We start from the raw sequence: 115,343 nt of genomic DNA, 5'->3' as shown, positions 1-115,343 counted from the left end.
ATTCGGAGTTTGCATCGGTTTGGTAAGTCGGGATGACCCCCTAGCCGAAACAGTGCTCTACCCCCCTACAGTGATACATGAGGCGCTACCTAAATAGCTTTCGAGGAGAACCAGCTATCTCCGAGCTTGATTAGCCTTTCACTCCGATCCACAGGTCATCCGCTAACTTTTCAACGGTAGTCGGTTCGGTCCTCCAGTTAGTGTTACCCAACCTTCAACCTGCCCATGGATAGATCGCCCGGTTTCGGGTCTATTCCCAGCGACTAGACGCCCTATTAAGACTCGCTTTCGCTACGCCTCCCCTATTCGGTTAAGCTCGCCACTGAAAATAAGTCGCTGACCCATTATACAAAAGGTACGCAGTCACCCAACAAAGTGGGCTCCCACTGCTTGTACGCATACGGTTTCAGGATCTATTTCACTCCCCTCTCCGGGGTTCTTTTCGCCTTTCCCTCACGGTACTAGTTCACTATCGGTCAGTCAGTAGTATTTAGCCTTGGAGGATGGTCCCCCCATATTCAGACAAAGTTTCTCGTGCTCCGTCCTACTCGATTTCATGACTAAGAGATTTTCGCGTACAGGGCTATCACCCACTATGGCCGCACTTTCCAGAGCGTTCCGCTAATCTCAAAGCCACTTAAGGGCTAGTCCCCCGTTCGCTCGCCACTACTAAGGGAATCTCGGTTGATTTCTTTTCCTCAGGGTACTTAGATGTTTCAGTTCCCCTGGTTCGCCTCTTACGCCTATGTATTCAGCGTAAGATAACCATCTTATGATGGCTGGGTTCCCCCATTCAGACATCTCCGGATCAAAGTCTGTTTGCCGACTCCCCGAAGCTTTTCGCAGGCTACCACGTCTTTCATCGCCTCTGACTGCCAAGGCATCCACCGTATGCGCTTCTTCACTTGACCATATAACCCCAAGCAATCTGGTTATACTATGAAGACAACATTCGCCGAAAATTCGATAATACTCAGTTACGAGTAACTCACAAATTTTACCTTAGCCTGATCCGTTACCAGTGAAAGTAACGTTCAGTCTATCTTTCTATCACATACCCAAATTTTTAAAGAACGAACTAGTCAAAGACTAGAAATCAACATTCACCATCACAACGATGGAATGCTCATTTCTAAGCTTTATACAAACAGAAGCAGTAGTGGTGGAGCCAAACGGGATCGAACCGTTGACCTCCTGCGTGCAAGGCAGGCGCTCTCCCAGCTGAGCTATGGCCCCGTATTTCTACAGGCGTTTCCCACACAAAATTGGTGGGTCTGGGCAGATTCGAACTGCCGACCTCACCCTTATCAGGGGTGCGCTCTAACCAACTGAGCTACAGACCCAATTTCGGGCTGCTTCTTTTCGTCTTCTTCAATGAATCAAGCAATTCGTGTGGGAACTTATGGAGCAGCTGATGTCGTCGATTAAGGAGGTGATCCAGCCGCAGGTTCCCCTACGGCTACCTTGTTACGACTTCACCCCAGTCATGAATCACACCGTGGTAACCGTCCTCCCGAAGGTTAGACTAGCTACTTCTGGTGCAACCCACTCCCATGGTGTGACGGGCGGTGTGTACAAGGCCCGGGAACGTATTCACCGCGACATTCTGATTCGCGATTACTAGCGATTCCGACTTCACGCAGTCGAGTTGCAGACTGCGATCCGGACTACGATCGGTTTTGTGGGATTAGCTCCACCTCGCGGCTTGGCAACCCTCTGTACCGACCATTGTAGCACGTGTGTAGCCCAGGCCGTAAGGGCCATGATGACTTGACGTCATCCCCCACCTTCCTCCGGTTTGTCACCGGCAGTCTCCTTAGAGTGCCCACCATGACGTGCTGGTAACTAAGGACAAGGGTTGCGCTCGTTACGGGACTTAACCCAACATCTCACGACACGAGCTGACGACAGCCATGCAGCACCTGTCTCAATGTTCCCGAAGGCACCAATCTATCTCTAGAAAGTTCATTGGATGTCAAGGCCTGGTAAGGTTCTTCGCGTTGCTTCGAATTAAACCACATGCTCCACCGCTTGTGCGGGCCCCCCGTCAATTCATTTGAGTTTTAACCTTGCGGCCGTACTCCCCAGGCGGTCAACTTAATGCGTTAGCTGCGCCACTAAGAGCTCAAGGCTCCCAACGGCTAGTTGACATCGTTTACGGCGTGGACTACCAGGGTATCTAATCCTGTTTGCTCCCCACGCTTTCGCACCTCAGTGTCAGTATCAGTCCAGGTGGTCGCCTTCGCCACTGGTGTTCCTTCCTATATCTACGCATTTCACCGCTACACAGGAAATTCCACCACCCTCTACCATACTCTAGTCAGTCAGTTTTGAATGCAGTTCCCAGGTTGAGCCCGGGGATTTCACATCCAACTTAACTAACCACCTACGCGCGCTTTACGCCCAGTAATTCCGATTAACGCTTGCACCCTCTGTATTACCGCGGCTGCTGGCACAGAGTTAGCCGGTGCTTATTCTGTCGGTAACGTCAAAATTGCAGAGTATTAATCTACAACCCTTCCTCCCAACTTAAAGTGCTTTACAATCCGAAGACCTTCTTCACACACGCGGCATGGCTGGATCAGGCTTTCGCCCATTGTCCAATATTCCCCACTGCTGCCTCCCGTAGGAGTCTGGACCGTGTCTCAGTTCCAGTGTGACTGATCATCCTCTCAGACCAGTTACGGATCGTCGCCTTGGTGAGCCATTACCCCACCAACTAGCTAATCCGACCTAGGCTCATCTGATAGCGCAAGGCCCGAAGGTCCCCTGCTTTCTCCCGTAGGACGTATGCGGTATTAGCGTCCGTTTCCGAACGTTATCCCCCACTACCAGGCAGATTCCTAGGCATTACTCACCCGTCCGCCGCTCTCAAGAGAAGCAAGCTTCTCTCTACCGCTCGACTTGCATGTGTTAGGCCTGCCGCCAGCGTTCAATCTGAGCCATGATCAAACTCTTCAGTTCAAACATCTTTGGGTTTTTAAGAAACCCTAAACTTGGCTCAGCAATCGTTGGTTACATCTTTGATTTCTCGCGGAGTAACTTGTGATGCTGATAATCTTGTTGACTATCAGTCTGACTCCACAAGCACCCACACGAATTGCTTGATTCAGTTGTTAAAGAGCGGTTGGTTAAGATCTTTCGTCTCAACCGAGGCGCGCATTCTACAGCAGCCTCATTTGCTGTCAAGTGGTTATTTTCAGAAGCTTTTGAGGATTTTCTCAACAACTTCAACCACTTGCGCCTCCGATCTCTCGTTAGCGGGAGGCGAATTCTACAGCGTTACACGCTGCTGTCAACACCTCTTTTTCAACTTCCTTTTGGCTTCGATGAACTGAAGCAACTTGCTGCCGAAAACTGCATAACTCATTGTTTGCCAAGGAGTTTTCCGTTTCGACTGCGCCGGAAGTGGGGCGAATTATAGACAGATATAATTCGCCGTCAACCGTTACTTTCACATTTCTGTCATATCAGTCAAAAACCCCCAGAAACGCAAAGGCCGGCCCCAAGGGGCCGGCCTTCTGCTCACCCGACCTTACAGGCTAGGGAAGGCGAACTGCGACGCTTCATGGCTTGCACGCTGCGGCCAGCGCTGGGTAATCGCCTTGCGACGGGTATAAAAACGCACCCCGTCCGGCCCATAGGCATGCAAGTCGCCAAACAGCGAACGCTTCCAGCCGCCAAAGCTGTGATAAGCCACCGGCACCGGCAATGGCACGTTAACCCCCACCATGCCCACTTCAATCTCGTCACAGAACAGACGCGCCGCCTCACCGTCACGGGTGAAGATGCAGGTACCGTTGCCATATTCATGGTCGTTGATCAGTTGCATCGCCGCTTCCAGGCTGTTCACCCGGACGACGCACAGCACTGGGCCAAAGATCTCTTCTTTATAGATGCGCATCTCGGGCGTCACGCGATCAAACAAGCAGCCACCCAGGAAGAACCCGTCTTCATTCCCGGCAACGCTCAGGCCACGCCCATCGACCACCAGCTCAGCGCCCGAAGACACACCATCTTCTATATAGCCGCTGACCTTGTCCCGCGCCTGCGCAGAGACCAGTGGCCCCATGTCCAAGCCACAGGAAGTACCTGCACCAATCTTCAGTGCCTTGACCTGTGGTACCAGCTTGGCAATCAATGCATCCGCCACCTGGTCACCCACACAGACTGCAACCGAGATCGCCATGCAACGCTCGCCGCAGGAACCATAGGCTGCGCCCATCAAGGCGCTCACGGCGTTATCCAGATCCGCATCCGGCATCAGCACCGCATGGTTCTTCGCCCCGCCCAGCGCCTGTACACGCTTGCCGCGCTTGGTCGCTTCAGAATAGATGTACTCGGCAATCGGCGTAGAGCCCACAAAACTCAAGGCCTTGACCTCAGGCGCTTCGATCAGCGCATCCACCGCGCCCTTGTCACCATGCACCACACTCAACACGCCCTTAGGCAGGCCGGCTTCCTGGAGCAACTGGGCAATCAGCAGCGTCGAGCTTGGATCGCGTTCCGATGGCTTGAGAATGAAGCAGTTGCCGCAGACGATCGCCAGCGGATACATCCACAGCGGCACCATGGCCGGGAAGTTAAACGGTGTAATCCCCGCCACCACGCCCAGCGGCTGGAAATCAGACCAGGCATCAATGTTCGGGCCTACGTTACGGCTGTACTCGCCCTTGAGGATCTCCGGTGCCGCACACGCGTACTCGACGTTCTCGATCCCGCGCTTGAGCTCACCGGCAGCATCTTCCAGGGTCTTGCCATGTTCTTCGCTGATCAACTGCGAGATACGGGCTTCGTTCTGCTCCAGCAACTGCTTGAAACGAAACATCACCTGGGCACGCTTGGCCGGCGGCGTATTGCGCCAGGCCGGGAAAGCGGCCTTGGCCGAGTCGATGGCCTGTTGAATGGTTTCACGGCTAGCCAATGGCACCTGGTGAATCACCTGGCCGGTAGACGGGTTGTAAACGTCGGCACTGCGACCGCTGTCGTTGACCAGTTCGCCGTTGATCAAATGCTGGATAAGGCTCATGCAAGGCTCCTGAAAAGTTGTCCACAGGCGCGACACGCGTCGCGCCAGGCTGTTGTTCTATATAGAAGGAGAAATCAGTCGATCTTGTTCAGCACTTCGCCGACCGCATCGAACAAGCGATCCAGGTCCTGCGGCTTGCTGTTGAAGGTTGGGCCGAACTGCAAGGTATCGCCGCCAAAGCGCACGTAGAACCCGGCCTTCCACAACGCCATGCCCGCTTCGAATGGACGCACGATGGCATCCCCATCACGCGGGGCGATCTGGATCGCACCGGCCAGGCCGTAGTTACGGATGTCGATCACGTTCTTGCTGCCCTTGAGGCCATGCAGCGCATTCTCAAAGTGCGGCGCGACTTCGGCCACGCTCTGCACCAGGTTTTCCTTCTGCAGCAGATCCAATGCTGCCAGCCCGGCTGCGCAGGCTACCGGGTGAGCCGAGTAGGTGTAGCCGTGTGGGAATTCCACCGCGTACTCAGGCGTCGCCTGGTTCATGAAGGTCTGATAGATCTCGCTGCTGGCAATCACTGCGCCCATCGGAATCGCACCGTTGGTGACCTGCTTGGCGATGCACATCAGGTCCGGCGTCACACCGAAGCTATCCGCACCGAACATCGAGCCGGTACGACCAAAGCCGGTAATCACTTCATCGAACACCAGCAGGATATTGTGCTGGTCACAAATCTCGCGCAGCCGCTTGAGGTAACCCTGCGGCGGTACGAGCACCCCGGCCGAGCCTGCCATCGGCTCAACGAACACCGCAGCGATGTTCGACGCATCATGCAACTCGATCAGCTTGAGCAACTCGTCAGCCAGGGCAATGCCACCCAACTCCGGCATACCGCGGGAGAAGGCATTGCTCGCCAGCAGCGTGTGAGGCAGGTGATCGACATCCATCATCGCCTGGCCAAAAATCTTACGGTTGCCGTTGACGCCACCCAGGCTGGTACCGGCGATGTTCACCCCGTGATAACCCCGGGCACGCCCGATCATCTTGGTCTTGGTCGCCTGGCCCTTTAGGCGCCAGTACGCACGCACCATCTTCACCGCCGTATCGGCGCACTCGGAACCGGAGTCGGTAAAGAACACATGGTTCAGATTGCCGGGCGTCAGGTCGGTGATCTTTTCTGCCAACTGGAAGGACAGCGGATGGCCGTATTGGAAGCCCGGCGAGTAATCCAGGGTGCCGAGTTGTTTGGCGACTGCTTCCTGGATTTCCTTACGCGTGTGCCCTGCGCCGCAGGTCCACAGCCCCGATAGCGAGTCATAGACTCGACGCCCCTTGTCATCGATCAACCAACTGCCTTCGGCCCCCACGATGAGACGCGGGTCGCGCTGAAAGTTGCGGTTGGCGGTGTAAGGCATCCAGTGGGCATCCAGCTTCAGCTGGCTGGCCAGGGTGGATGGGGCGTTTTCGGGCATGTTCATCAGCAAAACCTCGCAGGGCAAAAGGCAGCGTCGGGATTGAAAAGCGTTGTTGCAGCTAAATTGCCACGGGGATAAAGTCTGGGAAATGCAACTCTTCTAACCTTCAGTCAGGCTTTTACTAAACTATGAGCAGCCGCCGACCCGACCCGCTGGCCCAAGTGAGCGACTTCGATATCCGCCTGTTGCGCATCTTCCGCAGCGTGGTGGAGTGCGGAGGCTTCTCGGCGGCGGAAACCGTGCTGGGCATTGGTCGTTCTGCCATCAGCCAGCAAATGAGCGATCTCGAACAGCGCCTGGGCCTGCGCCTATGCCAACGCGGGCGCGCCGGTTTCTCCCTGACGGAAGAAGGCCGGGAGGTCTACCAATCGGCCCTGCAACTGTTAAGTGCGCTGGAAAGTTTCCGAACCGAGGTCAACGGCCTGCACCAACACCTGCGCGGCGAACTGATCATCGGCCTGACCGATAACCTGGTGACCCTGCCCCATATGCGCATCACCCATGCATTGGCGCAGTTGAAAGAACGCGGCCCCGACGTGCAAATCCAGATCCGCATGATCGCCCCCAACGAAGTTGAGCAAGGCGTGCTCGACGGGCGCCTGCACGTTGGCGTGGTCCCCCAGGCCAGCGCCCTGTCGGGCCTGGAGTACCAACCCCTGTACAGCGAGCGTTCGCTGCTCTACTGCGCGGTGGGCCATCCGCTGTTTTACGCCGACGACAAGCAGTTGGACGACCAACGCATCAACAGCCAGGACGCCATCGCGCCGACCTTCCGCCTGCCCGCCGATATCCAGGCCCATTATCAGGCGCTCAACTGTACCGCCAGCGCATCCGACCGCGAAGGCATGGCCTTCCTGATCCTTACCGGGCGCTATATCGGCTACCTGCCCGATCACTACGCCAGTCTGTGGGTACAACAAGGCCGACTGCGCGCACTGAAACCGCCTACACGCTTTTATGATTTAAGCCTGGCTTCGGTCACGCGCAAAGGCCGTCGCCCTCATTTGGTGCTGGAAAGCTTCCTCGAAAGCCTGGCTGCGACCCGCTGATACGGGCCCCACACAAAACCTGAGCAAGTGGACAGCTTTTTGCAAGGCACAGGGACCATGAACCGTCAGCCCTGAGTCCACATGCCATGCCACCAGAATCCTCCAGCGCCAGCGACCTGATCTACGGTCTCAACGACCGCCCCAAACCACTGCCCGCCTTGCTCGCGGCGCTGCAACATGTGCTTGCCAGCTTCGTCGGCATTATCACCCCGCCCTTGATCATCGGTTCGACCCTGGGCCTGGCCGCACACCTGCCTTACCTGATCAGCATGGCGTTGATGGTCTCCGGTGTCGGCACCTTCATTCAGGCGCGCAGGCCGTTTGGAATTGGCGCGGGGATGATCTGCCTGCAAGGCACCAGCTTTGCCTTTCTCGGCGCAGTCTTGTCCGCGGGTTTCCTGGTCAAGCAGCGCGGCGGCAGCCCGGAAGACATCCTGGCGATGATTTTCGGCGTGTGCTTTTTCGGCGCGCTGGTGCAGATTGTGCTGAGCCGTTTTATCGGCCAGTTGCGCCGGGTCATCACGCCGCTGGTGACCGGCATTGTGATTACCCTGATTGGCATCAGCCTGATCAAAGTGGGCATCACCGACCTGGGCGGCGGTTTCAATGCCCCGGACTTTGGCGCGCCGACCAACCTGGCCCTGGGCCTGTTTGTAGTGCTGACGATTATCCTGCTCAACCGTTCGGATACGCCCTGGGTACGCCTTAGCGCGATCATCATCGGCCTGCTGCTGGGCAGCCTCGCTGCATGGTTCAGCGGCAAACTGGTACCCCAGCCCCTGCCCGACCTGCCCTTGATCAGCCTGCCGACGCCGTTCCGTTTTGGTTTCAACTTCGACTGGAGCGCCTTCCTGCCGGTCGCGCTGATTTACCTGATCAGCAGCATCGAAACCGTCGGCGACCTCACCGCCAACTGCATGATCGCCCGCCAGCCCATCAGCGGCCCCTCCTATATAAGCCGGCTTAAGGGCGGCGTGCTCGGGGATGGCGTCAGTTGCATGATCGCCGCCACCTTCAGCGCCTTTCCCAACACCACCTTCGCCCAGAACAACGGGGTGATTCAGTTGACCGGCGTCGCCAGCCGCTATGTGGGGCTATACATCGGCGTGGTGCTGTTTTGTCTCGGACTGTTTCCGCTGATTGGCGCGGTATTGCAGCAAATCCCCAAGCCGGTGCTCGGCGGCGCGACCCTGGTGATGTTCGGCAGTGTGGCCGCCGCCGGCGTGCGCATCCTGGCCCAGGCCCCGCTGGACCGACGCAGCATGCTGATCATCGCCACCTCGTTTGGGGTCGGCCTGGGCATCGCCGCGCAACCGAATTTGTTGCACCTGATGCCAACCCTGGTGCAAAACCTGTTCGACTCGGCCATCACCAGCGGCGGGCTGACGGCAATTGTGCTGTGCCTGATCCTGCCGGAATCCAAGGCCGAAACGCGCGCCGCAAATCCACTCGTGGAAAACGACACGCTGGAACCGCTTTGACGCTTTTATCGTATCGGGGCTTGTCTGAGGCTTGAGGGTGGGTTATCTGTGCAGCAATCGCATTCATCGATCTGCACGGAAACCTCCATGAGCCTCGAAGTTCCTGCCCACAACAGCCACGCCGGAAAACCCGCCAGCCGCATTCGACAAAAGAACGAACAAGCGATCATCCAGGCCGCCGAAGACGAGTTCGCCCGGCATGGCTACAAAGGCACCAGCATGAACACGATCGCTGCGAGTGCCGGGCTGCCGAAGGCCAACCTGCATTATTACTTCACCAATAAGCTGGGGCTGTACATCGCGGTACTGAGCAATATCCTCGAACTGTGGGACAGCACCTTCAACACCCTGACCGCCGAGGATGATCCCGCTGAGGCGTTGACCCGCTATATCCGCACCAAGATGGAATACTCGCGACGCCAACCACAGGCCTCGCGGATCTTTGCCATGGAGATCATTAGCGGCGGCGAATGCCTTACCGAATATTTCAGCCAGGACTACCGCACCTGGTTCAGCGGCCGGGCCGCGGTATTCCAGGCCTGGATCGATGCCGGCAAGATGGACCCCGTGGATCCGGTACACTTGATCTTCCTGCTGTGGGGCAGTACCCAGCATTACGCCGACTTTGCCACCCAGATCTGCCGTGTGACCGGTCGCACCAAGCTGACCAAACAGGACATGGACGACGCCGGCAGCAACCTTATCCACATTATTCTCAAGGGCTGTGGCATCAAGCCAGCCCTCTGAACGAAGCGATCCAATGCCTTTCACCCTTACGGGCTTTTGCGAATTTCGCGAAGAAATCCGCAAAAGCCGCTTCATCACCTACGCCGCGCCAATTACCAGCCCGCAAGACGCCCAGGCGTTTATCGAGCAGCACAGCGACCTCAACGCCACGCACAATTGCTGGGCCTGGAAACTGGGCGCCCAATACCGCAGCAACGACGACGGCGAACCCGGCGGCACTGCCGGGCGGCCGATCCTGGCCGCCATTGAGGCCCAGGGTTTTGACCAGGTCGTGGTGCTGGTGGTGCGCTGGTATGGCGGCATCCAACTGGGCACCGGAGGCCTGGCCCGCGCGTATGGCGGCGGCGCGAATAAATGCCTGCAAAACGCCGAGCGGGTAGAACTGATCAGCCGCGTGGCCTTGAGCTGTGCCTGTGGTTTCGCTGAGTTGCCGCTGGTAAAGCTGCGTGTCGCCGAATTGGACGGCCTGGTACTGGAAGAAACCTTCACCGCCAACGGCGTGGAGCTGCAACTGGCACTCGGCGAAGCCCATATCGACACCCTGCAATCGCAGTTGGCCGACCTGAGCCGTGGGCGAATCCTGCTGCAACGTTGAACCTGATAATGTTGCTCACTGAACCTCGACGCCAAAGGAAGCCTTCATGTCTACGCCAAAAACTGCATTGATCATCGGCGCCTCGCGCGGGCTGGGCCTTGGCCTGGTCAAACAATTGCTCCTGGACGGCTGGGATGTGACCGCCACCGTGCGCGATCCGAGCAAGGCCGATGCCCTGAAAGCCGTGGGTCCGGTCCAGATCGAGAAACTCGACATGGACGACCAGCAGGCCGTGATCGCCCTGAGCCAACGCCTCAAGGACCGCACCTTCGACCTGCTGTTCGTTAACGCCGGCGTCAAGGGCCCGGCCAACCAGACCCCTGGCCACGCTACCCAGGCCGAAGTCGGCCAACTGTTTTTCACCAACGCCGTGGCGCCCATCAACCTGGCCCAACGCTTTGCCCCGCAGATTCGCCAGGGCAGCGGCGTACTGGCATTCATGAGTTCGGTACTGGGCAGCGTGACCATGCCCGATGCGCCAGACCTTGCGCTGTACAAGGCCAGCAAGGCCGCACTGAACTCCATGACCAACAGCTTCGTGACGCAACTGGGCGAGCAGAAACTGACGGTGTTGTCGCTGCACCCGGGCTGGGTCAAGACCGATATGGGCGGCGAAGGCGCCGACCTGGACGTGGAGACCAGCGTGCGCGGCCTGATTGCCCAAGTGAACGCCTACACCGGCAAGGGCGGCCATCACTTCGTCAACTACAAGGGCCAGACCATTCCCTGGTAAGGCTGTATCGATGGCGCGCGGGCTTGTTGTGGCGAGCGGGCTTGCCCCGCGCTGGGCTGCGTAGCAGCCCCAATAAGCTCACCGTATTTTTTCAGACACACCTCGGCGCCAGGTTTCAGGGCTGCTGCGCAGCCCAGCGCGGGGCAAGCCCGCTCGCCACAACAAGCCAACTTGCCACAACACACTCACTCACCACCGATGAGCGGTGGATAGACCCCACCGCTCACTCCACGTAGACTTCCCACCTCGCCCTTACCGGCGACCCTGGATCAGCAGACAGGGCAACACTGAGCTGGCAAACCTGAACCCATCATTCAGAGGAGCCGGCCAATGCCTGCGACCCGTATCTGGTTAAAAAACCCTCTCGCGATCTTCACGGCCAACGCCCTCGATGCCCGTGGCGGCCTGGTGCTGCAAGACGGTGTGATCGTCGAAGTGCTCGCCCTCGGCCAACAACCGAGCATGACCTGCGAACAAACCTTCGACGCCCGCGAGCATGTGATCCTTCCCGGCCTGATCAACACCCACCATCACTTCTACCAAACCCTGACCCGCGCCTGGGCGCCTGTGGTCAACCAACCGTTGTTCCCCTGGCTGAAAACCCTGTACCCGGTGTGGGCGCGCCTGACCCCGGAAAAACTCGCGCTGGCCAGCAAGGTCGCCCTGGCAGAATTACTGCTCTCGGGCTGCACCACCGCCGCCGACCATCACTACCTGTTCCCCGACGGCCTGGAAAATGCGGTCGACGTGCAAGTCGATAGCGTGCGCGAACTGGGCATGCGCGCCATGCTCACGCGCGGTTCCATGAGCCTGGGCGAAGCCGACGGCGGGCTGCCGCCGCAGCAGACCGTGCAGCAGGGTGAAGTAATCCTCGAAGATAGCCAGCGCCTGATCAAGCGCTACCACGAGCGCGGCGACGGCGCACAAATCCAGATCGCCCTGGCGCCCTGCTCGCCGTTCTCGGTCACCCCCGAAATCATGAGCGCCAGCGCCGAACTGGCCAACCAGCTCGACGTGCGCCTGCACACCCACCTGGCCGAAACCCTCGACGAAGAAGACTTCTGCCTGCAACGTTTCGGGCTGCGCACCGTGGACTACCTCGACAGCGTCGGCTGGCTCGGCCCACGTACCTGGCTGGCCCATGGCATTCACTTCAACCCCGATGAAATTGCGCGCCTGGGCGCGGCCGGCACCGGGATTTGCCACTGCCCAAGCTCCAACATGCGCCTGGCCTCCGGCATCTGCCCGACCCTGGACCTGATAGCCGCCGGCGCGCCGATTGGCCTGGGCGTGGACGGTTCGGCCTCCAACGATGCGTCCAACATGATTCTCGAAGCCCGCCAGGCCCTGTATATCCAGCGCCTGCGCTACGGTGCAGAAAAAATCACCCCTGAAGGCGTGCTGGGCTGGGCCACCAAAGGCTCTGCGCAACTGCTCGGCCGTAGCGATATCGGCGAGTTGGCCGTAGGTAAACAGGCCGACCTGGCGCTGTTCAAGCTCGATGAGCTGCGCTTCTCCGGCAGCCACGACCCGATTTCGGCGCTGCTGTTGTGCGGCGCCGACCGCGCGGACCGGGTGATGGTGGGCGGCAAGTGGCGGGTGATCGACGGGCAGATCGAAGGCATGGACCTCAAGGCCCTGATCGCCGATCACAGCCAGGCGGCACGGCAGTTGATTGCCGGCTAGCTACACACCCAGCAGCGACAACATGATAAAGGTCGCAAACAGCACAAAATGGGTCATCCCTTCGATGGCGTTGGTTTCGCCATCGTTGAGGTTGATCGCGCTGACAATCAGCGTGATAAACACCATCACTGTCTGCACCGGTGTCATCGCCATCTGAAACGGCTGGCCGGTGTACAGCGCCATGGCTTCCATCACCGGCACAGTCAGAATCACCGTCGACAACGAAGCCCCCAGCGCGATGTTGACCACCGACTGCATGCGGTTGGCCAACGCTGCGCGCAAGGCGGTCAGAATTTCCGGCGCAGCAGAAATCGCCGCCACCAGGATCGCCGTGATCACCGGCGGCGCGCCCGTGCCCTCCAGGCCGAGGTCCAGGGTCTTGGACATCACTTCGGCCAATGCGCCAATCACCACCACGCCAAACACCAGGGTTGCGATGGAAAATGTCAGGCTGACCGGCGAAGCCTGTTCTTGCGGCAGCGTCTTGCGACGTTTTTCCGGATAGCTGTAGCTGAAGAAGTAACTGTGCGGCCCGACCTGCATACGCAGGAACAGGGCATACAGCACCACCATCGCGCCGATGGTGAAGGCCGAGTAGATTTTCCAGTCGGCCTCGGGGATAAATTCCGGTACCACCATGGAAACACCCATGGCCGTGAGGATCATCACGCTGTAGGTCCGCGCCGAATCATCGTTGTAGGATTGCTCGCCATGTTTGATGCCGCCCATCAGCGCGGCCAGGCCGAGGATGCCGTTGATATCCAGCATCACCGCTGAGTAAATCGTGTCGCGCACCAGGGTCGGCGATGCCTCGTTGCTCATCATGATCGCCAGGATCACCACTTCCACTAGCACCGCCGCGAGGGTCAGGATCATGGTGCCGTAGGGGTCGCCAACTTTTTCGGCGAGCAGTTCGGCGTGATGGGCCACGCGCATCGAGGCCATGACAATAAAGCCGATCAGCACCAGGCCACCGAGCAGCGCCGTGGCCTGCCCACTGTGCAGCAGCCAGTGTTCCAGCGGGTAGGCTGCGATGGCGGCGATCAGCGCCAGCCACATGAATTTTTCTTGCTTGAGGGATGTGAGCATTGCAGGCCTTTTCGAGCGGCGATTCAGTCGTTGATGGGGTACAGACTGCAGCGAATCGCTAACGTTTCGTTACACCTTAGTTCATTCACACACTGGCACAGGCACGAAGAATGCTTACCGCTCGGTCAGGTTTTACCGATTATTTGCGCCCTGGCCTGTAGAATGTCGCCATTGCACCTGATGAGAACGCACACATGTACGACTGGCTAAACGCCCTGCCCAAGGCTGAACTGCACCTGCACCTGGAGGGTTCGCTGGAGCCCGAGCTGCTGTTCAGCCTGGCCGAACGCAACAAGATCGCGCTGCCGTGGAACGACGTCGAGACCCTGCGCAAGGCCTACGCCTTCAACAACCTGCAGGAGTTTCTCGACCTCTATTACAAGGGCGCCGATGTATTGCGCACGTCCCAGGACTTCTACGACTTGACCTGGGCCTACCTGCTGCGTTGCAAGGCGCAGAACGTGATTCATACCGAGCCGTTCTTCGACCCGCAGACCCACACCGACCGTGGCATTCCTTTTGAAGTAGTGCTCAATGGCATCGCCAGCGCGCTCAAAGATGGCGAGCAGCAACTGGGTATCACCAGCGGCCTGATCCTCAGCTTCCTGCGCCACTTGAGCGAAGAACAAGCGCAAAAAACCCTCGACCAGGCACTGCCGTTCCGTGATGCGTTTGTCGCCGTGGGCCTGGACAGCTCGGAAATGGGCCACCCACCGAGCAAGTTCCAGCGCGTGTTCGATCGCGCCCGTGACGAAGGTTTCCTGACCGTCGCCCATGCTGGCGAAGAAGGCCCGCCGGAATACATCTGGGAAGCCCTCGACCTGCTGAAAATCCAGCGTATCGACCATGGCGTGCGCGCCATTGAAGACGAGCGCCTGATGCAGCGGATCATCGACGAGCAGATCCCCCTGACCGTGTGCCCGCTGTCCAATACCAAGCTGTGTGTGTTCGACGACATGGCCCAGCACAACATCCTCGAGATGCTGGAGCGCGGAGTGAAGGTCACAGTGAACTCGGATGACCCGGCTTACTTTGGCGGTTATGTCACCGAAAACTTCCACGCGCTGCACACCTCCCTGGGCATGACCCAGGACCAGGCTCGCCGCCTGGCGCAAAACAGTCTGGATGCACGCCTGGTCAAGCCCTGACCCCTCCCTGTAGGAGCGAGCTTGCTCGCGAAGGACGCCAACGATAAAGCGTGCATCCTAGATGAACGTGGCGCCTTCGAGTTGTTCGCGGGCAAGCCCGCTCCTACACAGTTGCCATCCGGGCAATTTCCAGGCGCCCGGTCTCGGTGACCTGCAGTGCGCTCGACTCATGGTTGGTCTTCAACCAGCGCGACTGCCTGAACAACTGCAACAAGCCCGCCCCCCAACGCCCCACCCAGGTGCGGCTGCTGCTCGCTCCAGTCATAACAATCGCAAGCCATCGTCGAGTAACCCTGATGGGCCAGGGCTTGGGTAAAGATGCCATGCTCGGCCAAATGGCGTGCGCCCAAGGGTGTCACGTGGATCCGCTGTTCGACGCGTTCAATCCACTTCGCCAACACCATGCGTTGATAGAGTGCCGCCGCCATTTGCCCGCCCAGATGGTCATGGCAGAGCCGCGCCTGACGCAACAACGCCGGCGCCAGCAATGCCGCGCCCGGCCGGCTGGGGGCACTGCGCGCCATACTGGCCATTGTGGTACTGGCCAACGCATCGACTGCCGCGCCCACATCCGCCGCTGCCATACGGAAGAAGCGCTTGCGCCCACGGGCTTCGATGCGCAGCAATCCACCCGCCGCCAACCGCGCCAAATGCGCATTGGCCGATGACGCTGATAACCCGGCCAAACTCGCCAGTTCCTCGGACGGCTTGGCCGAGCCGTCCATCAACGCCCAGATCATTGCCGTGCGTTTGGGGTCTGCCAGCAAGGTGGCGATCTGGCTGATGCATGGTGCCTGTTCCATGTACTCACTCCCTGTTGAATCGTTGGTTTGCTCCATTTCGCGCAAAAGTATAAGTGTGTGGGCAGCAGATTCCGTGGCGCCTTACCGCCAAATCAGCGACAGCAACTGCCTGAAATTTCCTGAAATCCGTGAGGTTATTGTGTAGTCCCCCCGCGTTCGGGCAATTGCGCGCTCAACTTCCCACAACGTGCCACGAGCATTTCACGCAAGAGGTTGACCGGTTTGCTCAATTGCGCGCGATGGGCGCATAGCAGATTGAGCGGTGTGCGCTCACCCTGCAGCTCGGGCAAGAGCAACTGCAGGCGGCCAGCCAGCACATCGGCGCTGACATCCAGCCAGGATTTGTAGGCAATGCCCACCCCGGCCACGGCCCAACGCCGTACCACATCCGCATCGTCACTGAAACGGTCACCGCTGACGGTCAGGCTGATTTCCCGTTTGGCATCTTGAAAGCGCCAATGGTCGTGCACCCGGCTGCCGAGCATATACAGCAGGCAATTGTGCTGGGCCAACTCCTCCAGATGGCGCGGCTCGCCATGCCGGGCCAGGTAGCTGGGGGCTGCGCACAACACCCGGCGATTGTCCGGCGCCACTGGCAAGGCCACCAGGCTCGAATCCTCGGGTTCACCGTAGCGCAGGGCTATATCCACCGGTTGGCGGAACAGATCGGCGATCCGGTCGCCCAGCAGCAGGCGCACGCTCAATTGCGGGTGCTCGCGCTGAAACTCGTCCAGCCACGGCAGCAACAGGTTACGTCCGAAGTCCGAAGGCGCCGACAACTGCAGGACGCCGCTGACATGATCCTGACCGCTAGCCAGCAGGCGCCGGCCTTCATCCAGTTGGCTCAAGGCACCACGGGCGTACTGCAAAAAGCCTTCGCCCTCGGCGGTCAGGCGCAGGCTGCGAGTGGAACGAGCCAGCAAGCGCGCACCCAACTGTTGCTCGATGCGTTTCAACGCAGCACTGGCCACCGCCGCCGACATATCCATGACCCGTGCGGCAGCCGACAAGCTCCCCAAATCCGCCGCACGCACGAACAACTGCAAATCATCAAAACGCAGCATGAGCACCGCCCCGAGCAATTATCAAAAATACATTGAAAGAGACTGCTCTTTTAGCGGGTTTTATCTGCAAGAGAAATAGCCAATGATCTACCTATCTCATTCCGTACCCTCTGGAACTCGCCATGAAAGCCATCGCCTACTACGCCGCATTGCCGATCAACGATCCAAAGTCCCTGCAAGATGTGCAACTGCCTGAGCCGGTGGCCGGCCCGCGCGACCTGCTGGTGGAAGTCAAAGCCATCTCGGTCAACCCGGTCGATACCAAGATCCGCCAGAACGTCGCTCCGGAAAACGGCGCGGCCAAGGTGTTGGGCTGGGACGTAGCTGGCGTGGTCAAGGCCGTGGGCAGCGACGTCACGCTATTCAAGGCTGGCGACAAGGTGTTTTACGCCGGTTCCCTGACACGCCCGGGCGGCAATAGCGAGTTGCACACCGTGGACGAGCGCATCGTCGGCCATATGCCCAAGAGCCTGGGTTTTGCCGAAGCGGCCGCCCTGCCGTTGACCGCCATTACCGCCTGGGAGCTGCTGTTCGAGCGCCTGCAAATAGCTGAAGGCCAGACCGATCAAGGCCAGAGCCTGTTGATCGTCGGCGCTGCCGGTGGCGTAGGGTCGATCCTTACCCAACTGGCTGCGCAACTCACCGCGCTCAAGGTGATCGGCAGCGCCTCGCGCCCGCAAACCCAGGCCTGGGCCAAGGACCTGGGGGCTGATCTGGTGGTCGACCACAGCCAGCCACTGAGCGAAGAGCTCAAGCGCGTAGGCCACCCACAGGTGACCCATGTCGCCAGCCTGACCCAGACCGACCAGCATCTGGACCAGTTGGTCGAAGCCCTCGTGCCCCAAGGCAAACTGGCCTTGATCGATGATCCCAAGTCGCTGGACGTGCTCAAGCTCAAGCGCAAGAGCCTGTCGCTGCACTGGGAGTTCATGTACACCCGCTCGATGTTCGAGACCGCCGACATGATCGAGCAGCACAACCTGCTCAATCGTGTGGCCGAGCTGATCGACGCCGGCACTCTGAAAACCACAGTGGGCGAACACTTCGGCGTGATCAACGCAGAGAACCTGCGCCGGGCCCATGCCTTGCTGGAAAGCGGCAAGGCCAAGGGCAAGATCGTGCTGGAAGGCTTCTAAGCCCAAGGTTCTGTCAGTGTCGTCTGTTATCGCTGTAGGTAACAGACGGCACCGCTAGTCAGAGACTTGATCCTTGTCATATTTGTGAGCGTATTCGGGTTTATATTGGCCGCCTTTGCCACGCAATCTTTTACGTGAGGAAGTCAGCAATGAAGATCCTGATAAAAGCGTTAGCAAAATCCCAAGGCAATAAATGGCAGGTCCGCCTGGACCACGACGCCTTTACCTTCCGCACTGAAGCCGAGGCCCGCGCCTTCGCCAACACTCTGCAAAACCGCATCCAGGCGCCCCACCGCTTTCCCGAAAGCCAGCAGCGCGCTACTGGCTGAAACGCCGTCAGACCTGCGCTTGCAAGGCTCGCTGTCGTTGCAGGCGCTGGGTCAACATGGCCACCACTACCGCCAACACCCCGCACAAGCTGATGACGATCGACATCGGCATGGCCGTGCCGTCATGCAATGCGCCGACCAACGATGCCGCACCCGCAGCCACACCAAATTGGATGCAGCCCAGCAGTGCCGACGCGCTACCGGCCCGTGCGCCCTGGCCGTTCATGGCGCACGCCGAGGTATTGGGCATGATGCAGCCCAGGCTGGCGATACACAGGAACAGCGGCACCAGCAGCGGCCACAACGCTTCGGTATGCAAGGCACTGACCGCCAGCAACGCCAGCGCCGCCGCGAGGTAGACCCATACCGTGCGGGTCAGCAGAAACGCCGGGCCGCGCTTGGACAGCAGCCGCGCGTTGACCTGGGCCACAAGGATAAAGCCCGCGGCATTGGTGCCGAACAGCCAACCGTAGTGCTCGGCCGGCACGCCGTAGAGCTTGATAAACACGAAAGGTGAACCGGCGATGTAGGCAAACATCCCGCCAATTGCGATACCGCCAGTCACGGCATACCCCAGGTATACCCGATCACCCAGCAGCCGCCCGTATTGGCGCAACGCCCCGGACAATGGCTGCCGAGGCTGATGGGCCGGGAAACTCTCCGGCAATCCGACCGCCACCGCCACTCCGGCGCCGACGCTGAATACGGTCAACGCGAGGAAAATCGACTGCCAGCCCCACAGGCTAACCATCACCCCTCCGAGCATCGGCGCCAGGATCGGTGCCAGTCCGACCACCAGCATCAACTGCGAAAAGACCTTGGCCGAACCCACCGCATCGCATTTGTCGCTGACCACCGCCCGGGAAATCACCATGCCCGCACACCCGCCCAGGGCCTGGACGAAGCGCGCACCGATCAGCCATTCCAGGGACGGCGCATAGGCGCACGCCAGGGAGGCCACGGTGAACAGGGTGACACCACTCAACAGCGGGATGCGCCGGCCAAAACGATCCGCCAGCGGCCCATAGATCAACTGACCGATCGCCAGGCCGGTGAAGTACACCGCCAGGGTCAGTTGGATATGTTTTTCGTCAGTGCCGAATGCCACGGCCATGGCCGGGAAGCCCGGCAGGTAAAAGTCGATGGCCAGCGGCGCAAATGCGCTCAAGGCCCCCAGAATAAGGATTATGCGAAGGTTCATCAGGCACCCGGTAGAGTCGGCAGCCCGACAGTCTAGCCGCGCTTGGGTGCCTTGAACATTACGTTAGCTCGCTACCTATTAAATAATCAGGCGAGCTTGGCGCTGTAGCCTTCTTCGCTGATCAGGCTGATCACTTCGTCCGGCGATAAACGACTTTCAACGCCGACTTCCTTGGCGGCCAGATTCACATTCACACTGGCCGCCGGGTCCTTGGCCTGTACCGCTTGGGTCACGGCCCGAACGCAGTGGCCGCAGGTCATTCCTTCAACGCTGAATATTTGCATGACATGACTCCTTGAGTGAGGTTGCACCCAGTCTCATCCTTGCCACGATGGCAAGGTCAAGCGCTGAAAACAAGCGCCGGGCTGGTATTCCCTGGCGACGTCCGCCAAGCTGCAGGCATTCATGATTTGAAACCGGAGACTTCACCATGCGCTGGTCGTTTTTTGGCCTTGTCAGCCTGCTGAGCCTGTTCGCCGCCGTCCCCCAGGCCAGCGCGGCCGAGGACTATGCGGTTCTGATCATTTCCAGGGAGCGCCTGGAAGTACCTACCAATTGCGAGATTGGCCTGTACATCAATGACCAGTTGGCCGGGCGGCTGTTCCAGGAGCAGTCCACCTCGTTCAACTTTCCCGCAGGCCGGGTCTCGCTGCGTCTCAAACTGCTGCCGGGCCAGGCTCCAGGCTGCCTGCCGGGGCTATTGGCGCCCAAGGCCCAAGAGATCACGCTGAAAAACGGCGACGTGCGCAAGTTGCGCATTGCCCAGGGCGCGGACGGCATGTACCTCAAGGCCGCCAAGCTCGGCTACTGACCCGAACTTGTCTGAATGCCATTTTTTGTAGGAGCGAGCTTGCTCGCGAAGAACGTCAACGATAATGCGTGCTTCCTGGATGAACGCGGCGCTCTCCAGTTCTTCGCGAGCAAGCTCGCTCCTACAGGAAGACGGCATCAGGGCTTGCCGTGAATTAAGGGGCTTGACCTTCCCATCAGGTCAAGCTTGATCCTACAGGCAACTTTTCCTGGAGGAACGCCCCATGAATGGATCTACCACCTTCGACCTGCCGATCAGCGGCATGACCTGCGCCAGTTGCGTCGGGCGGGTCGAGCGCGCCTTGAACAAGGTGCCCGGCGTGCAAAGCGTCAGCGTCAACCTGGCCAATGAACGGGCCCATGTCGAGGTGGCGGGCCAGATGGACCCTGCCGTGCTGATCGCCGCCGTGGAAAAAGCCGGCTACACCGCCACTCTGCCGCAAAGCGAAACCGCCACCCAAGCCAGCCAGGAACAGCGTCTGAAGCGCGAACGCTGGTCGCTGGTGATGGCCATTGCGTTGGCGTTGCCGCTGGTCTTGCCAATGCTGGTGCAGCCCTTCGGCCTGCACTGGATGCTGCCGGCCTGGGTGCAGTTCCTCCTCGCCACGCCGGTGCAGTTCATCTTTGGTGCGCGTTTCTATGTCGCCGCCTGGAAAGCCGTGCGCGCCGGCGCGGGCAATATGGACCTACTGGTGGCCATCGGCACCAGCGCAGGCTATGGCCTGAGTCTCTACCAGTGGTTTATCGCCCCGGCCGGGGTTGAACCCCACCTGTATTTCGAGGCCTCGGCGGTGGTGATTGCCCTGGTGCTGCTCGGCAAATACCTGGAAAGCCGCGCCAAACGCCAGACCGCCAGCGCCATCCGTGCCCTGGAGGCCTTGCGGCCGGAACGGGCGATTCAGGTGATCGATGGCCGTGAGCAAGAGGTTGCCATCAGCGCCCTGCGCCTCAACGACCGGGTACTGGTCAAGCCCGGCGAGCGCTTTCCGGTGGACGGCGAAGTGGTCGAAGGCCAAAGCCACGCCGATGAAGCCTTGATCACCGGTGAAAGCCTGCCGGTGCCGAAACAGCCTGGGGATAAAGTCACCGGCGGCGCGATCAACGGTGAAGGCCGTTTGCTGGTACGCACCCTGGCCCTCGGTGCCGAAAGCGTGCTGGCGCGGATCATTCGCCTGGTCGAAGACGCCCAGGCGGCCAAGGCGCCGATCCAGAAACTGGTGGATAAAGTCAGCCAAGTGTTTGTGCCGACCGTGCTGGTGATCGCCCTCGCCACCCTGATTGGCTGGTGGTTGTACGGTGCACCGCTGGAAACGGCATTGATCAACGCGGTGGCAGTGCTGGTCATTGCCTGCCCTTGCGCACTGGGCCTGGCCACGCCGACGGCGATCATGGCCGGCACGGGCGTGGCGGCCCGCCACGGGATTCTGATCAAGGACGCCGAAGCCCTGGAACGCGCCCACGAAGTCAGCGCGGTGGTATTCGACAAGACCGGCACCCTCACCTCCGGCGCGCCGAAAATCGCCCATCTGAGCGCCGTGGATGGCAACGAAGCCTTGTTGCTGCAACAGGCCGGCGCCCTGCAACGCGGTAGCGAACACCCCTTGGCCAAAGCGGTGCTGGACGCCTGTCATGATCAAGGTCTGCCAGTTGCCGATGTCAGCGCCAGCCAATCCCTGACCGGGCGCGGCATTGCCGGCACCCTGGACGGTCGGCAACTGGCCCTGGGCAATCGGCGCATGCTCGATGAAACCGGCTTGAAGCCGGGTGACCTGGCCGCCAACGCCAGCGCCTGGGAAGCCGAAGGCCGCACCTTGTCCTGGCTGATCGAGCAAAGCCCACAGCCTCGCGTGCTGGGCCTGTTTGCCTTTGGCGACACGCTAAAGGAGGGTGCACTGCAAGCTGTGCAACAGCTCAAGGCGCGCCATATCAGCAGCCACTTGCTGACCGGCGACAACCGCGGCAGTGCCCGCGTAGTGGCACAAGCGCTGGGCATCGATGATGTGCACGCCGAAGTGTTGCCCGCCGATAAAGCCGCGACCGTTGCCGAGCTGAAAAAGACCGGCGTGGTCGCCATGGTCGGCGACGGCATCAACGATGCGCCGGCCCTGGCCGCTGCGGATATCGGCATCGCCATGGGCGGCGGCACCGATGTCGCCATGCACGCGGCCGGTATCACCTTGATGCGCGGCGACCCGCGCCTGGTGCCCGCAGCCCTGGAAATCAGCCGCAAGACCTACGCAAAAATTCGACAGAATCTGTTCTGGGCCTTTGTGTATAACTTGATCGGCATTCCGCTGGCCGTATTCGGCCTGCTCAACCCGGTATTGGCCGGCGCCGCCATGGCCCTGTCCAGCGTGAGCGTGGTCAGCAATGCGCTACTGTTGAAAACCTGGAAACCCAAGGATCTGGAGGATCACCGCCAATGAACATCGGCCAGGCAGCCCGACAAAGCGGCTTGAGCGCCAAGATGATTCGCTATTACGAGTCCATCAACCTGCTCAAGCCGGCCCATCGCAGCGACAGCGGCTATCGCCTGTATAACGACGACGACCTGCACACCCTGGGGTTTATCAAGCGCTCGCGAGACCTGGGGTTTTCCCTGGAAGAAGTCGGCAAGTTGCTGGAGCTGTGGCAGGACCGGCAACGGGCCAGTGCCGACGTGAAAGCCTTGGCTCGCCAGCATATCGAGGAGCTGGATCACAAGATCCGCGAGTTGGGGCAGTTGCGCGACACCTTGCAGGACCTGGTGGAGCACTGCCAGGGCGATCACCGGCCCGATTGTCCGATTCTCAAGGAGTTGGCGTCAGGCAGCTGTTGCGGATCTAACTGACCGAACGCAAAACCTAATGTGGGAGCAGGGCTTATGTAGGAGCTGGCTTGCCTGCGATGCAGGCACCTCGGTACATCAGTTGCACCGAGGTGATGCTATCGCAGGCAAGCCAGCTCCCACACAAGCCCGCTCCCACATTTTTAACCCCCAGTATGCCGGGCGATCACTGCATCCAAGGCGGCGGCGGTTCTTCTGCCGGTTTGCCCGGTGGCGCATCGTCCGCTGCCCGGATCGCCTGGCGCCGCTCTTCGTCGAGCCGCGCCGCTTCGATCTCACGCATCACGCCGCCCACATCCGCCAGCTCTTCCGGCTCGTCGAACTCGCCGGTCAGCACGCTGGCCGGGTGCAAGGTGCCGGCTTCGTACAGCGCCCACATTTCCTTGGCGTACTTGGTGGTCTTCAATTCCGGGGCAAATCGCCCGAAATACGAAGCCATGTTGCCCACGTCCCGCTCCAGCATGGTGAATGCATGGTTGTTACCCGCCGCGTCCACCGCTTGCGGCAAGTCGATGATCACCGGCCCCGTCGGCGTCAACAGTACGTTGAACTCGGACAGGTCACCGTGCACCAGGCCGGTACACAGCATCAGCACGATCTGCGAGATCAGGAACGCGTGATACTCGCGGGCCTGATCCGGTTCCAGCACCACATCATTGAGCCTTGGCGCCGCATCACCGTATTCATCGGCAACCAGTTCCATCAGCAACACGCCTTCCAGGAAGTCGTAGGGCTGGGGCACGCGCACGCCGGCGCCGGCCAAACGAAACAGAGCCGCAACCTCGGCGTTCTGCCACGCGTCTTCGGTTTCTTTCTTGCCGAACTTGGAACCCTTGGCCATGGCCCGGGCCTGCCGGCTGTTGCGGACCTTGCGGCCTTCCTGGTATTCGGCCGCCTGACGAAAACTTCGTTTATTCGCCTCCTTGTAGACCTTGGCGCAACGTAACTCGTTGCCGCAGCGCACCACATAAACAGCTGCTTCTTTACCACTCATGAGTGGGCGCAGCACTTCGTCGACCAGACCGTCCTCGATCAGGGGTTCAATGCGTTTAGGAGTCTTCATCAGCTTTTATTGTGGGTCCTTTATTACCAAACACGCGTATGGCACTCGTTATACGGCAATCCTCGCACAGCGGGGAGAGGGTAACGAGCTTTGATCTGCTAAAGAATGCATCCAATATGCCAGATTAATCCGACAAAGCCGCTATTGCCCGAGGCGTTCGGATAATAGCCGAGATCAGCGCTCAATGATCGCCGTCACCCCTTGCCCACCCGCCGCGCAGATCGAGATCAGCCCGCGCCCCTTGCCCGCCGCATCCAGCAGCTTGGCCAGGTTGGCGACAATACGCCCACCGGTGGCGGCAAATGGGTGCCCGGCGGCCAGGGAACTGCCCTTGACGTTCAGGCGGCTGCGGTCGATAGAGCCCAACGGCGCGTCCAGCCCCAGGCGGGTCTTGCAGTAATCGGCATCTTCCCAGGCCTTTAGTGTGCACAGCACTTGGGCGGCGAAGGCTTCGTGAATTTCGTAGTAGTCAAAATCCTGCAAGGTCAGGCCATTTCTCGCCAGCAAGCGTGGGACGGCATACACCGGCGCCATCAACAGCCCTTCGCCACCGTTGACGAAATCCACCGCCGCCGCTTCGCCATCACGCAGGTAGGCGAGGATCGGCAGGCCACGTTCCTTGGCCCAAGCCTCGCTGCCCAACAACACAAGGGAAGCGCCGTCGGTCAGTGGCGTTGAGTTGCCAGCAGTGAGGGTACCCTTTGCACTGCGCTCAAAAGCCGGTTTGAGGCTGGCGAGTTTCTCCAGGGTCAGGTCCGGGCGCAGGTTGTTGTCACGGGTCAGGCCCAGGAACGGCGTGAGCAAATCGTTATGCCAGCCCTCGGCGTAAGACGCGGCCATCTTCTGATGGCTTTCCAGGGCCAGTTGATCCTGCTCGGCGCGGGGGATCTGCCAGGCCTGCGCCATCAACTCGCAATGCTGGCCCATGGATAGGCCGGTGCGCGGCTCGCCATTGCGCGGCAACTCCGGCTTGAGGTGCTGGGGACGAAGTTGTAACAGGACTTTTAATTTATCCGCCATGGATTTGCTGCGATTGGCTTGCAGCAGGATTTTGCGCAGCCCCTCGTTAACTCCGATGGGCGCGTCGGAGGTGGTGTCGACACCGCCTGCGATCCCACATTCGATCTGCCCCAGGGCAATCTTGTTGGCCACCAGCAGCGCCGCTTCCAGCCCGGTGCCGCAGGCCTGTTGAATGTCGTAGGCCGGGGTTTGCGGCGACAGGCGCGAGCCCAGCACGCATTCGCGGGTCAGGTTGAAGTCCCGCGAGTGCTTGAGCACCGCGCCTGCGGCCACTTCGCCCATGCGCAGGCCGTGCAGGTTGTAGCGCTCGATCAAGCCTTCCAGCGCAGCGGTCAGCATCGCCTGGTTACTCGCCGTGGCGTAGGGGCCATTGGAACGGGCGAAGGGGATACGATTACCGCCAATGATCGCGACACGGCGCAGCTGAGTCATGTAAAGCTCCCTGAAGGTTGTAGGTGCATTCCTGAGCCTAGACTAGGAACGACTGTTACCTATTGATGGTCCACCCTTTGAACCCCAGCAGCCGGAGAGCGTTCCATGTCTGACCGTTATATCGACTTCGCCAACTCAAGCCTTGGCCACCGCCTGGTCTCGGCCATTGGCCTGCCGTCCCCGGTACGCCTGGAGCGCTGGCAAGCCGGACGCCTGCGCCCGGTGGAGGGCGCCCTGCTGTTGGGTGGCGGCCCGCTGGCGGCCCAGGTGTTGGGGTTTGCCAATAAACTTACCGAGGCCATCTACAGCTACGGGCCCGAGCCGCTCAAGGCCACGCCGTGGATCCCCGGGCATGGCCCCAAGCTCAAGGCAGTGCTCTTCGATGCCAGCCATTTGCAACACACCGACCAACTCAAGCAACTGCGCGAGTTCTTCCAGCCGCTGCTGAAAAATCTCGATCACAGCGCGCACCTGGTTATTCTCGGCCGCGCCCCGGAAAGCCTCAGCGACCCCTTCGCCGCCAGCGCCCAGCGTGCCCTCGAAGGCTTCAGCCGATCGCTGGCCAAGGAGCTGCGCAACGGCGGCACCTTGCAGTTGCTGTATGTCGGCGAAGGCGCCGAAGAACAGTTGGAAGGCGCGCTGCGGTTTTTCCTCTCGCCGAAAAGCACCTATATCTCCGGCCAGGTGCTGCGCCTGAGTGCCTGTCCGACCCAAGTGCATGACTGGACGCGCCCACTGGCCGGGCTCAAGGCCCTGGTGACCGGGGCTGCCCGAGGTATCGGCGCCTCGATCGCCGAAACCCTGGCCCGGGACGGTGCCGAAATTGTGTTGCTGGATGTGCCGCAGGCCAAGGCCGATCTCGACGCCCTCGCCGCACGCTTGGGCGGGCGTGGCATTGCCTTGGATATCTGCGCCGATGACGCCGCCACGCAACTGATTGAGCAATTGCCCGACGGCATCGACATCGTGGTGCACAACGCCGGGATCACCCGCGACAAGACCCTGGCCAATATGACCCCGGAATACTGGGACGCCGTATTGGCGGTCAACCTCAACGCCCCACAAGTGCTGACCAAGGCCCTGCTCGACAGCGGCACCCTGCACGACAACGGCCGTGTGGTGTTGCTCGCCTCCATCAGCGGCATCGCCGGCAATCGTGGGCAAACCAACTACGCTGCGAGCAAGGCCGGGCTCATCGGCCTGGCCCAGGCCTGGGCGCCGCTGCTGGCGCAACGGGGTATCAGCATCAACGCGGTTGCCCCGGGTTTTATCGAGACCCAGATGACTGCGCATATTCCTTTCGCCTTGCGTGAAGCCGGACGGCGTATGAGCTCGCTGGGCCAGGGTGGCTTGCCGCAGGATGTTGCCGAAGCGGTGGCCTGGCTGGGCCAGCCGGGGTCAGGTGCGGTCAGTGGCCAGGCGTTGCGTGTGTGCGGGCAAAGCCTGCTGGGAGCGTAACGATGCTGTGGCACACATTACCCAGCAGCCCGCCGCTACCACCGCTGTATTGGCGCGCCGCGCTCAAGCGCAAAATCACCGGCACCACCTTGCCCACGTCAGGGCTTCACTGCCGGGTGCAGGTCAATCCCGAGGCGGTGGCGGCCTATGGCAAGGTCTGCGGGTTTACCCAGAGCCCGGTGCTGCCGGCGACTTATCCACACATCCTGGCATTCGGCCTGCAGTTACAGTTGCTGACGGCACGGGACTTCCCCTTCCCGCTGTTGGGGCTGGTGCATTTAAGCAACCGTATCCGCGTGTTTCGCCCCATGGGTGGGGTCAGCGACGTGCGAGTCAGTGTGCATACGAGCAACCTGCAACCCCACGCCAAGGGCGCGACCTTTGACCTGATCACCACTGTCGAGGATTCCCTGGGTCTGCTGTGGGAAGGTGAAAGCCGAATGCTCTGTCGCGGGGTGAAACTCGATGGCGAGGCACCAGAGCAATCCCTGCCAGCGCCCACTACGGTCACCGAGCTGACTCGCTGGAAGGCACCGTCCGACATCGGTCGGCGGTACGCCCGGGTCTCCGGTGACTACAACCCGATCCACTTGAGCGCCCTCACCGCCAAGCTGTTCGGCTTCCCCCAGGCGATCGCCCATGGCCTGTGGAACAAGGCACGCACGGTGGCGGCCCTGCATGAACATCTACCCGCAGCGAACATCGAGATCTACGTTGAGTTCAAGAAACCGCTACGCCTGCCTGGCGAGGTCATCTTGTTGACCAGTGCGCCCGGCTCCAGCGGCGAGTTGCAACTCAAGGGTACTGGCGATATCGAACATATGCTCGGCAAGTGGCAGCCGATTGCCTGAAATCGGGTTAACTGGCTGATAAATTGTATATATACAACCTAAGTTATAGCGGGCTATCGATAGCCCGCTATTTTATTCAAGTGATTGATTTACATCACATCACCCCAAACAAGAAATCGCCTTATATACCCTTGGTATTAATCACCAAGACCCATAGTCACGCCTGTATATAAATCGTTAATACCAAGTTGAGCGTTGCGATAAAGAGTGCCGAGGACTGTTATAGCCACAAACGGACGCACGTATTGCCTGCTGAAGAACGGGTGAACTTGCGAGACCAACAAAGGCTGTACCAGGTGCTAAGGAACTCATCATGAAAACTCAAGTCGTGTTGTGGAAAGCAAGTACTGCATTGGCCCTTATCTTGGCGATGAGCCTGGGAGGCTGCAGCAGTGGTGGTGGCGGTCATAAGAGCAGCGTTGCATCCTCGTCCCCGGATGCTGGCGCCGGTACCGGTGGTGGTACGGGTGGTGGTGACGGTGGCGGTACTGGCGGTGGCACAGGTGGCGGGACCGGCGGTGGTACTGGCGGCGGCACAGGTGGCGGAACCGGCGGTGGTACTGGCGGCGGCACGGGTGGCGGAACCGGCGGTGGTACTGGCGGTGGCACAGGTGGCGGCACCGGCGGTGGTACTGGCGGCGGCACAGGTGGCGGCACCGGCGGTGGTACTGGCGGCGGCACAGGTGGCGGCACCGGCGGTGGTACTGGCGGCGGCACAGGTGGCGGCACCGGCGGTGGTACTGGCGGCGGCACAGGTGGCGGCACCGGCGGTGGTACTGGCGGCGGCACAGGTGGCGGCACCGGCTCGACTACCAGCCCATTGGTCACAGGCCAGATTGCGACCAATCTGGGCGGCACACTCGGTAACGTCGGTACAGCGATCGGTGGCATCGGCACAACCGTCAGCGGCGTTCCGGTAGTTGGCACTGCGGCAGGCGGCCTGGTGACCAGCGCAGGCACCGCCGTGGGCAGCGTCGCCACTGGGGTCGGCACTGGCCTGGGCTCCCTGGGCACCAACAGCAACTCCCTGGGCATCACCGTGGCCGGCGTGGCCAACGGTGTCGCCGACCTGGGCACGGGTGTTTCGAACACCGGCAAAACACTCTCGACCACCCTGGGCGGTATCCCGGTAGTCGGCGGCCTTACCGGCGGCGTCGGTGGAGCAGCAGGTGGCCTGGTGGATAAAGTTGGCCAGGCGGTCACCATGCTCGGCGATACCTTGAGTACCGCCAGCACCACCGGCCCACTGGGATCGGTCACCAACACCCTGGGCGGCAAAGTACTGGTGCCTGTGGTCTCGCTGGTGGAAAACACCACCGGCAACCTGGGTAAAGCCACCGGCCTGGGCAACCCGGTCAATGGCCTGCTGGATAAAGTCGGCTCGACCGTCACCGGCCTCGGCACTCAGGTGGCAGGCGCAGGTGGCGCTGGCAACCCAGTGACCGGTGCCGTGGGCAGCGTGCTCAACGGTGTCGGTGCGGTAGCAGGCACTGCGGGTGGTTATGTGGCACCGTCTGCCGGTACCGGCAGTGGCAGTGCCCCGGCATCCGGTCTGCCTGAACTGGTGGGCGGCCTGGTGGCCAACGTCGGTAACGGCCTGAATGCCGGCAACACCAACGGCACCGTTAGTGCGGGGGGTGCGACAGGTGGCGCACTGGGCAACACAGTAGCCTCGCTCGGCACATTGATCGGTGGCAACGGTGTCGCCAACACAGCGGCAACCGCACCGGCGGCAGGTCTTGCGAGCAATGTGGGTGCGGCGCTGAACCCTGTGACTTCGGGTGTCAGCAGCCTGACCCAAAACATCGGCACCACGACCGGTATCGGTGCACCGGTCAACGGCCTGGTGACTCAAGTGGGCAGCGCAGTCGGCGGCCTCGGCGGCAACCTCACCGCAGCCAATGCCAACCCAGTCACCAACACCTTGGGCCAAACCGTCACCGCCGTCGGTGGCGCGGTTTCCTCGGTCGGTGGTCTGGTGACCGGCGGCACCAGCGGTAGCGGTGGTGGCCTGCTCGGCGGCCTGAACATCAACGCCAACGCCACGGCGTCGGGATCGGCCACTGCAAACACCGGCGTAGGCGGCCTGCTCAAGGGCCTGACCGGTAAATAGGAGAATTGCACCTGGCCATTAGACGGCCTCCCCTACAGCGCCTACGCTTGGTTGAGACGAGAGATTCCAATGGGTCTCTCGTCTTTTTTATTGGAACTCCCGAACCGTGCCCTAGAACCCGGCGGGAACCTGCGAAATGCCGCTGCAGTTTTGACCATGGAGTGTCCTATGCGCGTTTTGACGCCGTTGTTATTGCTCACCCTCAGCGCTTACGTCCACGCCGAGACCCTACCCAGCTTCCTCAACAGCAACGACACCATCCGCAACCTACCCGTCCCCAACCTGCCGGCCGACGCCTACCGCCCGGTGACCCCGCAGACCCAACTGCCGGAGACCCCGGCCGCGCAAGCCCAACCATTGCTGATGGACACCAAGGTCACCATCCGCAAACTGCAGATCGAAGGCGGCACGGTGTACCCGCTGCAGGAAGTCGCCCAAGTATTCGAGCCGTTGATTGGCCATGAAACCAACCTTGCGCAACTGATCGAAGCCACCCGCAGCATCACCCGTCGCTATCAGCAGGACGGCTACCTGTTGTCCTACGCCTTCCTGCCCGACCAACGCTTCGAGCAGGGCCTGGTGCGGGTGGTTTTGGTCGAGGGCTACATCAAGGACTACCAAGTGCAGGGCGACATTGGTTCGGTCTCGGGCTACGTCGACAAGCTGGCGCAAAAGCTCCAGGCCGAACGCCCGCTGACCCGCAAGACGTTTGAGCGTTACACCACCTTGATGGGGCGGATTCCCGGCGTGACCCTGCAAGCGCAAGTGCCGCCACCGGGCACCACCGACGGTGCCGCGCATATGAATATCCAGGCCAGCCGCAAACCGTTTACCAGCAGCATGAGCATGACCGACGACAGCCGTGGCGGCCTGCAAGCCTTGATCGCCGGCACCAGCAATTCCCACACATCAATGGGCGAACAAGTGAGCCTCAGTGGCCTGTTCCCGCCTGGGGAAGACAAAGAGCATTACTACCGGCTCGACTACAGCCAGTTCATCAACGCCGAAGGCACGCAATTGAGCCTGTATGGCGCGCGTTATCGCAGCGACCCGAGCACCCACATCCGCCTGGACGGTGGTTTCTCACTCAAGCCGCACCGGGAGAACGACCGCTTCTCCATCGGCCTGAGCCATCCACTGATCGCCTCGCCCAGCGAGTCCCTGACCCTCGGCACCCGCTTCTACGGGGTGAACGACAGGACCCGCTATCAACTGGTGGGTTACCCGCAACGGTTCGACGTGGAAACCGACCTGCGCGCGCTGGCCTTCGAAGGGGACTGGCGCAAGGCCGACAACCGCCAATTGCGCATCCTCAGTGCTGGCCTGTACCAGGGCATTGACGGCATGGGGGCCAAGACGCGCAGCGACCTGGAAGGGATAAAGTCGGACCTGGACTTCTTCCGCCTGCGCCTGTCCGGGGTGCAGAGCGACAAGTTCTTCGACAATTGGCAAGGCGTGCTTTCGGCAGCGCTGTACTGGAGCGACGACACCTTGCCCGACAGCGAACGGGCGGTATTCGGCGGGCAGAACTTCGGGCGCGGCTATCCGGATGACCAGGGCTCGGGCGACAAGGGCTGGGGGGTGGCCTACGAGATCAACTACAGCTACAACCGCAGTGGCGACTGGGTAAGGATCGTGCAGCCCTACATCGTGCTCGACCGTGCCAAGGCGTGGTTCAACAACTTGCCGGTGAAAGATAGCGACATGTCCTCGGCCGCCGTAGGCCTGCGGTTTGGCGATGCCAAGTACTACAACATTGCGTTGGAGGCGGCCAAGCCGATGTCGGATATGGCGCTGGATAGCTTTAACCGGCGGCCGCGGTATACGTTGAGTTTCAGCTATCAGTTATAGGGGGGTTGAGCTAATAAAGGCGCACCGACCTGTGGCGAGGGGGCTTGTCCCCCGTTGGGCTGCGCAGCAGCTCCATAACCGGCCACTTCGGTGCGTCTGATAGAAATCAGTAAGTTTTATTGGGGCTGCTGCGCAGCCCAGCGGGGGACAAGCCCCCTCGCCACAATAGCCGCCGCACTCAAGTCAGCGCATCCCCCACCTTGCCAAAGAACGTCGCAATCTGCGGTCCCAGCAACTTCCCGGCGGCCAGCACTACCAACGCAATCACCACAATCAAAATCACATACTCGATGGCCGTCGCACCGTCCCTGCGGCGCAAAAGCAGCATCGACCAAGCGCACATCCGCATCAGCGAGGCAAGCAACATAGGAACTCTCCTGAACCGGCGCTATGGATGAGTCACGGCTTCCCCCGCGCCAGGGGAAACAGACTGTTGAGGGTATCGATCAAACGAACCAGGTAGATGGGTTTGCGAAACAGGTCCAGGACCTGCAACCGCAACATGTCACTGACGTCATCCATTTCGGCATGGCCGGACATGACAATCACGGGCAGATGCTCGCGTGAGGTGTGCTCACGCAGGCGCTTGATCAAGGAAATGCCGCTTTCCTCAGGCATGCGCAAGTCGGTAATGACCAGCGCGATATCAGGATGCAGTGTCAGCTCCTGCAATGCATACGTGACGGAGCTGGCACAGAAACAAACAAAGCCCTCGTTTCCCAGCGATTCGGCCAGTTCAACGAGGGCATCTTCTTCGTCATCCACCAACAGGATCTGCTGGCGGCTCGCAACAACAGCGTTCATGAGCAATACCTTCCAAGACAATCACTGATGGGCTTGCTCATCGCACTATTGCTGCCAATCAGGTCAAGGCGGCCCCGACTTTAGCGAACATGGCCGCGATCTGAGGCCCAAGCAATTTCCCCGCTGCCAATACGACTAACGCAATAACCGCCACGAGGATCACGTACTCGATTGCCGTGGCGCCCTCTTTGCGATGAAACAACAGTTGGAGTTGGAGGTAGAGCTTCATCATGAAGGTAAGGAACATATGACTTCTCCTTTGCGCTTGCTTGCGCAGATCGCGGTGCTGCACGGTGATTGCTGCGTGCCACTAGAGCATTGTCAACAAAATCAACCTCAACAACTGTAAGAACGGATTAATCACAAAGTAGTAGTCGCAAGACTGGCGCCATAAACCCGTGCTTTCAGGACGCATGTCGATAGTTCCAAAATAAATCGTGATGGCTAATGGCATTTTGTCCTAGCTCGGCTACCGTCAAATAGCGAAATCGTTAGATGTTCATAGCTGCCTGGTTGCGAAAGAAACTCGTTGGGAAAAACGGGCACGTAGTGCAACAGGATAGGGAGAGCCTTCATGAACAGTCGTGTCAGCATGATCCTGGCCGGGTTGTTGTTAATCGGTGCGCTATTCGCGGGCTATTGGGGACTGATATTGAGTCGTCCGCCTGAGCCAGTTGCCGAACCGTCGCCATCTGGCGTTTCCGTGGAGAAAACCGTCGCCGCCGTCGAAGACCAGACCCGCCAGTCGGTGGTGGTCCTGGCCCATGATGTGCCGCCGTATATTGCCCTCACCGCCGCCGACCTGACCCTGGAAAGACTGCGCACTGCACCGGCCGGCAGCCTGACCAGCCTCGACCAGGCCATTGGCCGCACGCCCTTGAGAGCCCTGCCTGCCGGTACCTGGCTGGATGATTCGAGCTTCAATGCCGGTGGCCCCCTGGCCCGCATGATCCGCCCTGACGAACGCGCCCTGGCGGTGGCCGTCGATGAAGTCATCGGTGCCGCAGGCCAGTTGAGCCCCGGGGATTTTGTGGATGTGCTGCTGTTCCTGCGCCCGGAAGGCACCAACCCGGAACCCACCGCCCAGGTCATCGTGCCGGCCCTGCGCCTGCTCAGCGTGGGCGATAACCTCGGACCGACCAACGATGGTAAGCCCGCCGTCGCGCCGCCCGCCACCGATGAAGAAAAAGCCCGCCAGGCACAACGCCAGGCAAGCCCTCCGCGAACCGTGGTGTTGGCGGTGCCGCAACCGTTGATGAGCCGCTTGATGCTGGCAACCAGCGCCGGCACCTTGCGCTTGGCCGTACGCAGTGCCGATGAGCAGTTGTTGAGCCAGTACTGGGCCGGGAATAGCGAGGCACCCGCCAAGCTGCAAAGCGCTAATCGCGAGCTGTACCAGTTCACTCAACTGGCCATGCTCGGGACGCCGAAAAGAATCGCACAAAGCGGGGGGGCCAACGAACCGAGGCGCTCCGGCATCGAGGTCATACGTGGTAACCAAGCGACCCAACAAAATCCCTGATTGAGCAAGGATGCCTTGAATGCGCCAACGTTTCGCACCAGCGTTCACTCAAATGGCCTGGGCCCTGATGCTGTCCAGCCTGCCTGTCGGCCTGGCGTTCGCAGCCGCCGACAGCTGCAGCAACCTGGGCGCCTTGCCGGCCGTGGTCGAGGTCGGTGAAGGCCTGCAACAAACCCTACAGTCGCCAGTGCCTATTACTCGCCTGGCCATCGGCGACCCGAAAATCGCCGACGTACACCTCAACGGTGATCGCGCTTTCCTGCTCACCGGCGTCGCCTCTGGCGCCACCAGCCTGATGGTCTGGACCCGCTGTTCCAGCGAGCCACGCCAGAGCATGGTGTTCGTCAAGGGCAAGGCCACCTCGACCCTGACCAGCCTGGCCCTGTCGCCCTCCGACGACCCTTCCCTGCCGAGCCAGGTGCAGACCGATATCCGCTTTGTGGAAGTCAGCCGCACCAAGCTCAAGGAGGCCAGTACGTCGATCTTTGGCGGCACGCGCAACTTCCTGTTCGGTAGCCCGCGCACGGCCGGGATGAGCCTGCCCCTGGATAACGAGAGTTTCAATATCGGCATTGGCGGTGGGCGCTTTTCGGCGATGATCAATGCCCTGGAACGCAGCGGCTTTGCCTACACCCTGGCACGGCCAAGCCTGGTCGCCATGAGCGGGCACAGCGCGACTTTTCTTGCCGGCGGCGAAGTGCCGATCCCGGTGCCCAGCGCCGGCAGCGACACGATTTCCATCGAGTACAAAGAGTTCGGTATCCGCCTGACGTTGACCCCGACCGTGATCGACCGCACACGGATTTCCCTCAAGGTAGCGCCGGAAGTCAGCGAGCTGGATTACGCCAACGCCCTGCAGCTAGAAGGCATCCAGGTGCCGGCCCTGACCGTGCGCCGCACCGACACTACGGTGTCCCTGGCCGATGGCGAAAGTTTTGTGATCAGCGGCCTGATCAGTAACAACAACCGCTCCACTGTCAGCAAGTTTCCAGGCCTGGGCGATATCCCGATTCTTGGCGCATTTTTCCGCGACAGCAACGTCAGCCGCGAGGAAAAAGAGCTGCTGATGATTGTCACCCCGCACTTGGTCCAGCCCCTGGCCGCCAATGCCCAACTGCCGTCCCTGCCCGGGGAAAAACTGCGTAACTACGACCCCAACTGGTATCGCCTGTACTTCCTGGAAAACGGCAACTTCGACCGACGCACAGGACTTTCCCAATGAGCGATAGCCTGAGCCAGACGTTCCTGGCAATCACCCGCAACACCACCGACCTGGAATGGCTGCAAGGCGCCCTGGCGCCCCTGGGCCAAGTGGTCAGTGCCGGTGGCGGCAGCCTTGATGAACTGTTGGCCCTGGTCGACGTGACCTTCGCCAACCTGGTGTTCGTAGGCCTGGACCGCGAGCATGTGGTGGCCCAGAGCGCCTTGATCGAGGGCGCCCTGGAAGCCAAGCCGATGCTGGCCATCGTCGCTCTGGGCGACGGCATGGACAATCAACTGGTGCTCAACGCAATGCGTGCCGGCGCGCGGGATTTTGTCGCCTACGGCTCACGCTCCAGCGAAGTCGCCGGCCTGGTGCGGCGCCTGAGCAAGCGCCTGCCACCGGTGGCGCACAACGCGCACCTGGGCGGGCTCACCGTGCTGTATGGCACCCAGGGCAATGCCGACGGCGCCCTGCTCGCCAGCCACTTGGCGATGGTGGTGCAAAAGAGCGGTCAACAAACCTTGCTGCTGGACCTGGGCCTGCCCCGTGGCGACAGCCTGGCGCTGCTGGGCCTGGAAAGCTCGTTCAACTTTGGCGATGCACTGCGCCATCTGCGCCGCCTCGACACCACCCTGATCAACAGCGCGTTCACCGCCACCGACGGTGGCCTGCGCATCCTTGCCTACACCGAAAGCGACGACCCGCTGGAAATGACCAGCGCCGCCGAGTTGTACATGCTGCTCAGTGCCCTGCGCCAACACTTCCAGCACATCGTGGTGAACCTCACCGGCCAGCGCGACAGCGAAGCCTTGCGTACCTTCGTCAGCCACTGCGACAAGCTCTTGTGGTGCACTGACCAGAACGTCCTCGACTGCCGGCGCAACCTGGCCGTGCTGAACCAGTGGCGGGAAAAAGGCATGAAACTCGATCATGCCAAATTGCTCGTGGACCGCTACCTCAAAGGTGCCGCGCCGGATACCGATGCATTGGAAAAGAGCTTCGGCCTGGAAGTCATCGCGGTTTTGCCGTTCAGCCCCGAGGTGCGCCTGAACGCCAAGAACCAGGGGCAAACCTTATTCAGCCTGGCGCCCAGGGAGACCTTGACGCAAAACCTCAAGACCCTCGGCGAACGCCTGGCCAAGCGCTCAGAAGGCTTGGCAAAACCTTCCACCCGCTGGTTTGAACGGCTGCGGGGGAGCATCAAATGAGCAGCGAAAAGCTCTTCGGCGCACCCGCACGCGGGCTTAACAGTGCGGTGGAACACGATGGTCTGAAACTGGTGCTGCACCGCTACATCATCGACGCCATCGAAGAGTCAGGCAAAAACCTGCTGGAAGGCTCGCGCCAATCCCTGGCGCAATTTGTCATCGACAAGGTGTCGGAATACATCACGCGCATGCACCTGGCGATTTCCCGCTATGAAATGGAGCGCCTGGCCGAAGAAATCGTCGATGAACTGACTGGCTTCGGCCCGCTGGAAGTGCTGTTGCGCGACCCCTCGGTGACCGAGATCCTGGTCAACGGCCCGCACCGGGTATTTATCGAACGCGACGGCCTGTTGCACCAGAGCGACCTGCGTTTTATCGACGCCCATCATGTGGAGCGGGTCATGCAACGCATCCTCGCACCGCTGGGTCGGCGCCTGGATGAGTCATCGCCGATGGTCGATGCCCGGCTGCCCGATGGCAGCCGGGTCAACGCGATCATCCCGCCGATTGCCCTGGACGGCCCGTGCCTGTCGATTCGTAAGTTTCGTAAGGACATGCTCAAGAGCAGCGACCTGGTCGCGATGCAGACCATCGATCAGGCGATCTTCGAGTTCTTCCAGGAAGCGGTCGGCAAGCGCTGCAATATCCTGATCAGCGGCGGCACCGGCACCGGCAAGACCACCCTGCTCAATATCCTCAGCCAGTTGATCAACCCCCACGAACGCCTGGTGACCATCGAAGACGTCGCCGAACTGCAACTGGGCCACCCCCACGTGGTGCGCCTGGAAACCCGCCCGCCGAATGCCGAAGGGCATGGCGAGGTAAAGGCTAGCGACCTGATCCGCAACGCCCTGCGGATGCGTCCGGACCGCATCATCCTCGGCGAGATCCGCGGTGTGGAAGTGCTGGATGTGATGACCGCGATGAACACCGGCCACGACGGTTCCATGAGTACCGTGCACGCCAACAACGCCCAGGACGCGCTATTGCGTCTGGAAACCCTGGTGGGCCTGACCGGTCGTGTGGTCGCGGAGAAAACCCTGCGCCAGATGATCTGTGCGGCCCTGGATGTGGTGATCCAGCTGACCCGTATGCCCGATGGCCGGCGCTGCGTCAGTGAAGTGGTGGAGGTCGTGGGGGTGCGCGATGACGTGTATGTCACCAACACCCTGTTCCGCCATGACCGGCGCACTGGCTTTGGTTTCCTGCGCGAGGCGGTCAACCCGGCGGGTGACAAGCTGCGCCGCGAATCCGCCATGCCGTTATAGGAGCGTCATCATGACCGGCGCCATCCTGATGTTCAGTTGCGTGATCCTGATTGGCGTGTCGCTGCACCTGTTTCTCAGTGGCCTGCGCCAGGCGGAAACCGACCGCGTCCTGGAGCGACTTGCCGAAGGGCAGCCGCTGCTGGCCGAAGAGCGCGGGCGTTGGGTCGGCCTGGAGCGCATGTTCCAGCGCGCGGGCCTGGGCAAGCCCACCGACAGCTTGGGCCTGTGGGTGACCTGCTGGGTGTTGGGCGCGCTCCTGGGCTTTCTGGTATGGAGCTGGGTCGGGCTGGGCGCAATGTTAGTGCTTCCGCCCCTGATCCTGCGGCTGTACATCGCCTGGCGCTATCGGCGGCGGGTGAAACGGATGGTCGAACAATTGCCGCAAGTCCTCGACCACACCGTGCGCAGCCTGAAGTCCGGGCGCACCCTGGCCGATGCCCTGCTGGGGGCCATCGACAGCACCGAGGCGCCTTTGAAGCCTGCCATGGAACGTATCCAGCGCAACGTGCAATTGGGGGTCAGCCTGCCCGAGGCCGCCAGTGATTTTGCCGAATTCTACGAGCAGGACGAGTTCCGCATGCTCGCCCTGGGACTCAAGGTCAACCACCGCTACGGCGGCAACGCCAGTGACTTGCTGGAGAACCTGATCAAGGTCATTCGCGAACGGGAGCAAGGCGCCCGGCAGTTGCGCGCCATGACCGGCGAGACCCGCGTCACTGCCTTTGTCCTGGCCGGCATGCCGATTGCGATGGTGGGCTATTTCATGCTGATCAACCCCGGCTACCTGCTGACCATGTGGAACGACGACAGCGGCCGCTACATGCTGCTGGCCGCGCTGACCATGCAGGTGCTGGGCTGCCTGACGATGTGGCGCATGTTGCGGAGTATTTGAGATGGTCCTGCTGATCAGTGCCTTATTGTTTTTAGCTGCGCTCGCGCTGATCGTCGGCCAGTTGCTGAGCCAGCGCCGCCGCGATCGCCTGGTCAACCAACGCCTGCAAGGCCAACTGGTGCGCGGTGACCGCTTCGGCACCCTGCTCAGTCAGTTTGGCAGCAGCCAGTTGGCCCAGCGCTCGGTGAGCATGGATAACGAAACCCAGATCCTGCTCAACCGTGTGGGCTGGCGCAAAGCCAACCAGCGCTCGATCTTCGCCGCCTGCCAGATTGGTGTGCCGCTGGTGCTGGCGGGCGTGATCCTGGTGGGCGAAGAACTGATCTTTCCCGGCGCCGATTCTCCATGGATCGCGCCCCTGCTCGGCCTGGGCGTGGGCTACCTGATCCCCAAGCGCGTCCTCGCCAGTGCGGCCAAGGCCCGGCAACAACAAATCTCCCGCGAGGTGTCGACCTTCATCCCGCTGCTGCGCATCTTGTTCGAGTCGGGCATGGCGGTTGAACAGTCCCTGCGCGTGCTGAGCGTTGAGGCGCAGCGCCTGCTGCCGGCGCTGACCCAGGAGCTGCGGTTGATCCTGTCACGGGTCGACTCGGGCCTGGAACTGGGCGAGGAGCTGGGCAAGACCGCCCGGCTATTGGCCGTGGACGAGTTCACCGACACCTGCATCATTCTTCAACAACTGATCCAGCAGGGCGGCGGCGCCATGAAGTCGCTGCTGGCCCTCAAGCAACTGCTCGACGACCGCCGTTTGACCCGCTTGCAGGAATTCATCTCGAAGATGTCGGCCAAGATGTCGGTGGTGATGATGGTCTTCCTGTTTCCCGCTTTATTGATTGTGCTGGGGGGGCCGGCATTCATTGCGATCTCCCGGGCCCTGAGCAGTTTTTGAGGAGCGCTCGATGAAAGCACTGATTGCAGGCCTGAGCCTGCTAATGCTCGGCGGCTGTGCCAGCAACGGCCAGATGCCCTGGTCGGCGCTGATGACCCCGGGCAGTTGCGCCAAGCCCAGCGCCGAACAAGAGTTGTCGCTGAACCTGGCCGACGACATGGCCAAGGAAGGGAAGATGCACGCCAGCCTGGCCAACCTGCAAAGCCTGCCGGAGTCGTTGCCGCAAGTGCGCCAGCGCAAAGCCAAGGTCTACCGCCTGCTCGGACGCAAAGAAGCGCAACCGCTGTACCGCAGCCTGCTGGGCACCTGCCTGGCCGCCGAAGGTGAACATGGTCTGGGACAACTGGCGGCGGCCCAGGGCGACAACGTGCAAGCCCTGGCCCATATGCAACGGGCAGCGCAACTAGCGCCCACCGATGAAAAAATCCGCAACGATCTGGGAGTGGTCTACCTCAATCAACGGCGCCTGGAAGAAGCGCGCTTTGAATTCATGACGGCCATGGAGCTCAAGCAAAGCGATCAACTGGCGGCCGTCAACCTGGTGACCCTGTTGATCTATCAGGACAACTGGGGCCAGGCCGCACAACTGGCCAGCCAGGTGGGCCTGAGCCCCGAGCAGGTCACCGAGGCCCAGGCCCGGGCCGAGAAGCTCAAGGCCGCCGGCATGCCAGTCGCCAAGGCCAAGGGCCAGGTCGCGGCGACCAGTGACGCACCGCCCGCACTAATCAAGTAAGCGCTTGAAGGAGTCGATGATGAAATTCCATTACCTCGCCAGCCTGACGCTGCTGGTTTTGCCGCTGACCGCATTGGCCATCGAACCTGGGCCCTCGTCCAAGGCCCAGCAGGAGACGGAGAACTGGCTTGGGCTGCAAGTCAGCGGGCAAGCGGCCTCACCTACGGTGCAGAGGGCAACGCCCACCGAGCGCGAACTGGCGATGCAGCGCTTGCTGGAAAGCAAAAGGTACGCGATCCCCGAAAAGTTCGGCGAGGACAGCGCAAGCTCGGGCGGTAGCAAATAATCTAGGCGACCTCACGGCCACTGGAGAACCATGGGATGTACCCCACTCAAAATGTGGGAGCGGGCTTGCTCGCGAATGCGGCATGTCAGTCAGCATATCTGGCTCTGAGCCACCGCATTCGCGAGCAAGCCCGCTCCCACATTTGTTTTGTGCATGTCCTGAGTAATCAGTAATCCTCAGTGCGCCGTCACCCGTTGGCGCAATGCCGAGTTGCTCGGCGACAGCGCCAAAGCCAGTTGGGTGCGGTTATGCATATGGGTCAAGCGCAACACCTGGGACACGTACAGCTTGACCGTGTTCTCGGTGATACCCAGCTCACAGGCAATCTGGTAGTTGGTCTGGCCCTTGCCCACCAACCTGGCAACGTCCAGTTGCCGGGGTGACAACTGATTGAAGATCGCCGGCACCTCCAGGCGCTCGGCCTCCTCGCTTACCCCTTCGCCATCGGTTTGCGGCGCCGGGCCGCGACGGACCTTGTCCAGGTCCTGGTACAAGTCGTCGATGGATTCAGAAAGGTATTGCAGCTTCTGGTTCAAGTTTCCCAGGTGCAGGTTCTTGTGGCGCTCCTCCAGCGCGGCCTCCTGGCGTTGCAACCCTTCGAGCAACTCGTTGAGGTTGATGGGCTTTTGGTAATAATCGGAGATCCCCACGCGCAACGCCTTGATCACGTCCTGCTTGTCGGCTCGGCCGGTCAACATGATGGCTTCGAAGGCACGCTGCTTGCCGGCGATTTTCTGCAGGGCCTGCACCAATTCAATACCGTCCATATCCGGCATATGCAGGTCACACAGCACCAGGCCGATTTGCGGGTCTTCACCGAAACGTTGCACGGCCTGCTGGCTGGAGCCGCAAGGGACACAGCGATAACCGCTGCTTTCGAGAAATTCGCAAAGCTCCTCCACAATCAGCGGCTGATCATCGACCACGAGCACTTTTACTGCAGATGTAAGCTTGTTCACGCGCTACTCCATTCCTGGCAAGCCAAAAATTGACCTATCCGTTCCGAAGAACCTTCCTACTCACTTGTATGAATAAACGTAGACGTACTTTTTGACTATGTACATAGCGATATAAAGCACCCGCGACTAGTGGAGCCCCAGCCAGGCCAGGGTGAACCCCACTAAAAGAAACGGCGCAAAGGGCAGCTTTCCTGACGGGTCCACTACCAGATAACCCAGGCGCGCCCTAACGCCTTGACTGGCAAGTGGTAACAGCCGCGGCCCGCACACCAGCCAGGCGACATTGGCCACGCCGGCACCTATCAGCGACCACAACAAGTAGGTCGAATTCGACGCCAGCGCCAACGCCGCAAGCAACTTCACATCACCGGCCCCCAGGCGCCCAAGGGCGTAGCCCGGCAGCGTCAACAGCAGCGCCAGGACAAATGCCCACACCCCTTCAGACCTGGACATGCCGAGCCAAGTGCTGCCGCTCCACAGCAGATAGAGCAGCGCCAGCAGCACTGCGCCCAGGGTCAGCCGATTGGCGATCTGCCGCTGACGAATATCCTGCACCGTACACAACATCAACCAGACAAACACCACGAGGCCTTGGATCACGTAAAAACCGTCCCTTTTTGCTGATTGATTCTATGCTGATATCAGGTAGTAGCAGTCAGGGTAGTCGCAGTGATGAAAACCAGCCTCCCTAGAAAGCAAAAAGGCGCCGTCGCCATCGAATTTGCGGCGGTGTTCGTGATCTTTTTTGCGGTGTTCTATGCCACGGTCAGCTACAGCCTGCCGCTGTTGCTGCTGCAGTCGTTCAACCAAGCCACGGCCGAAGCAGTGCGCCGCAGTGTGGCACTGGATCCCAGCACCCCCAACTACAATGCGGCGCTCATCTTGCGGGCGACCCAGACCGTTCAAAGCCAATTGCAGTGGATTCCCGCCACCTTCCAGTTCCAGACGGCCCATATCAATCCGACCTACACCGCAGGGGTGCTGACCGTCGAGATCAACTATCCCTCGGCCAACCTGAAGAACGTCCTGCCGTTTATTGTCCTGCCGGGCATTGGCACGGTCCCCAGGCTGCCAACCACCCTGCACGCCCAGTCGAGCCTGCAATTTTGAACTCCGGTGAAAAAATCTTCGGCCGACTACTCGGCCGCAGCAGCGCCCAGGCCCTGGAAACGCCCGCCAGCTCACCCGCTCCAGGCTTGCACCTACGCCTGGATCAGCAAGGTCATGTGCTGGACATCAGCCGTGCATTGCAACAACAACTGGCCCGTCACCTTGGCACCCAGCCTCAACTGCTCCTGCGTGACCTGCTCTGCCTGCCAGGCGCTTTAAGCATCGAAGGCACACCTGCCGACTGGCAGCGCCATAGCATGGACCTGGACTTTCAAGGCGCCGGTGACACCACGTTGCACACCCGCGGCTGGATCGAGCCGGACGCCGATGGCTGGCTCCTGCGCCTGACGGATATCAGCGACCTGCTGACCGGCCGGCAATTGGCCCAGCAGCGCGAACAGAACCATCAACTTGCCAGCCAGATGAGCGAGCAACTGCGGGTGTGCAGCCTGACGCGCCTGCCCCAGGTTTTCAGCGAGCATCTGCGCAGCGTCGCCCAGCGTTGGCGTATGCCTTGCGTGGCGATGACCCTGCTCGACCAACAGGACCAGGACTGGCTGGTCTATTGCAGCTACAACGCCCATGACGCACCACAGCTTTGGGAGCCGGGCCAACGCCTCGGCACCTGCCTGGACAGCCTCAGCGGCAACACCCCACTGAGCCTGAAAACCCTCCAGGGCCGCAGCGAACACCCGCGCCTGCACAGTGTATTTGGCAATGCCGAAGGCCTGCTGGTGCCGTACCGCGATAGCCAAGGCGTTGCCGCCTGGTTGCTGTGCGGCTTCTACAGTGGCCACCCCGACGTCAGCGAACGTGACTGGCTCAACCTCGCCGCTGCCCTCGCCGCCCCTTTGCTCGGCCGCCTGCGCGAGCAGCGTCATCACCAGCAACTGGAACGGGTGGAAGCCTTGCAAGGCCTGCTCGGCACTGGCTGGTGGGAACTGCTGGCCAGCGGTGAAGAGATCCTGCTGGCGCCGCAACTGATGCGCAGCCTGAGCCCGGAAGATGCACCGACCAAACAAGTGCTGAGCAACTGGCTGGAGTTGATTCACCCTGCCGACCGCCAGGAACTCAACAGCCGCCTGCAAGACCTGCAAACCCTGGGCAAACCGTTGCTGACCAGCGTGCGCCTGCAGCGCACTGACGCCAAGCAGAACCCCATCTGGTACCGCGTACAAGGCCAGGTGCTGGGCGTTGGCGACCAGCGGCGCTGGATCGGTTTCATGCTCGACATCAGCGATATCAAGAACCAGCAACTACAGGCCGCCGCCGCCCATGCACGCCTGGATAACCTGATCGCCAGCTCCCCGGCGGTGATCTACGTGCAGCGCTACGTCAACGGCGCGCTGCACCCGGCGTTCTTTAGCGACAGCCTGTTGCCGCTGCTTGGCTGGACCCTGGCCGAATGCACCCACGACACCTCCGTGGAATGGGTACACCCCGAAGACCGTGACCTGTACTTCGAACGCACCCGGCAATTGCTGCGCGAAGGCAGCGTGCGCAGTCGCTACCGTGTGCGCGATCGCCAGGGCAATTACCACTGGCTGCTGGACGAAGCCAAGCTGCTGCGCGACGACCTCGGTTTGCCGGTGGAAGCCGTCGGCCTGTGGCTGGACGTCACGGAAGCGACCCTGGCGGCGCAGCAAATCAAGGACAGCGAAGAGCGCTATCGCATCCTCGTCGAAGACTCGCCGGCCATGATCTGCCGCTACCGCCCGGACCTGACCCTGACCTTCGGCAACACGCCCCTGGCCAACTACCTGGAATGTACGCCGGCACAGTTACCGGGGATCAACCTGGGCGAATGGCTGTCGCCCGAGCAACGCAATGCCTTCGTAAAACGTATCGGTCAGCTGAGCCCGGAATTCCCGGTCAGCACCGCCGAAATCAGCCTGCAACTGCCGGGGCGCGAACATGCGTGGTGGGTGTGGTCCGACCGGGGTGTCTTCGACGAGCACGGCCAGTTGCAGGAAATCCAGGCCGTGGGCCGCGACAACACCGAAGTGCGCCGCTCCCAGCAGCAACTGACCCAAAGCGCAAAAATGGCCACTCTCGGGGAAATGGCTACCGGCTTGGCCCATGAGATCAACCAACCGCTGAACGTGATGCGCATGGCCATCGCCAATGTGCTCAAGCGCCTGGGCAACGGCGACGTACAGATCGACTACCTGACCGAAAAACTCCAGCGTATCGACGCCCAAGTCCAGCGTGCGGCCAGGGTGGTGGACCATATGCGCGTATTCGGCCGCCGCTCGGAGGTCGAGCAACAGCCCTTCGACCCGGCCCAGGCGGTGGAAGGAACCCAGTCGCTGCTGGGCGAAGGCCTACGTGGCAAGGGCGTGGACCTGCGCATCAACCCCATGGACTTCAGCGCGCAGGTCAACGGCCATGTGGACCAACTGGAACAGGTACTGATCAACCTGGTAGTCAACGCCCGCGATGCGCTGACGGCCCGGCAGGAAAAAAACCACGACTTCAAACCATGGATCGCGCTTTACAGCGAACACGACAGCCGCCACGTGCGCCTCTTTGTCGAAGACAACGGCGGCGGAATCGATGCACGGTTATTGGAGCGGATCTTCGAACCGTTCTTTACCACCAAGCCGATTGGCGTCGGCACCGGGCTGGGGTTGTCGGTGAGCTACGGCATTGTGGAAAACATGGGCGGACGCCTGAGCGTCGCCAACAGTGAACACGGGGCGCGGTTCTGTGTGGAGTTGCCGGTGGTGGGTGGGGGTTAGATTACGAGGTAGGCACGGCCTGCTTGGCAACTCAGGTTGGCACCTACATCCACTTTATTTAGATCGACGCCCAAGGCCAGTAACAGGGTGTTTATCAGCGAGTCTAGCAGTGGCGTAAGCGTGGTTTTGATCGTACTGATCAATAGGGAAGTGACGCTATTTAGCGTGGTTCCGAGACCACCAATAAGACTGCCTAGCAGGTTTTCGTTTCCGGGCTGCGGACCATACATATTTAGAACAAGGCCCGCGGCTGTTCCCTTCGCTGGGTCGGTGAGCCCGCTGACAATATTGCTGGTGGTGTAAGGGAAATAGAATGGTTGTTGCGATATTTCCGGTAAATCGGGGGACAGGTAAGTATGGGGAAGGTTCTTGCTACCACCGACGTCGATATTGGCAGATAACCCGATACCACCTCCCACGTAGGGAACGCGGGCATTGCAATCATTGAGTACCAGAAAGCGGCGACACGATTCAGTACCGATATCAACGACCTTCAATGGTTTCACAACCATCTGGGGTGGAGTTTGACTGCTGCCGAAAATGCTGGACAGACCGTCAACCTGACCCAGTTTCAAGTTAACCAGCGAGGTATTGGTGCTGGTTGTCAGGCTTTTATTGGTAGGGCTTGCACAACTGTAGGCCGTTACCCAGCTGCTGGCGCTGGCAGCTTCTACCGCAATATCCACGTGGACGGGCGGAGGCAGAATCTGCAGGCTGGGCGAAGTACAAAGTGCGCCCAAACCACATGTCAGCGCATTGATCGCGCCCACAATATCAAGATGTAGCAGTGCACCCACCGTGCTTGCCAGAGGTCCCGCCAATCCGGTCACGCCGTTCACCAAACTCACGACTGTGTCCAATACCGGCAAGTTGACCGAAAGCAAAACGCGCAACTGCGACGTGCGCACATAGATACGATTCGGACCCGTTTCAGGGTTATGTCCTGCTGCTACAGCCTTGGCTGGATTACCGACAGCAGATAACTGAGGCGGCTGCAAAACCTGAACGGTCGCCGTGATTTGCGCCACGCCAGGCAAGTCAATCGGGACACTGGCCAGTAAACCGTTTTTCTTGTTGGCCAACTGCACAAAACCTTCGATCAGATCAAACACCCGCATGTTCACTGCCAGAGACGCCACATCAGTGCCACTGGCAATCTGCAGAATATCGCCCAATACGACTTGAGTAGCGCCAGCAGCTGTCTTGAGCGCTTTTAAGCCGACAATCGTTACATCCGTAGTCAGTGTGTTGGTTGGGTCCAATACATTAATCGCACTTTGGATTAGCTGACCGACACCTAGGGTATTGCCAAGAACCTCTGTATAGCCAACCGCTGTAAGACCCAGGTCAAGCTTCAACCGGTCCAGATAACTCAATAGAGAGATGTTGGTATTAATCAAACCATTCCACCCTGCCACCGACAGGTTCAGGCCACCGCCCAACAAGCCACCGAACAACGCATTGAGAACAGAGGCTTTTTTGTCTGTGTCCACAACCACTGCTGTGCTGCGGATTGTGAGTGCGGCCACTGGGGTCGCCAGCGCCGCCACCGCTGTCGCCGTCAATGTCGTATTAGCGTTGTACGTACCGCTGAACAACCGCCATACACCGTTGGCGATACCAGTTGGAATGGTGCGAGTGGCAACGACTCGGATGGCCTCATTCTTGGTGGCATCAGGAGTAAATACACGGGTGTTAAGAGCATTGGTCAACAACGTTCCACACGTCACTGCCAGTGCGCGACTGCTGTCGTTGGCGACGACGGTGAAGCCATTGCGGGTGGCGTTCTGCTTGGCGTAATCGACGGCGGTGGTGCTGCCGGCACACTGCCCGCCGCGGTTGGCGGCTTCCAGGGCGGCGGTATCGGCAACGGCCTGGAGCTTGCGTTTTTCCAGGTACAGGCGGCCGCTATCGACCACCAGCAATAGAAACACCAGGGCCAAGGCCAAGGTCCCGGCGAACACCAGACCGATTGCGCCACGTTGGCCAGAACGAAGTCGGGGAGACATCGAGCACTCCTTTGCCGGCGAACTGCCGAGCGCTTACTCTCCTGTGATGAAAAGCAGTGTAGACAAGGCTTGGAAGGTGCGCTGGCAAGTTGCCACTTGGGCGACTGACGGAACGCTCAATACCACCCCCACCCTTTGTGGCGAGCGGGCTTGCCCCGCGCTGGGCTGCGCAGCAGCCCCAGTGAGCCGATGGTGGTGTATCAGATTCTCCGTGGCGTCTGGTTTTGGGGCTGCTTCGCAGCCCAGCGCGGGGCAAGCCCGCTCGCCACAGAAAGCCAGCGCCTGTTCGGACCGAGTACGGCTTAGCGTGGCGGGTAGTTGGACAGCACCTTGGTCACCGTCGCCCGAATCGCCGCGCTGCGGTCTTGGGGGCTGGGCGAGTTGCTCATTATTTGTTCGTCGCTACCGCGCCACACCAGCTTGCCGTCCTTGCCGTCAAGCAGGTCGATCTGGAGGGTGGCGACCTTGTAGGTGACGTTGCGGGTTTCGTTGTACATCGGCGCGCCCCAATAGCCATTCCACGGGCCACCCCAGGCGCCGCCGTAGTTGGTGGTGACTTGTTGCTGGCGGTCTTCGACGATCAGGTAGGCCTGCACATTCAGGTCCGCCTTGGTCCCGGCGGCGGCAGGGCGCAGGCCACGCTGGTCGAGTTGGTCAGCCACTGCCTGGCGGATGCGCTGTTCGGTGAGGTCGCTCTTGATTCGCGGATCGTCGGGGCGGTACTGCAATGCCGGGTCTTTCCAGGCCCAACTACGGTAGCCGGCAAAGTCGCGGCTGGCGTCAAAGTCGTGGTTGACCTGATTGGTCTGGCAACCGCCCAGCAGCACGGCAAAAGCAAGCAAAGCGATACGACGCAACATGGTAGCTCTCCAAAGGGCAGACCGATCCTGAGATGAGAATAACTGTTAGCTGGGAGGATACGCCGTCATCGCCTTTTGCACAGCCTGGCGCAAGGCATCGCCGCGTTCACTCAGGCTGCCCTGGCTGCCCGTTTCGGCGCTGGCGCTCCATACCGGCTGGCCCGTGCGGGCGTCGAACAGATTGACGCGCACCACCACGACCTGCACTTCATAGGTGCGCACAATCGGCACCGAGTTGTACATGCCGTAGCCGTTGCCATAGCGATTGTAGCCACCGTAGCCATAGCCATAATCGTCCTGCACCTGGCGCAGGCGCTTCTCCAGATGCACATCGGCGCTGACCAACAAGTCTGGTGCACGCTGGTCATGCACTGGGCGCAGGCCGCGTTGGTCGAGGGCGCCACTGACGGCTTCGGCGATCTGCGCAGGATCTGCCCAGGCCGAGCCCGCCGGCAATTGGCCGTTGCGCCAGGCCCAGTTGCGGTAGGCGCCATAGTCGCGCACCGGCGCCGGGTAGGCGCTGGCGTCAAAGGTGTTGGCCGCCTGGGCAGGTGCCGGCGGCATGGGCTTGGAAGCCGCAACATAAGGGTTGTGGCTGGAGCAGGCTCCCAGCCCCAGGCACAGCAGGATCAATGCACAGCGCTTCATTTCGATCTCCGCAGACTGGGCCGCTTAAACCGGACGGCAGATCCAGTGCAAATAACGCCCAAGTCCGGCAAAGCTTGGGTGACGACGGTGAGCGAGCTCCATCTCCAACAAGTCCTGCAAAGCGGCGCGGGCCTGGAATTCCACCGGCATATAGTCGTGGAATACCCGTACCCCGCTCTGGCTTTCGACCTGCCACAGGCCTTCAAGTTGCGCCGCCAGTTCACGCGGGTCCAGGGGCTGTTGGGGGGTCAGGCTCTGTTTTTCGCCGGCCATGTCGTTCTTGCGCATCTTGCGAAAGTGGCCCTTGAGCAAGTTGCGATAAATCAGCGCATCGCGGTTATAGAACGCCAGGGACAACCAGCCGCCCGGCTTCGTCAACTGATGCAGCACCGGCAGGATGGCGTGGGGCTCGGCCAGCCATTCCAGCACGGCGTGGCACAGCACCAGGTCGTAGGGCTCGGTGAGTTGACCCAACAACTCCTGCCACGGCGCCTGGATGAAGGTTGCAGTTTGCCCCGCCTCAGCGAAACGCTGGCGGGCGCCTTCGAGCATCGGCTCGGCGGGTTCGGCCAAGGTCACGTGGTGCCCGCGCTCGGCCAGCCACAGCGACATATGGCCCAGGCCTGCGCCGATATCCAGCACGCGCAAGGGGCGATCCGGCAAAGCCTCGATCAAGTCGGCCTGCAACACGGCCAGGCGAATCGCGCCCTTGGCACCGCCGTAGATCTTCTCGGCAAAGCGCGTCGCCAACTGGTCGAAATGACGATCACTCATGGGCAAACCGCCGTTCGTTGTCAGCCAGCTTGGCGCTGACCACTTGATCCATATCCAGACCCAGTTCACCGCACAACAGCAGCAGATAGAGCACGATATCCCCCACTTCCTGGCCGGCATGGGCGAGTTTGTCGGCGGGCAACTGACGGGACTGGTCTTCGCTCAGCCACTGGAAGATTTCCACCAGTTCAGCCATCTCGACACTGGCGGCCATGGCCAGGTTTTTCGGGCTGTGGAACTGTTTCCAGTCGTTGTTATCGCGGATGCGATGCATGCGTTCGGTAAGGTGTTCGAGATTCATGGGGGGCTCCTGAAGGGGTATAGCTTCGGGCTCAAGGGCGGGGATGGCAAATAAATTTGCGGCGCGCTCAAGGCCTCCATCGCTGGCAAGCCAGCGCCTACATTTGACGGCGTACACAAATCAAACTGTGGGAGCTGGCTTGCCGGCGATAGCGCTCTAATCAACCACGCTGAACTCAACCCGGGCCGTCTGCCCCGCCTCATCGAGCACACTCAGTTGATAGCGCCCCAACTGCTCCAGGCTGGCATTGATGCTGTCCTGGTTGGCACTGTCGCCCAGCGGCGCGCCATTGAGGAACCACCAGCGCCGCCCGCTGCCGCCCAACGCCGACAGCTTCAGGCGCAATTGCTGCTGGCTGCCCGCCGGCAATCGCAGTTGATCCCCCTCACGCACGCCCACCACCGATAACGGCGAAGACGCCGCCAGCGCCGGTGGCGGGCAATCCGGGTCTGGCGCGGGGATGCGTGCGTCACGCCGCTCAATCCTCGGTAACCACGGCTCCAGCGGTGCAGGCCACAAGGCGATGTCCCGCGATACCGCGCCCGGGCAATTGGCGGCCACGCGCAAGCCCTTGGCATTGACCCATACGGTTTCCATCAAGCCGACACCCAGGGGCTGATCCAGGGCCTGCAAGGTCGGCGGCGTGGTGTTGTCCAGCGTCCAGGCAAAGCGCTGGCGCCGGCAATTGGGGTCGCTGCGACCCATGGGCTGGCCCAGCGGCCAACAGATCGCCGCCACGCCGACATTCATCGGCACGGCTTTGACGGGCGCGGTAATGCCGCGCTGGCTGTCGCGGTTGGTCAGCACGTCGTGTACTTGCAGCATCAACGGCGCCGCCGAGGCCAGGCCAAACTGGCCGGGCACCGGGGTGCCGTCCGGGCGGCCGATCCATACGCCGATCAAATAGCGCGGCCCGACCCCAATCGCCCAGGCATCGCGAAAGCCGTAGCTGGTGCCGGTCTTCCAGGCCAACACCGGGCGTTGCACCAGCTCCGCCCGGGGATCACGATCCGGCCGCGCCTGGCCACTGAGGATGCGTCGCACAATCCACGCCGAACCTGGCGACAACAGCGGGCGCTCCTTGAGCACATCCCCCGGCTGCAAACGGATAGCGGCGCTCTTGCCGTCACGGGCCAATGCGCTGTAGCCGCCGACCAGGTCCTCCAGGCGGCTACCGGCACCGCCCAGGATCAATGCCAGGTTCGGCTCGGCCAGCGCCGGCAGCGCCAGGGGCATACCGGCGACGCGCATTTCCCCGGCAAAACGCTTGGGCCCGTAGGCTTCCAGCAGTTGCACCGCCGGCAGGTTCAGCGAGCTGGAGAGCGCCGTACTTGCCGGCACCGCGCCGGTAAAGCCCATGGAGAAATTACCCGGCCGGTAGTCGCCATAGCGCCGTGGCACATCCTGCAACAGCGATTCGGAGTGAATCAGCCCAGCGTCCAGCGCCATGCCATACAGAAAGGGTTTGAGGGTCGAACCCGGCGAGCGCAGGGCGCTGATCATATCCACATGGCCAAAGCGCCGTGCATCGTTGATGTCCACTGAGCCCAGGTAGGCGCGCACGGCCATGCTTTCTTCCTCGACCACCAGGATGGCCGCCGAGGTGTGTTCCGGCAGGCGTGCGCGCCAGCCCAGCAGCAGGTCTTCGAGACGGCGTTGCAGGGTCGCGTCGATCGTGGTGCGAATCAGCGGCGGGCTGTCGGGGCGGTTCAGGCGCCGCGCCAACAACGGTGCCAGACTGGGCTCCAGGCGCGGCGCCAGTAACAACGGTTCCTCCAGGGCCTCGTCGACCGCCGATTGCGGCCAGACCTGGAACTCGGCCAGGCGCCGCAGCACTTTGTCCCGCGCCTCTTGGGCACGTTGCGGGTGGCGATCCGGACGCAGACGGCTCGGCGCCTGGGGCAGCACCGCGAGCAAGGCCGCTTCGGCATGGGTCAGGTGCTGCGGAGACTTGCCCAGATACGCCCAACTGGCTGCCGCCACACCCTGCAAGGTGCCACCGAAGGGCGCGCGATTGAGGTACAGGTTGAGGATCTGGTCCTTGGACAGGTGCCACTCCAATTGCGCCGTGCGCCACAGCTGGCGCAACTTGCCCGACAAGGTGCGCGAATGGGGGTCGAGCAGACGTGCCACTTGCATCGACAAGGTGCTGCCGCCGGACACTACCCGCGCACCGCTCAGGTTCTGCCAGGTCGCCCGCACCAGGGCCAACGGGTTGACGCCGGGGTGTTGGTAGAACCAACGGTCTTCGTAGGTCAACAGCGCATCGAGGTAATACGGCGAGACTTCATCGGTGGCCACCGGGTAACGCCAAACGCCATTGGCATCGGCAAAGCGCCACAAGGGCGTGCCGTCTTCAGCCAGCACCACGCGGGCCAGGTCGTCCTTGGGCAGCGGCAGGGGCCAGAGGCGATCCGCCAGCCACAGCAGGGCTATCACCACCAGCAGGCTACCCAGAGTAACGCGTGCAACTATTCGCAAATTCAAACGGGCAAACCTCTATGCTTCTAGGGAACTCGCCCAAGGGATTGGCGACCAAAGGCTCAGGTCCGGCAGATACGCCCACCCTTTCATCAGGAAACTCATATGCAGGTAGAAAGCTTTTTCGAATGGCTGGGCCAGGCGCTCGGTTCGGTCATCCGCTTTATCGTCGACGGGCTCAGCAGCCTGTTCGGCGCCCTGACCAATGCCGGCGGCAATTTTATCGATGGTTTGTCGCGCACCCTGGGCATGGACACCTCGATCATCAGCATCATCACCCTGATCATTGGCCTGATGCTGCTGTACTCGGCAGTCCGGGCGTTTATGCGGGCCTCGATCATCATGGGGATTATCTGGTTGATGCTGGGGTTGTGGCTGCTCAGTTGGGTTGTGCATTAAATACACCCCCTGTGGGAGCGGGCTTGGTGGGAGCGGGCTTGCTCGCGAAGGCGGTGTATCAGTCAAGTATTCATCAACTGATCCACCGCTTTCGCGAGCAAGCCCGCTCCCACAGGTAGGGCGCTTAACGCCCCTTGATCACCATATCCACCGGGGTTTCCCCCACTGCCTGCCAGTTCGGCCGGTACATCGACTCCACTTGCGGCGGCGGTACGCGATAGGTCCCCGGCGTGACCGCACGAGCCAGGTACAGCAGGTGCGTGGTGCCATAGCCGTCCAGGTTCAGCGCGGCAACATAACGATCATCGCGATACTCCTGATGCTTGATCGACGCATTCTGCATCGACTCACGCCACTCCTTGACCTGACTACTGGCGTTTTCCAGGCTGGCAGCGCTTTGTCCCAGGTTCTGGTTCTCCAGCTCCAGGCCCGCCGGCAACAGGTCCACCACTAACGCGTCGGGTACCCGTTGCTTCTTGGCGCTGACCGCAATGTGTACCAGCACCAGGTCACCACTGCGCAGGTTTTGCAGGTTCAGCGGCTGGCCATTCATCCCCAGGTACTCGCGACGGATGCTCAGGTTTTCGCCCCCTGCCGCTGGCGCCTGTTGTGGATAACCGGAGATGCTCAGTTGTTGGTAAATCGGCTCACTGCCTTGATTGCGCAAGGTCAGCGGTGATGCCAGCAGCGGCCCTTCCAGCTTCAGGCCGGACTGGCCGTTGTTCAGCTCGCGGGTTTCGCCGCCACTACTGAACTGCGCAGTCCAGTTGGTTTCCGGCTTGCCCAGCAAGCCACGACCGGCGAGGAACAGCGAGTTGCGCTCCTGGGTCGACAGCCATGGGCTGGCCGCCATTTGGTCCGAAAGCTCGAACAGTCGCTCTTCACGCTTGCCCTTGGCCAAGTCGTTTTCTTCCAGCAAGGCCAGGATCATCGCCTGGTCCCGCAGCGGGCTGCCGTAGTCGGCCAGCCATTCATTGGCCTTGCGCTGTACGGCAAGACCCGCCAGCAGCGCCTGGTCGGCACGCGGCTGGTCGCCCATCTTCTGCAAGGCAATCGCCAACTGCACCAATGGCAGGCCGGAACGCGCATCGCTGCGACGCTCGAACAAGCTGCGCAATGCCCCCAAAGGAGCCTGCTGACTGCGCGCCAGCACCAGCCCGGCATAGGCCTGCACGGCGAAGCGCGTGTGGTCGGCGTTGTCGCTGTAGTCAACTTCAATCAGGTTGCGCTCCTGCACATACCGCAGCAGGCGTTCGCTGGCCTTTTTCAGCGCCTCAGGCGGTACGGCAAACCCTTGATCGCGGGCGCGCAGCAGGAAGTCGGTGACGTACGCCGTCAGCCAGTACTCTTCCTCGCCATCGGCACCCCACAAACCAAAGCTGCCGTTGTAGCGCTGCATGCCGAGCAAGCGCTCGATACCCAGTTCGATCTTGCGTTTGCGCTCGGCATCCGGCTCGCCGGTCAAACCCAGGCGTGTCAAAACGGCAGCATCGGCATACAGCGACGGGTACAGGCCGCTAGCGGTTTGCTCCAGGCAGCCATATGGGTAGGCCTTGAGCGCACGAATCTGCTCGCCCAGGTTCAACGGCGGACGGCTCGACAGGCTCAACAGCGCCTCACGCCCGGCCGGTTCAAACAGTGCCAGTTCGCTGTCCGGCAGGCTCCAGGCTTCGTCCTTGAGCACCGCGCGGTACTGCTTGAGCAGCGCCGGATAAGCCGGACGCACGCCCAATGTCCATTCACGGGTAAACGCCGGCAGGTTCTCGCCCGGCAGGTCCAGGCCATTGACCGTGACCTTGATCTTGCCCTGGCCAAAACCGCCCAGCGCACGCACCGGAATCTGCAAGGTGGTGCGCTGGCCCTGGGTCAGTTGCACGCTTTGCGAAGGCTCGCCCAACAGGGTCAGTTGACCTTCGGCGGTCAGTTGTACATCCAGTTTCTGTGCCTTGCCCGACAGGTTGGACAGGTCCAGTGCCAGGCGCGTCTGGTCGCCGCCGGCGAGGAAGCGCGGGGCCGACAGCTCGGCAATCAAGGGCGCGGCGATGACGGTCTTGGCTTCGGCCATGCCGTAGCGGTCATCGCTCCAGGCCTGGGCCATCAGGCGCAATTCGCCGTTGAAGTCGGGAATATTGACGCTGACTTCGCCCTCGCCTTTGTCGTTCAAGGTCACCGGCGCGCTTTGCAGGGCAACGATTGTGACGCTGGTGTCCGGGCGCTTGCCGCCCTTGGCCAGCGCCGCGTCACCACCAAAGGCCAGGCTGGCCAGACGGCCCTGGCCGGCTTCGATCAACTGCCCGTAGATATCGAACTGGTCCACGCCATACGCCTTGCGGCCAAACAGGCTGGAGTACGGATCCGGGGTTGGGTATTCGGTGATATTGAGGATGCCCACGTCCACCGCCGCCACCAGCACATGCACCTGTTTGGGCACGCTGCCATCGGCATTTTTTGCCGCGACCTTGACCGTCAGTGGCTGTTTGGGGCGCATTTTTTCCGGCGCCGTCAGGGTCAGGCCCAGTTTGCGCTGGGTGCGATCCAACGGCAGATGCAGCAAGCCCACGGCGCGTTTGGGGGTGATGTTGGCCTTGCGCTCGCCGGGACGGATCACCAGCGCACTTACATACAGGTCATGGCGCGACCATTTGGGGTCGAGCTTCACCGCAAAGCTCTTGCCTTCGGCCGGCACGTCGATCTCTTGCCACCACAGCGGGCCTTCGCTGGACTCCACCAACAGGTAGCCTTTACCGGCGGCCGGTGGAGTGACGGTGACGTTGGCCGTATCGCCATCGCCATACGCCGGTTTGTCCAGCGCCAGCTTGACCTGGTCGGGGCGCACGGCGCCGCCTTCGGTGTTGTCCTGGGCCTGGTAGCCGGCCCAGAAACGCTTGCTGCTGATCAGGCCGGTCTGCGGGTCTTCGACTTCGACGCGGTACGGGCCCCACTCCACCTGGAAGCTGACTTTGGCCGTGTCGCCCGCCTTGATGTTGACGGTCTGCTCATCGAGGTTGAGGAATTTCTCGTTGTAGTGATAGCTCCAGCCATCGTTGTCCGAGTAGTTCCAGTAGTAGTCGCGGCGCTCACGGATCAGGCGGACCTTGAGGTTGTCGACGGCAAGTTTCTGGCCGTCCTGGTTGGCCAGCAGCACTTCGAACTCGGCCGGGCCATCGCCATCGGTTTCCTTGCCATCGAACAGGCCACGCAGGCCGGGCAGTTGCTCGGCCGGCCAGACCGGCTGCACCAGGCGCCGGGTGATCGGGCGCCCGCCGGACTCTTGCAGGCTGGCCTGGACGATCAGTTGCAGCGGCGACTTGGCCTCGCTCCACTTGCTTTCCAGGGTGAGTTTTTCCTCGCCCTTGGCGTCGAGCACGCTTTCATCCAGTTCAAAATCCTGGCTCAGCTCTTCTTCGGTTACCGAGCCAAACTCATAGCCCGGCAGGGCTTTGACCGCCTCGCGCAGCGGGCGCACATACACTTGCCCGCTCAGGCGATTGCCCGCCGCCGGGGCGCCGTAGAGGTAGCGACCGTTGACCTTGATGACGGCGTTGTCTGCCGGGCTCAACGGCGTGTCACTGCCCTTGAGTTCCAGGGCCAGGCGCTCGGGCAGGAAGTCTTCGACGAGAAATTCATACAGCTGTGGCTTGCCGTCACCCAGGTCAAACACCAGTTGCCAGCGCCCGGTCGGGGCTTCGCCGGCCAGTTGCAGTTGGTATTGATAGAGGCCCGAAGCATCGGCATCCCACACGAATTTGCGGCTGACCTGCTCATCCGGGCGGCGTACTTCGACACTCACCGGTTGCGGCTTGACGGCATTGCCGTCCTTGTCGCGCAGCAAGGCGTTGAGCAGCACGGTTTCGCCAGGGCGGTACAGGTCGCGCGGGCCGAACACAAAGAATTGCAGCGGGTGCGCGGGCTGGCCGCCGATATCGAACTCGGCCAGGTCCAACGCTGCGCTGTCGAGGCGCAACAGGCTGGTCTGCTCGCCCTGTTTAGCGAGCAATACCTGGGCTTTTTTCGGCAGCGGCAGTTCAGCGTGGCCGCCCTTCTCGGTCTTGCCTTGGCCCAGCACGCGGCCTTCGGCATCGAGGATTTCCAGCTCGACGCCGTCCAGCGCCTTGCCGCCTTCCAGTGCCTGGGTAAACACATCCAGGCGGTTGGCGTAACGGTGCACCGACAGGCCGATATCACTGAGGGTGAACAGCGTGGCCGGTTGCGAATAGTTGTAGGTGCCCGAGGCACGCATCACCGCCAGGTACACGCCCGGCTGTTGCAACTGCTTGAGACCGGCGATGGGCAGCAGCAGGGTTTCGCGGGTATTGCGCGCAGGATTCAGATCGAAACGGCCACCGTACACCAGGTCGGCCATGGGCAACAGTTCACGGGATTCGTAGCTTTGCAGGCTGGTATTGCGGCCCCATTGGGCGAGGAAGGCCGGCAGCGATTCGGGTTTGATGCGGAAGAATTCGACGTCGATCTTGTCGACATTCAGCGCGATCACCGGCAAACCTTCGGCCAGGCGAGTCGGCAACAACGTGCCACGGCTGGCGAAGCCTACGGTGGCTTGCAGGTCGCGGGTTTCCAGGCGTGCCGTGTATTCAGCGGCGAGCTTGGCGTCATTGACCCCACGCAGCCCGGCGTCCACGGTCAGCACCAGTTTGCGCTGGGGCTCCAGGTGGCGCAGGCGCAGCTCCATCAGGTTGTCGGAAAGCTCCCAGGCACCGTCGACCTTGCCGGACTTGCTGTCCACCAGGTGCAGCTTGTCGGCGAACTTCTGGTCCGGGTCCAGCGGGATCGAAAAACTCACCGACAAGGTGCTGGCACCATCCAGTTGCACCTCAGACACGTCCACCACGCTTAACTCACGGCCGGCATAACGCTGCTTGAGCGTCGCCACATCCACCGCGGCCTTGGCCGGCTGCGGCGCCGTCACCGCCGCCGCAGGAGCAGTGGGTGCAGCCGGTTTGTCGGAAGAATCGCAGGCGCTCAGCAGGGCCAGCGCACAGGCCAGGAACATTCCTTTGTTAAGCATGGGGCACTCGTTGTGAGGGTGTCTGAGGGGTGAACTATATATCAGTGCCAGCCAAGTGGCTGTGGCGCTGCTCACATTGACCGACGGAGGGAGGTTTGGTTCTGCGTGCAACCTAAAGGCAACGCTGGATCAAATGCAGGAGCTGGCTTGCCTGCGATGGCCATAGGTATCTACACAACTTTCAGAAACTGACGAACTCTCCTGTGGCGAGCCAGCTCCCACATTTGGATCGGCGCCGCTGTTGAGGGCCCGTTACAATGCCGCTCCCCCAAGGAGCCTGCATGTCCACTTTACTCACCGACTGGCGCCACCGCCCCACCCATCGCCGTGTCTGGGCCTTGGCCGCGCCGATGATTCTGTCGAATATCTCGGTGCCGCTGGTGGCCTTGGTGGACAGCATGGTCATCGGCCATCTGCCCCACGCTCACCAGTTGGGCGCGGTGGCCGTGGGGGCCAGTCTGTATACCTTCCTGGCCTGGGCCATGGGTTTTTTGCGCATGGGCACCACCGGGTTTGCCGCCCAGGCGGCCGGGCGCAATGATGGCGCGGCGTTGCGGCAAATCCTGCTGCAAGGCCTGCTGCTGGCGCTGGGGTTGGCAATGGTGCTGGGCACGGTGGGCATTCCCCTGAGCCATCTGGCGCTGGAATGGATGCAACCTTCGCCCGAATTGAACCAACTGACCCGCGAGTTTTTCCACACCCGCTTGTTCGGGTTACCTGCGGCGTTGGCCACCTATGCGCTGGTGGGCTGGTTCCTCGGCACGCAAAACGCCCGGGCGCCGCTGGCGATTCTTTTGACCACCAACCTGGTGAATATCGCCCTGAACCTATGGTTTGTACTGGGCCTGGACTGGGGCGTGGTCGGTTCGGCGCGGGCCTCGGTGATTGCCGAATGGACCGGCGCCCTGCTTGGCCTGGCCCTGACGCAAAAAGCACTGCGCGCCTACCCCGGGCATATCGCCTGGGCGGCGCTCAAGGTCTGGCAAAGCTGGCGTGCGCTGTTGGCAGTCAATCGCGATATTTTTATCCGCAGCCTGGCGCTGCAATCGGTGTTTTTCATGATCACGGTGCAAGGCGCACGGTTGGGCGATGCCACCGTCGCAGCCAATGCCTTGCTGCTCAATGGGCTATTGCTGACGGCCCATGCCTTGGACGGGCTTGCCCACGCAGTGGAAGCACTGTGCGGCCACGCCATCGGCGCCCATGACCGCCAGGCGTTGCGCCGCTCGCTGGTAGTCGCCTGCGGCTGGTCGCTGATCGCCAGCCTGGGGTTTGTGTTGTTGTTCACCTTCGCCGGCCACTTGTTTATCGCCATGCAGACCGATATCCCCAGCGTGCGTGAAACTGCCGATATCTACCTGCCGTACCTGGCGGTACTGCCGTTGATTGCAGTGTGGAGTTATCTGTTGGACGGCTTGTTCATCGGCGCGACCCGCGCACGGGAGATGCGCAATGGCATGTTGCTGACGGTGCTGATGATGCTGCCAGTTGCCTGGGCGTTGCAGGGGTTGGGTAACCACGGGCTGTGGATAACGTTCCTGCTGTTTATGGCGGTGCGCAGTTTGACGTTGTGGGCGATTGCCTGGCGGCTGAATCGGCAGGGGCTTTGGCTGGGCGCCAACTAGTGTGGGAGTGGCGGTGCGACGATTCGACTTGCCCGCGATGACCATAGGTATCTACACAACTTTGCCGCAACGCCTAGATCCAGGCAGATAGCGCAGTTGTGGCGAGCGGGCTTGCCCCGCGCTGGGCTGCGAAGCAGCCCCAATAAGCCGAATGCGTTGTACCAGATACACCGCAGCGGCTGGTTTTGGGGCTGCTTCGCAGCCCAGCGCGGGGCAAGCCCGCTCGCCACAGGAGAGTTCGTCAGTTTCTGAAAATTGTATAGATACCTATGCCGCGATGACGGCAGATCAGTCAGCACCTGTATTGACTGATCCACTGCTTTCGCGGGCAAGCCCGCTCCTACACAAGCGGGCTCCCACCGTTTGAATCGCTGCCTGCCGGTCTTAGGAGGACAGGTAGGACGAGCGAGTCAGGCCCAGGCGCAGCGCATCCAGGAACTGGGTGCGCTCGGCCGCGGTGATCTTCGCGCTGGCGCACTTGTCACGGTAGTGGGTCATCAACTCCTCCGGCGACAAGTGCACGTAGCGCAGCATGTCTTCGATGGTGTCGTGGGTCTCGATCCCGGCGCTGTACACCGTGCCATCGTCACGCTGGTAGATGTTCACCGAGTCGGTGTCACCGAACAGGTTGTGCATGTCCCCGAGGATTTCCTGGTAGGCGCCCACCAGGAAGATCCCCAGCAGATAATCTTCGCCTTCGTTCAAGCCATGTACCGGCAGGCTGGTCTCGATGCTTTGCTCGTCGACGTATTGCTTGATCTTGCCGTCGGAGTCGCAGGTCAGATCCTGCAGCACCGCGCGGCGCAGCGGCTCTTCGTCGAGGCGGTGCAGCGGCAGGATCGGCAGGACCTGGCCGATAGCCCAGGTGTCCGGCAGGCTCTGGAACACTGAGAAGTTGCAGATGTACTTGTCGGCCAGCTTGTCGTTGAGTTCGTCCAGCACCTGGCGGTGCGAGCGCTGGCGGGCCTTGAGGGAGTTGTGCAGGCGACGGCACACGGCGAAGTAGCACTGTTCGGCCAGGGCCTTTTCCGCGAGGGTCAGCTTGCCGTCGGCGTACTGGGCGGCCACGTCGCTCATGTAGTGGGTGGCGCGCCAGTAGGTTTCGGTGACCATTTCAATGTCGGTCGGACCCAGCAGGTCTACCAGCCATTGCACGGTTTCCGGCAGGCTTTCCTTGTTCTCGATCACCGGCACGTCGTCGTTGTGTTTCTCGACGTCGGTCACCTGCACCACCAGCATGGCGTGGTGGGCAGTCAGGGAGCGGCCGCTTTCGGAGAAGATGTTGGGGTGCGGCAGGTTCTGCGCATCGCAGAATTCCTTGAGCATGCCCACCACCACACCGGCGTAATCGTCCATGTCGTAGTTGATCGAGCTGGCGTTGCGCGAGTGGGTACCGTCGTAGTCCACGCCCAGGCCGCCGCCGACGTCGATGTGGTCCACCGGCAGGCCGAGGTTGCGCAGCTCGCCGTAGTAACGGATGGCTTCCTTGAACCCGTGCTGGTAGTCCGCCAGGTTGGCGATCTGCGAGCCCATGTGAAAGTGCAGCAGGCGGATGCCCTGGTCCAGGCCTGCAGCGCGGAAGCGCTCGACCACCGACAGCAGTTGCGCCGCCGACAGGCCGAACTTGGACTTCTCGCCACCGGTGTCTGCCCACTTGCTCGACGCCAGGGACGACAGGCGCACCCGCAGGCCGACCTGGGGCTTGACCTTGAGGTTGGCGGCTTCTTCGATGACCAGGCCCACTTCGGACTCTTTCTCGATCACGATGAACACGTTGTGGCCCAGCTTCTGGCCCATCAGCGCCAGGCGGATGAACTCACGGTCCTTGTAACCGTTGCAGACGATGGTGCCGCCCTTCGGTGCCAGGGCCAGCACGGCCAGCAGCTCAGGCTTGGAGCCGGCTTCCAGGCCGATGGACACGTCCTGGGTGGCGATGATGTTCTCGATCACCGCTTCTTGCTGGTTGACCTTGATCGGGTACAGCGCGGTGTATTTGCTCTGGTATTCCAGGCGCTCGATGTTGGCGTCGAAGGCACCGGTCAGCTGACGCACGCGGTCTTGCAGGATATCCGGGAAGCGCACCAGCAATGGCAGGGACAGGCCGCTTTTGCGCAACTCGTCCACTTGCTCGTACAAATCGATGGGCGAGCTGTTCGGGCCGTTCGGACGGACTTCAACGCGACCGGCATCATTGATCGCGAAATATCCGGCCCCCCAATGGCGAATCCCGTAAACACTGCGGCTGTCCGCAACTGTCCATTGGCTGCCATCGTCTTTGCGTGTGCGTCGTACGGACATCGAAGTCCCCTATATAAAGTCGAAGAGCGCCACCCAAGTCAGAGGCTGGCGCAGTCTAAAGAGTGAAAATGACGATTTGCCTGTGAGAGGGGTAGACCCCACTTGCAGGACAGAGTTTAGACACCGGTCAGGAACAGGCTCTGTGAAACCATGGAGACGACGAGCACGCTCGTCGGTGCGGGTTTCACAGAGGCTGCTAGCCGCCGGATTTCTTCGCCTTGTATCCGAGCTTGATCAACTCGGCCAACAGCAACTCGACGTGATCGCCCTGGATTTCGATGATCCCGTCTTTCAGGGCGCCACCGGTGCCACAGCGCTTCTTCAGCACGGTGGCCAACTCCTTGAGTGGCTCGGCTGCCAGGGGCACGCCGGTGATGGTGGTCACCGTCTTGCCGCCACGGCCCTTGCTCTCGCGACGAACGCGGGCAATACCGTCACCTTCGGGAATCAGGGTCTGTTTGCAGGTACAGGCGTCCACGGGCTGGCGACAGTCCGGGCAATGCCGACCTGCGTCGGTGGAAAACACCAGGCCACCAAGGGCGGCGAAGGATGCGGCTTTTTTGGCCACCGGCAATCCTCTTGGGAGGATGAAGACTGGTCAGTGCCCGCAATGGGCGGCTGACCGCGAAGCCCCACTCAGGCAGGGGCAGCGCTACCGAACCGCTTAGCCCTCCCCGCCCCTGTAGGAGCGAGCTTGCTCGCGAAAATCGTCAACGATAACGCGGGCATTCAGACAGCACGCGGTGACATTGGGTTTTTCGCGAGCAAGCTCGCTCCTACAGGGGCCGGGGAGACGCTAGAGCGGTTCGGCTTGAAAAGTCGCGCAGTGTAACGGCAAAAAGCCTACTTGCTAAGAGCCAAATGGCGCCAATTTATGCAACTTTAGCGACGTGCAGCCAGATAGCGTTTTAATGCGGCCAGGGAGTCGGGGCAATAGGGCTTTTGCTGGATATCCTCAAGCACCGCCTCGATGCTCATGAAGCGCGCTTCCAGCACTTCTTCGGGCTGCAACTGCAGCGGCCCATCCCAGACCGCCGAGAACGCCGAGCACCAGAGCCGGTTGCCCGTATCCTCAAAGAAAAAGTGATCGTGAGCGTTCAATTCAACACCACTGACGCCCAACTCTTCCTCAAGCTCACGGGCTGCCGACTGCTCATAGGTCTCGCCAGCCGCCACCATCCCGCCCGCCGCCACATCCCAATAACCGGGATAGATGGCTTTGCTCAGGGTGCGCCGATGCACGCACAACTCACCCTTTGAGTTGAATAGCATGATGTAGGTACCGCGCCCGATCAGCCCGCGTTCACGCAGGTCGGCGCGCACCAGGGCGCCGAGCAGGTTGTCCTGCTCGTCGACCCAGGCGATATGTTCGGCATCCGAGGCCGCGCGGTGCGCGACCTCCTTGGCGCTATCGACCATGACTCAACCCTGGTTCAGCAGTTGACGCAAGTCGATCACCGCCGCGTTGGCGCGGGAGATGTAGTTGGCCATCACCAGCGAGTGGTTGGCCAATATGCCATAGCCGCTGCCGTTGAGGATCATCGGGCTCCACAGGGTTTCCTGGGACGCCTCCAGCTCACGAATGATCTGGCGTACGCTGACGGTGGCGTTTTTCTTGGCCAGTACGTCGGCAAAGTCGACTTCGATGGCACGCAACAGGTGGGACAGGGCCCACGCCTGGCCACGGGCCTCGTAGAACACGTTGTCGATCTGCATCCATGGGGTTTCCACCACTTCTTCATCGAGCTGCGGCACTTCGCCCGGCGCCAGCGTTTCGGTTTTCAGCGCGGTATTGAGCTTGACCCGGCCGACACTGGCCGACAGGCGCTGCGACAACGAACCCAGGCGAGTGGCGACATCGCCCAGCCAGTTGTTCAGGTTGTCGGCACGCGCGTAGAACAACGCGCCTTTCTGGTTGGGGTCGGACAGGCGCGCTTGGTAACGGTTCAGGGAGTTGATGCCTTCCTGGTACTCCGATTCGCTGGAGGGCAGCACCCAGCTCTTGTTGTCGAAGTTAAAGCGTGGCTCGGCCTTGGCCAGGTCGGCGTCTTCGGCCGATTGCGATTGCGAGCGGGCGAAGTCCTTGCGCAGGGCACGGGTCAGGTCACGCACCTGCACCAGCACGCCGTATTCCCAGCTGGGCATATTGTCCATCCACAACCCTGGCGGGAAGCGGTCGTTGGAAATATAGCCACCCGGCTTGTTCAGCAGGGTACCCACCACGGTCTTGACGGTTTCGACGGTGGTAAAGCCGATCACCATTTGCTTGCCGTCTTTTTCGGCGGCAATTTGCGCGTTTTGCTGGACCGGGAACAAAGCCGGCTCCTGGCTCCAATACCAACCCAGGCCACCGGTGACCAACAGGTAAATCACAACCAGGGTCAGCAGGGCACGACTCATCAGCAAATTGCGAAAATAGCTGCGGGAGGCCGACTTGGGCGCAGGGCTTGGGCCTGGGGCGCTGCCTGCACGGTTTTTCCAGTCCAGCATGGCGGATATCCTTTCAGTCACTTGAGTTCAATAGCTACGACCACAACCCTACCCCATCGTGCCCGTCTGTGCGGGGCTTTTAATCAAGGTGGCGTAAAGCTGGCACTCAACTATAAAGGATGGGCGCTGATGCGCCTACGCGACCCAACAGTCAGCAAATGAATCGTCTGGACGTTGCAGTTAATTGACGTATGACACTCGTGCGAATGAAAAGAGGTGCTAGCATAGAGCCACCAGTCGACCTCAGCATGCACCCTTACCTAGTAGTCAGGATATGACCGAGCCAGAAGACCCCAGCCGTGAGCGTCTCAAGCACCACTTTGCCCAGCGGGTAATTCATCAGGCGCGTCAAATTCTTGAGATCTGGCAGCGTTTACAGCGCAGCGAATGGTCGCACGCCGAATTGAACGAACTCAGCGAGGCCAATCTGCGCCTGCTGCGTTTTGCCGAGCGCTTTGAACAACCCGAGCATGGCCAACTGGCCCGGCATATCATCGAGTCGCTTAAAGCCGTGGACGAAAACCGCGGCCGCCTGAGCAGCAACCTGATCACCGACCTCAACCGCTTGATGCAGCGCCTGTCCCGTACCGGCCTGCGCCAGGGCGATCAGTTGGACCAGACCTTCCTGCCGCCGATGCGCAAGCCTATCTACGTGATGCTGGCCGATCACGACCGCGCCGAGCGCCTGGCCAAGCAGCTGGAATTCTTTGGCTTGAGCGCCCAGTCCCTGGACAGCGTGGCGGCATTCCGTTCGTCCATGGCCGAACGCCTGCCAGCGGCGATTGTGATGGATGTGGACTTCTGCGGCACCGGCCTGGGCCTGAAACTGGCCGCCGAGGCCCAGGAAGGCCTGGAGCAGAAACTGCCGCTGCTGTTCTTCAGCCTGCACGAAACCGACACCCCCACCCGCCTGGCCGCCGTGCGCGCCGGGGGCCAGGAGTTTCTCACCGGCACCCTGGAAGCCTCCAGCCTGCTGGAAAAAATCGAAGTCCTGACCTGCGTCGCCCAGTACGAACCTTATAAAGTGCTGATCATCGACGACTCCCGCGCCCAGGCGATGCACACCGAACGCTTGCTCAACAGCGCCGGGATCGTCACCCGCACCTTGATCGAACCGATCCAGGCCATGGCTGAGCTTGCGGATTTCCAGCCCGACCTGATCATCCTCGACATGTACATGCCGGCCTGCACCGGCACCGAGCTGGCCAAGGTGATTCGCCACAACGACCGCTATGTCAGCGTGCCGATCATTTACCTGTCGGCCGAAGACGACCTGGATAAACAGCTGGACGCCATGAGCGAAGGCGGCGACGACTTCCTCACCAAGCCGATCAAGCCGCGCCACCTGATCACCACCGTGCGCAACCGCGCGGCCCGCGCCCGCCATCTCAAGGCGCGGATGGTGCGCGACAGCCTGACCGGCCTGTACAACCACACCCATATCCTGCAACTGCTGGAAGACTGCAGCTTCCGCTCGCGCCGCGAGAACAAGCCGCTGAGCTTTGCCATGCTCGACATTGACCACTTCAAGCGGGTCAACGACAGCCACGGCCACCCCATGGGCGACCGCGTGATCAAAAGCCTGGCGCTGTTTCTCAAGCAGCGTCTGCGCAAGACCGACTATATCGGCCGGTACGGCGGCGAAGAATTCGCCATTGTGATGCCCGACACCGACCTGGACGCCGCCTGCAAGGTGCTCGACGAAATCCGTGGGCGCTTCGCTGAAATCCATTACCCGGCCCAGCCCCAGGATTTGTGGTGCACCTTCAGCGCCGGCGTGGTCGAACTGTGCGACGGCTCCGATAGCCTGATGATGGCCGCCCAGGCCGACGAGGCGCTGTACCGCGCCAAGGACGCCGGGCGTAATCGGGTACACGCCGCGGGCCCCTCAAGGCAAAGTGCCACCTTTTCATCGGATTCCACTCAATCCGTCATAACGATGTAACGAAAACGCAATAACTTCAGGCACTTATCCTTCCGCCGTTGGTTGAAACCACGCATGCGCCTGAAGCTGCTGACGAATCTGAACACCCTTCTGCTGGTCGCCGTTTGCCTGGCCCTGGGCGCTACGCTCTGGTGGTCGCAACGGGCCCTCGAACGTCCTTATCTATTGATGGAGCGCTACCTGGGCTTGTCCCAGGCGTTCCAGAACCAGACCGCGCGCAATATCGACGACTATCTGGCCAGCGGCGACGCCTTGCGCCTGAGCGCTGCCGGCCAGAGCCTGGAAAGCCTGCTGCTACACCTCGACGAACTGCCGCCTGAGCTGAGCGAAAAATTGCGCCCCGGCCTGCTGGACCTCGATGGCTTCAGCAAGACCGACCTGCTGGCCGCCGGCAAACTGTCCGGCGACCCACAAGCCTTGCTGCTGCAAGCCGAGCGGGAACTGGGGGCCAATCTGGAGCAACTGAGCCAGTACGCCACGGGGGTCAACTCGGTGGGCGCGCCACGTTATCTGCCGCCGCTGCTCGCTGCCGCGCAGCATCTGGGCCGGTTATCCCTGGCGCGGGACAAGCTGGTGAGCAGCGGGCGCAGTGAACTGGCCGACGATGTAGAGCGCGAACTGGCCAATATCCGCACCCAGGCCGACCGGCTGGAGCAACTGCCGCTGCTGGGTGTGACCGCCAGCAGCGCCTCCAACAGCGATGACTTTTCTGCGTTGATGGGCCTGGAAAGCAGCGAGACCAAGGTCGTCGAAGATACCGGCGTCGGCCTCAAGCGCGAACTCAACAGCCTGCTCACACGCTACCCGGCCGAACTTGCGCGTACCCGCGAGCAAATCCAGAAACGCACTGAACTGGCCGCCGCAACCCACCTGAAAATCAACACCGTGCAGCAAGCGATCGCCGCGCTGGAGCCTGAAGTCCGTGCCCAGCACGCCAAAATCCAGGGTGAAGTGCGCATGATCCAAGGCGTGATGATCGGCCTGATCCTCCTGATCGCCCTGCTCATCGATACCCTGCAACGCCGCCTGGCGCGGGTGCTCACCAGCCTGGCGCCGGCGTTGTCGACCTGGGCCGAGGGCGACTTCAGCCAACAGATCGCCCTGGGCGCGACCAACCGCGAACTGCATGACATTGAAGCCTCGCTCAATCGCCTGCGGGCTTACCTGGTGAACCTGGTGGGCACTATTCGCACGAATGCCGAGCAAGTGGCCGGCAGCAGCCGCGCCCTGGCCGAGCTGAGCGGCGGCCTGCACGACGGGGCCGAGCGCCAGGCCGGCGACACTGCGCAAATCCGTGATTCATTGGGCGAATTGGAAGCCACGATCCAGCAGGTTGCCGGCGACGCCAGTCAGGCCGCCGGGGCCAGCCGCAGTGCCGGCGAGGCCGTGGAGCACGGCCAGCGGGTGATCGGCTTGAGCCTCACCGGCCTGCACGCGCTGGTGGGCGAAGTGCAAGACAATGCGCAGATGATCGAAAAACTCGCCGAAGAGTCCGCAACCATTGGCAGCGTGCTGACGGTGATTCGCTCGATTGCCGACCAGACCAACCTGCTGGCGCTCAACGCCGCCATCGAAGCCGCCCGCGCCGGTGAAGCCGGGCGCGGGTTTGCCGTGGTCGCCGACGAAGTACGCTCCCTGGCCCAGCGCACGGCGGGCGCCACCGCCCAGATCCAGACCCTGATCGCCGGCCTGCAAACTGCAGCACGGCAATCGGTGGAGGGCATGCGCGCCCAGGTCGAACATGCCGAAGCCACCGCCCAGCAGGCCCAAGCAGCGGATGGTGCGCTGGATGAAATCGTCGGCGCGATCCAGACCATTTCCGACACGGCCATCCGCATTGCCGATGTCACGGCCCAGCAGAGCGGCGCAGTCAGTGAGATCCGTGATAACAGCGAGCGCATCCACCAACTGGGCGAAGACAACCTGCTGCGCATTGGCCAGGGCCGCAGCCAGGGTGAGCATTTGTTGGTGCTCGGCGGGCAGCTTAATACAGCCGTGCAGGCCTTCCGCGTCTGACGCCATCTCCCAAATCAGACGGGAATCAAAAATGTGGGAGCGGGCTTGCTCGCGAATGCGGTGGGTCAGTGATGGACATGTTGACTGATACACCGCATTCGCGAGCAAGCCCGCTCCCACATTTTGATCTCCTGCGTACTCGGGACCGTGTTACCAATGACCGGATCGTGCGCCTCGGTCACATACTTTGCGCAATCCTCGCTAATCGTGCTGGCTATTGCAGAGAACTGGACAGTCATAAAGGCTTTGCGGCATAGTCGCCGGGTTCTGACGTACCCACATCCAATAACAAGGAACAGCCGATGGCGACCTTACTGGTTCTTCACGGACCCAACCTGAACCTGCTCGGCACCCGCGAACCGGGTGTGTACGGTGCAGTCACCCTCGAACAGATCAACCTCGATCTGGAACGACGGGCCCGTGAAGCCGGCCACCATCTGCTCTACCTGCAAAGCAATGCCGAGTATGAATTGATTGATCGCATTCACGCCGCGCGCAGCGAAGGCGTGGACTTTATCCTGATCAATCCCGCCGCTTTTACGCACACAAGCGTTGCATTACGTGACGCGCTGCTGGCGGTGAGCATCCCATTCATCGAAGTGCATTTATCGAACGTGCACAAACGCGAAGCTTTCCGCCATCACTCTTACTTCTCCGACGTAGCGGTAGGAGTGATCTGCGGCCTTGGCGCCAGCGGTTACCGACTGGCCCTGGAGGCCGCCCTGGAACAAATTGAAGAACAGGCTAAACGCCCCTGACCGACCCTTGGGAGTTGATGATTCATGGATATCCGTAAAGTTAAGAAACTGATCGAACTGCTGGAAGAATCCGGTATCGACGAGCTGGAAATCAAGGAAGGCGAAGAGTCCGTACGGATCAGCCGTCACAGCAAGACCCCGGCCCAACAGTTCTACGCGCCGCAGATGCAAGCGCCGGCTCCAGCCGCTGCTGCTCCGGCCGCCGCACCTGCTGCTGCCGCCGCTCCCGCCGCACCGGCCGCGCCAGTGCTCAACGGTTTCGTGGTCAAGTCGCCAATGGTCGGTACTTTCTACCGCACCCCGGCACCGACCTCGCCAGCCTTCGTTGAAGTGGGCAAGACTGTGAAAGTGGGCGACACCATCTGCATCGTGGAAGCGATGAAAATGATGAACCACATCACGGCCGAAAAAGCCGGCGTCATCGAATCCATCCTGGTAGAAAACGGTCAGCCGGTTGAGTACGACCAGCCGCTGTTCACCATCGTTTGAACCGCGGAGCGCCTTCGATGTTGAAACCTGCGAAGAAACTGCAAAAAGTCCTGATCGCCAACCGCGGCGAGATCGCGCTGCGTATCCTGCGCGCCTGTAAGGAAGAGGGCATCAAGACCGTCGCTGTTTACTCGACGGCCGATACCGAACTGATGCACGTGAAACTGGCGGACGAAAGCATCTGCATCGGCCCGCCACTGGCCACGAACTCGTACCTGAAGGTCTCGAACATCATCGCCGCTGCTGAAGTAACTGGCGCCGATGGCATCCACCCTGGCTACGGCTTCCTCGCGGAAAACGCCGACTTCGCCGAACAGGTGGAAAAATCCGGTTTCGCCTTCATCGGCCCGAAAGCCGAGACCATTCGCCTGATGGGCGACAAGGTTTCGGCCAAGGACGCCATGATCGCAGCCGGTGTGCCAACCGTTCCAGGTTCCGACGGCCCGCTGCCTGAAGACGAGGAAACCGCCCTGCGCATTGGTCGCGAAGTCGGTTACCCGGTGATCATCAAGGCCGCCGGCGGCGGCGGTGGTCGCGGCATGCGCGTGGTGCACAAGGAAGAAGACCTGATCGAAGCGGCCAAGCAGACTCGCTCGGAAGCGGGCGCCTGGTTCGGCAACCCGATGGTTTACCTGGAAAAATACCTGACCAACCCACGTCACGTGGAAGTCCAGGTACTGTCCGACGGCCAAGGCCACGCCATCCACCTGGGCGACCGCGATTGCTCGCTGCAACGCCGTCACCAGAAGGTCCTGGAAGAAGCTCCGGCTCCTGGCCTGGATGAAAAGGCACGCCAGGAAGTCCTGGCTCGCTGCGTCAAGGCTTGCATCGATATCAACTACCGTGGCGCCGGGACTTTCGAGTTCCTCTACGAGAACGGCCGCTTCTACTTCATCGAGATGAACACTCGCGTGCAGGTAGAGCATCCGGTTTCGGAGATGGTCACCGGTATCGATATCGTCAAGGAGATGCTGAGCATCGCCGCTGGCAACGTGCTGTCCTTCACCCAGGACGACGTGAAGATGCACGGCCACTCCCTGGAGTGCCGGATCAACGCCGAAGACCCCAAGACCTTTATCCCAAGCCCTGGCCTGGTCAAGCATTTCCATGCGCCAGGCGGCAACGGCGTGCGTGTGGATTCGCACCTGTACAGCGGCTACAAGGTTCCGTCCAACTACGACTCGCTGATCGGCAAGCTGATCACCTGGGGCGCCACCCGCGACGAGGCCATGGCCCGTATGCGCAACGCCCTGGACGAAATCGTGGTCGACGGCATCAAGACCAACATCCCACTGCATCGGGATCTGGTTCGTGATGAAGGCTTCTGCGAAGGTGGTGTGAACATTCACTACCTGGAACACAAGCTGGCCAACCAGTAAGTGCTCCACCCAACAAAGCCGCCTTCGGGCGGTTTTGTTGTTTATGGATGCACACAATCCAAATGTGGGAGCGGGCTTGCTCGCGAATGCGGTGTATCAGTCAACATGTCCATCACTGACCCACCGCATTCGCGAGCAAGCCCGCTCCCACATTTTGCTCCATGTACACCCGCTGCAGCGCATATCGTCGGCACTGTCGTCTTCTGGCCTGCTCTCGCGTAAACTTGCGCCCTTTCGCAGCCCACCCCGCTGCACACTCATTTTTTTCAAAGGTGCCCGCCATGCCTTGGCTGCAAGTCCGTCTCGCCATCAGCCCAGAACAAGCCGAAACCTATGAAGACGCGTTCCTCGAAGTGGGCGCCGTATCGGTGACCTTCATGGACGCCGAAGACCAACCGATTTTCGAGCCTGAGCTGAACACCACCCCCCTGTGGTCCCACACCCACCTGCTGGCCCTGTTCGAAGACGGCACCGACGCCGCCAGCGTGTTTGCCCACATGGAACTGCTGACCGGCGGCCCATTGCCCGAGCACCACAGTGAAGTGATCGAAGACCAGGACTGGGAACGCAGCTGGATGGACAACTTCCAGCCCATGCGTTTCGGCCAGCGTCTGTGGATCGTGCCAAGCTGGCATGCCGCCCCGGAGCCTGAGGCCGTCAACCTGCTGCTGGACCCGGGCCTGGCGTTCGGTACCGGCACCCACCCGACCACCGCCCTGTGCCTGGAATGGCTCGACGGCCAGGACTTGCAAGGCTGCAACGTGCTGGACTTCGGCTGCGGCTCGGGGATCCTGGCCATCGCCGCGCTGCTGCTGGGCGCCCAGGAAGCGGTCGGCACCGATATCGACGTGCAGGCCCTGGAAGCCTCCCGCGATAACGCCGGGCGCAACAACATCCCTGAAGACAAATTCCCACTGTACCTACCGGAGCAGTTACCCCAGGTCCAGGCCGACGTATTGGTCGCCAATATCCTTGCCGGGCCGCTGGTCTCACTGGCCCCGCAACTGTCGAGCCTGGTCAAGCCAGGCGGGCGCCTGGCGTTGTCGGGGATCCTCGCCGAGCAGGGTGAAGAAGTCGCCGCCGCCTATGCCCAGGACTTTGACCTAGACCCCATCGCCAACCGCGATGGCTGGGTACGCATCAGCGGTCGTCGGCGCTAGAATGAGCGCCTGCATGAATCGGATGGCCGCATGACCGACAGTTTCGTCACCCAGTGCCCGCATTGCCAAACCCGTTTCCGCGTCAGCCATGCTCAACTGAGCGTGGCCCGTGGCGTGGTTCGCTGTGGCTCTTGCCTGCAAGTGTTCAACGCTGCCCGCCAGTTGCTGGAGCAGCGCGCACACGCACCTGAAGCGCCGAGCGCCGAAACAGCGCCGCGCGCCATCAGCCAGAAGCAATGGAGCGCCGAAGAGCTGGACCTGGACAACCTGGACCTCGACGAAGAACTGGCCAAGCTGGAGCGCCGGGAGATCCAGCACACCCAGCCCCTGGGCAGCGACCGGCGCCAGGCCAGCGCTGACCGCCGGCAAAAAGACGAGTCGATGAGCGCCAGCCGCGACACCGCCAAGGCCGAAGAGGAACAGTGGGCCGCCAGCCTGTTCAGCGATCCTCCGGACGAACGGGCTGCGACAATCGCCCACACCGAGGAGGAAGCCGAGCCGGCGCCAGTAGCCACAGGCAAATCCCTGCGCACCGAACCTTCGATGTCCTTCGACCTTCACGAGGTGGACGACGAGCCGACGGCGCTGCATACCGCCGACGCCCTCGACCCGCCCGAGCCGACGCTCGGCAGCGAACCGGACGAGCCGGAACCGCGCCGCAAGCGCCCTCGCGCCACGTCCAACGCCCATGACGAGATGCTGCAGGACCTGGAAGACGACCCGCTGCATCTCTATACCGGCAAACGTCCCGCCGGCTGGGGCCGCCGCCTGTTCTGGCTGACCCTGGTGCTGCTGGCCGCCGCCACCCTCGCCGGCCAGTACATCGCCTACCAGTTCGACGACCTGGCCCGCCAGGACAAGTACCGGCCATGGTTCCAGGAACTGTGCCCGAAACTGGGCTGCACCGTGCCATCGCGGGTCGATATCGCCCATATAAAGAGCAGCAACCTGGTGGTGCGCAGCCATCCCGAGTTCGCCGGCGCCCTGGTGGTGGATGCGATCATCTACAACCGCGCCACATTCTCCCAGCCGTTCCCGCTGCTGGAGCTGCGCTTTGCCGACCTCAATGGCCGGATGATCGCCAGCCGGCGCTTCAAGCCTGCCGAGTACCTCAGCGGTGAACTGGCCGGCCAGACCGAGATGCCGTCCCAGACTCCGATCCATATCGCCCTGGACATTCTCGACCCGGGCAACAAAGCCGTGAACTACAGTCTCAGTTTCCACTCCCCCGAGTGATTGGCGGCGCGCGTCAAGGTTCGGACGGCAGGTTATTGACTTGTCCGTCCGCGACCAAACCGCCGGCGATAAGAAAATAACTGCTCAGATTTTATCCAATTCAGCCTTTAACCAGTCATCGAGAGCGGGTATCATGCCAACCCTTTTTCGAACTCTAATGATCCGGCCCCACAACAGGGAAGTCCTATGTCGGCGGTACGCATCGGCCCATATACATTGCCAAACGCTTTGATTCTCGCCCCAATGGCGGGTGTCACCGACCAGCCCTTTCGTCAGCTGTGCAAACGTTTGGGCGCAGGCCTCGTAGTTTCGGAAATGGTCACCAGCGACATGAGCTTGTGGAACACCCGCAAATCGCGGATGCGCATGATCCACGAAGGTGATCCCGAGCCCCGCTCGGTACAGATCGCCGGTGGTGATGCACAAATGCTGGCGGATGCGGCCCGGGCCAACGTAGAGCTGGGTGCACAGATTATTGATATCAACATGGGCTGCCCGGCCAAGAAGGTCTGCAACAAGGCCGCCGGTTCCGCCCTGTTGAAGGATGAGCAACTGGTGGCCGAGATCCTGCAGGCCGTTGTCGGCGCCGTGGATGTACCGGTCACCCTGAAGATCCGTACCGGCTGGGACCGGGACAACAAGAACGGCCTGACGGTGGCGAAGATCGCCGAACAGGCAGGCATTACAGCATTGGCGGTGCATGGCCGCACCCGCGCTGACCTTTATACCGGTGAAGCCGAATACGACACCATTGCTGCGATCAAGCAGGCGGTGTCGATTCCGGTCTTTGCCAACGGCGACATCGATTCGGCCGAGAAAGCCCGGCGCGTGCTGCACGCAACCGGTGCCGATGGCCTGTTGATCGGCCGAGCCGCCCAAGGGCGGCCATGGATTTTCCGTGAGATCGAGCATTTCCTGCGTACCGGCCAAATCATGCCGGCACCGGGGCTGATCGAGGTGGAACGTATTCTGCTAGAGCATCTGGCCGCCCTGCACACCTTCTATGGGGATGTGATGGGTGCGCGCATTGCTCGCAAGCATGTGGGTTGGTATCTCGCAACCCTGCCCGGCGCCAAAGAGTTTCGCGCCGGGTTCAATCGTTTGGATGAAACGCAAGCACAGGTCACCGCCGTTCGTGAGTTCTTTGCCGAACGAGACAAGAGCCTGAGAGCAGGGGACGGAGAAGGGGTGGCCGCATGACGATGATGACCGAGACTTTAGTGAGTGGAACAACACCCGTGAGCGACAACGTCAATTTGAAACAGCACCTCAACACGCCGAGCGAAGAAGGCCAGACCCTTCGCGGGAGCGTCGAGAAAGCGCTGCACAATTATTTCGCCCACCTTGAGGGCGCGGCCGTCACGGATGTGTACAACCTGGTGCTCTCCGAAGTCGAGGCGCCCTTGCTCGAAAGCGTGATGAACTACGTCAAGGGCAACCAGACCAAAGCCAGTGAGCTGCTGGGCCTGAACCGTGGGACCCTGCGCAAGAAGCTCAAACAATACGATTTGCTGTAAGCATTCAATCAAACCAGAAAGGCGCCCGCGTAAAACCGGTCGCCTTTTTTGCTGACTCCTTTGCTTTTGATGGAAATTGAGATGACCGACCAGACTACCCGCCTGCCGATCCGCCGCGCCTTGATCAGTGTTTCCGACAAGACCGGGATCCTCGAATTTGCCCGGGAGCTGGAAGCCCTGGGTGTGGAAATCCTCTCCACGGGCGGGACCTTCAAACTGCTGCAGGACAACGGCGTGGCCGCAGTAGAAGTCGCGGACTACACCGGTTTCGCAGAAATGATGGACGGTCGGGTCAAGACCCTGCACCCGAAAATCCATGGCGGCATTCTCGGCCGTCGCGGTATCGACGACGCCATCATGAACGAGCACGGCATCAAGCCGATCGACCTGGTGGCCGTTAACCTCTACCCGTTCGAAGCCACCATCAACAAGCCAGGCTGCGACTTGCCGACCGCTATCGAAAACATCGATATCGGCGGCCCGACCATGGTGCGCTCGGCGGCCAAGAACCACAAAGACGTGGCCATCGTGGTCAACGCCAGCGACTACGCCCAGGTATTGGAAAGCCTGAAAGCCGGCGGCCTGACCTACGCCCAGCGTTTCGACCTGATGCTCAAGGCCTTCGAACACACCGCCGCCTACGACGGCATGATCGCCAACTACATGGGCACCGTGAACCAGGCCGCCGAGACCCTCAGCACTGAAGGCCGCAGCCAGTTCCCGCGCACCTTCAACAGCCAGTTCATCAAGGCCCAGGAAATGCGCTACGGCGAGAACCCGCACCAGAGCGCGGCGTTCTACGTGGAAGCCAAGCCTGCCGAAGTGGGGATCGCCACCGCGACCCAACTGCAAGGCAAAGAGCTGTCCTACAACAACGTGGCCGATACCGACGCCGCGCTGGAATGCGTGAAGAGCTTCGTCAAGCCGGCCTGTGTGATCGTCAAGCACGCCAACCCATGCGGCGTGGCCGTGAGCCCGGACGCCGAAGGCGGGATCCGCCAGGCCTACGAACTGGCCTACGCCACCGATACCGAATCGGCATTCGGCGGCATCATTGCCTTCAACCGCGAACTGGACGCCGAGACCGCCAAGGCTATCGTCGAGCGTCAGTTCGTTGAAGTGATCATCGCACCAAGCGTTAGCGACGAAGCCCGTGCCATCGTTGCGGCCAAGGCCAATGTACGCCTGTTGGCCTGCGGCGAATGGTCGGCTGACCGCGCCGCTGCCTGGGACTACAAGCGCGTCAATGGCGGCTTGCTGGTACAGAGCCGCGACATCGGCATGATCGGCAGCGAAGACCTTAAAGTGGTGACCAAGCGCGCACCGACCGAGCAAGAGATCAACGACCTGATCTTCGCCTGGAAAGTGGCCAAGTACGTTAAATCCAACGCCATCGTCTACGCCAAGAACCGCCAGACCATCGGTGTCGGCGCTGGCCAGATGAGCCGGGTGAACTCGGCGCGTATCGCCGCGATCAAGGCCGAACACGCCGGTTTGCAGGTGGTGGGTTCGGTGATGGCTTCCGACGCATTCTTCCCGTTCCGCGATGGCCTGGACAACGCCGCCAAAGCGGGCGTGACTGCCGTGATCCAACCGGGCGGCTCGATGCGTGATGCCGAGGTGATCGCCGCGGCTGATGAAGCCGGTATCGCGATGGTCTTCACTGGCATGCGCCACTTCCGTCACTGATCCAAATGTGGGAGGGGGTTATGTGGGAGCGGGCTTGCTCGCGAATGGGGTGTGTCATTCGACACATTCCTCACAGGCCCACCGCTTTCGCGAGCAAGCCCGCTCCCACATTTTAAAGCGCTCCTGCAGCGCCTACAGAATTCGAGGTTTTTGAAATGAATGTTTTGATCATTGGCAGCGGTGGCCGTGAACACGCCCTGGCCTGGAAAGTTGCCCAAGACCCACGCGTGCAGAAAGTCTTCGTCGCTCCCGGCAACGCCGGTACCGCCATTGAAGCCAAGTGCGAAAACGTCGCCATCGACGTATTGGCCCTTGAGCAACTGGCCGACTTTGCACAAAAGAACGTGTCCCTGACCATCGTCGGCCCGGAAGTACCGCTGGTGGCGGGCGTCGTGGACCTGTTCCGCAGCCGTGGCCTGGACTGCTTCGGCCCCACTGCCGGCGCGGCCCAGCTGGAAGGCTCGAAAGCCTTCACCAAGGACTTCCTGGCTCGCCACAAGATCCCGACCGCCGACTACCAGAACTTCACCGAGATCGAGCCGGCCCTGGCTTACCTGCGTGAAAAAGGCGCCCCGATCGTGATCAAGGCCGATGGCCTGGCCGCCGGAAAAGGCGTGATCGTGGCGATGACCCTGCAGGAAGCCGAAGACGCCGTGCGCGACATGCTCGCCGGCAATGCCTTCGGTGATGCCGGTTCGCGGGTAGTGATCGAAGAATTCCTCGACGGCGAAGAAGCCAGCTTCATCGTGATGGTCGACGGCAAGAACGTCTTGCCGATGGCCACCAGCCAGGACCACAAGCGCGTCGGCGACGGCGACACCGGCCCGAACACCGGTGGCATGGGTGCCTACTCCCCTGCCCCGGTGGTCACCGCCGAGGTGCACCAGCGCGTCATGGACCTGGTGATCTGGCCGACCGTGCGCGGCATGGCCGATGAAGGCAATGTCTACACTGGCTTCCTGTACGCAGGCCTGATGATCGACAAGGCCGGCAACCCGAAAGTCATCGAGTTCAACTGCCGCTTCGGCGACCCGGAAACCCAACCGGTGATGCTGCGCCTGCAGTCGAGCCTGGTGCTGCTGGTAGAGGCCGCCCTGGCCCAAGCGCTGGACAAGGTTGAAGCACAATGGGACCCGCGCCCAAGCGTCGGTATCGTGCTGGCCGCAGGTGGCTACCCTGCCGACTACGCCAAGGGTGATGTGATCCAGGGTCTGGATGCAGCCGCCACACTGGAAGGCAAGGTGTTCCACGCGGGGACCGCGCTCAAGGATGGCCAGGTCGTCACCGCAGGTGGTCGTGTGCTGTGCGCCACTGCCATGGGCGCCAGTGTCGATGCCGCCCAGCAGCAAGCGTACAAGCTGGCCGCCAAGATCGACTGGCAGGGCTGCTTCTACCGCAAGGACATTGGCTACCGTGCCATTGCCCGTGAGCGCGGTGAAGATCAGTAACCAGCTATCCGTTCGGCTAGGCAAGGGCCTTTGGCTCTTGCCGTCCTATTGCGGTCCCGCGCATAGTTAACCCCGTGCATCAACCTACGAAGGGATTTCGCCGTGCGCTGGCTCAGGATCGCCATAGTTTTTACTGTCAGCCTGCTGACCTTGCTCTGTCTGTTGCCGGCCCAGGCCGTCGCGCAAGGCAGTGGCTGGGCCGTATTGCTTGATGAACAGGCCGACCTGCAACTGAGCGACATTCGCTCCCCGCGCTACAACAACCAATTCAGCCCCATCGAACTGGAGCGGATCACCGCCGCCGAGCCCCATGGCGCGCTGTGGGTACGTTTCAGGCTGCAGCCCGGCAAGCACGAGCAAGTGCTGCGGGTGTTCGCGCCGGACCTGGCGCACCTCAATCTGTACGTGCTGGACGGCGACACGCTGATCGAGCAAGTGAATACCGGCACTCGCCAACCCCAGGCTGAACGCCCGCTACCGAGCAGCGACTTCATGCTGCCCATGCCCCAGAGCCAGAAACCCCTGGATGTGTACGTGCGCCTGGTCTCGGAGCACGAACTGCGGCCGTACCTGACCCTTGAGCCGGCCGTGATGGCCGCCGCCAACCAGACCCAGACCCTGGTCTATGGCCTGCTGTTCGGCTGCCTGCTGATGCTGATCCTGCACAACCTTACCCGCTACGCCTACCATCGCTCGCGCAGCAGCCTGTGGCTGGCGGCCTGCGAGGTGCTGCTGTTGCTCAGCCTGTTGCTGCTGCTCAACCTGCTGGGCCCCTGGCTGCCGAACTGGCACGCGCTGCAAACGCCAGGCGCCTATATGGCGCTGCTGCTGACCGCGCCATGCGGCTTGATGTTCGCCTACCGCTTCTTTGCGCCACTGGGTCCGCACCCGCTGAACAAGCTGTTAATGGCCGATATCCTGCTGATCGTTCTGTGCGGCCTGTTGCTGCTGTTCGTCAACACCCTGCCGCTGAACATCATCACCTATGCCCTGGTGGCGCTGGCCGGACTGAGCATGCTGTTTGTCTCGGCCTACCATTGGCAAAAAGGCTACCGGCCTGCCCGCCTGTTCTTGCTCGCCATGGTGGTGTTCAACACCGGCACGCTGATTATCCTTCCGGCCCTGCTAGGCCTGACTCTGGTAGCCCCGCAAGGCCTGATCATCACCCTGCTGGCGGTGATCTGCATCAGCGGCCTGTTGATGAGCCAGGCCTTGGGCGAGCGTCAGCGCAGCATCGTCGAGGATCGCTTCAGCCTCAGTCGCGACCTGGCGGCCAGCAACGCCGAAATCGCGGCCAAGGCCGAGTTCCTGGCCAAGATCAGCCATGAAATCCGCACGCCCATGAACGGCGTACTGGGCATGACCGAATTGCTGCTGGGCACGCCTTTGTCGGTCAAGCAGCGCGACTACGTGCAGACTATCCACAGCGCCGGCAATGAATTGCTGACCCTGATCAACGAGATTCTCGACATCTCCAAGCTCGAATCCGGGCAGATTGAACTGGACGATGTGCAGTTCGACCTCAATGCCCTGATCGAAGACTGCCTGAGTATTTTCCGCGCCAAGGCCGAGCAGCAGAACGTCGAACTGATCAGCTTTATCCAGCCCCAGGTACCACGGGTCATCAGTGGCGATCCCACACGCCTGCGCCAGGCCCTGCTGAGCCTGCTGGAAAATGCCCTGCAAAAGACCGACGAAGGTGAAGTGCTGATCGTGGTCGCCCTGGATGAGCGCAACAGCAAACCGCGTCTGCGCATCGCCGTGCAAGACAGCGGCCTGCCAATGGAAGCCGCCGAGCGCGACGCCCTGCTGCACAGCGAACTGCACAGCAAGAACTTCCTCTCGGCCACCCGCCTGAGCGGCCACCTCGGCCTAGTGATCGCCCGCCAACTGATCCTGTTGATGAATGGCGAGTTCGGCATCAAGGCTGGCAGCCAGCAAGGCAGCACCCTGTGGCTGACCTTGCCGCTGGACCCCGAGCGCCTGGAGCACCCGACCTCCGATCTCGACGGCCCACTGCAAGGCGCGCGGGTGTTGGTGGTGGACGACAACGACACCTGCCGCAAAGTGCTGGTGCAGCAATGCACCGCCTGGGGCCTGAATGTCAGCTCCGTGCCGTCGGGCAAGGAAGCCCTGGCCTTGCTGCGCACCAAGGCGCACCTGCGCGACTATTTCGACGTGGTGCTGCTGGACCAGAACATGCCCGGCATGACCGGCATGCAACTGGCGGCGAAGATCAAGGAAGACCCGAGCCTGAACCACGACATCCTGCTGATCATGCTCACCGGCATCAGCAACGCACCGAGCAAGATCATCGCGCGCAACTGCGGGATCAAACGCATCCTGGCCAAGCCGGTCGCGGGCTACACCCTCAAGACCACCCTGGCCGACGAACTGACCCAGCGCAACAAAGGCGTGGTCCAACCCCGCCACACCACGCCGAACGTTCCCGTGGCCGTCACCGTGCCCAGTGATTTCCGCATCCTGGTGGCCGAAGACAACAGCATCTCCACCAAAGTGATTCGCGGCATGCTCGGCAAGCTCAACCTGCAACCCGATACCGCCAGCAATGGCGAGGAAGCGTTGCAGGCGATGAAGGCCCAGCGTTACGACCTGGTGTTGATGGACTGCGAAATGCCGATCCTCGATGGCTTCTCCGCGACCCAGCAGCTGCGGGTCTGGGAGGTCAGCAACCAGCGCACCCGCACGCCAGTGGTGGCACTGACCGCGCACATTCTCTCGGAACACAAGGAACGCGCACGCCAGGCCGGGATGGATGGGCATATGGCCAAGCCGGTGGAGTTGTCGCAACTGCGCGAACTGGTGGAGTACTGGGTGACACAGCGTGAGCAGCCGGCGGAGCAGGCGCACATTTCCTGAGGCAAGGAGGCTCCCTGTGGCGAGGGGGCTTGTCCCCCGTTGGGCCGCGAAGCGGCCCTAAAACCTGCTATCCGGATTTAACTGAAAGAACTCAGTGAGGCGGGTGGGGCCGCTTCGCAGCCCAACGGGGGACAAGCCCCTCGCCACAGAAAGCCCACTCTCCACAAAAAGCCCACTCTCCACAAAAAGCCTACTCTTCACAGAAAGCCCCCTAGCCACAGAAAGCCCGCAAGCCTGATAGACTCCCCCTCGCCCTTCCTTCGCTGTGAGCTTCCACCATGCTCCATGTGTTGTTCAGCGTTTATTTGAAGATGCTGGTGCTGTACAGCCCCTTCTTCGTCCTGTCCTGCTTTATCAGCCTGACCCGCGGCTATTCCAGCAAGGAACGGCGGCGCCTGGCCTGGAAGGTCGCCCTGGCGACGCTGGTGTCGAGCGTGTTGCTCTACCTGTTTGGCCGGGTAATTTTCAGTGTGTTTGGCATCACCGTGGACGCCTTTCGCATCGGCGCCGGCAGTGTGTTGTTCATTTCGGCCCTGGGCATGGCCCAAGGCAAGTCAGCGGTGCAGACCGACAATGTGCAGCAGGACGTGACCATCGTCCCCCTGACCATTCCCCTGACCGTCGGCCCGGGCACCATCGGCGCACTGCTGGTGATGGGGGTCAGCCAGCCCCATTGGGACGACAAGTTCATGGCGATTCTCAGCATTGCCCTGGCCAGCCTGACGGTAGGCGTGGTGCTGTACCTGTCCAATCGGATCGAACGCATCCTTGGTGACCAGGGCCTGCAGATTGTCAGCCGCCTGATGGGCCTGTTCGTGTGCGCGCTGGCCGCGCAGATCATCTTTACCGGGATACGCGGTTATCTGGTGCCCTGAGGCAGCGGTCAAATCCGGTATTGGACTATGGCCTTCAAGACCTTGTCGCCTGCACTCCTGCGCAACTGGTTGAGGGTTGCCTCATTGACCACCGCCGGGTTGAGCATCAGGCAGGTCTGACCACTGAAGGCTTCGACCGTGGAGCTGTCCCATTCGAAAAACGGGATGCCCAGTTTCTTGCTGACGCCCTGGGCGCTGTAGGTCACTAAAATCATCAGCACTTCGCCATCAACTTCAGAACAGGACGCCAGGCCAAAGTCACCGCCTTCATGGGTGACAATGTTGCGCTTGAACAGATCAAACGGTGCCGCCGCCTGCTTCAGCGCGTCGAAGGCATCCGCCGCCAACTTGGGCAACGCCATGGCCAACGGGCCTGCAAGGGAGGTCGAGGCCACGGTGGACGTGATGATATTGAGCGCCGCCATCTGCACCGTCAGGCCTTTCCTTGAGGTTGTTACCCGCTCGAAACTGCTGCGTATCGGCAACCACCCCAGGCTGGTCATGACCTTGATGAACTCGTCATACCAGTCCTGGCTGCCGCGCTTCACTTTCAGCACTTCACTCACATAGCTGCTGGCCAACAGGTAACTCTTGCGGGTGTATTCCTTGTTGAGATGGCTCATGCCCGCGACAAACGAGAACACACTGTTGTTAATCACCGCACCATTGAGGTCAACCTGTGCCTCGGCGGGTAATTGCGATCCCGACGACTGCGCGCTCACCGGTAAACGGTAGGCGGCAATCAACTTGCTCTTTTTCGCCACATTGATTCGTTTATGTTTTCTCTCCATGAATGTATCTCCACAAAAACCCACACGGGTCTACTGCCAACACTAGCCGGCCCAGACGTTTTTTTTCAGGGCCCTGGGCAGAGCAGAAAGCCGTGCGCAAAAAACACCCGTCAGCGCCAGCTCCCGCAAACACTGGGCAGGGCGCCAAGCCTGATAAAGCGCAGGTTTGCTTTCTGTAACGGTAAGGCGAGAAACCGTGACTGGTGTGTCGAAACAGCCCCATTGGATACGGAAATGTCGCCGCGGGGGGCTGGCCTTTTCATACCCGGCAGCGGCCCCCTTGCGGGGCCGCTGTTGCATCAGCAGATTGGCCTCTCACCGTACCAGCGCGGCGTGTATACCCACTCACCACCGCCCAGCCGCGGGAACGCGCAGGTGGTGGACGAACCGATCAGCACCATGGTGCGCATGTCCACCTGGTCCGGTGTGAGTTGGCCCAGGGTGAGGGTGCGCAGCGTCTGCCCGGGGCGACCAATATCACGCCCCAACACCACGGGCGTTGCGGCGACACGGTGCTGGGCGACGATTTCCAGGGCGCGTCCCAATTGCCATGGGCGCGAACGGGAGATGGGGTTGTAGAACGCCAGGGCCAGGTCGGCCTGGCATGCCAGGTCCAGGCGTTTTTCGATGATGGACCAGGGCTTGAGGTTGTCCGACAGCGACATCACGCAGAAGTCATGCCCCAGCGGCGCACCCGCCTGGGCCGCCGTGGCGAGGGAGGCCGAGACCCCCGGCAGGATTTCCAGCTCGACCCGCTGCCAGGCCGGGTCGCTGGACTCATGCAGCGCCTCCAGCACCGCCGCAGCCATGGCGAATACACCAGGGTCGCCAGAAGACACCACCACCACCGAACGACCCAGGGCCGCCAGCTCGAAGGCGTGCCGCGCCCGCTGCATCTCTTCTCGGTTGTCGGTGCAGTGCTGCACCTGGTCGGCACGAAACGGCCCGGCCATGCGCACATAGGTTTCGTAGCCCAGCACATCGGTGCAACGCGCCAGTTCGGCCTTGACCGCCGGCACCATCAGTTCGGCAGCGCCAGGGCCCAGGCCGATCACGGCGAGACGGCCACGGGGGCGGCCCAGTTGCGCCAGGTCCACCGGCGCAGCAGCGCAATGGATGACGATATCCGGCCCAGCCGCCAACGCGCAGAACCGCAGTGGCACGCCCAGTTCCAGCGCCGCTTCATGCAATTGGCCGCTGGCCATGTCGGCCTCATCGGCCAACAGGCATGCCAGCGACTGCACAGCGATGCCGTCCTGCCGCAACGCCTGGCGAACCCGTGCAGCCAGTTCGGCGCCCGGGCGGCAGGCGACCCAGGTGTTCTTCGGATAGATCAGCAACTCGTTGGCCGCTGGCGCACGTTCGGCACTGCCAACATGGATGCTCAGGCGCGCCTGCTGATCCTGCGGCAGATTGGCCTGGTCCAACCACGGTGCCGCGCCTTCGATACGCACCTGCTCACCGGCCAGCAGATCCGAGACAAAGCGCTTGCCCAGTTCAAGGTCGGCCAGTTGATAGCCCTGGGGTGGGTTGAGCAGGCAGGTGCCAAAACGCAGCTCGCCACTGGTGGTAATCGCGGCAGCCACGCCCAGGGCCGCCGCGATTTCCCGCGCCATGCCATTGACCCCACCCAGGCCACCGAGCAACGGCACCACCGCGCTGCCGTCTTCAGCGACAGCCAGCACCGCAGGCTCCTCGCCTTTTTCCAGCAACAGTGCGGCCAACGTGCGGATCACAATGCCTGCCGCGCACAGGGCAATGATCGGCGTGCCCTGCTGATACAACTGGCGCAGGGTCGCGCCAAATTCGCTGTAGGTCTGGTCTGCAACGTCCACCCGACCGGCCAAGCCGTGGATCTGCGCGCCGGGGTACACCTGCTGGATACTGCGGGCCGTGGCCAGGCTGCCCTGGCCGAGGATTACGATCGCCGGCGTCATCACCCTTGCCACCTTTCACCCGGCACGATGATCAACGAGAAATACGGCGACGACATGGGTTCGACCTGATCCAGCGCGACGATTTTCTGGTTGGCCATAGTGGCGCGCTCGACATACAGCGCACGCCCGGCCAGCCCCAGTTCCTCAAGCACCTGGCGCACCTTGGTGAAGTTGCGCCCCAGCTTCATGATCACCGCCGCATCGGCATCCGCCAGGCGCCGCTTGAGTTCGTCATGGGGCAGCACCCCGGACAAGACCGACAGGCTCTGGTTGCGATACACCAACGGCGCGCCCAGCACCGAAGCGCCGCCGAGCATCGAACACACGCCGGGGATGACCTGGGCGTCGTAGCGCTCGGCGAGGCGGTCATGCAGGTACATGTAGGAGCCGTAGAAGAACGGGTCGCCTTCGCAGATCACCGCCACATCACGCCCGGCATCCAGGTGCGCGGCCACGTCGACGCTGGCGGCGTCGTAGAAATCGCTGATCACCTGCTCATAGGACAGCGGCGCCGGCAAGGCTTCGGTGGTCACCGGGTACACCAGCGGCATCAGCGTCTGCTGGGGCACCAGATGCTCTTCGATAATGCCAAACGCATTGCCTTTCTTGCCCTTGGCGACGAAGTAAGCCACCACCGGCGACTCGCGCAGCAGGCGCAGGGCCTTGAGGGTGATCAGTTCCGGGTCGCCGGGGCCGACGCCCAGGCCGATCAAACGTCCACGCGCCTGCATCATTCGACCTCCGTGGCCAGGGCGTTGACCGCCGCAGCGGCCATCGCACTGCCGCCCAGACGGCCCTGCATGATCACAAACGGCACGCCACGGCTGTCTGCGGCGAGCATCGCCTTGGACTCGGCGGCGCCGACAAAACCCACCGGGAAACCGAGGATCAGCGCCGGCTTGGGTGCGCCGGCATCAAGCATTTCCAGCAGGTAGAACAAGGCGGTGGGCGCATTGCCGATCACCACCACACTGCCGGCAAGGTGCGGGCGCCACAGTTCCAGGGCGGCAGCGGAACGGGTGTTGCCCAACTCCAGCGCCAGCTGCGGCACGCTGTCGTCGCGCAATGTGCAGATCACTGGGTTGTTGGCCGGCAGGCGTGCCCGGGTCACGCCTTCGGAGACCATCCGCGCATCACACAGGATCGGCGCGCCAGCGGCCAAGGCATCACGCCCGGCCTTGCCGGCGCCTTCGGAGAACTGCAGACCGTCGATGGCCTCGACCATGCCGCAGGCGTGAATCACCCGCACGGCGAGTTTTTCCAGGTCGGCCGGGATGCGATCAAGCTTGGCCTCTGCGCGAATGATCGCAAAGGAGTTGCGATAGATCTCCTGACCGTCGCGGATGTAATCAATCATCGGTGTTGCTCCGTGGACGGGCACGCAACACGGCGCCCGCCGCTTCAATAGAAAGGTTGTGCGCGTGCAGGCGGCCGAAACCCGGCTGGCCTGCATCGCGAAAATAGAGGTCGTAGTGCCCAACGCCCACCGCCAGCAAGGTGACCGGGGCAATGTGCGCCGCAGCGCAGGTGCGTGGGCAGCCAGACAGGTGCACGTCAAGGCCCTGGCCGTGGTCCTGGAGCAGCGTGGCCAGGTGCAAGGCGTCGGCCTTGGTGTCGGCCTGGGCCTTGGCGCAACCACTGGAGCCGGTGCAGGCAATCATCCGCGCCAGGGCCTGGTCAGCCGAACAAAGAAAGCCCAACTGCGCCAGGCCTTCAGTCACGCGGGTCGCGGCGTCCGGCGCCAGGTTGGGCAGCAACAAGCCCTGCCACGGGGTGAAGCGCAATGTGCCGTCGCCATGGTCGAGGGCCAGTTGCGCGGCGCCACGCAGCATGCCCGAGTCCAGCCGCCCCAATGGCGTGACCGCAGCCACGTAGCACAGCTGGGGTTGGCGCTGTGGATAAGTCCCCAGGCGCAAGCTGCTCGCACTGGCACGGCGACGATAGCCATCGGCGGCTAGCAAGGGCAGGTGCAAACGCCCGACAACGTTATCCACAGACGTTTGCGTGAGCAGGTCACGCATGCGGTTCTGGTCGGGCCGGGCCAGGTCGAGAAACCGCTCCAGCACCGCGACGACCAGGTCATGCCCTTGGTCCACGGGGACAGCGGCCAGCGGCAGGTCGCGCGCGGGGCAGCCGGCCAGGCCGAACGCCAACAGTGTCTGGCCCTGCGCTGCATAGGCCGACAACCACAGGTCGTGATGATGTTCGAGCATCGCCAGGGCCTCACCGCCATCCAGTTGCACGGCGAACTTGGCCGACAACTCATGAAACCGTGGATGGGCTTGCAGGGTGGCGAGGATCTGGTCCGCCAGGGGCCGGGTGTCCAGCAGCATGGCGCGGTCGATGCCAGCGCCGGGGCTGAGCATCACATTGCGTACGTCATCGCCGCCGGCGGTGGTCGGGCCCAGGCCCGCGTCCAGCAGGTGCGTGATCAAGCCATCATGCTGCGGGCCAATGCCGCGAATCTGCAGGTTGGCGCGGTTGGTCGCCTCGATCACCCCGCCGGCGTAAGCCTGCGCGGCGTGCGCCACGGCCAAGGCCTGCGCAGCGCTAATGGCCCCACCGGCCAATTTGATCCGGCAAATCCCGCCATCCAACGCCTGGACAATGCGCAGCAACCCCGGGCAACCCGAGGGGCGTTTGCTGCTGGACAGAGGAAGTGGCTTCACGGGGGCTACCGGTTCACGGGTAAAGGCGCGGTATTATGCCTGCTTTGTCCGGCGGCATGAAAAGCCTGCCCGTCGGATGTCGTTCAAGGAATCAATATGTCGCCCTGGCTGACGGTAGTAGGCATCGGTGAAGACGGCTTCAAGGGCCTGGGCAGAAATGCCCGGCATGCTCTGTTGCGCGCCTCTCGTATCATTGGCGGCCAGCGCCAACTGGATTTGCTGCCGGTGTGCATCCGCGCTGAGCGCGAGTTGTGGCCCAGCCCGTTTTCCCTGGAACCGCTGCTGGCGCGGCGCTTTGAGCCGATATGCGTGCTGGCCAGCGGCGACCCGATGTTCTACGGCGTCGGCGCCAGCCTGGCGCGGCAGGTGGCGGCGGATGAGCTGCTGATCCTGCCGGCGCCCTCATCCGTGTCGCTGGCGGCAGCACGCCTGGGCTGGCCGCTGCAGGATGTGGTGACACTGTCGGTAGTCGCCCGCCCGGTGGCCGCGCTCAATGCCCATCTGGCCAGCGGTGTGCGCTTGCTGGTGTTGAGCAACGACGGCCAGAGCCCGGCCGCTATCGCCGCACTGTTGCGCAACAGCGGTTTTGGCCCGAGCCGTCTGAGTGTGTTTGAACACCTCGGTGGCAGCGCTGAACGGCGCATTGATGGCAACGCCGAAAGCTGGCAAGACCTGCCGATTGCCGCGCTGAACCTCGTCGCCATCGACTGCCTCGCCGACGCCAATAGCCCACGCCTGTCGCGCCTGGCCGGCCTGCCGGATGCGGCCTTCAAGCATGACGGCCAACTGACCAAGCGCGACGTGCGTGCCATGACCCTCGCGCGCCTTGCCCCCTGCCCCGGCGAACTGCTGTGGGATGTGGGCGCGGGCAGCGGCTCCATCGGCATCGAATGGATGCGCGCCCACCCCAGTTGCCGCGCCCTGGCGATTGAAGCCGACGCCAGTCGCCAGCAGTTGATCGAACACAACCGCGATGCCCTCGGCGTGCCCGGCCTGCAATTGATTCGCGGCAGCGCGCCCCAGGCCCTTGCGGGGCTGGAAGCGCCCGATGCGATCTTCATCGGCGGCGGTGTGACCCGCGACGGCGTGCTCGACACCTGCTGGCAACACCTGCGCCCGGGTGGGCGACTGGTGGCCAATGCCGTGACCCTGCAAAGTGAAATGACCTTGATGAACTGGCGCGCACAACACGGCGGCGAACTGACCCGCATCCATGTGGCCCAGGCCCAGCCCCTGGGCGAATTCGACACCTGGCGCCAGGCGCTGCCCATCACCCTGCTGGAAGTGATCAAGCCGCTATGAAGCGCATCCTGCTGCTGGGCGGCGTGACTGAAGCCCTGGCCATCGCCCGCACCCTGGGCCCGCGCCATATCTACAGCCTGGCCGGGGTCGGCCGGGTGCCCAGCGACCTAGTATGTCGGGTGCGCGTCGGTGGTTACGGCGGCGCCGAGGGGTTGGCGCAGTTTGTCCGCGCCGAAAACATCAACCTGATCCTCGACGCCACTCACCCCTACGCCGCACAGATCAGCGCCAACGCCGCCCAAGCCGCACAAATGTGCAATATCCCCTGCTGGGCCCTGCGCCGCCCCGCCTGGCAGCCACAACCTGGCGATGACTGGCGCGAAGTGCGCGACTGGGCCGGGCTGATCGAGGCCTTGCAACCCTTCCAACGCCCGCTGTTCACCCTGGGCCGCGAACCGCTGCAACACCTCGACGAAATCCCCGCCGGGCAGTTCTGGACCTTGCGCGCACTGGACACCTACCCCGGCAACGAACGCTGCGAAGTAATCGGCGCCCGTGGGCCGTTTTTGCTCGAGGATGAACGGGCGTTGTTCGAACGCCGGCAGATCGATGTATTGATCAGCAAGAACAGCGGCAGCAGCGCCACCGAACCCAAGCTGCAAGTGGCCCGCGAGCTCGGCGTGCCGGTGCTGGTCTTGCAGCGGCCGGTGTTGGCGGGGGTGGATCGGGAGTTTTTGACGCCCCAAGAAACACTCACAGCGTTGGCAAGTTTCACTCAATAAGTCAGGATCACCCGCTTGCTTGATTAGTAACCTATTTGTTACCTTTGGGGCGAGCGATGATTGAGATTGAGGAATATAAACGCGACAAAAAACTGGAACAAAAGAGGTAGCCAGCATGGCACTTACCCGCAGTTATAAACTCACGATTGCCGAAGCCGCTCAGCGCGACCCAGAGTTTGCCCAGGCACTCCTCGACGAGGCTGCTACGCTATTTCTCAACGGTGAGCCAGAATTGTCCCGCATCATTCTGCGCGACCTGGTCAACGCCACTGTAGGTTTTGAGAGTTTGGCAAGGGAGACGGCCAAACCGAGCAAAAGCTTGCATCGCATGCTTTCGGCCCATGGCAACCCAAGCATGGATAACCTGGCTGCGATTTTTGCGGTACTGCGAAAAGGACTTGGCGTTGATATGCAGGTTCATGGCGTTCCCGCCGCATAACTTGACATCACTGCGACACCAAACCACACCGCCACTTTTTACTTATGCCCCCCGATCAGGCTAAATACCCACCTGATCGCTTAACCCTACGGATTGTCCGCCATGGCCCGTCAACGCTTTGCATTTGCCTGGATCGCCTGCCTTGCAGTGCTGTTCAACGCGTTTGCCATGCCGATGGCCGGGGCGATGCAGCAGGGTCAGAGCCCTGCAGAGCAATTGCTGTGGGGCAGTTTCTGCTCCTCCAATGGCAGCAAGTTGGTGGCGATCTCCCTGGGCAAGCTGGATATACCGGCGCCGCAGCAGGACGAGCATTCCTCCATGCAGCATTGCTGGTGCTGCTCGGGCTCGCCGCCGCTGCTGGCACTGGGGCATGTGCCGCAGTTGTATCTCACACGGATCGACCCGGCCCCTGGCCTGCCAGCACCCGCCCTGCAAGCCCCGACTCCGCGCCAGCAATGGCCGAGCCTCAACCCACGCGCCTCTCCTGCCGTTTGATCACTTCGCAATTGAACTGCGTTTGAATCGTTCTGGAGAACTGCCATGCTCAAATCTTCCCTGCTTCTGGCGGCCTTGCTGCTGCCTGTGTTCAGTGCTGCCAATGCCGAGGACTACAAGGCCGGCGACTTGCTGGTCAGCGATCCCTGGTCCCAGGAATTGCCGCCCAATGCGCAGACGGTGGCCGCGTACTTTGTGATCCATAACCAGGGTGACGCCCCGGACCGCCTGCTCAGCGTCGATACGCCAGTAGCGGCCAAGGCCGAGCTGCATGAACACGTCATGCAGGGCGACTTGATGAAAATGCAACAGGTGCTCAGCGTGGCCGTGCCGTCCAAGGGCGAGCTGACCTTCGCACCGATGGCCTATCACGTGATGCTCCTGGACCTTAAGGATCGCAGCCAGTTGCGCGACGGCCAGCACTTCCCCCTGACCCTGAACTTCGAAAAGGCCGGGCCGGTAAAAGTGGAAGTCTCGGTACAAAAAGTACCGCCGATGGCCGGCCACGAGCACAAGCACGCCCAGTAATCACCCCAGGCCGCTCCCCATGGGTGCTCCCGCCAACAGGTCAACCACGCGCCGCCGCCAGCCCCTGAAGCTGGCGCGCGGCAGCTGGATCAGCCTGTTCGCCATGCTGATGATCTTTATCGGACCGCTGATTTCCCAAGCGATGCCGATGGATCATCACGCCGGCATGTCCATGCAAATGTCCATGGACGACACCTGCCATGCCGCGCCAAAGCATCCCGCCGAGCACACCAAGACTCCCGCCGCCGACCACGTCATGTGGGAGAAATGCGGCTATTGCAGCCTGTTGTTCAGTTGCCCGGCCCTGCCGGGCAGTGTTTCATTCGTGGCCCTTGGCACCCCACCACCGGCCAACGCCCTCACCCCTGCAACGCGCCTGGGCCATGCCCGGCAGAGCATTTTCCCTGGCGCGCGCAGCCGCGCACCGCCCAGTCAGTCGTAAACCGCCAATAACACACAACTTCGCACGGCCGCCTTCACACAGACAGCCGCAGGCTGCTGGCCGTGTTGTTTACGACTGATTGATGGAATTTTTCATGTCCAGGTTTCCTGCTGACACCCGTATGGGATGTACCCCCGTGCTCGCCGTTTTGTGCGGCGCACTCTTGGCCCCACAGGCGTATGCCGACGACCACGCCGAACACCACAACGAGCTCAGCCCGACGGTGATTACCGGCGTTGCCCCAAGCTCCCCACTGACCATCGTCACCAACCCCAAGGACCCACGCCAGCCGGTGCCGGCCAGTGACGGCGGCGACTACCTCAAGACCATCCCAGGCTTCGCCCTGGTGCGCAACGGCGGCACCAATGGCGACCCGGTGCTGCGCGGCATGTTCGGCTCACGCCTGAATATCCTCACCAACGGCAGCATGATGCTCGGCGCCTGCCCTGGCCGCATGGACGCGCCCACCTCCTATATCTCACCGGAAACCTACGACAAGCTCACCGTGATCAAAGGCCCGCAAACCGTACTCTGGGGCCCTGGCGCCTCGGCCGGCACGGTGCTGTTCGACCGCGAGCCGGAGCAGTTCGGCGAACTGGGCACGCGGGTCAACGCCAGCATCCTCGCCGGCTCCAACGGGCGTTTCGACAAAGTGCTGGATGCCGCCGCCGGTGGCTCGCTGGGGTATATCCGCGTGATCGGCAACCAGGCCCACGCCGATGACTACAAGGACGGCAACCACGACACCGTCGCCTCACGCTACGACAAATGGAATGGCGACGTCGCCCTCGGCTGGACCCCGGACGCCGACACCTTGCTGGAACTCACCGCCGGCCGTGGCGATGGTGAAGCGCGCTACGCCGGACGTGGCATGGATGGCTCGCAGTTCCTGCGCGAAAGCCTCGGCCTGCGTTTCGAGAAGTCCAATATCGGCGAGGTACTCGACAAGGTCGAAGCCCAGGTCTACTACAACTACGCCGACCATGTGATGGACAACTACAGCCTGCGCACGCCCTCGGGCACCGGGATGATGGCCGGGCCCATGGCATCCAACGTCGACCGCCGCACCCTCGGCGCGCGGATCAAGGCCACCTGGCGTTGGGCCGACGTGCAACTGATCAGCGGCATCGACGCCCAGACCAACGAGCACCGCCAGCGCAGCAGCGCGGGTGTCGACACCTACAAGAACCTGCCCCGCAACAAGGACGCCGACTTCCATAACTATGGCGTGTTTGGCGAGTTGACCTGGTACGCCGCCGACAACGACCGGCTGATTACCGGCGCCCGCCTGGATCGCGCCTCGGCCAAGGATTACCGCCAGCGCACCGGCAGCGGCATGATGAGCCGCGCCAACCCTACCGCCGGCGACACCCGTGCCGACACGCTGCCGTCCGGTTTCGTACGTTATGAACATGACTTGGCCGACAGCCCGACGACCCTCTACGCCGGCCTCGGCCACGCCGAACGCTTCCCGGACTACTGGGAGCTGTTCTCCCCCGGCAAGGGCCCAGCGGGTTCGCTGAATGCCTTCGATGCGGTCAAGCCAGAGAAAACCACGCAGTTGGACTTCGGCCTGCAATACAAGACAGCCGAGCTGGAAGCCTGGGCCTCCGGCTATGTCGGCCAGGTGCGTGACTACATCCTGTTCAACTACACCCCAGGGATGATGGGCATGACTTCCCAGGCACAGAACATCGATGCGCGGATCATGGGCGGTGAATTGGGCGCCGCCTACAAGCTGACCTCCAACTGGAAAGCCGACGCCACCCTGGCCTATGCCTGGGGCAAGAACAGCAGCGACGGCAAGGCCCTGCCGCAAATGCCGCCGCTGGATGCGCGCTTCGGCCTGACCTACAGCGAAGACGACTGGAGTGCCGGCGCCTTGTGGCGTGTGGTCGCAGCGCAGAACCGCATCGATCAGAACAAAGGCAACGTGGTCGGCAAGGACTTCGCCAAGAGCGGTGGCTTTGGCGTGTTCTCCCTTAACGCCGCGTACCGCATCAACAAAAACTTCAAGGTCAGCACCGGCGTCGACAACCTGTTTGGCAAGGCCTACGCCGAGCACCTGAACCTGGCCGGCAACGCCGGGTTCGGCTACCCGGCCAACGACCCACAAGCCATCAATGAACCGGGGCGCACGCTCTGGACCAAGGTCGACATGAGCTTCTAGCCACAACCGTTGTAGGAGCGAGCTTGCTCGCGAAGAACGTGAACGATGACGCGGTAAATCAGACTCAACGCGGCAACTTCAGGCTTTTCGTGAGCAAGCTCGCCCCTACACGTCATGCACAAAAATAACGTCCTTGCGGAGCACCCTGATGAACCCTCCAAAGATTTCCTTCTACAACCTGGCCTGGCGCTGGCATTTCTACGCCGGGCTGTTTGTCGCCCCCTTCATGGTGTTGCTGGCAGTGACCGGCATCATCTACCTGTTCAAGCCCCAGCTTGACCCGCTGATGTACGGCCAACTGCTCAACGTGCAACCTGCCGCGCACGTCCTCAGCGCCGACGAGCAACTGCAGCGGGCCAAGGCCGCCTATCCACACGCCACCCTCAGCAAATACCTGCCGCCCGTGGACGCCAGCAGCAGCGCGCAGTTTGTCCTGCACAACGCAGGCAACGAGCTGACTGTTTTTGTCGACCCTTATCGCGGCAGCGTGCTCGGCGAGCAGGACGCGACCTACAACCTGCAAGCCATCGTTCGTGCGTTGCATGGTGAATTGATGATCGGCACCACGGGCGATCGCCTGATTGAACTCGCCGCCGGCTGGGGGGTGATGCTGGTGGTGTCCGGCCTGTACCTGTGGTGGCCGCGCGGTCGCTCTGCTGCCGGGATTCTGTGGCCGCGCCTGGGCAGTCGCGGGCGCCTGTTCTGGCGCGACCTGCATGCCGTCACCGGGTTCTGGGGCGCGGCGTTTCTGCTGCTGATGATCCTCAGCGGCATGACCTGGACCGGCTTCTGGGGCAAACAGTACGCCGACCTGTGGAACCGCTTCCCGGCGGCGATGTGGAACGACGTGCCGCAGTCCGATCAACAGGCCCGCAGCCTCAACACCGCGACGCAGCAGACCGTGCCCTGGGCCATGGAAAACACCCCCATGCCCGTGTCCGGCGAGCATGCCGAACACATGCAGCATGGCGGCATGCACCACGGCCCCGCCGCGCCCTCGATCAGCCTGCAACAGGTGGTGGACCTGGCCACCGCACGCCAGGTCGAGCCGGGCTACAGCATCACCTTCCCGACCACGGCCACGGGCGTATTCACCATCGCCGTGTTCGCCAACGACCCGCGCAATGACGCGACCCTGCATGTGGACCAATACACCGGCAAGGTCCTCGCCGATGTGCGTTGGCAGCACTACAACACCGTAGCGCGGGTCACCGAGTCCGGGGTGATGCTGCACGAGGGCAAGATGTTCGGCGTGGTCAACCAGATCATTGTGCTGCTGGTGTGCCTGATGATTCTGCTGAGTGCGGTCAGCGGCGTGGTGATCTGGTGGAAACGTCGGCCACAGGGTGGCCTGGGGGTTCCGCCATTGCGCCATGACCTGCCGAAGTGGAAAACCGCCATGGTGATCATGCTGGCCCTGGCGATCATTTTCCCGCTGGTCGGCGCGTCGTTGCTGGTGGTGTGGGTGTTGGATCGGCTGGTGCTGGCGCGCCTTTTCAAGCAACGTGAGTCGGCCTCATCTTCTGCATGAGGTAGGCGAGATGCCCTACATAGAGACGTTATGTAGTCTTACGCGGGCTTTCATCCCAAACGTAAGAAGTGTTAACTTATAACACTTACTGCACCGTCCCCACTCGCCGCGCCCAGCGGCGAGTATCGTCTCGAAGAAGCGATCTGTCGTCCGATGAACAAGTACCTTGCCAGCGGCCTGTGCCTGCTTGCCTTGCAAAACAGCGCCCAGGCCCTGACCCTGCCCGCCAGCCCCGTGACCGCCCCGGCGGTGGACAGCGAATATATCGACCTGAGCACTCCAACCACCGCCGGTTCGCGCCTGGGCCTCACCGCCCTGCAAACCCCCGGCAGTGTCGAAAGCCAGACCGGCACGCAGATCCGCGAACGGGGCGACGCCAGTGTGCAGGACGCAATCTCCCGTGCCACCGGCATCAGCCGCACCGGCACCCCGGGCGACGGCGGCACCTCGCTGCAAGCCCGTGGTTTTACCGGCCAGGGCTCGGTGATGCAGTTGTATGACGGCAACCGCCTGTACAACGGCATGGGCACCTCGACCTTCCCGGTCGACACCTGGGCGGTCGAGCGCGTGGACGTGCTGCGCGGCCCGGCCTCGGTGCTGTACGGTGAAGGCGCCACCGGCGCAGTGGTCAACACGATTTCAAAGAAGCCCTTCACTGGCGAGATCGAAAACCACATCCGCCTGGGCTACGGCTCCTATGATCGCCAGCAACAAGCCCTGGACAGCGGCGGTTCGCTGACCGACACCCTGAGCTATCGCCTGAACCTCAACCGCCTGCGCAGCCATGGCTTTATCGACCGTGGCGACTCGGCCAGCGATTTTGCCAGCGGCGCCCTGCGCTGGCAGGCCGCCGACAACCTGAGTTTCACCCTGGCCCACGACTACGGCGACCAGCGCCCACAGAACTACTTTGGTACACCGCTGCTCAACGGCCACTTGCACAAGGGCCTGCGCGACAAGAACTACAACGTCAGTAACGACACCCAGCATTACAACGACCAGTGGACGCGCCTGAGCAGCGAATGGCAGATCAACGATGCCGTCAGCGCGCGCAACGAGCTGTACTACCTCAAGGCCCAGCGCCGCTGGCAGAACGCCGAGAACTACAACTTCAGCGCCGGGCAACTGACCCGCAGCGGGTTCTTTGGCATCAAGCACAACCAGGAGCAGGTCGGCGATCGCCAGACCTTCACCTTCAAGCACACCCTGTTCGGCCTCGACAGCCAGACCGTGACCGGCGTGGAATACAACCGCATTCGCTTTCGCCTGGCCAGCAACTCACCGTTCAACGACGTAGTACCCACAGGCCAGCCCATCGATGTGAAACACCCGGCCCAGGCCCCTTTTGAAAGTGCCGATCCGTTCCTGCCGCTGTTCGCCACCACCACCAAGCAGTTCGCAGGCTTTGCCGAAAACCGCCTGCAACTGACCGACCAGCTCTCGCTGATCACCGGCATCCGTCGCGACTACGTGCACCTGGACCGCGATGAACTGCGCAGCGGTGAGCGCAGCGACAGGACCCTGACCGGCAACAACTGGAAGGCCGGCCTGGTGTTTGCCATCACTCCAGACACCTCGGTCTACGGCCAGTACGCCACCAGCACCGATGGCGTCGGCGGGTTGATCTCCCTGAGCTCAAGCCAGCAAGCGTTCGACCTGTCCACTGCCAAGCAGACCGAGATCGGTATCAAGCAGGCCTTCTGGGACCAGCGCGGCGAGTGGACCCTGGCGGCCTACCATATCGTCAAAAAGAAACTGCTGACCGATGTGCCGGGCAACCCGCAATACAAACAACAGGTAGGCCAGCAATCTTCGGACGGCCTGGAAGCCAGCCTCGACCTGCAACTGCCCCATGCCTGGCAACTGCAAGCCAATGCAGCCCTCGTGCGGGCGCAGTACGACGACTTCCAGCAGAATGTCGGCGGCGTACAGGTTTCACGCGATGGCAATCGCCCGGTGGACGTGCCGCGCCGCACTGCCAACCTGTGGCTGAGCAAGGCCGTGACCGAAGACATCCGCGCCGGTGCCGGCGTGCGTTATGTGGATGCGCGTTACGCCGACATGGCCAACCAGAACGAGCTGCCCAGCTACACCGTGGTCGATGCCAGCGTTTCGTGGAAAGCCCTGCGCAACACGACATTGGGCCTGCAATTGAATAACCTGTTCGACCGCACCTATGCCGTGAGCCAATACAATGACGGCCAGCAATGGATACTGGGGGAGCCGCGCTCGTTCTTTGTGACGGCCGACTACACCTTCTAACCCCCCCAATGTGGGAGCGGGCTTGCCCGCGATAGCGGCGGATCAGTCAAAGATGCATTTACTGACAGACCGCAATCGCGGGCAAGCCCGCTCCCACACTGGATCGCTGTTTGACTAGAGAGATTTGATGCCCACACTCCACCTCAACCACCTCGCCTGGTCCCCCCTGGGCCACGGCCACTGCCATCACCAGTTCCACCTGCGTGATGCCAGCCTGCAGGTGGGCGCCGGGGAGTTTGTCGGGCTGATCGGGCCCAATGGCAGCGGCAAGACCAGCCTGTTGCGCTGCGCCTATCGGTTCAGCAAACCCGAACAGGGCGAAGTGCACCTCGATCACCGGAACGTCTGGAAGCAACCTTCACGCTGGTGCGCCCAGCGCATCGCCGTGGTGTTGCAGGAATTCCCCGATGCCTTCGGCCTGCGGGTCGATGAAGTGGTCGCCATGGGCCGCACACCCCACAAAGGGTTGTTCGACAGCGATACGCCGCACGACCGCCAACTGATTCAACAGGCCCTCGAATCCGTCGGCCTGCTGGGCTTTGAGGACCACGCCTTCGCCACCCTTTCCGGCGGTGAAAAACAACGGGTGATCCTCGCCCGCGCCCTGGCCCAGCAACCGCAATTGCTGATCCTCGACGAGCCGACCAACCACCTCGACCCGCGCTACCAGCTTGAGCTGCTCAAGCTGGTCAAGCGCTTGCAGATCGGCACCCTGGCCAGCATCCACGACCTGAACCTGGCGGCGGCCTTCTGTGATCGCCTGTACGTGATCAACCACGGACGCATCGTCACCAGCGGTACGCCCCACGAAGTACTGACCGCCGAGTTGCTGCGCGAGGTCTTCGGTGTCGAGGCGCTGATCGATACCCATCCTTTGTCCGGCTACCCTCGAATCACCTGGATAACCCAACCATGATCCTGCGCTCCCTGCTCTCCCTCGCCCTGCTGCTGGGCACTGCCCAGGCATTTGCCGAAGCGACCCATTACCCGCTGAAAATCCAGAGCTGCAACCGCGAGGTGACGTTCAACCAGGCGCCCGAACACGCCGTCAGCCACGACATCAACATGACCCAGATGATGCTGGCCTTGGGGCTCAAGTCGCGCATGGTCGGCTACAGCGGCGTGACCGGCTGGAAAGCCGTGACCCCGCAAATGGCCCAGTTGCTCGACGGTCTGCCGGAGCTGGCGAGCAAGTACCCATCGGTGGAAACCCTGCTCAATGCCAACGTCGATTTCTTCTTCGCCGGCTGGGACTACGGCATGCGCGTAGGCGGCGACCTCACGCCGCAAACCCTGCAACCGTTGGGCATCAATGTGCTGGAGCTCACCGAGTCCTGTGCGTTTGTGATGAAGCGCCCGGCCGCGACCCTGGATGACACCTATAACGACCTGCGCAACCTGGGCAAGATCTTCGACGTGCAGGACCGCGCCAATGCCTTGATCGCACAGATGCAGGCACAGGTCGCCCAAGTGCAGAAAAACCTGCCGGCGGAAAAGCCCCGGGTATTTCTCTACGACAGTGGCGAAGACCGCGCCATGACTTCCGGGCGCCTGGGCATGCCGCAAGCGCTGATCGCGGCGGCGGGCGGGCGCAATATCCTCGATGACGTGGATGCCAGTTGGACCCGCATCAACTGGGAAACCGTGGTCGAGCGCAACCCACAGGTGATCGTGATCGTCGACTACAGCGAAATCAGCGCCGCGCAGAAGCAGCAGTTTTTGCTGGATAACCCAGCGCTGCAATCGGTGGACGCCATCAAGCACCAGCGCTTTATCGTGATTCCCTACGTGCAGGCCACGCCGGGCATCGACAACGTGCTGGCGGTTGAAACCCTGGCCAAGGGGTTCCACGGCCAATGATCGAGCGCCGCTATGCCCTGCTGCTGATTGCCCTTGGCGCGTTGTTGCTGGTCTCTTGCGTGGTGTCGCTGGGGTTCGGTCCGGCGCGGGTGCCGCTGGAGGTGGTGTGGCGGATTCTGTTGCACAAGGCAATGGGCATCGGCGAGGTGAGCTGGAGCGCCGGCCAGGAACATATCGTCTGGCTGATCCGCGTCCCGCGTATGCTCCTCGGCGCCCTGGTGGGCGCGGGCCTGGCATTGATCGGCGCGGTGCTGCAAGCGGTGACGCGCAACCCGCTGGCTGATCCTCACCTGCTGGGCGTGACCTCCGGCGCCACGTTGGGCGCGGTGATCGTGGTGCTGCATGTCGGTCAGCTCATCGGCTTGCTGACCCTGCCGCTGGCCGCGTTTATCGGCGCGCTGTTGAGCATGCTCGTGGTGCTGGCCGTGGCCAGTCGCAACGGCCGCCTGGAAAGTGATCGCCTGCTGCTGTGCGGCGTCGCGGTGTCGTTTGTGATGATGGCGGTGGCCAACCTGCTGCTGTTCATGGGCGACCATCGCGCGGCGTCGGCGGTGATGTTCTGGATGCTTGGCGGCCTGGGCCTGGCACGCTGGGAGCTGCTGGCCATTCCCGCTGTGGCGGTGCTGTGTGGGTTGCTCTTGCTGCAGGGCATGGCGCGCCCACTCAACGCGCTGATGGCCGGCGAACAAACCGCCGTCACCCTGGGCCTGAATGCGCGCACTGTACGCCTGAAGGTGTTCCTGATTGCGTCGCTGATGACCGGCGTGCTGGTGTCCGTCAGCGGCTCCATCGGCTTTGTCGGGCTGATGGTGCCGCACATTGCGCGGCGCCTGGTGGGCGCCGAGCATCGACGGTTGTTGCCGGTCTGCGGGTTGCTGGGCTGCCTGTTCCTGGTGTGGGTCGATGTCGCTGCACGCACCCTGATCGCCCCCGAGGATCTGCCTATCGGCGTGGCCACGGCGGCGATCGGTGGGCTGTTTTTCATTGGCCTGATGCGCAAGCGCTGAGCACTCGCTTACAGCTCGTCGCGGTCGCGCAGTTGCAGGGGTTCGTCAATCAGTGGAGCGTCGGTCTGCACCCCATTGCGACTGTCCTTTTGCACCTCGGAAATCAGCCCTTCGTTGTGCCAATAGGTATCCCTGTCGAGCACAGACAGCTGACCAACCCCGGTCAAACGCTGGAGAAACTCCAGGGGCGTGAGACTGGCCACGGTGGCCATCAGCTGGTTTTCCAGGGGTGAAAAACCCGGTACGTATTTCAACAGCGCGCCACCCCGGGTAACCAGGTAAAGGCTCGTCGTGGTTTCTGACTGTGCCTTGAGAACGCGGATGAAATAGGCCAGGAACGATGGCTCGATAAAGTTGCTGATGAGCACCTCATCCCTGGAATCAGCACTGTCGACAGGCGCCGAATCCCTATAGGCCAACTGCGCGCCCACCACCCGGTACAGAACCGGAAAGTCCGGATAAGGTATCGGCCCGCTCGCAGGCTGCGAGATCGGTTGCACCGGCCCCGAACGCCCGGTGTAAAACAGGCGGAACAGACGTGTCGCATCCAGCCCCGGCCACAACGGCAGGGTCGCGATAAACGACGAGTTGTTCGGATTGGCCAGGACGGCCGCCACATAGTTGTGGCCCCCGCGCGTCAACAGCCGACGCTGCACGTAGCGGGCGGCATCATCGGCATGGGAGAACAACGGGCCGCAGAGCATCGGGAAATCGAAGAACCCCTCTCCCGATCCCGGCTGCCAGCCGGGCGTGATACGCCGCGTCCCCGCCCAGACCGAGCCCTCGACCAGTACATCAAGGTTGCCGAAACGAGCCAGCTCCTGCACATAACCCAGCAGCGTGAGCTTACCCTGGTGCAGTTGCTGGCGAAGCATCGGGAAGTGGTTGCGATCGTCCTGTTCCTCATCCGTTTGCAGGTACTGATACCTGAGCAGCGCCCCCTCCGGGCAGGACAGGTACAACGCCAGCCGCTTGCCCTTCACGCCATGACGGGCAAAGCGAATGCCGTTGTCGACGTCCAGGGGCGAATGAATCATCCGCTCATGGGGGTCTTGCAAGGGGGTCAGGGTTTCAAGGGCGGCACACAGATAGAGGCCCTCCATGACATAGCCCTGGGGCAGCAGGCCGCTTGGAAACACCTGCTCGAACTTCCAATAACTGCTACGCACCAACGGCATCGTCACCATGTATTGATCTTTACGCGCATCCTTGAACACGTAGCCGAACTGCAACGCCGGCCCGTATTGGCAGCGCTCATGGGCGTAGCGCACAGCCGCCTGCTCCTGGGCAAACACCGGACTGAAGGCAGGATCCGCCAGCGCATTTTCGATCAAGATTCCAGGCGCGCGATAAGCATTGGGGACAAAACCCTGGAGTAACCTCGGCGGGCCCCAGACCTCGCTGCCGTCCACCACGCGCAGGAGCCCGGCCTTGCTCAGGCGCTGGACAAACGCTTCTGGCGTGAGTTCTCCAGCGCGGATCTGTTGCTCAAGCTTGTTTTCCAGGCGGTCCTCGCGCACCAGGTTTAGGGGCTGCAGATCATTCTTCAGGGCCGTTTCCAGCGCCGAGTCGCTGCGGCTGTAACTGATGATGCTGGCGTCGGCGCCGAACAGGTATTCACGGCTCAGGTTGGCATGGGCGGTGTTCAGCACCGCACTGATCACCCGGGTCGAGAGCATATTGCGGTAGATGTCCCGCTGCGCGGCGTCCAGGGTAAACGGCAGTTCGCGCCCCGGGCTTGAACGATAGCGTGCCACCAGCGTATGGGCTGCGGGAAAGCCACCCACGGCCACCATCTCGTCGGGAAAAATCCAGGTGTGCTCGAAATCTTCGCGGGGCACGCTCACAGGTTCCGTGGCAACGAACAGGCCGTCCGGGCGCTTGAGGATCAGGCCGCCGAACAGTCGCCCACCATTGCTGGCCGGCAGACGGGAACGGGCATACCGAGCCGCGTCATCCTGTTCATTGAACACGGGCCCCAGACGGCGGCGGATAAAGTGCGCGTAGGGTCGCCACTGCGAAGGCTCCTTGCTCACCGGCCCCCGGCGGTCCCAGCATTGACTGGAATACAGCACCGTCAAATCACCGGTTTTGGCCATCAACGAAACATAACGGCGAATATCCAGGGTGCCGCTGCTCAGACTCATGCCCTGTACGCTGACTTCGTCACCATTGCCGCCGCCACTGAACAGCGAGGTCGCGGGCGGCTGATAGCGCAGTAACGCGCCTTCAAGCGTCGACAGATAAACCGGTAACACGTCGCTGGAGCCTGCGCGGGGCAAAGAGCGGGCGTCTTTTTCGGCCCGTTGCAGCAATTGCGGGGTCGCGAAAAAGCGCGCCAGCCAGGCCTCGGTGGAAGGCAGGCCGCTGGGCAGCCATTGCTGGGAATAGAACATCCCGGCCAGCACGAAACCATGGGCAACCCCCCCCCCTCCAGGTAGGCCGCACCGATGGACGAGTCACTCAACCAGGCATTGGAGGCCTCGGGCGCCAGTTCGCTGACCACGTATTCACTTTTTTGCGGGTGTTTGAGCAAGTACGCCGTACACCCCTGGGCCGCCAGGTTTCGTCCATAACCGCGCTTATGGGCATTGATCGCCGCAGCGTCCGGGCTGGTGAAAATGGCGCTCAAGGACGGCGTTTGCGGGGCCACCTCGGCGTATTCGAAATTCGGTGTCCAGTCGTCATAGACCCGCAGGCGCGGGCCCCACAACAGGGTGTGGGCGAGCACCCGCAGTTCACCCGCGTCCGCCACGCGAGTGACGATGTCTTGTGGCTTGAGCGCACCGCGCTCCAGGCGAAGACGGTAGTTATCGACCCCAGGGTCTCGACGGGTGTTGGCCAGTACCAACGCTTCCTTTTGCGAACCGCTGGGCTGGTAACAGATCAGGTTGTTGGGCGTCCCGCTCAAGTACGCAGGCAGTCCAGAGAGGATCGCCGAGCGGATTTCCTGATCGCTGAACATCGAGGCGCTGACTTCAAGGTCGGTCAGTGTCCACCCCAGGCGCCGCCAACGCTCCAGCTCAGCCTGGGACAGCGGTGGATGGGAGGCGTAGCGCCCATGGATGACATGGTCGGCCGGCGGCACCAGCAGCCCGTTATCGGCCGATGACAGCAGCAAGTCCCCGGCAAATCCATCGCCCTGGACACGTACCGGTTCGGTGAATGCAAAGCGCTGATCGGGGAGCCGCAAGATGTAGCCGCCAAAGGCCATATCACGCCGTACGCCGATGCGTTCGTGGGCATGCCGCGCGGCATCGTCGGCACTCAGGAAGGTGGCGTCGATGCTCTGGTCCTTGGCACCCAGCGGCAGGGTTTCACCGTCATACAACACCCCCCGCTGGGTCCAGAGCTGGCCGACCTGCAGCACCGTCAGCTCGCCCGCACGAATAACCCGACGCATAAACGCCCGGGGTGACAACGAGCCGTCCATCAAGGCGGCCTGGTTGCCGTTATCCGTCACCGTGCCGTCCGTGGCCACGCTGAACAATTCGGTGGCCGCCTTGGCGTCGGGCGCTTGCCATTGCAACAGCGCCCGGTCGCCGGTGTGCAAAAACAGCTTCAAGCCCTGGTCGGCAATCTGCAGGCTCTGGGTGCCGGCCGCCTGATTCATCGCCGTGACCAGCAACTGTGGACTGACAAAGCGCTTGTACAGCCAGGGCTCCGTGGCGGGCAAGGGCGCATCCGCCATCGGTGCAGGGGAGTAATAGAAGCCCACCAGGCGATAGTTGGAGGGCAGCCGCGGCTGGCCGTTATTGCGCAGCGGGAACAACCCGGTCAACGAAGGGCCCAGGGCCGTGGGTTCGGTGGCGATATAGGTCAAAGCCGTCAGGTGCTTGAGGACAACCCCCTGATAGCCCGTCTGACGCAACCCCGCAGTCGCACTCAAGGCAACCAACACCGCAGCTTGCGCGGTACTCAGCATGGGCGTGAAGAACGGTTGCGCCTGCGCGGCCCCGCCGCTGTTCACGGGGCTGCGCAAGGTCCAGCCTTGAGGCACCTTGCCGCGTACACCGCCCCATACCGGTGAAGGCACCACCACGTGTAACTCGCCGGCTTGCGCCAACCGCCAGACAGCGCCTTCGAACGCGGTGAACGGCACCACCGCCTGCGTGCCTGTCAGTTGAGCCTCGAGGTTTGTCTCCTCGGCCGAGCCGCTGCTCACATATTTGAGCAGCGAGTTGACCGCCCCCGACAGGTAATGCACCCGAGCGAAGTGACGATGGGTGATGACAAACACCTGGTCGGCGTTGGAGTAGAAGCTGTTGAACAACTCGACCTGGTCGTCGGTGAAGCCGGGGTTCAATTGCCTTATCTGACCGGCGTCGGCCGGGTGCGAGTGGTAGAGCGCGTGGCACTCGTAGCCATGGGGCGCGATGAAGTTGTCCTGCTCATCGGCCGCCAGGATCGTGTAGAAATCGAACATGGCATGGGCACCGCTGCCCGGATGCGTGGCGAAGTAGCGGTTGCCACGCTTGAGAATGAGGCCGCCATACTCTTTGTCACGCCGGGTGCCGATCTGATTGTGCGCCCAGCGCGCAGCGTCGTCGGGCTGGGTGAACGCCGGCCCCACTGTCACCAGTGGGATATCGGCATACGGGCGCCACGCAGCCGTGACCACACCCGCCCGGTCCCACATCCGGTTGGTGGCCAGCACCGTCAGCTCACCGACGGCCGCGACCTGCAGCACATACTCCTGGGGGGTGAGGCTGCCTTTGAGCAAAGCGCTATCGGCCTCGGGGCTACTGCCAAAAAGCTCGGTTTCTGCGGTCGAGAAGCCAAACCGATAGCGCAACAGCGCCCCACTTGCGGTTGGCTGATAGAGCCCCAGCGGCTGCTCCGGCACCTGCAGGTTGGCAATCAGGCCCGCCTGTTGGGCCGCGCTGCCCAACGCCTGCGGCGCAAAAAAGCTGCGGTACAGCCAGGGCTGATGCATGGCCAGCCGGCTGCGTTCGGCAGGTGACTCGCAGTAGAACCCGACGATGCGGTGCTCGTCCGGCAGCAGGTAGTTGCCGTCCGCATCCGTGGATAACAGGTGGTTCACGTAAAAGCGTGGTTCGTCGAGCACCTGGGCCTGGGTCGCGACAAATTCGTCCTTGCCGTCGCGCTTGAGCACCAGCCCAAGGCGCCAGGCCGTCCCTGGGCCGGTACCGAGCGCCACGCCCGCCGCAATGGCATCGCTGACCGTGGCGCAGACGTGGGACAACAGCGGCAACAACCTCGGCGCTGGCGCAGCGAACGCCCGATAGAGCTCCCAGTTCTGCGGAACTACCCCTCGAGAGCCGCCCCACAACGGATTGCTGGTGACAAAACTCAACTCACCCACCTCGAGCAATTTTTTCAGATGGCCTTCCAGCGAGCCATCCGTCCCCCACTGCGCGTCGCTGACCGTGCCAAAAATCCACTTGGCGTATTGCGCTTCGGCGAATGACCCACTGGGGCGATAGCGCACCAGGGAATCATCGGGACCCGACAAGTATGACAATGCAAAGTTGTGCTGAAAGGCGATATCCCCAGCGGCATCCCATGGGGAAAAGAAATTCAGATGAACCCTCACCTGCTGCTCGGACATATCCGGGTTGGCGCTGGCAACCTGTTGGTAATCCGCAGGATGGGAATGATAAAGCCCGGCACGACGGTAGCCGGCAATCGGCAAGAAGCTGCCATCCTCGCGGGTGCTGAGGACGTCGCGGATGTCGAACTCAAGCCCCTGGCCACTGACCGGCTCGGTGGCAAAAAAGTAACCTTGAAGGTTGCGCAGGATGACGCCGCCGTACTCACGGTCACGCCGTGCACCGATGCGCCGGTGCGCCCACAACGCCGCGTCATCGGCTTGAGTAAAAGCCGGGCTCAATGCAGGCAGGGGCACCGTTGTACCCGGCGTTGCCCGGTCCTTGAAGGGCACCCAGTGCTTGTCGATTGATCCAGCCGGGCCCCACAAACTATTGCCCTTCACTACGCGCAAATGGCTGACCTCTGCCAGCGTACGGATGGCATCGGCGGGTTTGTAGGTGCCGTCCGCCAGGTTCCGGGCAACCAGGCTGCCGCCCCTGGGCGCCTCGAAAAAGCCGAGGAATTCGCTGCTCTTCGCACCACGGGTATCCAGGACGATCAGGCTGTCTTTGGCTCCGGACAGGTAGCCCGGCACTTGCAACTGGTGGATCCGATAGGCTTCCTCGGCAGTGAAACCCTGGGCATACACATCCACCTCATCACTCGACCAGTTCGCCCGGGCCTGGGCATCCAGGTTCAACAACGAGGGCGCCACGTGGGAGCCGAACCAGGCGTGCAGTTGGTAACCATCGGGCAGCGCCAATTGCTTGGAGTACGGCTCCCAAGGGTAAAACCCCTGGAATGCGTATGGATTGCCGGGTGTTTCCAGTTGCTGGGTCAACACATAACGATGGTCGGCCTGCTTGAGAATCAGCGCGCCATATTCACGACCACGACGGCCCCCCACCTGGGCATGGGCGTACAGTGCGGCCTCATCGGCGGAGGCAAAGGGCTGGCTCAGGGTGAGCGCCTTTTGCGGGAAACTCGCAAAGGGCGTCCAGTTGCTCTCGACCACGCCCTCCACGTCCCACAGTGCACTGGTTTTCTCCACACTCAACTCACCCGCAGCAGCCACCCGCGCCACGAACTGAGCAGGCGTCAGCGTTCCGCGCTCCAGGGCCTGTTGAATCCCCTGGTCGGACACCCCACCCGCATCATCCTCCTTGAACAACTGCGTTTCTGCCGGCGAGCCGCTGAACCGGTAACGCAGCAGCGCGTCGTCCTTGGTCCGCAGGTACAGGGAAATGCCCAGTGCAGAGGTCGGTGCCTGCTGGTAGCGACGAGCCTTGGCAATGTAGGCCGCCAGCTCGCCGGGGCTGAAAAACTGCTGGTACAACCAGGGTTGTATGCTGGGCGTCTGCGCCAGCACCGGTTGCGACAGGTAGAAGAAACCGTGCACATGAAACCCCTCCGGCAACAAGGGGCCGCCCGCCAGCGAAGGCAACCGGTTATCGGCCGGAACCAGCTCTGCGGCGCCCAATGCCAGGGCCTGTGTCGCGACAAATTCACTGCGCTGTTCATGCTTGAGCAGCATGGCCATCTGGCGAAGTTCAGGTTTGCGGCGCATGCGCACCTGGGCCGCGTTCAGCGCCTTGGTCACATCCTGGAACAGCGGGCCACACGCCACCGTGCCTTGAGGCTCGACCAGCGGCAGATAAGGCTGCCAACTCTGGTCAATCAACCCCGCAGCGCCGCCCCAGTCATCACTGGCCAGCAGCAGGGACAAGCGCCCCAGCGATGCCAGCTTCTTGATGTAACCCTCCAGGGTGCCGTCATGACCATGGGCGGGCAGGGCCGTTTTGACGTCATCGAGCCAGTCGACAAACTGCCGCTCGGCCTCGGAGAAACTGGGCAGGTACTTGAGTAGCGTGCCGTTGGGCCCCGATAGATAGGCGGTGACCAGTGATCGCCCTTCGTAGTGATTGAAGACCACGTCCCGCTCGGAAAAAAAATCGTTGAAGACCCGCACCTGCCGATCGGTATAGCGCGGGTTTGAGCGCTTCAAGAAGTCAAATTGCTGGGGGTGCGAGTGAATCCCGCCCACCAACTTATAGCCAGGCGGTTCCACAAATGAATTGCCTGCGCCGCGCTCCAGCAACAGCTCGAAGTCAAACGTGGCCGCCTTGCCGGGAATCGGCTGCGTGGCGTAAATCCGCTGATCCGACAACCTTTGCAAAATGACGCTGCCGTATTCCACGTCACGCTTGTTGCCAATGCGTTCGTGGACATACCGCGCGGCATCATCGGCCGTGATAAACGCTGGGCTGTATTGATACTTCGCGGCCTTCGCTACCGCAGCCCGTATTTCCCTGGATCGTTGTTCTTCCATGACACTCCCTTGATCGCTTGTAGTGAGCTTGCGGATGCAAACCCTGGCAAAGCGTCCTCCCATGCACCCGCTCCATGGCGCTGCATAGTTAGGGGGCCCTGCGCCCTGGCACTCTTTCGGCGCATTGCCTGCACCGACGCCGCCAGGCCGCCCGCTATTGGTGCGCACCCACGCCCGCCGGCACGTGCCGCCCCGTAAAACCGGGCGTTCGGCTATCGGGCACAGCCTTTGCAAATAGCCCTTTAGCGTTCACATCTGCTTATCAGAAAAATAAACGTCACGGGGACCACACCATGAAGCGTCGCAGCTTGATCAAGGCTTTCACTCTGTCGGCATCCATTGCCGCCATGGGCATGACCTGGACTGTCCAGGCCGCCGAGACCATCAAGGTCGGCATCCTGCATTCGCTGTCCGGGACCATGGCCATTTCCGAAACGTCCCTCAAGGACATGGCGTTGATGACCATCGACCAGATCAACGCCAAGGGCGGCGTGAATGGCAAGCTGCTGGAGCCGGTGATCGTGGACCCTGCGTCCAACTGGCCGCTGTTCGCCGAGAAAGGCCGGCAGTTGCTGACCCAGGACAAGGTGGCGGTGGTGTTTGGCTGCTGGACCTCGGTGTCGCGCAAATCAGTGCTGCCGGTGTTCGAAGAACTCAACGGCCTGCTGTTCTACCCGGTGCAGTACGAAGGCGAAGAAATGTCGCCCAACGTGTTCTACACCGGTGCGGCGCCCAACCAACAGGCGATCCCGGCGGTGGAATACCTGATGAGCGAAGAAGGCGGCAGCGCCAAGCGCTTCTTCCTGCTGGGCACCGACTACGTGTACCCACGCACCACCAATAAGATCCTGCGCGCGTTCCTGCATGCCAAAGGCGTGGCCGACAAGGACATCGAAGAGGTCTACACCCCGTTCGGCCATAGCGATTACCAGACCATCGTCGCCAACATCAAGAAGTTCTCGGCGGGCGGCAAGACGGCCGTGGTGTCCACGGTCAACGGCGACTCCAACGTGCCGTTCTACAAGGAACTGGCCAACCAGGGCCTGAAAGCCACCGAAGTTCCGGTGGTGGCGTTCTCGGTAGGCGAAGAAGAACTGCGCGGCATCGACACCAAGCCGCTGGTGGGCAACCTGGCGGCGTGGAACTACTTCCAGTCGGTAGAGAACCCGGTCAACGCCAAGTTCGTAGCCGACTGGAAAGCCTATGCCAAGGCGAAAAACCTGCCGGGTGCCGACAAGGCCGTGACCAACGACCCGATGGAAGCCACCTACGTCGGCATCCACATGTGGGCGCAGGCCGTGGAGAAAGCCAAGTCCACCGACGTCGACAAAGTGCGTGAAGCCCTGGCCGGCCAGACCTTCGCCGCGCCGTCGGGCTACACCCTGACCATGGACAAGACCAACCACCACCTGCACAAGCCGGTGATGATTGGCGAGATCCAGTCGGACGGCCAGTTCTCGGTGGTGTGGCAGACCGAAGGACCGATCCGCGCCCAGCCGTGGAGCCCGTACATCCCTGGCAATGACAAGAAGCCGGATCACGCGGTGAAGAGCAACTAAGCCCCAACACAGATCAAATGTGGGAGCGGGCTTGCTCGCGAAGGCGATGTATCAGTCAACATATCCATCACTGACGCACCGCCTTCGCGAGCAAGCCCGCTCCCACATAAACCTAGTCCGTGCATGACCAGGACATTTGTTTATGCCCACTGCCCTCCACCGTTTCATCCTGGCCTGCCTGCTGTTGCTGCCCCTGGCCGCACACTCAGGCGATGCCGAAGACTTCCTCGCGGCCAACCCCATGCAACAGGCCAAACTGTTGCAAGACTGGGCCGCCCAGCCCGACCCGGCGCGCATCGAGTTGGTCAACGCCCTGCAACAAGGCCAAGTCAGCGTCAACGGCGAAACCAAGACCGTACGCCTGAACAACCGCCTGCGCGGCCTGCTCGATAATGTGCAAGCCAGCCAACAGTTGCTCGCCGCCGATCCCAAGGTACGCCTGGCCGCCGCCCAAACCCTGCAGAAAAGCGCGCAACCTGCGCAATTGAAATTCCTCGACCAGCAACTGGCCAGCGAAACTGACGACGACGTCCACAGCGCCCTGAGCCTGGCCCTGGCCAACCTGCAACTGGTCGATCCCGACCCGGTCGTGCGCCTGGCCGCCGTGCGTCTGCTGGGCAGCACCGGCGACCCACTGGCCCGCACGCGCCTGGAAGCACTGCTGGCGCCCGGCGTAGAAACCGATGCCGGGGTGCACACCGCCGCCGAAACCAGCCTGGCCCAGGTCAAGCGCAAGCTGCTGGTGGGCGAAATCCTTGGACAAGCCTTCAGCGGCATGTCCCTGGGCTCAATCCTGTTGCTCGCGGCCCTGGGCCTGGCGATCACCTTCGGCCTGCTCGGGGTGATCAATATGGCCCACGGCGAGATGCTGATGCTCGGCGCCTACTCCACCTATGTGGTGCAGTTGCTGATGCAGCGCTACGTGCCCCAGGCCATTGAGTTCTACCCGCTGATCGCGCTGCCGGTGGCGTTTTTTGTCACCGCTGGCATCGGCATGGCCCTGGAGCGCACGGTGATCCGTCACCTCTATGGCCGGCCACTGGAAACCCTGCTGGCTACCTGGGGCATCAGCCTGATGCTGATCCAACTGGTGCGCCTGCTGTTCGGCGCGCAGAACGTCGAAGTGGCCAACCCGGCCTGGCTGTCGGGCGGGATCCAGGTGCTGCCCAACCTGGTGCTGCCGTACAACCGCATCGTCATCATCGGCTTTGCGCTGTGCGTGGTGGTGCTGACCTGGCTGCTGCTGAACAAGACCCGCCTGGGCCTCAACGTGCGCGCCGTGACCCAGAACCGCAACATGGCCGCCTGCTGCGGCGTGCCCACCGGGCGCGTGGACATGCTCGCCTTTGGCCTCGGCTCGGGCATCGCAGGCTTAGGTGGCGTGGCCCTGAGCCAGATCGGCAACGTCGGCCCGGACCTTGGCCAGAGCTACATCATCGACTCGTTCCTGGTGGTGGTACTCGGCGGTGTCGGCCAGTTGGCTGGCAGTGTCATGGCCGCGTTTGGCCTGGGGATCGCCAACAAGATTCTCGAACCGCAGATCGGTGCCGTGCTCGGCAAGATCCTGATCCTCGCGCTGATCATTCTGTTTATCCAGAAACGCCCGCAAGGACTCTTCGCACTGAAAGGACGGGTGATCGACTGATGAACCAGCCATTGATGCTCACGGCCGCGCAAAAGGCCGGCCCCAAGGTGACAATTGCAGTGGGCGCGGTGATCCTCGCCGTGCTGCTGGCGTTGCCGCTGCTGTCGCTGTTGCCCGCAGAAAGCGCATTCCACGTCTCGGCCTACACCCTGACCCTGGTGGGCAAGATCCTCTGCTACGCCATCGTCGCCCTGGCCCTGGACCTGGTGTGGGGCTACGCCGGCATGTTGTCCCTGGGCCACGGCCTGTTCTTTGCCCTCGGCGGTTACGCGATGGGCATGTACCTGATGCGCCAGGCCGCCGGCAGCGAGTTGCCGGCGTTCATGACCTTCCTGTCGTGGACCGAACTGCCGTGGTATTGGGTCGGCACCGAGCACTTCCTCTGGGCCCTGTGCCTGGTGGTATTGGCGCCGGGCTTGCTCGCGCTGGTGTTCGGTTTCTTCGCCTTCCGCTCACGGATCAAGGGCGTGTATTTCTCGATCATGACCCAGGCCCTGACCTTTGCCGGGATGCTGTTGTTTTTCCGCAACGAGACCGGCTTTGGCGGCAATAACGGCTTTACCAACTTCCGCAGCATCCTGGGCTTTGGCATCACCGAACCCGGCACCCGCGCGGTGCTGTTCCTGGCCACGGTGCTGCTGTTGGTGGGCAGCCTGTTTATCGGCTGGCGCCTGGCCCGGAGCAAGTTCGGCCGCGTGCTGACAGCCCTGCGCGATGCAGAAAACCGCCTGATGTTCTGCGGCTACGACCCCCGTGGTTTCAAGCTGTTTGTCTGGGTGTTGAGCGCGGTGCTGTGCGGCCTGGCCGGGGCGCTGTACGTGCCGCAGGTGGGCATCATCAACCCCAGCGAAATGTCGCCGACCAACTCCATCGAAGCCGCCGTGTGGGTCGCCCTCGGCGGGCGCGGCACGCTGATTGGCCCGCTGCTGGGGGCCGGCGTGGTCAACGGCATGAAGAGCTGGTTCACCGTGGCCTTCCCTGAATACTGGCTGTTCTTCCTTGGTGCGTTGTTCATCATCGTCACCCTGTATCTGCCCAAGGGCATCATCGGCCTGTTGAAGAAAAGGGGCGAACAATGAGAGTCACGGCAACCGACCAGTTCATGCTCGAACCGATCATCGAACCGAACCGCGACCAGGGCACCAGCCGCGATGCCATCGGCCTCGGCCAGGCCGCCGGCAAAGGCCTGAACACCCGCCACGGCACGATCCTGACCCTGGAAGACATCAGCGTCAGCTTCGACGGTTTCAAGGCCCTCAACGACTTGAACCTGTACATCGGCGTTGGCGAGCTGCGCTGCATCATCGGCCCCAACGGCGCGGGCAAGACCACGTTAATGGACGTGATTACCGGCAAGACCCGCCCCAGCCACGGCAAAGCCTGGTTCGGCGAAACCCTGGACCTGACCCGCATGAGCGAAGTGCAGATCGCCCAGGCCGGCATCGGCCGCAAGTTCCAGAAACCCACGGTATTCGAGGCCCTGAGCGTGTTCGAGAACCTGGAGCTGGCGCAAAAGACCGACAAATCGGTCTGGGCCAGCCTGCGCGCCCGCCTGAGCGGTGAACAGAAGGACCGCATCGAAGAGGTGCTCGACACCATCCGCCTTAGCGCGTCGGCACAACGCCCGGCCGGCTTGCTGTCCCACGGCCAGAAGCAGTTCCTGGAGATCGGCATGCTGCTGATGCAAGACCCGCAACTGCTGCTGCTCGACGAGCCGGTGGCCGGCATGACCGACGCCGAGACCGAGTTCACCGCCGAACTGTTCAAGCGCCTGGCGGGCAAGCATTCGCTGATGGTGGTGGAGCACGACATGGGCTTTGTCGGCTCGATTGCCGACCATGTGACGGTGCTGCACCAGGGCAGCGTGCTGGCGGAAGGGTCGCTGGAACAGGTGCAGGAAAACGAGCGCGTCATCGAGGTGTATCTCGGTCGCTAAGCCTGATGCAATCCGCTTTATGTAGGAGCTGGCTTGCCAGCGATAGCGAGGGTGACTGACACAGCGCCATCGCAGGCAAGCCAGCTCCCACATTTGATCCGGTTCCCACAGGGGAATTGAGGAGAATTTGAACATGCTGCAAGTCGACAAATTGCACCAGTACTACGGTGGCAGCCATATCCTGCGCGGCCTGTCCTTTGACGTGAAAGTCGGTGAAGTCACCTGCCTGCTGGGGCGTAATGGCGTGGGCAAGACCACCCTGCTCAAATGCCTGATGGGCCTGTTGCCCGCCAAGGAAGGCGTGGTGAACTGGGAAGGCAAAGCCATCACCGGTTTCAAGCCGCACCAGCGGGTACACGCCGGCATTGCCTACGTGCCCCAGGGCCGGGAGATTTTCGGCCGGCTGACGGTGGAAGAAAACCTGCTGATGGGCCTGTCGCGCTTTCCCGGCAGCGAAGCCAAGCAAGTCCCGGCATTTATCTACGAGCTGTTCCCGGTGCTGCTGCAGATGAAGCACCGGCGCGGAGGCGATCTGTCTGGCGGCCAGCAACAACAACTGGCCATCGGCCGCGCCCTGGCCAGCCGTCCGCGCCTGCTGATCCTCGACGAACCCACCGAAGGCATCCAGCCCTCGGTGATCAAGGAGATCGGCGCGGTGATCAAAAAACTCGCCGAGCGCGGCGACATGGCGATTTTGCTGGTGGAGCAGTTCTACGACTTCGCCGCCGAGCTGGCCGATCAATACCTGGTGATGTCCCGGGGGGAAATCGTCCAGCAAGGCCGTGGTGAAAATATGGAGGCCGAGGGTGTACGCGGCCTGGTTACCATCTAATCTGTAGCGTCTCGTTGATAAGCCCTGACCATGACTGTTCCTGCCCCCACCGCCCTGTTCACCCCCAGCTGGCACGCTGCGCTGGAGTTGGGCTATGCGCGATTCGGCGCGGCCACGCGCCCGGTGCTGCGCCGCCACCTCGGCCCGCTGCGGGTGCAAAAGCACCTGTATGCCGAAGGCCCCGAGGTGTGCCAGCACATCATCGTGCACCCACCGGGCGGGATTGCCGGCGGGGATCGCCTGGATATCACCGCCCACCTGGCTGAGGGCGCGTGGGCGCAACTGACCAGCCCCGGCGCCGCCAAGTGGTATCGCGCCAGCGGGCCGGCCTACCAGCAGGTGGTATTGACGGTCGAGGCCGGCGCCACCCTGGAATGGTTGCCCCAGGAAACCATCGTGTTCAGCGCCGCCCAGGCCGAACTCAGCACCCGCATCAACCTCGAAGGCGACGCCCGGCTGTTCTACTGGGACGTGGTGGCGTTGGGGCGCCCGGCCAGCGGCGAGCGTTTTGACCGTGGGCACTTTCAGTCGCACCTGGATATCCGCCGCGACGGCCAGTTGCTGTGGCATGAGCGCCAACGCATTGTCGGCGACGACGGCCTGCTTGACTCGCCCATTGGCCTGGATGGCCAGCCGGTGTTTGCCACGTTGCTGGTGAGCGGTGAAATCGATACCGAACTGCTTGAACAATGCCGTGCGCTGCCCCATGCAGTGCGTGGCGACCTGACCCAATTGCCGGGTTTGCTGGTGGCGCGCTGCCTGGCCAGCGAGACCTTGCAGGCCAGGGCCTGGTTGATTGATTTATGGCGGCTGTTGCGCCCGGCGCTGCTGGGGCGTGAGGCCATACCACCAAGAATTTGGAACACCTGAACATTCAAGCTGAAGCTGGGCTTGTGTGGGAGCTGGCTTGCCTGCGATCCAGGCGACTCGGTCCCCCAGACAAACCAAGGTGATGCCATCGCAGGCAAGCCAGCTCCTACATTGGATTTTTGGTGTTTTTTAGAATGCTTTTTATGACGGATTGCTGACCATGGACCTGACCCCACGGGAAAAAGACAAACTGCTGATCTTCACCGCAGGCCTGGTGGCCGAGCGCCGCCTGGCGCGCGGGGTGAAGCTCAATTACCCGGAAACCATCGCCTACATTTCCGCCGCCCTGCTCGAAGGCGCGCGCGATGGGCGCACCGTAGCCGACCTGATGCACTTTGGCACCACCCTGCTCAGTCGCGAGCAAGTGATGGAAGGCATCCCGGAGATGATCCCGGATATCCAGGTCGAAGCCACCTTCCCCGACGGCACCAAACTGGTGACTGTCCACCAACCCATCGCCTGAGGCCCGACCATGCTCCTACTTCGTGACGCGGTGCACGGCGACCTGCCGGCGATCCGCGATATCTACAACGATGCCGTGCTCAACACCACGGCGATCTGGAACGACCAACCGGTGGACCTGGGCAATCGCCAGGCCTGGTTCAGTGC

91 protein-coding genes, 2 tRNA genes, 2 rRNA genes and 2 pseudogenes (2 of these 97 running past the window's edge) are annotated in these 115,343 nt (G+C 61.9%); 61 read left to right on the top strand and 36 right to left on the bottom strand.

The features are described 5' to 3' along the window. From JTY93_RS03190 to aptA, 6 genes are all read right to left on the bottom strand, one after another. A 23S ribosomal RNA gene (locus tag JTY93_RS03190) occupies positions 1 to 911 on the bottom strand; it reaches 1,986 nt to the left of the window's first position. A gap of 249 nt (positions 912 to 1,160) precedes the next feature. Continuing rightward, a tRNA-Ala gene (locus tag JTY93_RS03185) sits at positions 1,161 to 1,236 on the bottom strand. Between the two features lie 30 nt (positions 1,237 to 1,266). Further along, positions 1,267 to 1,343 (bottom strand) — tRNA-Ile (locus JTY93_RS03180). A gap of 82 nt (positions 1,344 to 1,425) precedes the next feature. After that, positions 1,426 to 2,964, bottom strand: a 16S ribosomal RNA gene (locus tag JTY93_RS03175). The 16S and 23S rRNA genes sit together here with 2 tRNA genes alongside, the layout of an rRNA operon. 571 nt (positions 2,965 to 3,535) lie before the next feature. Next, positions 3,536 to 5,029: a CoA-acylating methylmalonate-semialdehyde dehydrogenase gene (locus JTY93_RS03170; protein ID WP_205478514.1), complete on the bottom strand. Its 1,494-nt coding sequence runs from the start codon at positions 5,027 to 5,029 to the stop codon at positions 3,536 to 3,538. A 74-nt stretch (positions 5,030 to 5,103) separates the two neighbouring features. Beyond that, the gene (aptA, locus tag JTY93_RS03165; RefSeq protein WP_029297539.1) at positions 5,104 to 6,453 is read right to left on the bottom strand and encodes an omega-aminotransferase AptA; all 1,350 of its coding nucleotides are present in this window, start codon (positions 6,451 to 6,453) and stop codon (positions 5,104 to 5,106) included. Positions 6,454 to 6,578: 125 nt separating this feature from the next. Here aptA and JTY93_RS03160 point away from each other — a divergent pair, with 125 nt between their 5' ends. From JTY93_RS03160 to JTY93_RS03135, 6 genes are all read left to right on the top strand, one after another. Further along, complete coding sequence (locus tag JTY93_RS03160; protein WP_029297541.1) at positions 6,579 to 7,499, top strand: LysR family transcriptional regulator; 921 nt, start codon at positions 6,579 to 6,581, stop codon at positions 7,497 to 7,499. Positions 7,500 to 7,585: 86 nt separating this feature from the next. After that, complete coding sequence (locus tag JTY93_RS03155; protein WP_205478511.1) at positions 7,586 to 8,980, top strand: uracil-xanthine permease family protein; 1,395 nt, start codon at positions 7,586 to 7,588, stop codon at positions 8,978 to 8,980. Between the two features lie 87 nt (positions 8,981 to 9,067). After that, the gene (locus JTY93_RS03150) at positions 9,068 to 9,727 is read left to right on the top strand and encodes a TetR/AcrR family transcriptional regulator (RefSeq protein ID WP_169999253.1); all 660 of its coding nucleotides are present in this window, start codon (positions 9,068 to 9,070) and stop codon (positions 9,725 to 9,727) included. Between the two features lie 13 nt (positions 9,728 to 9,740). After that, positions 9,741 to 10,322, top strand: coding sequence for an IMPACT family protein (locus JTY93_RS03145; protein ID WP_169999254.1), 582 nt, complete (start codon positions 9,741 to 9,743; stop codon positions 10,320 to 10,322). 46 nt (positions 10,323 to 10,368) lie between these two features. Continuing rightward, entirely contained in the window at positions 10,369 to 11,055 is a 687-nt protein-coding gene (locus tag JTY93_RS03140) for an SDR family oxidoreductase (RefSeq protein WP_205478509.1), read from the top strand. A gap of 330 nt (positions 11,056 to 11,385) precedes the next feature. Continuing rightward, complete coding sequence (locus JTY93_RS03135) at positions 11,386 to 12,741, top strand: 8-oxoguanine deaminase (protein ID WP_205478507.1); 1,356 nt, start codon at positions 11,386 to 11,388, stop codon at positions 12,739 to 12,741. Here the strand turns inward: JTY93_RS03135 and JTY93_RS03130 are convergent, their stop codons facing one another. Next, positions 12,742 to 13,830, bottom strand: coding sequence for a calcium:cation antiporter (locus JTY93_RS03130; protein ID WP_205478505.1), 1,089 nt, complete (start codon positions 13,828 to 13,830; stop codon positions 12,742 to 12,744). A 194-nt stretch (positions 13,831 to 14,024) separates the two neighbouring features. On the opposite strand from JTY93_RS03130, the gene JTY93_RS03125 reads away from it, so the two are divergent. After that, the gene (locus tag JTY93_RS03125; RefSeq protein WP_205478503.1) at positions 14,025 to 14,978 is read left to right on the top strand and encodes an adenosine deaminase; all 954 of its coding nucleotides are present in this window, start codon (positions 14,025 to 14,027) and stop codon (positions 14,976 to 14,978) included. Positions 14,979 to 15,081: 103 nt separating this feature from the next. Here the strand turns inward: JTY93_RS03125 and JTY93_RS03120 are convergent. Both JTY93_RS03120 and vimR read right to left on the bottom strand, forming a co-directional pair. Beyond that, a pseudogene (locus tag JTY93_RS03120) lies at positions 15,082 to 15,781 on the bottom strand (ArsR/SmtB family transcription factor). Positions 15,782 to 15,915: 134 nt separating this feature from the next. Beyond that, a complete protein-coding gene (vimR, locus tag JTY93_RS03115) occupies positions 15,916 to 16,845 on the bottom strand; it encodes a transcription regulator VimR (protein WP_205478500.1) in 930 nt (309 codons plus the stop codon). Positions 16,846 to 16,967: 122 nt separating this feature from the next. On the opposite strand from vimR, the gene JTY93_RS03110 reads away from it, so the two are divergent. Continuing rightward, entirely contained in the window at positions 16,968 to 17,981 is a 1,014-nt protein-coding gene (locus JTY93_RS03110) for a zinc-binding alcohol dehydrogenase family protein (RefSeq protein WP_169999261.1), read from the top strand. A gap of 149 nt (positions 17,982 to 18,130) precedes the next feature. Continuing rightward, positions 18,131 to 18,310, top strand: a complete 180-nt coding sequence (locus tag JTY93_RS03105) for a hypothetical protein (protein ID WP_029297561.1) — start codon at positions 18,131 to 18,133, stop codon at positions 18,308 to 18,310. Between the two features lie 7 nt (positions 18,311 to 18,317). Here the strand turns inward: JTY93_RS03105 and JTY93_RS03100 are convergent, their stop codons facing one another. Next, positions 18,318 to 19,511, bottom strand: a complete 1,194-nt coding sequence (locus tag JTY93_RS03100) for a multidrug effflux MFS transporter (RefSeq protein ID WP_205478498.1) — start codon at positions 19,509 to 19,511, stop codon at positions 18,318 to 18,320. 86 nt (positions 19,512 to 19,597) lie between these two features. Next, positions 19,598 to 19,795 (bottom strand): heavy-metal-associated domain-containing protein, encoded by a 198-nt coding sequence (locus tag JTY93_RS03095; protein WP_029297565.1) that lies wholly within the window; start codon positions 19,793 to 19,795, stop codon positions 19,598 to 19,600. 146 nt (positions 19,796 to 19,941) lie between these two features. Between JTY93_RS03095 and JTY93_RS03090 the strand changes: the two genes are divergently transcribed. From JTY93_RS03090 to cueR, 3 genes are all read left to right on the top strand, one after another. Next, positions 19,942 to 20,322 (top strand): hypothetical protein, encoded by a 381-nt coding sequence (locus JTY93_RS03090; protein ID WP_205478496.1) that lies wholly within the window; start codon positions 19,942 to 19,944, stop codon positions 20,320 to 20,322. Between the two features lie 223 nt (positions 20,323 to 20,545). Further along, entirely contained in the window at positions 20,546 to 22,747 is a 2,202-nt protein-coding gene (locus JTY93_RS03085; RefSeq protein ID WP_205478494.1) for a heavy metal translocating P-type ATPase, read from the top strand. Continuing rightward, positions 22,744 to 23,151, top strand: a complete 408-nt coding sequence (cueR, locus tag JTY93_RS03080; RefSeq protein WP_029297571.1) for a Cu(I)-responsive transcriptional regulator — start codon at positions 22,744 to 22,746, stop codon at positions 23,149 to 23,151. Before JTY93_RS03085 ends, cueR begins: the two co-directional genes overlap by 4 nt. 163 nt (positions 23,152 to 23,314) lie before the next feature. On the opposite strand, the gene JTY93_RS03075 is transcribed toward cueR, so the two are convergent. Then, positions 23,315 to 24,211 carry a PA4780 family RIO1-like protein kinase gene (locus JTY93_RS03075; RefSeq protein WP_029297573.1) on the bottom strand — a complete coding sequence of 299 codons (897 nt, stop codon included), beginning with the start codon at positions 24,209 to 24,211 and terminating at the stop codon, positions 23,315 to 23,317. Between the two features lie 174 nt (positions 24,212 to 24,385). Beyond that, a complete protein-coding gene (locus JTY93_RS03070; RefSeq protein WP_205478492.1) occupies positions 24,386 to 25,663 on the bottom strand; it encodes an acetyl-CoA C-acetyltransferase in 1,278 nt (425 codons plus the stop codon). Between the two features lie 105 nt (positions 25,664 to 25,768). Here JTY93_RS03070 and JTY93_RS03065 point away from each other — a divergent pair, with 105 nt between their 5' ends. The 4 genes from JTY93_RS03065 (at position 25,769) to JTY93_RS03050 (ending at position 31,936) form a co-directional block, all read left to right on the top strand. Next, positions 25,769 to 27,121 (top strand): 3-oxoacyl-ACP reductase, encoded by a 1,353-nt coding sequence (locus tag JTY93_RS03065; protein WP_205478490.1) that lies wholly within the window; start codon positions 25,769 to 25,771, stop codon positions 27,119 to 27,121. Between the two features lie 2 nt (positions 27,122 to 27,123). After that, positions 27,124 to 27,972, top strand: a complete 849-nt coding sequence (locus JTY93_RS03060; RefSeq protein WP_205478489.1) for a MaoC family dehydratase — start codon at positions 27,124 to 27,126, stop codon at positions 27,970 to 27,972. A 313-nt stretch (positions 27,973 to 28,285) separates the two neighbouring features. Beyond that, complete coding sequence (locus JTY93_RS03055) at positions 28,286 to 30,085, top strand: collagen-like triple helix repeat-containing protein (protein ID WP_205518972.1); 1,800 nt, start codon at positions 28,286 to 28,288, stop codon at positions 30,083 to 30,085. A gap of 168 nt (positions 30,086 to 30,253) precedes the next feature. Beyond that, the gene (locus tag JTY93_RS03050; RefSeq protein WP_205478126.1) at positions 30,254 to 31,936 is read left to right on the top strand and encodes a ShlB/FhaC/HecB family hemolysin secretion/activation protein; all 1,683 of its coding nucleotides are present in this window, start codon (positions 30,254 to 30,256) and stop codon (positions 31,934 to 31,936) included. Between the two features lie 178 nt (positions 31,937 to 32,114). Here the strand turns inward: JTY93_RS03050 and JTY93_RS03045 are convergent, their stop codons facing one another. The 3 genes from JTY93_RS03045 to JTY93_RS03035 are packed head-to-tail and all read right to left on the bottom strand — an operon-like array spanning position 32,115 to position 32,987. Continuing rightward, positions 32,115 to 32,303 carry a Flp family type IVb pilin gene (locus JTY93_RS03045; RefSeq protein WP_205478127.1) on the bottom strand — a complete coding sequence of 63 codons (189 nt, stop codon included), beginning with the start codon at positions 32,301 to 32,303 and terminating at the stop codon, positions 32,115 to 32,117. A gap of 32 nt (positions 32,304 to 32,335) precedes the next feature. Beyond that, positions 32,336 to 32,740: a response regulator gene (locus tag JTY93_RS03040; protein ID WP_205478128.1), complete on the bottom strand. Its 405-nt coding sequence runs from the start codon at positions 32,738 to 32,740 to the stop codon at positions 32,336 to 32,338. Positions 32,741 to 32,798: 58 nt separating this feature from the next. Next, positions 32,799 to 32,987 (bottom strand): Flp family type IVb pilin, encoded by a 189-nt coding sequence (locus tag JTY93_RS03035; protein ID WP_029297589.1) that lies wholly within the window; start codon positions 32,985 to 32,987, stop codon positions 32,799 to 32,801. A 327-nt stretch (positions 32,988 to 33,314) separates the two neighbouring features. Here JTY93_RS03035 and cpaB point away from each other — a divergent pair, with 327 nt between their 5' ends. Genes cpaB through JTY93_RS02995 form a run of 8 tightly spaced genes read left to right on the top strand, consistent with a single transcriptional unit; the run spans position 33,315 to position 40,742 of the window. After that, positions 33,315 to 34,262 (top strand): Flp pilus assembly protein CpaB, encoded by a 948-nt coding sequence (cpaB, locus tag JTY93_RS03030; protein ID WP_205478129.1) that lies wholly within the window; start codon positions 33,315 to 33,317, stop codon positions 34,260 to 34,262. Between the two features lie 19 nt (positions 34,263 to 34,281). Beyond that, positions 34,282 to 35,484, top strand: coding sequence for a type II and III secretion system protein family protein (locus JTY93_RS03025; protein ID WP_205478130.1), 1,203 nt, complete (start codon positions 34,282 to 34,284; stop codon positions 35,482 to 35,484). Continuing rightward, on the top strand, positions 35,481 to 36,674 hold the full coding sequence (locus JTY93_RS03020; protein ID WP_205478131.1) for a CpaE/TadZ family protein: 1,194 nt from the start codon (positions 35,481 to 35,483) through the stop codon (positions 36,672 to 36,674). Before JTY93_RS03025 ends, JTY93_RS03020 begins: the two co-directional genes overlap by 4 nt. Further along, positions 36,671 to 37,942, top strand: a complete 1,272-nt coding sequence (locus tag JTY93_RS03015; RefSeq protein ID WP_205478132.1) for a TadA family conjugal transfer-associated ATPase — start codon at positions 36,671 to 36,673, stop codon at positions 37,940 to 37,942. The genes JTY93_RS03020 and JTY93_RS03015 overlap by 4 nt, the downstream gene beginning before the upstream one ends. 10 nt (positions 37,943 to 37,952) lie before the next feature. Beyond that, positions 37,953 to 38,834, top strand: a complete 882-nt coding sequence (locus tag JTY93_RS03010; protein WP_205478133.1) for a type II secretion system F family protein — start codon at positions 37,953 to 37,955, stop codon at positions 38,832 to 38,834. Position 38,835: 1 nt separating this feature from the next. Beyond that, positions 38,836 to 39,723, top strand: coding sequence for a type II secretion system F family protein (locus JTY93_RS03005; protein WP_205478134.1), 888 nt, complete (start codon positions 38,836 to 38,838; stop codon positions 39,721 to 39,723). A gap of 10 nt (positions 39,724 to 39,733) precedes the next feature. Continuing rightward, complete coding sequence (locus JTY93_RS03000; protein ID WP_205478135.1) at positions 39,734 to 40,456, top strand: tetratricopeptide repeat protein; 723 nt, start codon at positions 39,734 to 39,736, stop codon at positions 40,454 to 40,456. 19 nt (positions 40,457 to 40,475) lie between these two features. Continuing rightward, positions 40,476 to 40,742, top strand: coding sequence for a DUF3613 domain-containing protein (locus JTY93_RS02995; RefSeq protein ID WP_205478136.1), 267 nt, complete (start codon positions 40,476 to 40,478; stop codon positions 40,740 to 40,742). Positions 40,743 to 40,918: 176 nt separating this feature from the next. Here JTY93_RS02995 and JTY93_RS02990 read toward each other — a convergent pair whose 3' ends face one another. Then, positions 40,919 to 41,701 carry a response regulator transcription factor gene (locus JTY93_RS02990; protein ID WP_205478137.1) on the bottom strand — a complete coding sequence of 261 codons (783 nt, stop codon included), beginning with the start codon at positions 41,699 to 41,701 and terminating at the stop codon, positions 40,919 to 40,921. A 126-nt stretch (positions 41,702 to 41,827) separates the two neighbouring features. Then, positions 41,828 to 42,301, bottom strand: a complete 474-nt coding sequence (locus JTY93_RS02985) for a prepilin peptidase (protein WP_205478138.1) — start codon at positions 42,299 to 42,301, stop codon at positions 41,828 to 41,830. Between the two features lie 72 nt (positions 42,302 to 42,373). Between JTY93_RS02985 and JTY93_RS02980 the strand changes: the two genes are divergently transcribed. Next, positions 42,374 to 42,811, top strand: coding sequence for a TadE/TadG family type IV pilus assembly protein (locus JTY93_RS02980; RefSeq protein WP_169999282.1), 438 nt, complete (start codon positions 42,374 to 42,376; stop codon positions 42,809 to 42,811). Further along, positions 42,808 to 45,552 (top strand): PAS domain-containing sensor histidine kinase, encoded by a 2,745-nt coding sequence (locus tag JTY93_RS02975; protein WP_205478139.1) that lies wholly within the window; start codon positions 42,808 to 42,810, stop codon positions 45,550 to 45,552. The genes JTY93_RS02980 and JTY93_RS02975 overlap by 4 nt, the downstream gene beginning before the upstream one ends. Here JTY93_RS02975 and JTY93_RS02970 read toward each other — a convergent pair. From JTY93_RS02970 to pbpC, 6 genes are all read right to left on the bottom strand, one after another. Then, on the bottom strand, positions 45,549 to 47,561 hold the full coding sequence (locus JTY93_RS02970) for a pilus assembly protein TadG-related protein (RefSeq protein ID WP_205478140.1): 2,013 nt from the start codon (positions 47,559 to 47,561) through the stop codon (positions 45,549 to 45,551). The genes JTY93_RS02975 and JTY93_RS02970 overlap by 4 nt on opposite strands. Before the next feature lie 302 nt (positions 47,562 to 47,863). Next, positions 47,864 to 48,421 carry a DUF4136 domain-containing protein gene (locus JTY93_RS02965; RefSeq protein WP_205478141.1) on the bottom strand — a complete coding sequence of 186 codons (558 nt, stop codon included), beginning with the start codon at positions 48,419 to 48,421 and terminating at the stop codon, positions 47,864 to 47,866. Positions 48,422 to 48,466: 45 nt separating this feature from the next. Beyond that, positions 48,467 to 49,069, bottom strand: a complete 603-nt coding sequence (locus tag JTY93_RS02960; RefSeq protein WP_169999285.1) for a DUF4136 domain-containing protein — start codon at positions 49,067 to 49,069, stop codon at positions 48,467 to 48,469. Between the two features lie 24 nt (positions 49,070 to 49,093). Continuing rightward, a complete protein-coding gene (locus JTY93_RS02955) occupies positions 49,094 to 49,843 on the bottom strand; it encodes a methyltransferase domain-containing protein (protein ID WP_205478142.1) in 750 nt (249 codons plus the stop codon). Continuing rightward, positions 49,836 to 50,144, bottom strand: a complete 309-nt coding sequence (locus tag JTY93_RS02950) for a MazG-like family protein (RefSeq protein WP_169999287.1) — start codon at positions 50,142 to 50,144, stop codon at positions 49,836 to 49,838. Before JTY93_RS02950 ends, JTY93_RS02955 begins: the two co-directional genes overlap by 8 nt. A 156-nt stretch (positions 50,145 to 50,300) precedes the next feature. Beyond that, complete coding sequence (gene pbpC, locus JTY93_RS02945) at positions 50,301 to 52,631, bottom strand: peptidoglycan glycosyltransferase PbpC (RefSeq protein WP_205478143.1); 2,331 nt, start codon at positions 52,629 to 52,631, stop codon at positions 50,301 to 50,303. Positions 52,632 to 52,730: 99 nt separating this feature from the next. On the opposite strand from pbpC, the gene JTY93_RS02940 reads away from it, so the two are divergent. Beyond that, complete coding sequence (locus JTY93_RS02940; protein WP_205478144.1) at positions 52,731 to 53,024, top strand: hypothetical protein; 294 nt, start codon at positions 52,731 to 52,733, stop codon at positions 53,022 to 53,024. Positions 53,025 to 53,148: 124 nt separating this feature from the next. On the opposite strand, the gene JTY93_RS02935 is transcribed toward JTY93_RS02940, so the two are convergent. Then, positions 53,149 to 58,050 carry an alpha-2-macroglobulin family protein gene (locus JTY93_RS02935; RefSeq protein ID WP_205518971.1) on the bottom strand — a complete coding sequence of 1,634 codons (4,902 nt, stop codon included), beginning with the start codon at positions 58,048 to 58,050 and terminating at the stop codon, positions 53,149 to 53,151. Positions 58,051 to 58,331: 281 nt separating this feature from the next. Between JTY93_RS02935 and JTY93_RS02930 the strand changes: the two genes are divergently transcribed. Further along, positions 58,332 to 59,675, top strand: coding sequence for an MATE family efflux transporter (locus JTY93_RS02930; RefSeq protein WP_205478146.1), 1,344 nt, complete (start codon positions 58,332 to 58,334; stop codon positions 59,673 to 59,675). A 384-nt stretch (positions 59,676 to 60,059) separates the two neighbouring features. Here the strand turns inward: JTY93_RS02930 and speA are convergent, their stop codons facing one another. From speA to JTY93_RS02910, 4 genes are all read right to left on the bottom strand, one after another. Next, positions 60,060 to 61,973 carry an arginine decarboxylase gene (gene speA / locus JTY93_RS02925; protein ID WP_029297633.1) on the bottom strand — a complete coding sequence of 638 codons (1,914 nt, stop codon included), beginning with the start codon at positions 61,971 to 61,973 and terminating at the stop codon, positions 60,060 to 60,062. A 196-nt stretch (positions 61,974 to 62,169) separates the two neighbouring features. Next, positions 62,170 to 62,541 (bottom strand): translation initiation factor Sui1, encoded by a 372-nt coding sequence (locus JTY93_RS02920; RefSeq protein ID WP_029297635.1) that lies wholly within the window; start codon positions 62,539 to 62,541, stop codon positions 62,170 to 62,172. Between the two features lie 314 nt (positions 62,542 to 62,855). Further along, the gene (locus JTY93_RS02915) at positions 62,856 to 63,392 is read right to left on the bottom strand and encodes an NUDIX hydrolase (RefSeq protein ID WP_205480139.1); all 537 of its coding nucleotides are present in this window, start codon (positions 63,390 to 63,392) and stop codon (positions 62,856 to 62,858) included. A gap of 3 nt (positions 63,393 to 63,395) precedes the next feature. After that, on the bottom strand, positions 63,396 to 64,463 hold the full coding sequence (locus JTY93_RS02910) for a DUF2333 family protein (RefSeq protein WP_205480141.1): 1,068 nt from the start codon (positions 64,461 to 64,463) through the stop codon (positions 63,396 to 63,398). Between the two features lie 274 nt (positions 64,464 to 64,737). Here JTY93_RS02910 and JTY93_RS02905 point away from each other — a divergent pair, with 274 nt between their 5' ends. The 13 genes and pseudogenes from JTY93_RS02905 to tspR all read left to right on the top strand — a co-directional run bounded on the left by JTY93_RS02905 (position 64,738) and on the right by tspR (position 81,855). Continuing rightward, positions 64,738 to 66,408, top strand: a complete 1,671-nt coding sequence (locus tag JTY93_RS02905) for a response regulator (protein ID WP_205480144.1) — start codon at positions 64,738 to 64,740, stop codon at positions 66,406 to 66,408. A gap of 1,500 nt (positions 66,409 to 67,908) precedes the next feature. Then, positions 67,909 to 68,424 (top strand): annotated as a pseudogene (locus JTY93_RS30255) (methyl-accepting chemotaxis protein); the annotation flags it as partial. Positions 68,425 to 68,726: 302 nt separating this feature from the next. Next, positions 68,727 to 69,182 carry a type II 3-dehydroquinate dehydratase gene (gene aroQ, locus JTY93_RS02895; protein ID WP_133713887.1) on the top strand — a complete coding sequence of 152 codons (456 nt, stop codon included), beginning with the start codon at positions 68,727 to 68,729 and terminating at the stop codon, positions 69,180 to 69,182. A gap of 24 nt (positions 69,183 to 69,206) precedes the next feature. Further along, on the top strand, positions 69,207 to 69,671 hold the full coding sequence (gene accB, locus JTY93_RS02890; protein ID WP_029297651.1) for an acetyl-CoA carboxylase biotin carboxyl carrier protein: 465 nt from the start codon (positions 69,207 to 69,209) through the stop codon (positions 69,669 to 69,671). Between the two features lie 17 nt (positions 69,672 to 69,688). Continuing rightward, complete coding sequence (gene accC, locus JTY93_RS02885; protein ID WP_003188188.1) at positions 69,689 to 71,050, top strand: acetyl-CoA carboxylase biotin carboxylase subunit; 1,362 nt, start codon at positions 69,689 to 69,691, stop codon at positions 71,048 to 71,050. A gap of 281 nt (positions 71,051 to 71,331) precedes the next feature. Next, positions 71,332 to 72,210 carry a 50S ribosomal protein L11 methyltransferase gene (gene prmA, locus JTY93_RS02880; RefSeq protein WP_205477562.1) on the top strand — a complete coding sequence of 293 codons (879 nt, stop codon included), beginning with the start codon at positions 71,332 to 71,334 and terminating at the stop codon, positions 72,208 to 72,210. Between the two features lie 30 nt (positions 72,211 to 72,240). Next, on the top strand, positions 72,241 to 73,446 hold the full coding sequence (locus tag JTY93_RS02875) for a DUF3426 domain-containing protein (protein ID WP_205477561.1): 1,206 nt from the start codon (positions 72,241 to 72,243) through the stop codon (positions 73,444 to 73,446). 186 nt (positions 73,447 to 73,632) lie between these two features. Beyond that, the gene (gene dusB / locus JTY93_RS02870; protein WP_205477560.1) at positions 73,633 to 74,646 is read left to right on the top strand and encodes a tRNA dihydrouridine synthase DusB; all 1,014 of its coding nucleotides are present in this window, start codon (positions 73,633 to 73,635) and stop codon (positions 74,644 to 74,646) included. Beyond that, complete coding sequence (fis, locus tag JTY93_RS02865) at positions 74,643 to 74,963, top strand: DNA-binding transcriptional regulator Fis (RefSeq protein ID WP_003186237.1); 321 nt, start codon at positions 74,643 to 74,645, stop codon at positions 74,961 to 74,963. Before dusB ends, fis begins: the two co-directional genes overlap by 4 nt. An 81-nt stretch (positions 74,964 to 75,044) precedes the next feature. Next, positions 75,045 to 76,652: a bifunctional phosphoribosylaminoimidazolecarboxamide formyltransferase/IMP cyclohydrolase gene (gene purH, locus JTY93_RS02860; RefSeq protein ID WP_205477559.1), complete on the top strand. Its 1,608-nt coding sequence runs from the start codon at positions 75,045 to 75,047 to the stop codon at positions 76,650 to 76,652. A 155-nt stretch (positions 76,653 to 76,807) separates the two neighbouring features. Beyond that, complete coding sequence (purD, locus tag JTY93_RS02855; RefSeq protein ID WP_205477558.1) at positions 76,808 to 78,100, top strand: phosphoribosylamine--glycine ligase; 1,293 nt, start codon at positions 76,808 to 76,810, stop codon at positions 78,098 to 78,100. A 102-nt stretch (positions 78,101 to 78,202) separates the two neighbouring features. Beyond that, positions 78,203 to 80,980, top strand: a complete 2,778-nt coding sequence (locus JTY93_RS02850) for a hybrid sensor histidine kinase/response regulator (protein WP_205477557.1) — start codon at positions 78,203 to 78,205, stop codon at positions 80,978 to 80,980. A 278-nt stretch (positions 80,981 to 81,258) separates the two neighbouring features. Next, positions 81,259 to 81,855: a type III secretion system genes modulator TspR gene (tspR, locus tag JTY93_RS02845; RefSeq protein WP_029297681.1), complete on the top strand. Its 597-nt coding sequence runs from the start codon at positions 81,259 to 81,261 to the stop codon at positions 81,853 to 81,855. A gap of 8 nt (positions 81,856 to 81,863) precedes the next feature. Here the strand turns inward: tspR and JTY93_RS02840 are convergent, their stop codons facing one another. The 5 genes from JTY93_RS02840 to cobG form a co-directional block, all read right to left on the bottom strand. Beyond that, on the bottom strand, positions 81,864 to 82,646 hold the full coding sequence (locus JTY93_RS02840; protein WP_205477556.1) for a hypothetical protein: 783 nt from the start codon (positions 82,644 to 82,646) through the stop codon (positions 81,864 to 81,866). 299 nt (positions 82,647 to 82,945) lie between these two features. Beyond that, complete coding sequence (gene cobJ / locus JTY93_RS02835; RefSeq protein ID WP_205477555.1) at positions 82,946 to 84,583, bottom strand: precorrin-3B C(17)-methyltransferase; 1,638 nt, start codon at positions 84,581 to 84,583, stop codon at positions 82,946 to 82,948. After that, complete coding sequence (locus tag JTY93_RS02830) at positions 84,583 to 85,317, bottom strand: precorrin-2 C(20)-methyltransferase (protein ID WP_370694595.1); 735 nt, start codon at positions 85,315 to 85,317, stop codon at positions 84,583 to 84,585. The genes cobJ and JTY93_RS02830 overlap by 1 nt, the downstream gene beginning before the upstream one ends. Continuing rightward, a complete protein-coding gene (locus JTY93_RS02825; protein WP_205477554.1) occupies positions 85,314 to 85,940 on the bottom strand; it encodes a precorrin-8X methylmutase in 627 nt (208 codons plus the stop codon). The genes JTY93_RS02830 and JTY93_RS02825 overlap by 4 nt, the downstream gene beginning before the upstream one ends. Further along, on the bottom strand, positions 85,933 to 87,237 hold the full coding sequence (gene cobG, locus JTY93_RS02820; protein ID WP_205477564.1) for a precorrin-3B synthase: 1,305 nt from the start codon (positions 87,235 to 87,237) through the stop codon (positions 85,933 to 85,935). The genes JTY93_RS02825 and cobG overlap by 8 nt, the downstream gene beginning before the upstream one ends. Before the next feature lie 111 nt (positions 87,238 to 87,348). Between cobG and cbiE the strand changes: the two genes are divergently transcribed. The 12 genes from cbiE (at position 87,349) to JTY93_RS02760 (ending at position 100,010) form a co-directional block, all read left to right on the top strand. Beyond that, positions 87,349 to 88,554, top strand: a complete 1,206-nt coding sequence (gene cbiE, locus JTY93_RS02815; protein ID WP_205477553.1) for a precorrin-6y C5,15-methyltransferase (decarboxylating) subunit CbiE — start codon at positions 87,349 to 87,351, stop codon at positions 88,552 to 88,554. Continuing rightward, a complete protein-coding gene (locus tag JTY93_RS02810) occupies positions 88,551 to 89,276 on the top strand; it encodes a cobalt-precorrin-6A reductase (protein ID WP_205477552.1) in 726 nt (241 codons plus the stop codon). Before cbiE ends, JTY93_RS02810 begins: the two co-directional genes overlap by 4 nt. A 115-nt stretch (positions 89,277 to 89,391) precedes the next feature. Continuing rightward, on the top strand, positions 89,392 to 89,715 hold the full coding sequence (locus tag JTY93_RS02805; protein WP_169998427.1) for a helix-turn-helix domain-containing transcriptional regulator: 324 nt from the start codon (positions 89,392 to 89,394) through the stop codon (positions 89,713 to 89,715). A gap of 102 nt (positions 89,716 to 89,817) precedes the next feature. Further along, positions 89,818 to 90,210 (top strand): DUF2946 domain-containing protein, encoded by a 393-nt coding sequence (locus tag JTY93_RS02800; protein WP_205477551.1) that lies wholly within the window; start codon positions 89,818 to 89,820, stop codon positions 90,208 to 90,210. Positions 90,211 to 90,255: 45 nt separating this feature from the next. Then, the gene (locus JTY93_RS02795; RefSeq protein WP_205477550.1) at positions 90,256 to 90,738 is read left to right on the top strand and encodes a copper chaperone PCu(A)C; all 483 of its coding nucleotides are present in this window, start codon (positions 90,256 to 90,258) and stop codon (positions 90,736 to 90,738) included. A 19-nt stretch (positions 90,739 to 90,757) separates the two neighbouring features. After that, positions 90,758 to 91,180: a DUF2946 domain-containing protein gene (locus JTY93_RS02790; RefSeq protein ID WP_205477549.1), complete on the top strand. Its 423-nt coding sequence runs from the start codon at positions 90,758 to 90,760 to the stop codon at positions 91,178 to 91,180. A gap of 94 nt (positions 91,181 to 91,274) precedes the next feature. Continuing rightward, entirely contained in the window at positions 91,275 to 93,350 is a 2,076-nt protein-coding gene (locus tag JTY93_RS02785; RefSeq protein ID WP_205477548.1) for a TonB-dependent copper receptor, read from the top strand. Positions 93,351 to 93,498: 148 nt separating this feature from the next. Next, the gene (locus tag JTY93_RS02780; protein WP_205477547.1) at positions 93,499 to 94,881 is read left to right on the top strand and encodes a PepSY-associated TM helix domain-containing protein; all 1,383 of its coding nucleotides are present in this window, start codon (positions 93,499 to 93,501) and stop codon (positions 94,879 to 94,881) included. Positions 94,882 to 95,034: 153 nt separating this feature from the next. Further along, positions 95,035 to 97,143, top strand: a complete 2,109-nt coding sequence (locus tag JTY93_RS02775) for a TonB-dependent receptor (RefSeq protein ID WP_205477546.1) — start codon at positions 95,035 to 95,037, stop codon at positions 97,141 to 97,143. Between the two features lie 127 nt (positions 97,144 to 97,270). Then, on the top strand, positions 97,271 to 98,059 hold the full coding sequence (locus JTY93_RS02770; RefSeq protein ID WP_205477545.1) for an ABC transporter ATP-binding protein: 789 nt from the start codon (positions 97,271 to 97,273) through the stop codon (positions 98,057 to 98,059). After that, positions 98,056 to 99,003, top strand: coding sequence for an ABC transporter substrate-binding protein (locus JTY93_RS02765; RefSeq protein WP_205477544.1), 948 nt, complete (start codon positions 98,056 to 98,058; stop codon positions 99,001 to 99,003). The genes JTY93_RS02770 and JTY93_RS02765 overlap by 4 nt, the downstream gene beginning before the upstream one ends. Further along, complete coding sequence (locus JTY93_RS02760; RefSeq protein ID WP_205477543.1) at positions 99,000 to 100,010, top strand: FecCD family ABC transporter permease; 1,011 nt, start codon at positions 99,000 to 99,002, stop codon at positions 100,008 to 100,010. The genes JTY93_RS02765 and JTY93_RS02760 overlap by 4 nt, the downstream gene beginning before the upstream one ends. 8 nt (positions 100,011 to 100,018) lie before the next feature. Here the strand turns inward: JTY93_RS02760 and JTY93_RS02755 are convergent, their stop codons facing one another. Together JTY93_RS02755 and JTY93_RS02750 are read right to left on the bottom strand one after the other, a co-directional pair. Then, the gene (locus tag JTY93_RS02755) at positions 100,019 to 102,268 is read right to left on the bottom strand and encodes a hypothetical protein (protein ID WP_205477542.1); all 2,250 of its coding nucleotides are present in this window, start codon (positions 102,266 to 102,268) and stop codon (positions 100,019 to 100,021) included. After that, on the bottom strand, positions 102,154 to 107,892 hold the full coding sequence (locus JTY93_RS02750) for a DUF4329 domain-containing protein (protein WP_205477541.1): 5,739 nt from the start codon (positions 107,890 to 107,892) through the stop codon (positions 102,154 to 102,156). The genes JTY93_RS02755 and JTY93_RS02750 overlap by 115 nt, the downstream gene beginning before the upstream one ends. 293 nt (positions 107,893 to 108,185) lie before the next feature. On the opposite strand from JTY93_RS02750, the gene urtA reads away from it, so the two are divergent. From urtA to JTY93_RS02710, 8 genes are all read left to right on the top strand, one after another. Further along, the gene (gene urtA, locus JTY93_RS02745; protein ID WP_205477540.1) at positions 108,186 to 109,451 is read left to right on the top strand and encodes an urea ABC transporter substrate-binding protein; all 1,266 of its coding nucleotides are present in this window, start codon (positions 108,186 to 108,188) and stop codon (positions 109,449 to 109,451) included. Between the two features lie 142 nt (positions 109,452 to 109,593). Next, positions 109,594 to 111,096, top strand: a complete 1,503-nt coding sequence (gene urtB / locus JTY93_RS02740; RefSeq protein WP_205477539.1) for an urea ABC transporter permease subunit UrtB — start codon at positions 109,594 to 109,596, stop codon at positions 111,094 to 111,096. After that, positions 111,096 to 112,175 (top strand): urea ABC transporter permease subunit UrtC, encoded by a 1,080-nt coding sequence (gene urtC, locus JTY93_RS02735; RefSeq protein ID WP_029297736.1) that lies wholly within the window; start codon positions 111,096 to 111,098, stop codon positions 112,173 to 112,175. Before urtB ends, urtC begins: the two co-directional genes overlap by 1 nt. Further along, the gene (urtD, locus tag JTY93_RS02730) at positions 112,172 to 113,032 is read left to right on the top strand and encodes an urea ABC transporter ATP-binding protein UrtD (protein WP_375373153.1); all 861 of its coding nucleotides are present in this window, start codon (positions 112,172 to 112,174) and stop codon (positions 113,030 to 113,032) included. Before urtC ends, urtD begins: the two co-directional genes overlap by 4 nt. A gap of 133 nt (positions 113,033 to 113,165) precedes the next feature. Beyond that, complete coding sequence (gene urtE, locus JTY93_RS02725; protein WP_205477538.1) at positions 113,166 to 113,864, top strand: urea ABC transporter ATP-binding subunit UrtE; 699 nt, start codon at positions 113,166 to 113,168, stop codon at positions 113,862 to 113,864. Between the two features lie 30 nt (positions 113,865 to 113,894). Then, positions 113,895 to 114,734: an urease accessory protein UreD gene (locus JTY93_RS02720; protein WP_205477537.1), complete on the top strand. Its 840-nt coding sequence runs from the start codon at positions 113,895 to 113,897 to the stop codon at positions 114,732 to 114,734. 160 nt (positions 114,735 to 114,894) lie between these two features. After that, the gene (locus JTY93_RS02715; RefSeq protein ID WP_032862374.1) at positions 114,895 to 115,197 is read left to right on the top strand and encodes an urease subunit gamma; all 303 of its coding nucleotides are present in this window, start codon (positions 114,895 to 114,897) and stop codon (positions 115,195 to 115,197) included. A 9-nt stretch (positions 115,198 to 115,206) separates the two neighbouring features. Beyond that, positions 115,207 to 115,343 carry the beginning of a GNAT family N-acetyltransferase gene (locus tag JTY93_RS02710; RefSeq protein ID WP_205477536.1) on the top strand. Its footprint extends 391 nt past the window's final position, so only the first 137 of its 528 coding nucleotides appear in the window; the start codon lies at positions 115,207 to 115,209; its stop codon lies off the right edge, out of view.

Origin of the sequence: Pseudomonas hygromyciniae (assembly GCF_016925675.1) — a bacterium.
GTDB lineage: Bacteria > Pseudomonadota > Gammaproteobacteria > Pseudomonadales > Pseudomonadaceae > Aquipseudomonas > Aquipseudomonas hygromyciniae.
The sequence above is the reverse complement of the archived record's forward strand: the minus strand, read 5'-3'. Positions and strand labels throughout refer to the sequence as shown.

Coding starts and splice junctions, on each gene's coding strand:
- JTY93_RS03170 (WP_205478514.1), bottom strand. CDS start 5,029: ATGAGCCTTATCCAGCATTTGATCAACGGCGAACTGGTCAACGACAGC.
- aptA (WP_029297539.1), bottom strand. CDS start 6,453: ATGAACATGCCCGAAAACGCCCCATCCACCCTGGCCAGCCAGCTGAAG.
- JTY93_RS03160 (WP_029297541.1), top strand. CDS start 6,579: ATGAGCAGCCGCCGACCCGACCCGCTGGCCCAAGTGAGCGACTTCGAT.
- JTY93_RS03155 (WP_205478511.1), top strand. CDS start 7,586: ATGCCACCAGAATCCTCCAGCGCCAGCGACCTGATCTACGGTCTCAAC.
- JTY93_RS03150 (WP_169999253.1), top strand. CDS start 9,068: ATGAGCCTCGAAGTTCCTGCCCACAACAGCCACGCCGGAAAACCCGCC.
- JTY93_RS03145 (WP_169999254.1), top strand. CDS start 9,741: ATGCCTTTCACCCTTACGGGCTTTTGCGAATTTCGCGAAGAAATCCGC.
- JTY93_RS03140 (WP_205478509.1), top strand. CDS start 10,369: ATGTCTACGCCAAAAACTGCATTGATCATCGGCGCCTCGCGCGGGCTG.
- JTY93_RS03135 (WP_205478507.1), top strand. CDS start 11,386: ATGCCTGCGACCCGTATCTGGTTAAAAAACCCTCTCGCGATCTTCACG.
- JTY93_RS03130 (WP_205478505.1), bottom strand. CDS start 13,830: ATGCTCACATCCCTCAAGCAAGAAAAATTCATGTGGCTGGCGCTGATC.
- JTY93_RS03125 (WP_205478503.1), top strand. CDS start 14,025: ATGTACGACTGGCTAAACGCCCTGCCCAAGGCTGAACTGCACCTGCAC.
- vimR (WP_205478500.1), bottom strand. CDS start 16,845: ATGCTGCGTTTTGATGATTTGCAGTTGTTCGTGCGTGCGGCGGATTTG.
- JTY93_RS03110 (WP_169999261.1), top strand. CDS start 16,968: ATGAAAGCCATCGCCTACTACGCCGCATTGCCGATCAACGATCCAAAG.
- JTY93_RS03105 (WP_029297561.1), top strand. CDS start 18,131: ATGAAGATCCTGATAAAAGCGTTAGCAAAATCCCAAGGCAATAAATGG.
- JTY93_RS03100 (WP_205478498.1), bottom strand. CDS start 19,511: ATGAACCTTCGCATAATCCTTATTCTGGGGGCCTTGAGCGCATTTGCG.
- JTY93_RS03095 (WP_029297565.1), bottom strand. CDS start 19,795: ATGCAAATATTCAGCGTTGAAGGAATGACCTGCGGCCACTGCGTTCGG.
- JTY93_RS03090 (WP_205478496.1), top strand. CDS start 19,942: ATGCGCTGGTCGTTTTTTGGCCTTGTCAGCCTGCTGAGCCTGTTCGCC.
- JTY93_RS03085 (WP_205478494.1), top strand. CDS start 20,546: ATGAATGGATCTACCACCTTCGACCTGCCGATCAGCGGCATGACCTGC.
- cueR (WP_029297571.1), top strand. CDS start 22,744: ATGAACATCGGCCAGGCAGCCCGACAAAGCGGCTTGAGCGCCAAGATG.
- JTY93_RS03075 (WP_029297573.1), bottom strand. CDS start 24,211: ATGAAGACTCCTAAACGCATTGAACCCCTGATCGAGGACGGTCTGGTC.
- JTY93_RS03070 (WP_205478492.1), bottom strand. CDS start 25,663: ATGACTCAGCTGCGCCGTGTCGCGATCATTGGCGGTAATCGTATCCCC.
- JTY93_RS03065 (WP_205478490.1), top strand. CDS start 25,769: ATGTCTGACCGTTATATCGACTTCGCCAACTCAAGCCTTGGCCACCGC.
- JTY93_RS03060 (WP_205478489.1), top strand. CDS start 27,124: ATGCTGTGGCACACATTACCCAGCAGCCCGCCGCTACCACCGCTGTAT.
- JTY93_RS03055 (WP_205518972.1), top strand. CDS start 28,286: ATGAAAACTCAAGTCGTGTTGTGGAAAGCAAGTACTGCATTGGCCCTT.
- JTY93_RS03050 (WP_205478126.1), top strand. CDS start 30,254: ATGCGCGTTTTGACGCCGTTGTTATTGCTCACCCTCAGCGCTTACGTC.
- JTY93_RS03045 (WP_205478127.1), bottom strand. CDS start 32,303: ATGTTGCTTGCCTCGCTGATGCGGATGTGCGCTTGGTCGATGCTGCTT.
- JTY93_RS03040 (WP_205478128.1), bottom strand. CDS start 32,740: ATGAACGCTGTTGTTGCGAGCCGCCAGCAGATCCTGTTGGTGGATGAC.
- JTY93_RS03035 (WP_029297589.1), bottom strand. CDS start 32,987: ATGTTCCTTACCTTCATGATGAAGCTCTACCTCCAACTCCAACTGTTG.
- cpaB (WP_205478129.1), top strand. CDS start 33,315: ATGAACAGTCGTGTCAGCATGATCCTGGCCGGGTTGTTGTTAATCGGT.
- JTY93_RS03025 (WP_205478130.1), top strand. CDS start 34,282: ATGCGCCAACGTTTCGCACCAGCGTTCACTCAAATGGCCTGGGCCCTG.
- JTY93_RS03020 (WP_205478131.1), top strand. CDS start 35,481: ATGAGCGATAGCCTGAGCCAGACGTTCCTGGCAATCACCCGCAACACC.
- JTY93_RS03015 (WP_205478132.1), top strand. CDS start 36,671: ATGAGCAGCGAAAAGCTCTTCGGCGCACCCGCACGCGGGCTTAACAGT.
- JTY93_RS03010 (WP_205478133.1), top strand. CDS start 37,953: ATGACCGGCGCCATCCTGATGTTCAGTTGCGTGATCCTGATTGGCGTG.
- JTY93_RS03005 (WP_205478134.1), top strand. CDS start 38,836: ATGGTCCTGCTGATCAGTGCCTTATTGTTTTTAGCTGCGCTCGCGCTG.
- JTY93_RS03000 (WP_205478135.1), top strand. CDS start 39,734: ATGAAAGCACTGATTGCAGGCCTGAGCCTGCTAATGCTCGGCGGCTGT.
- JTY93_RS02995 (WP_205478136.1), top strand. CDS start 40,476: ATGAAATTCCATTACCTCGCCAGCCTGACGCTGCTGGTTTTGCCGCTG.
- JTY93_RS02980 (WP_169999282.1), top strand. CDS start 42,374: ATGAAAACCAGCCTCCCTAGAAAGCAAAAAGGCGCCGTCGCCATCGAA.
- JTY93_RS02970 (WP_205478140.1), bottom strand. CDS start 47,561: ATGTCTCCCCGACTTCGTTCTGGCCAACGTGGCGCAATCGGTCTGGTG.
- JTY93_RS02965 (WP_205478141.1), bottom strand. CDS start 48,421: ATGTTGCGTCGTATCGCTTTGCTTGCTTTTGCCGTGCTGCTGGGCGGT.
- JTY93_RS02960 (WP_169999285.1), bottom strand. CDS start 49,069: ATGAAGCGCTGTGCATTGATCCTGCTGTGCCTGGGGCTGGGAGCCTGC.
- JTY93_RS02955 (WP_205478142.1), bottom strand. CDS start 49,843: ATGAGTGATCGTCATTTCGACCAGTTGGCGACGCGCTTTGCCGAGAAG.
- JTY93_RS02950 (WP_169999287.1), bottom strand. CDS start 50,144: ATGAATCTCGAACACCTTACCGAACGCATGCATCGCATCCGCGATAAC.
- JTY93_RS02940 (WP_205478144.1), top strand. CDS start 52,731: ATGCAGGTAGAAAGCTTTTTCGAATGGCTGGGCCAGGCGCTCGGTTCG.
- JTY93_RS02935 (WP_205518971.1), bottom strand. CDS start 58,050: ATGCTTAACAAAGGAATGTTCCTGGCCTGTGCGCTGGCCCTGCTGAGC.
- JTY93_RS02930 (WP_205478146.1), top strand. CDS start 58,332: ATGTCCACTTTACTCACCGACTGGCGCCACCGCCCCACCCATCGCCGT.
- speA (WP_029297633.1), bottom strand. CDS start 61,973: ATGTCCGTACGACGCACACGCAAAGACGATGGCAGCCAATGGACAGTT.
- JTY93_RS02915 (WP_205480139.1), bottom strand. CDS start 63,392: ATGGTCGATAGCGCCAAGGAGGTCGCGCACCGCGCGGCCTCGGATGCC.
- JTY93_RS02910 (WP_205480141.1), bottom strand. CDS start 64,463: ATGCTGGACTGGAAAAACCGTGCAGGCAGCGCCCCAGGCCCAAGCCCT.
- JTY93_RS02905 (WP_205480144.1), top strand. CDS start 64,738: ATGACCGAGCCAGAAGACCCCAGCCGTGAGCGTCTCAAGCACCACTTT.
- aroQ (WP_133713887.1), top strand. CDS start 68,727: ATGGCGACCTTACTGGTTCTTCACGGACCCAACCTGAACCTGCTCGGC.
- accB (WP_029297651.1), top strand. CDS start 69,207: ATGGATATCCGTAAAGTTAAGAAACTGATCGAACTGCTGGAAGAATCC.
- accC (WP_003188188.1), top strand. CDS start 69,689: ATGTTGAAACCTGCGAAGAAACTGCAAAAAGTCCTGATCGCCAACCGC.
- prmA (WP_205477562.1), top strand. CDS start 71,332: ATGCCTTGGCTGCAAGTCCGTCTCGCCATCAGCCCAGAACAAGCCGAA.
- JTY93_RS02875 (WP_205477561.1), top strand. CDS start 72,241: ATGACCGACAGTTTCGTCACCCAGTGCCCGCATTGCCAAACCCGTTTC.
- dusB (WP_205477560.1), top strand. CDS start 73,633: ATGTCGGCGGTACGCATCGGCCCATATACATTGCCAAACGCTTTGATT.
- fis (WP_003186237.1), top strand. CDS start 74,643: ATGACGATGATGACCGAGACTTTAGTGAGTGGAACAACACCCGTGAGC.
- purH (WP_205477559.1), top strand. CDS start 75,045: ATGACCGACCAGACTACCCGCCTGCCGATCCGCCGCGCCTTGATCAGT.
- purD (WP_205477558.1), top strand. CDS start 76,808: ATGAATGTTTTGATCATTGGCAGCGGTGGCCGTGAACACGCCCTGGCC.
- tspR (WP_029297681.1), top strand. CDS start 81,259: ATGCTCCATGTGTTGTTCAGCGTTTATTTGAAGATGCTGGTGCTGTAC.
- JTY93_RS02840 (WP_205477556.1), bottom strand. CDS start 82,646: ATGGAGAGAAAACATAAACGAATCAATGTGGCGAAAAAGAGCAAGTTG.
- cobJ (WP_205477555.1), bottom strand. CDS start 84,583: ATGACGCCGGCGATCGTAATCCTCGGCCAGGGCAGCCTGGCCACGGCC.
- JTY93_RS02830 (WP_370694595.1), bottom strand. CDS start 85,317: ATGATGCAGGCGCGTGGACGTTTGATCGGCCTGGGCGTCGGCCCCGGC.
- JTY93_RS02825 (WP_205477554.1), bottom strand. CDS start 85,940: ATGATTGATTACATCCGCGACGGTCAGGAGATCTATCGCAACTCCTTT.
- cbiE (WP_205477553.1), top strand. CDS start 87,349: ATGTCGCCCTGGCTGACGGTAGTAGGCATCGGTGAAGACGGCTTCAAG.
- JTY93_RS02810 (WP_205477552.1), top strand. CDS start 88,551: ATGAAGCGCATCCTGCTGCTGGGCGGCGTGACTGAAGCCCTGGCCATC.
- JTY93_RS02805 (WP_169998427.1), top strand. CDS start 89,392: ATGGCACTTACCCGCAGTTATAAACTCACGATTGCCGAAGCCGCTCAG.
- JTY93_RS02800 (WP_205477551.1), top strand. CDS start 89,818: ATGGCCCGTCAACGCTTTGCATTTGCCTGGATCGCCTGCCTTGCAGTG.
- JTY93_RS02795 (WP_205477550.1), top strand. CDS start 90,256: ATGCTCAAATCTTCCCTGCTTCTGGCGGCCTTGCTGCTGCCTGTGTTC.
- JTY93_RS02790 (WP_205477549.1), top strand. CDS start 90,758: ATGGGTGCTCCCGCCAACAGGTCAACCACGCGCCGCCGCCAGCCCCTG.
- JTY93_RS02785 (WP_205477548.1), top strand. CDS start 91,275: ATGTCCAGGTTTCCTGCTGACACCCGTATGGGATGTACCCCCGTGCTC.
- JTY93_RS02780 (WP_205477547.1), top strand. CDS start 93,499: ATGAACCCTCCAAAGATTTCCTTCTACAACCTGGCCTGGCGCTGGCAT.
- JTY93_RS02775 (WP_205477546.1), top strand. CDS start 95,035: ATGAACAAGTACCTTGCCAGCGGCCTGTGCCTGCTTGCCTTGCAAAAC.
- JTY93_RS02770 (WP_205477545.1), top strand. CDS start 97,271: ATGCCCACACTCCACCTCAACCACCTCGCCTGGTCCCCCCTGGGCCAC.
- JTY93_RS02765 (WP_205477544.1), top strand. CDS start 98,056: ATGATCCTGCGCTCCCTGCTCTCCCTCGCCCTGCTGCTGGGCACTGCC.
- JTY93_RS02760 (WP_205477543.1), top strand. CDS start 99,000: ATGATCGAGCGCCGCTATGCCCTGCTGCTGATTGCCCTTGGCGCGTTG.
- JTY93_RS02750 (WP_205477541.1), bottom strand. CDS start 107,892: ATGGAAGAACAACGATCCAGGGAAATACGGGCTGCGGTAGCGAAGGCC.
- urtA (WP_205477540.1), top strand. CDS start 108,186: ATGAAGCGTCGCAGCTTGATCAAGGCTTTCACTCTGTCGGCATCCATT.
- urtB (WP_205477539.1), top strand. CDS start 109,594: ATGCCCACTGCCCTCCACCGTTTCATCCTGGCCTGCCTGCTGTTGCTG.
- urtC (WP_029297736.1), top strand. CDS start 111,096: ATGAACCAGCCATTGATGCTCACGGCCGCGCAAAAGGCCGGCCCCAAG.
- urtD (WP_375373153.1), top strand. CDS start 112,172: ATGAGAGTCACGGCAACCGACCAGTTCATGCTCGAACCGATCATCGAA.
- urtE (WP_205477538.1), top strand. CDS start 113,166: ATGCTGCAAGTCGACAAATTGCACCAGTACTACGGTGGCAGCCATATC.
- JTY93_RS02720 (WP_205477537.1), top strand. CDS start 113,895: ATGACTGTTCCTGCCCCCACCGCCCTGTTCACCCCCAGCTGGCACGCT.
- JTY93_RS02715 (WP_032862374.1), top strand. CDS start 114,895: ATGGACCTGACCCCACGGGAAAAAGACAAACTGCTGATCTTCACCGCA.